Source organism: Mucilaginibacter sp. GW821-FHT07H05 (assembly GCF_059418485.1).
Genome location: NZ_JBWKPY010000009.1, coordinates 230,686 through 346,028 on the forward strand (window position 1 = coordinate 230,686; position 115,343 = coordinate 346,028).

General features: G+C 45.5%; 94 protein-coding genes (2 of these 94 only partly in view). 35 read left to right on the top strand and 59 right to left on the bottom strand.

Annotated elements, in window-relative coordinates:
* From AC07M6_RS22970 to spt, 10 genes are all read right to left on the bottom strand, one after another.
* Positions 1-786, bottom strand: partial view of a hypothetical protein gene (locus AC07M6_RS22970; protein ID WP_494893556.1) — the 5' portion only. Its footprint begins 468 nt before the window's first position; the window shows 786 of its 1,254 coding nt (coding positions 1-786); the start codon lies at positions 784-786; its stop codon lies off the left edge, out of view.
* 132 nt (positions 787-918) lie between these two features.
* Entirely contained in the window at positions 919-1,854 is a 936-nt protein-coding gene (locus tag AC07M6_RS22975) for a phosphatase PAP2 family protein (RefSeq protein WP_494893558.1), read from the bottom strand.
* A complete protein-coding gene (locus AC07M6_RS22980; RefSeq protein ID WP_494893560.1) occupies positions 1,855-2,475 on the bottom strand; it encodes a sterol desaturase family protein in 621 nt (206 codons plus the stop codon).
* Between the two features lie 9 nt (positions 2,476-2,484).
* On the bottom strand, positions 2,485-3,060 hold the full coding sequence (locus AC07M6_RS22985) for a DUF4833 domain-containing protein (RefSeq protein WP_494893562.1): 576 nt from the start codon (positions 3,058-3,060) through the stop codon (positions 2,485-2,487).
* Positions 3,060-3,794, bottom strand: a complete 735-nt coding sequence (locus AC07M6_RS22990) for a CDP-alcohol phosphatidyltransferase family protein (RefSeq protein WP_494893564.1) — start codon at positions 3,792-3,794, stop codon at positions 3,060-3,062. The genes AC07M6_RS22985 and AC07M6_RS22990 overlap by 1 nt, the downstream gene beginning before the upstream one ends.
* A 32-nt stretch (positions 3,795-3,826) precedes the next feature.
* Entirely contained in the window at positions 3,827-6,385 is a 2,559-nt protein-coding gene (locus AC07M6_RS22995) for a DUF5686 and carboxypeptidase-like regulatory domain-containing protein (RefSeq protein ID WP_494893566.1), read from the bottom strand.
* Between the two features lie 585 nt (positions 6,386-6,970).
* Positions 6,971-8,293, bottom strand: a complete 1,323-nt coding sequence (locus tag AC07M6_RS23000; protein ID WP_494893568.1) for an inositol-3-phosphate synthase — start codon at positions 8,291-8,293, stop codon at positions 6,971-6,973.
* Positions 8,294-8,340: 47 nt separating this feature from the next.
* Positions 8,341-9,324 carry an NAD-dependent epimerase/dehydratase family protein gene (locus AC07M6_RS23005; protein ID WP_494893570.1) on the bottom strand — a complete coding sequence of 328 codons (984 nt, stop codon included), beginning with the start codon at positions 9,322-9,324 and terminating at the stop codon, positions 8,341-8,343.
* Positions 9,321-10,439, bottom strand: coding sequence for a hypothetical protein (locus tag AC07M6_RS23010; RefSeq protein WP_494893572.1), 1,119 nt, complete (start codon positions 10,437-10,439; stop codon positions 9,321-9,323). Before AC07M6_RS23010 ends, AC07M6_RS23005 begins: the two co-directional genes overlap by 4 nt.
* A 102-nt stretch (positions 10,440-10,541) precedes the next feature.
* Entirely contained in the window at positions 10,542-11,747 is a 1,206-nt protein-coding gene (gene spt, locus AC07M6_RS23015; RefSeq protein WP_494893574.1) for a serine palmitoyltransferase, read from the bottom strand.
* Positions 11,748-12,082: 335 nt separating this feature from the next.
* On the opposite strand from spt, the gene AC07M6_RS23020 reads away from it, so the two are divergent.
* The 4 genes from AC07M6_RS23020 (at position 12,083) to AC07M6_RS23035 (ending at position 18,724) form a co-directional block, all read left to right on the top strand.
* On the top strand, positions 12,083-13,408 hold the full coding sequence (locus AC07M6_RS23020) for a TolC family protein (RefSeq protein WP_494893576.1): 1,326 nt from the start codon (positions 12,083-12,085) through the stop codon (positions 13,406-13,408).
* Between the two features lie 14 nt (positions 13,409-13,422).
* On the top strand, positions 13,423-14,607 hold the full coding sequence (locus tag AC07M6_RS23025; RefSeq protein ID WP_494893577.1) for an efflux RND transporter periplasmic adaptor subunit: 1,185 nt from the start codon (positions 13,423-13,425) through the stop codon (positions 14,605-14,607).
* A gap of 29 nt (positions 14,608-14,636) precedes the next feature.
* Positions 14,637-17,801, top strand: coding sequence for an efflux RND transporter permease subunit (locus AC07M6_RS23030; protein WP_494893578.1), 3,165 nt, complete (start codon positions 14,637-14,639; stop codon positions 17,799-17,801).
* Between the two features lie 395 nt (positions 17,802-18,196).
* A complete protein-coding gene (locus tag AC07M6_RS23035; protein ID WP_494893579.1) occupies positions 18,197-18,724 on the top strand; it encodes a hypothetical protein in 528 nt (175 codons plus the stop codon).
* A gap of 90 nt (positions 18,725-18,814) precedes the next feature.
* On the opposite strand, the gene holA is transcribed toward AC07M6_RS23035, so the two are convergent.
* Positions 18,815-19,837, bottom strand: coding sequence for a DNA polymerase III subunit delta (gene holA / locus AC07M6_RS23040; RefSeq protein ID WP_494893581.1), 1,023 nt, complete (start codon positions 19,835-19,837; stop codon positions 18,815-18,817).
* Between the two features lie 252 nt (positions 19,838-20,089).
* On the opposite strand from holA, the gene AC07M6_RS23045 reads away from it, so the two are divergent.
* Positions 20,090-20,485: a hypothetical protein gene (locus AC07M6_RS23045; RefSeq protein ID WP_494893582.1), complete on the top strand. Its 396-nt coding sequence runs from the start codon at positions 20,090-20,092 to the stop codon at positions 20,483-20,485.
* A gap of 55 nt (positions 20,486-20,540) precedes the next feature.
* Here AC07M6_RS23045 and AC07M6_RS23050 read toward each other — a convergent pair whose 3' ends face one another.
* From AC07M6_RS23050 to AC07M6_RS23065, 4 genes are all read right to left on the bottom strand, one after another.
* Complete coding sequence (locus AC07M6_RS23050) at positions 20,541-21,263, bottom strand: M23 family metallopeptidase (protein ID WP_494893583.1); 723 nt, start codon at positions 21,261-21,263, stop codon at positions 20,541-20,543.
* Between the two features lie 68 nt (positions 21,264-21,331).
* Positions 21,332-21,508 carry a hypothetical protein gene (locus tag AC07M6_RS23055; protein WP_494893584.1) on the bottom strand — a complete coding sequence of 59 codons (177 nt, stop codon included), beginning with the start codon at positions 21,506-21,508 and terminating at the stop codon, positions 21,332-21,334.
* A 74-nt stretch (positions 21,509-21,582) separates the two neighbouring features.
* A complete protein-coding gene (locus AC07M6_RS23060) occupies positions 21,583-23,730 on the bottom strand; it encodes a xanthine dehydrogenase family protein molybdopterin-binding subunit (RefSeq protein ID WP_494893586.1) in 2,148 nt (715 codons plus the stop codon).
* The gene (locus tag AC07M6_RS23065) at positions 23,730-24,194 is read right to left on the bottom strand and encodes a (2Fe-2S)-binding protein (protein WP_494893588.1); all 465 of its coding nucleotides are present in this window, start codon (positions 24,192-24,194) and stop codon (positions 23,730-23,732) included. The genes AC07M6_RS23060 and AC07M6_RS23065 overlap by 1 nt, the downstream gene beginning before the upstream one ends.
* A gap of 263 nt (positions 24,195-24,457) precedes the next feature.
* Here AC07M6_RS23065 and susR point away from each other — a divergent pair, with 263 nt between their 5' ends.
* The 7 genes from susR (at position 24,458) to AC07M6_RS23100 (ending at position 37,754) form a co-directional block, all read left to right on the top strand.
* Entirely contained in the window at positions 24,458-26,104 is a 1,647-nt protein-coding gene (susR, locus tag AC07M6_RS23070; protein ID WP_494893590.1) for a SusR family glycan utilization regulator, read from the top strand.
* A gap of 565 nt (positions 26,105-26,669) precedes the next feature.
* Entirely contained in the window at positions 26,670-29,675 is a 3,006-nt protein-coding gene (locus tag AC07M6_RS23075) for a SusC/RagA family TonB-linked outer membrane protein (protein ID WP_494893592.1), read from the top strand.
* A 40-nt stretch (positions 29,676-29,715) separates the two neighbouring features.
* Positions 29,716-31,308: a RagB/SusD family nutrient uptake outer membrane protein gene (locus tag AC07M6_RS23080; protein WP_494893594.1), complete on the top strand. Its 1,593-nt coding sequence runs from the start codon at positions 29,716-29,718 to the stop codon at positions 31,306-31,308.
* Between the two features lie 77 nt (positions 31,309-31,385).
* Positions 31,386-32,462: a SusE domain-containing protein gene (locus AC07M6_RS23085; protein WP_494893596.1), complete on the top strand. Its 1,077-nt coding sequence runs from the start codon at positions 31,386-31,388 to the stop codon at positions 32,460-32,462.
* 112 nt (positions 32,463-32,574) lie between these two features.
* Positions 32,575-34,428: a glycoside hydrolase family 13 protein gene (locus tag AC07M6_RS23090; RefSeq protein ID WP_494893598.1), complete on the top strand. Its 1,854-nt coding sequence runs from the start codon at positions 32,575-32,577 to the stop codon at positions 34,426-34,428.
* Positions 34,425-35,822 (top strand): MFS transporter, encoded by a 1,398-nt coding sequence (locus AC07M6_RS23095; protein WP_494893600.1) that lies wholly within the window; start codon positions 34,425-34,427, stop codon positions 35,820-35,822. Before AC07M6_RS23090 ends, AC07M6_RS23095 begins: the two co-directional genes overlap by 4 nt.
* 18 nt (positions 35,823-35,840) lie before the next feature.
* The gene (locus tag AC07M6_RS23100) at positions 35,841-37,754 is read left to right on the top strand and encodes an alpha-amylase family glycosyl hydrolase (RefSeq protein ID WP_494893602.1); all 1,914 of its coding nucleotides are present in this window, start codon (positions 35,841-35,843) and stop codon (positions 37,752-37,754) included.
* 117 nt (positions 37,755-37,871) lie between these two features.
* On the opposite strand, the gene AC07M6_RS23105 is transcribed toward AC07M6_RS23100, so the two are convergent.
* On the bottom strand, positions 37,872-38,105 hold the full coding sequence (locus AC07M6_RS23105; protein WP_494893604.1) for a hypothetical protein: 234 nt from the start codon (positions 38,103-38,105) through the stop codon (positions 37,872-37,874).
* A 170-nt stretch (positions 38,106-38,275) separates the two neighbouring features.
* Here AC07M6_RS23105 and AC07M6_RS23110 point away from each other — a divergent pair, with 170 nt between their 5' ends.
* The 3 genes from AC07M6_RS23110 to AC07M6_RS23120 all read left to right on the top strand — a co-directional run bounded on the left by AC07M6_RS23110 (position 38,276) and on the right by AC07M6_RS23120 (position 40,338).
* A complete protein-coding gene (locus AC07M6_RS23110; protein ID WP_494893606.1) occupies positions 38,276-39,013 on the top strand; it encodes a dioxygenase family protein in 738 nt (245 codons plus the stop codon).
* 73 nt (positions 39,014-39,086) lie between these two features.
* Positions 39,087-39,605 carry a hypothetical protein gene (locus tag AC07M6_RS23115; protein ID WP_494893608.1) on the top strand — a complete coding sequence of 173 codons (519 nt, stop codon included), beginning with the start codon at positions 39,087-39,089 and terminating at the stop codon, positions 39,603-39,605.
* A gap of 1 nt (position 39,606) precedes the next feature.
* Positions 39,607-40,338 (top strand): pirin family protein, encoded by a 732-nt coding sequence (locus AC07M6_RS23120; protein WP_494893610.1) that lies wholly within the window; start codon positions 39,607-39,609, stop codon positions 40,336-40,338.
* Here AC07M6_RS23120 and AC07M6_RS23125 read toward each other — a convergent pair.
* A complete protein-coding gene (locus tag AC07M6_RS23125) occupies positions 40,331-40,801 on the bottom strand; it encodes a DUF6265 family protein (protein WP_494893612.1) in 471 nt (156 codons plus the stop codon). The genes AC07M6_RS23120 and AC07M6_RS23125 overlap by 8 nt on opposite strands.
* A gap of 172 nt (positions 40,802-40,973) precedes the next feature.
* On the opposite strand from AC07M6_RS23125, the gene AC07M6_RS23130 reads away from it, so the two are divergent.
* The 8 genes from AC07M6_RS23130 to AC07M6_RS23165 all read left to right on the top strand — a co-directional run bounded on the left by AC07M6_RS23130 (position 40,974) and on the right by AC07M6_RS23165 (position 52,549).
* Positions 40,974-41,462 carry a nuclear transport factor 2 family protein gene (locus AC07M6_RS23130; protein WP_494893614.1) on the top strand — a complete coding sequence of 163 codons (489 nt, stop codon included), beginning with the start codon at positions 40,974-40,976 and terminating at the stop codon, positions 41,460-41,462.
* A gap of 158 nt (positions 41,463-41,620) precedes the next feature.
* Positions 41,621-44,581: a ligand-binding sensor domain-containing protein gene (locus AC07M6_RS23135; RefSeq protein ID WP_494893616.1), complete on the top strand. Its 2,961-nt coding sequence runs from the start codon at positions 41,621-41,623 to the stop codon at positions 44,579-44,581.
* 20 nt (positions 44,582-44,601) lie between these two features.
* A complete protein-coding gene (locus tag AC07M6_RS23140; protein ID WP_494893618.1) occupies positions 44,602-45,228 on the top strand; it encodes a response regulator transcription factor in 627 nt (208 codons plus the stop codon).
* Between the two features lie 372 nt (positions 45,229-45,600).
* Entirely contained in the window at positions 45,601-45,972 is a 372-nt protein-coding gene (locus AC07M6_RS23145; RefSeq protein WP_494893620.1) for a VOC family protein, read from the top strand.
* A gap of 9 nt (positions 45,973-45,981) precedes the next feature.
* Complete coding sequence (locus tag AC07M6_RS23150; RefSeq protein WP_494893622.1) at positions 45,982-46,845, top strand: helix-turn-helix transcriptional regulator; 864 nt, start codon at positions 45,982-45,984, stop codon at positions 46,843-46,845.
* Positions 46,846-47,532: 687 nt separating this feature from the next.
* Entirely contained in the window at positions 47,533-50,574 is a 3,042-nt protein-coding gene (locus AC07M6_RS23155) for a SusC/RagA family TonB-linked outer membrane protein (protein ID WP_494893624.1), read from the top strand.
* Between the two features lie 13 nt (positions 50,575-50,587).
* Positions 50,588-52,030: a RagB/SusD family nutrient uptake outer membrane protein gene (locus tag AC07M6_RS23160; RefSeq protein ID WP_494893626.1), complete on the top strand. Its 1,443-nt coding sequence runs from the start codon at positions 50,588-50,590 to the stop codon at positions 52,028-52,030.
* Between the two features lie 333 nt (positions 52,031-52,363).
* Positions 52,364-52,549, top strand: coding sequence for a hypothetical protein (locus AC07M6_RS23165; RefSeq protein ID WP_494893628.1), 186 nt, complete (start codon positions 52,364-52,366; stop codon positions 52,547-52,549).
* Between the two features lie 177 nt (positions 52,550-52,726).
* Here the strand turns inward: AC07M6_RS23165 and AC07M6_RS23170 are convergent, their stop codons facing one another.
* Positions 52,727-53,041: a type ISP restriction/modification enzyme gene (locus AC07M6_RS23170; RefSeq protein WP_494893630.1), complete on the bottom strand. Its 315-nt coding sequence runs from the start codon at positions 53,039-53,041 to the stop codon at positions 52,727-52,729.
* A gap of 426 nt (positions 53,042-53,467) precedes the next feature.
* Between AC07M6_RS23170 and AC07M6_RS23175 the strand changes: the two genes are divergently transcribed.
* Positions 53,468-55,675: a glycoside hydrolase family 3 C-terminal domain-containing protein gene (locus AC07M6_RS23175; protein ID WP_494893632.1), complete on the top strand. Its 2,208-nt coding sequence runs from the start codon at positions 53,468-53,470 to the stop codon at positions 55,673-55,675.
* Between the two features lie 160 nt (positions 55,676-55,835).
* On the opposite strand, the gene smc is transcribed toward AC07M6_RS23175, so the two are convergent.
* From smc to AC07M6_RS23275, 20 genes are all read right to left on the bottom strand, one after another.
* Positions 55,836-59,372: a chromosome segregation protein SMC gene (smc, locus tag AC07M6_RS23180; RefSeq protein WP_494893634.1), complete on the bottom strand. Its 3,537-nt coding sequence runs from the start codon at positions 59,370-59,372 to the stop codon at positions 55,836-55,838.
* A gap of 216 nt (positions 59,373-59,588) precedes the next feature.
* The gene (locus AC07M6_RS23185) at positions 59,589-60,374 is read right to left on the bottom strand and encodes a PhzF family phenazine biosynthesis protein (RefSeq protein WP_494893636.1); all 786 of its coding nucleotides are present in this window, start codon (positions 60,372-60,374) and stop codon (positions 59,589-59,591) included.
* 51 nt (positions 60,375-60,425) lie between these two features.
* On the bottom strand, positions 60,426-61,325 hold the full coding sequence (locus AC07M6_RS23190) for a WD40 repeat domain-containing protein (protein ID WP_494893638.1): 900 nt from the start codon (positions 61,323-61,325) through the stop codon (positions 60,426-60,428).
* Positions 61,326-61,598: 273 nt separating this feature from the next.
* On the bottom strand, positions 61,599-62,186 hold the full coding sequence (hisIE, locus tag AC07M6_RS23195) for a bifunctional phosphoribosyl-AMP cyclohydrolase/phosphoribosyl-ATP diphosphatase HisIE (RefSeq protein ID WP_494893640.1): 588 nt from the start codon (positions 62,184-62,186) through the stop codon (positions 61,599-61,601).
* Positions 62,177-62,689: a GNAT family N-acetyltransferase gene (locus AC07M6_RS23200; protein ID WP_494893642.1), complete on the bottom strand. Its 513-nt coding sequence runs from the start codon at positions 62,687-62,689 to the stop codon at positions 62,177-62,179. Before AC07M6_RS23200 ends, hisIE begins: the two co-directional genes overlap by 10 nt.
* A 5-nt stretch (positions 62,690-62,694) precedes the next feature.
* Complete coding sequence (locus tag AC07M6_RS23205) at positions 62,695-63,105, bottom strand: hypothetical protein (RefSeq protein ID WP_494893644.1); 411 nt, start codon at positions 63,103-63,105, stop codon at positions 62,695-62,697.
* Between the two features lie 95 nt (positions 63,106-63,200).
* Entirely contained in the window at positions 63,201-64,343 is a 1,143-nt protein-coding gene (gene hisF / locus AC07M6_RS23210; protein ID WP_494893646.1) for an imidazole glycerol phosphate synthase subunit HisF, read from the bottom strand.
* Positions 64,344-64,384: 41 nt separating this feature from the next.
* On the bottom strand, positions 64,385-65,134 hold the full coding sequence (locus AC07M6_RS23215) for a 1-(5-phosphoribosyl)-5-[(5-phosphoribosylamino)methylideneamino]imidazole-4-carboxamide isomerase (protein WP_494893648.1): 750 nt from the start codon (positions 65,132-65,134) through the stop codon (positions 64,385-64,387).
* Between the two features lie 2 nt (positions 65,135-65,136).
* Positions 65,137-65,784, bottom strand: coding sequence for an imidazole glycerol phosphate synthase subunit HisH (gene hisH / locus AC07M6_RS23220; RefSeq protein ID WP_494893650.1), 648 nt, complete (start codon positions 65,782-65,784; stop codon positions 65,137-65,139).
* A 43-nt stretch (positions 65,785-65,827) separates the two neighbouring features.
* Positions 65,828-66,979, bottom strand: a complete 1,152-nt coding sequence (gene hisB / locus AC07M6_RS23225; RefSeq protein ID WP_494893652.1) for a bifunctional histidinol-phosphatase/imidazoleglycerol-phosphate dehydratase HisB — start codon at positions 66,977-66,979, stop codon at positions 65,828-65,830.
* Positions 66,976-68,022: a histidinol-phosphate transaminase gene (gene hisC / locus AC07M6_RS23230; RefSeq protein WP_494893654.1), complete on the bottom strand. Its 1,047-nt coding sequence runs from the start codon at positions 68,020-68,022 to the stop codon at positions 66,976-66,978. Before hisC ends, hisB begins: the two co-directional genes overlap by 4 nt.
* Before the next feature lies 1 nt (position 68,023).
* On the bottom strand, positions 68,024-68,719 hold the full coding sequence (locus AC07M6_RS23235; RefSeq protein ID WP_494893656.1) for a hypothetical protein: 696 nt from the start codon (positions 68,717-68,719) through the stop codon (positions 68,024-68,026).
* Positions 68,706-70,004 (bottom strand): histidinol dehydrogenase, encoded by a 1,299-nt coding sequence (gene hisD / locus AC07M6_RS23240; RefSeq protein WP_494893658.1) that lies wholly within the window; start codon positions 70,002-70,004, stop codon positions 68,706-68,708. The genes AC07M6_RS23235 and hisD overlap by 14 nt, the downstream gene beginning before the upstream one ends.
* 88 nt (positions 70,005-70,092) lie before the next feature.
* Complete coding sequence (gene hisG, locus AC07M6_RS23245) at positions 70,093-70,944, bottom strand: ATP phosphoribosyltransferase (RefSeq protein ID WP_494893660.1); 852 nt, start codon at positions 70,942-70,944, stop codon at positions 70,093-70,095.
* Positions 70,945-71,467: 523 nt separating this feature from the next.
* Positions 71,468-73,024 carry a glycosyltransferase family protein gene (locus AC07M6_RS23250; RefSeq protein WP_494893662.1) on the bottom strand — a complete coding sequence of 519 codons (1,557 nt, stop codon included), beginning with the start codon at positions 73,022-73,024 and terminating at the stop codon, positions 71,468-71,470.
* 73 nt (positions 73,025-73,097) lie between these two features.
* The gene (locus AC07M6_RS23255; RefSeq protein WP_494893664.1) at positions 73,098-73,589 is read right to left on the bottom strand and encodes a D-glycero-alpha-D-manno-heptose-1,7-bisphosphate 7-phosphatase; all 492 of its coding nucleotides are present in this window, start codon (positions 73,587-73,589) and stop codon (positions 73,098-73,100) included.
* Between the two features lie 59 nt (positions 73,590-73,648).
* Entirely contained in the window at positions 73,649-74,905 is a 1,257-nt protein-coding gene (locus tag AC07M6_RS23260) for an aspartate kinase (protein WP_494893666.1), read from the bottom strand.
* A complete protein-coding gene (locus tag AC07M6_RS23265) occupies positions 74,906-75,706 on the bottom strand; it encodes a DUF3298 and DUF4163 domain-containing protein (RefSeq protein ID WP_494893668.1) in 801 nt (266 codons plus the stop codon).
* Between the two features lie 56 nt (positions 75,707-75,762).
* Positions 75,763-76,233: a GNAT family N-acetyltransferase gene (locus AC07M6_RS23270; RefSeq protein WP_494893670.1), complete on the bottom strand. Its 471-nt coding sequence runs from the start codon at positions 76,231-76,233 to the stop codon at positions 75,763-75,765.
* Between the two features lie 120 nt (positions 76,234-76,353).
* On the bottom strand, positions 76,354-77,043 hold the full coding sequence (locus AC07M6_RS23275; protein WP_494893672.1) for a YggS family pyridoxal phosphate-dependent enzyme: 690 nt from the start codon (positions 77,041-77,043) through the stop codon (positions 76,354-76,356).
* Positions 77,044-77,084: 41 nt separating this feature from the next.
* On the opposite strand from AC07M6_RS23275, the gene AC07M6_RS23280 reads away from it, so the two are divergent.
* The gene (locus AC07M6_RS23280) at positions 77,085-77,516 is read left to right on the top strand and encodes a DUF4296 domain-containing protein (protein WP_494893673.1); all 432 of its coding nucleotides are present in this window, start codon (positions 77,085-77,087) and stop codon (positions 77,514-77,516) included.
* A complete protein-coding gene (locus tag AC07M6_RS23285; protein ID WP_494893675.1) occupies positions 77,497-79,863 on the top strand; it encodes an endonuclease MutS2 in 2,367 nt (788 codons plus the stop codon). The genes AC07M6_RS23280 and AC07M6_RS23285 overlap by 20 nt, the downstream gene beginning before the upstream one ends.
* Before the next feature lie 144 nt (positions 79,864-80,007).
* Here the strand turns inward: AC07M6_RS23285 and AC07M6_RS23290 are convergent, their stop codons facing one another.
* From AC07M6_RS23290 to ligA, 3 genes are all read right to left on the bottom strand, one after another.
* On the bottom strand, positions 80,008-80,424 hold the full coding sequence (locus tag AC07M6_RS23290; RefSeq protein WP_494893676.1) for a hypothetical protein: 417 nt from the start codon (positions 80,422-80,424) through the stop codon (positions 80,008-80,010).
* A 221-nt stretch (positions 80,425-80,645) separates the two neighbouring features.
* Entirely contained in the window at positions 80,646-81,176 is a 531-nt protein-coding gene (locus tag AC07M6_RS23295) for a hypothetical protein (protein WP_494893677.1), read from the bottom strand.
* A 2-nt stretch (positions 81,177-81,178) separates the two neighbouring features.
* Positions 81,179-83,194, bottom strand: coding sequence for an NAD-dependent DNA ligase LigA (gene ligA / locus AC07M6_RS23300; protein ID WP_494893678.1), 2,016 nt, complete (start codon positions 83,192-83,194; stop codon positions 81,179-81,181).
* 119 nt (positions 83,195-83,313) lie between these two features.
* On the opposite strand from ligA, the gene AC07M6_RS23305 reads away from it, so the two are divergent.
* A complete protein-coding gene (locus AC07M6_RS23305; protein WP_494893680.1) occupies positions 83,314-83,619 on the top strand; it encodes a hypothetical protein in 306 nt (101 codons plus the stop codon).
* A 79-nt stretch (positions 83,620-83,698) separates the two neighbouring features.
* Here AC07M6_RS23305 and AC07M6_RS23310 read toward each other — a convergent pair whose 3' ends face one another.
* Together AC07M6_RS23310 and AC07M6_RS23315 are read right to left on the bottom strand one after the other, a co-directional pair.
* A complete protein-coding gene (locus tag AC07M6_RS23310; protein ID WP_494893682.1) occupies positions 83,699-84,541 on the bottom strand; it encodes an endonuclease/exonuclease/phosphatase family protein in 843 nt (280 codons plus the stop codon).
* Positions 84,542-84,649: 108 nt separating this feature from the next.
* Complete coding sequence (locus AC07M6_RS23315; protein WP_494893683.1) at positions 84,650-86,419, bottom strand: DUF885 domain-containing protein; 1,770 nt, start codon at positions 86,417-86,419, stop codon at positions 84,650-84,652.
* A gap of 78 nt (positions 86,420-86,497) precedes the next feature.
* Between AC07M6_RS23315 and AC07M6_RS23320 the strand changes: the two genes are divergently transcribed.
* Positions 86,498-87,010 carry a DinB family protein gene (locus tag AC07M6_RS23320; RefSeq protein ID WP_494893684.1) on the top strand — a complete coding sequence of 171 codons (513 nt, stop codon included), beginning with the start codon at positions 86,498-86,500 and terminating at the stop codon, positions 87,008-87,010.
* A 234-nt stretch (positions 87,011-87,244) separates the two neighbouring features.
* Here the strand turns inward: AC07M6_RS23320 and AC07M6_RS23325 are convergent, their stop codons facing one another.
* From AC07M6_RS23325 to AC07M6_RS23345, 5 genes are all read right to left on the bottom strand, one after another.
* On the bottom strand, positions 87,245-88,519 hold the full coding sequence (locus AC07M6_RS23325; protein WP_494893686.1) for an alpha/beta fold hydrolase: 1,275 nt from the start codon (positions 88,517-88,519) through the stop codon (positions 87,245-87,247).
* Positions 88,520-88,642: 123 nt separating this feature from the next.
* Positions 88,643-89,029 carry a DUF1634 domain-containing protein gene (locus tag AC07M6_RS23330; protein ID WP_494893687.1) on the bottom strand — a complete coding sequence of 129 codons (387 nt, stop codon included), beginning with the start codon at positions 89,027-89,029 and terminating at the stop codon, positions 88,643-88,645.
* The gene (locus AC07M6_RS23335; protein ID WP_494893688.1) at positions 89,029-89,865 is read right to left on the bottom strand and encodes a sulfite exporter TauE/SafE family protein; all 837 of its coding nucleotides are present in this window, start codon (positions 89,863-89,865) and stop codon (positions 89,029-89,031) included. Before AC07M6_RS23335 ends, AC07M6_RS23330 begins: the two co-directional genes overlap by 1 nt.
* 557 nt (positions 89,866-90,422) lie before the next feature.
* Positions 90,423-90,998 (bottom strand): MarC family protein, encoded by a 576-nt coding sequence (locus AC07M6_RS23340; RefSeq protein ID WP_494893689.1) that lies wholly within the window; start codon positions 90,996-90,998, stop codon positions 90,423-90,425.
* A 175-nt stretch (positions 90,999-91,173) separates the two neighbouring features.
* A complete protein-coding gene (locus AC07M6_RS23345; RefSeq protein ID WP_494893690.1) occupies positions 91,174-92,730 on the bottom strand; it encodes an amino acid permease in 1,557 nt (518 codons plus the stop codon).
* Positions 92,731-93,359: 629 nt separating this feature from the next.
* Between AC07M6_RS23345 and AC07M6_RS23350 the strand changes: the two genes are divergently transcribed.
* Positions 93,360-93,614: a hypothetical protein gene (locus AC07M6_RS23350; protein WP_494893691.1), complete on the top strand. Its 255-nt coding sequence runs from the start codon at positions 93,360-93,362 to the stop codon at positions 93,612-93,614.
* Here AC07M6_RS23350 and AC07M6_RS23355 read toward each other — a convergent pair.
* Together AC07M6_RS23355 and AC07M6_RS23360 are read right to left on the bottom strand one after the other, a co-directional pair.
* Positions 93,593-94,303, bottom strand: a complete 711-nt coding sequence (locus AC07M6_RS23355; RefSeq protein ID WP_494893693.1) for a hypothetical protein — start codon at positions 94,301-94,303, stop codon at positions 93,593-93,595. The genes AC07M6_RS23350 and AC07M6_RS23355 overlap by 22 nt on opposite strands.
* 109 nt (positions 94,304-94,412) lie before the next feature.
* Complete coding sequence (locus tag AC07M6_RS23360) at positions 94,413-96,659, bottom strand: sodium-translocating pyrophosphatase (protein WP_494893694.1); 2,247 nt, start codon at positions 96,657-96,659, stop codon at positions 94,413-94,415.
* Between the two features lie 314 nt (positions 96,660-96,973).
* Between AC07M6_RS23360 and AC07M6_RS23365 the strand changes: the two genes are divergently transcribed.
* The 3 genes from AC07M6_RS23365 to AC07M6_RS23375 all read left to right on the top strand — a co-directional run bounded on the left by AC07M6_RS23365 (position 96,974) and on the right by AC07M6_RS23375 (position 100,319).
* On the top strand, positions 96,974-98,440 hold the full coding sequence (locus AC07M6_RS23365; protein WP_494893695.1) for an APC family permease: 1,467 nt from the start codon (positions 96,974-96,976) through the stop codon (positions 98,438-98,440).
* Positions 98,412-99,827 (top strand): D-alanyl-D-alanine carboxypeptidase/D-alanyl-D-alanine endopeptidase, encoded by a 1,416-nt coding sequence (gene dacB / locus AC07M6_RS23370; protein ID WP_494893696.1) that lies wholly within the window; start codon positions 98,412-98,414, stop codon positions 99,825-99,827. Before AC07M6_RS23365 ends, dacB begins: the two co-directional genes overlap by 29 nt.
* Positions 99,828-99,923: 96 nt before the next feature.
* Positions 99,924-100,319 (top strand): hypothetical protein, encoded by a 396-nt coding sequence (locus tag AC07M6_RS23375; protein ID WP_494893698.1) that lies wholly within the window; start codon positions 99,924-99,926, stop codon positions 100,317-100,319.
* Between the two features lie 84 nt (positions 100,320-100,403).
* Here the strand turns inward: AC07M6_RS23375 and AC07M6_RS23380 are convergent, their stop codons facing one another.
* Entirely contained in the window at positions 100,404-102,242 is a 1,839-nt protein-coding gene (locus AC07M6_RS23380) for a UbiD family decarboxylase (protein WP_494893700.1), read from the bottom strand.
* A 103-nt stretch (positions 102,243-102,345) separates the two neighbouring features.
* Here AC07M6_RS23380 and AC07M6_RS23385 point away from each other — a divergent pair, with 103 nt between their 5' ends.
* Positions 102,346-103,188, top strand: a complete 843-nt coding sequence (locus AC07M6_RS23385; RefSeq protein WP_494893702.1) for a bifunctional helix-turn-helix domain-containing protein/methylated-DNA--[protein]-cysteine S-methyltransferase — start codon at positions 102,346-102,348, stop codon at positions 103,186-103,188.
* Positions 103,189-103,286: 98 nt separating this feature from the next.
* Here the strand turns inward: AC07M6_RS23385 and AC07M6_RS23390 are convergent, their stop codons facing one another.
* Complete coding sequence (locus AC07M6_RS23390; RefSeq protein ID WP_494893704.1) at positions 103,287-103,736, bottom strand: DoxX family protein; 450 nt, start codon at positions 103,734-103,736, stop codon at positions 103,287-103,289.
* Positions 103,737-103,915: 179 nt separating this feature from the next.
* Here AC07M6_RS23390 and AC07M6_RS23395 point away from each other — a divergent pair, with 179 nt between their 5' ends.
* The gene (locus AC07M6_RS23395; protein ID WP_494893706.1) at positions 103,916-104,314 is read left to right on the top strand and encodes a VOC family protein; all 399 of its coding nucleotides are present in this window, start codon (positions 103,916-103,918) and stop codon (positions 104,312-104,314) included.
* 116 nt (positions 104,315-104,430) lie between these two features.
* A complete protein-coding gene (locus tag AC07M6_RS23400) occupies positions 104,431-104,877 on the top strand; it encodes a DUF5990 family protein (protein ID WP_494893708.1) in 447 nt (148 codons plus the stop codon).
* A 199-nt stretch (positions 104,878-105,076) separates the two neighbouring features.
* Here the strand turns inward: AC07M6_RS23400 and AC07M6_RS23405 are convergent, their stop codons facing one another.
* The 7 genes from AC07M6_RS23405 to AC07M6_RS23435 all read right to left on the bottom strand — a co-directional run.
* Positions 105,077-106,408 (bottom strand): TldD/PmbA family protein, encoded by a 1,332-nt coding sequence (locus AC07M6_RS23405; RefSeq protein ID WP_494893709.1) that lies wholly within the window; start codon positions 106,406-106,408, stop codon positions 105,077-105,079.
* A gap of 5 nt (positions 106,409-106,413) precedes the next feature.
* A complete protein-coding gene (locus AC07M6_RS23410) occupies positions 106,414-108,051 on the bottom strand; it encodes a TldD/PmbA family protein (RefSeq protein WP_494893710.1) in 1,638 nt (545 codons plus the stop codon).
* A gap of 64 nt (positions 108,052-108,115) precedes the next feature.
* Entirely contained in the window at positions 108,116-109,897 is a 1,782-nt protein-coding gene (locus tag AC07M6_RS23415; RefSeq protein WP_494893712.1) for a hypothetical protein, read from the bottom strand.
* Positions 109,894-112,008: a hypothetical protein gene (locus AC07M6_RS23420; RefSeq protein ID WP_494893713.1), complete on the bottom strand. Its 2,115-nt coding sequence runs from the start codon at positions 112,006-112,008 to the stop codon at positions 109,894-109,896. Before AC07M6_RS23420 ends, AC07M6_RS23415 begins: the two co-directional genes overlap by 4 nt.
* Positions 112,001-113,500 (bottom strand): BatA domain-containing protein, encoded by a 1,500-nt coding sequence (locus AC07M6_RS23425; protein ID WP_494893715.1) that lies wholly within the window; start codon positions 113,498-113,500, stop codon positions 112,001-112,003. Before AC07M6_RS23425 ends, AC07M6_RS23420 begins: the two co-directional genes overlap by 8 nt.
* Before the next feature lie 151 nt (positions 113,501-113,651).
* Positions 113,652-114,518 carry a DUF58 domain-containing protein gene (locus tag AC07M6_RS23430; RefSeq protein ID WP_494893716.1) on the bottom strand — a complete coding sequence of 289 codons (867 nt, stop codon included), beginning with the start codon at positions 114,516-114,518 and terminating at the stop codon, positions 113,652-113,654.
* A gap of 91 nt (positions 114,519-114,609) precedes the next feature.
* Positions 114,610-115,343, bottom strand: partial view of an AAA family ATPase gene (locus tag AC07M6_RS23435; RefSeq protein ID WP_494893717.1) — the 3' portion only. Its footprint extends 268 nt past the window's final position; only the last 734 of its 1,002 coding nucleotides appear in the window; its start codon lies beyond the right edge, outside the window; the stop codon is at positions 114,610-114,612.

The window sequence follows — 115,343 nt, forward strand, 5'->3', positions numbered from 1 at the left end:
AAAACTGGTGCGCAGCCCCTTAACGTCGTTATATCTGGAATAGGAGTGCAGGGCTTTCATGGTGTACTCTATAGCGATATTCTGGTACTCCTGCTTTGTTTTTTTAACCGTAACCGAATCATACTTTAGTAAATAGTAATCGGCCAGTTTTTGGTAATAAGCAGCTTTAAGGGTATCGTTAGTAACTAATGCAACCTGTTGTTTAAGTTCGTTTAATTTGACGGGTGCTTTAGGGCGCAGTTCCTTTAAAGTATCGGTAGCGGCAAGTTCATTAAAGTTAGTCGCTATATGTTTGCTTAAACTGGCCTGCAAAGCTTCATCGGTAACAGATGTGAACGGCTTTTTAGTGGTGTCGATATTTTTAGCAGCCATGCGCATATATAAACCAATGTTTAAATTATCGTTGGATGCTAAAACAATGGGTTGCTTAGTGGTATCGGTATTGGCAGCAATACTTTGAGTTGAAGTACCCTGTTCAAAAGGATAAAAGGAGATGTGCTTTATAAAATCAGTGGCATTAGCTTTTAACATTTTGGTAAATGCTAATGCATTACGTTGTTTACGTTTAGTGGTTTTGGCCTCAATCTTTTTGTTAACAGCCGGTTTTGCTTCGTCGGTTTTATACAGTGAAATATACTGCTGAAAAAGATAAGCGTTGGTTTTTAAAGTATTGGTAAAAGCTGATGCATCTGCCTGCGCAAGGCTGTCGGCAACAGATGCTGATTGCGCAAATGTGTTTAACAAACCGGTTGCAAAGAATATGAAAAGTAAAAGTATTTTTTTCATGTAAGTAGCAGTTGCCCTACACATGCAAAAAAGATGCCGTTTAATTTAAATGGCTACAGGGCTGGATTTAGGGGAGCACCACTATTTAATTAACATTTAAAAATATTGATAATCAATACCGTATCTCAGTAGTTAGGAGATAATATTTGCGTATTTGTTTAAAAATAATTGTACAGGTTTAAGTTTGGCTATAAAATTAAATAATAAAATGCCTGTTATAGCACACACTATGCCTGACAATACGTCCACTATATAGTGATGGCTTGCGTATACAGCGGTGAACCAAATACCCAACATTACCGTAGCAAAAAAGATATTAACCCATCTGAGCCTGTTTCTTAGCCCGAAATAAAGGACAATAACCGGGTAGGATGAATGCAGCGACGGCATGGCCGCAAACACGTTTGATCCTTTGGTATAAATGCCTTTAAAAACATCGGCATGTGCAAGGCTATCAAACCGGGCCAGGCCGCCTACATGGGCTTTGGTATTAGCTATAAATTCAAAACCATGTAATTGCACATACCATGGTGGTGCGGCAGGGTACAGGTAATAAACAATAAAGCCCAGAATATTTACGGTAAAAAAAGTTAAGGCGAAATACAGAAATTCCTTTTTGCGGGTAAAAAACAGGTAAGTGGCAAAGCCGAGAGGGACAGGGATCCAGCACAAATAAAACAGGCCGGTTACCAGATCAACCGCAGTGGTATGCTTAATCAGCCAAAATTCGTTAGCTGTAATTGTTTTTCCGTTAACGTTAATGCCGAACAGGCTTTTCTCTAAATCATATAACTCCTTAATGTGTACCGGGTTATAATTATAATTAGGGAAAGCCTTCATGTAATCAAAAATGACCCAGTAGACCACAAAGATGGAAAAGCCTAAAATGAATTTGCGGGTAATGGGCGCTATGTAAAACAACGCGTTCACAATAGCCACCAATACTACTTCATCGCTTTTAAAGCCGACTAAAAAGTACGATAGAATAAGGTAGCCTACCGAAAGTAAGCTTAAAATAGTAATGGATCTGACGTTGACCGTAACGCCGGGGACCGTAGCCTGGTTCATTTATTTTTTAGCGAAATCGGAACGGAAGATCTTATCCCACAGTGGCGAGCTTACACCGTAACCGCGGCCCGGATCGCCATAGTGGTGCAGCATGTGGTGCTGTTTGATCCTTTTCCAAACGCCGCCTTTAAAGTTAAAGTGGTGGATGGCATAGTGGCCGATATCATAAACCAGGTAGCCTAATATAAAGCCCGAATAGAAGCCAAATACATAGTTAACCGGCAGTAAAGCCTTAAACAGGAAAAAGAAACCGGTAGCCAGCGGGATACTTGCCGACAGGGGCATTACCAGCCTTTTAGCATCACTGGGATAATCGTGATGTACGCCATGGAAGATAAAGTGCAGGCGCAGGCCCCATTTTGATTTGGGTACAAAGTGAAAAACAAAGCGGTGCAATACGTATTCGATCAATGTCCAGATAAATAACCCGGCCAAAAACATTTCAATATAATTAACTACACCTAAGCCTGTTGTAAACAAAGCGGTATAGCTGCAATATAGTATTACAGGGATGTACACATACAAAGGCACGGTAAAATGCACCTTAGACAGACTTTCTAAAAAGTCGTTCTTAAACATTCTTACACTCTCTGTAGAGTTCGAAACATAATTTTTCTTCATAGCTCTAAATCAGGGTTTAAAACGTTCTGTAATCTCTTTCCCCGTTGCCGGATCGGTACCCTTCAGTTCAACATAAACAATGTTAGGGATCCAAAACGATCCGCCATCAACTTTAACAAATATACGATTTAGTATGGCTTGCTTTTTAGCAATTGTTGCGAAGATATGATATTTCCCATCATCGCTCTTCTGCAAATTTAAGGGCATTTTTTTATATGCTACAAATCTAACGTCAAATTCGTTGTTTTTTGTGGCTTTGGTGGTAACGCCATAGGCAAATTTGCGTTGGATATAGCTCAGTTCTTCCCTTTGGCCCTTATCGGCATAACGGATCCAATATACATGCAATGGGTTGTTGGTGTCCAGTTCGCCGCTTTCATCTGTATTTAATTCGTAGATCAGCGTATTGGTGTTAGGATCGCGCTGGATGTAAAAGAGTTTATTCACGTTTACCGGCTCGGGGAACCGGATATCTTTTTTTAGGTTTCTTTTAACAGTATCAGTTTCGGTATAAAAGTTTGATTTTTTATGAGTAAAACCCTGGAAAAATAATGATGATAGCAGTAATGAAAATAGTAAGCGCATTAATTGGTATTGTTTGTTTTATCTTTTTGCAGGAGCGACCGTTTAGCATCTAACAACCTGTTAAAAGCGGTAATATTTGTTAAAAAGGCCAGTATCACAATAGGGAAAGTAAATATGGTAATGGTTTCAAAAACGTGATATTTGATGCCCGGTAAAAAAAGCTTGTAATTGCCCCCGATATACATAGATGCTATACCGCAAAATATTGCGCAAAGCCCAATGGTTACCACCCGTTCGGGGCGTTGCATCAGGCCGCCTTTACATTCAATGCCCAAACCTTCGGCACGGGCGCGCACATAGCTGACCATCATAGACCCTATCATGGCAATAAAAGCGCAAATAGAGCTGAGGAAATAGTGATGGGCCACCAGGTAATAGCAGATGCCCAAAAACATAATGAGTTCGCTATAACGGTCGAGCACCGAATCGTACAGTGCGCCAAAGGTTGATTTCATATTACCCAGGCGTGCTACCTGTCCGTCGAGCATATCAAACAGACCGGCAAATAGTATTAATCCGCCTGCCCAGCCTACATAGCTCAAATCGCCGCGGTTACCTTCTTCGCCACCCACCACAAAAATTACCGCCACACCAATATTTAATACAAACCCAATAGATGTAACGGCGTTAGGCGTTAACCCAAGCTTAATTAAAAGCTTTACAAAAGGATCTATCACTTTGTAAATGCCCAGCTGTAGATTGGTGCGGAACGATGTTGTAGCCTGAGTTTCCATGGTGATGATAAATTTTGCTTTAAAGATAAATGTTAAAAATCAAATTTAACACGTGTGCGTATTCCCCATGTTGCAATTCCGGGATGATCCAGATAGCTAAACCTTTTCACAGCATCAACCCTGATAAACTTAAAAATATTTTCTACACCCACGCTGCCTTCCATATAAGGCGTATTACCTAAACTATAAGTAATTGGAGTGCCGTTCTTCTCAACCGGGTATTGGTACAGTTCGGGATGTATACCCGGATTGTTTTGAGCACCCACACTACCGTATAATAATTTAAACGTTGTGGTTTCGCGCAGTTTAAGCCTTTTTAACAAAGGTATTTTGTTAAAGAAAAAGCCTTGCCAGTGCTGATCAATCTTTAAGGCCACAAATTTATCCGAAACAAACTCCAGGAAATTCATCAGGTTGTACGATTCTATATCGTAGGCATAAGTTTGGTTGGCCTGATGTATGTTAAGCAGGGCGTAAGGCACCTGCCCAAATACGCGGTTTCCCTCAAGCGATACATCAGAATAACCCAGGAACGACTGGTAAAAATGTTTATCTAAACGCAGGTCGACACGCTGGTAATTATACGAGCTGTTGAACACATCTTTTATGCCCTGTATGTAGTTAAAAGTTAAAATAGGATACTTACCCGGGATAGGGATGCGGTATATTTTACCCTGGTAAAACTGCTCGTGCGGGGCATAACGCAATTGCAGCGATACCTCTGATGTAGTTAAATGATTAACCACATTTGGCGTTGCACTATTGGCATTGCTGATAAAATAGAGCGAACCCGCCGGCTGCTGTGTCCAGTTATTAAACCCTAAAGCGTACGAGAAATGGCTGTAATACTCGTGCACATAGTTTATTTTATAATTATCGTTATACAAAAACTTATCATTAACACCACGTTTAAACGATAACAGGAAGTTGTCTTCCTGCACAAACTGTAGCGCCTGTCCCGGTATTTTTGTATCATGCTGTATGCTTGCGCGGATATAGTTTTGCGGGAATTTATAAATGGATTTCTCGTTTAGCGAATAGGTGGCGCTTCCAAAGTATTTCCATTCTTTATCTTTAAAACCATAAGCCCCGTAAGTTTCAAAATAATAACGTTTACTTAATTCGGGTGTGGTACGGCCGCCTAAACGTAACCGTAAGCCTTCTACCGGGTTAAAGCTGTAAAAAGCGTTTGAAGGGCCAACCTCAAATTTCCCGAATGATTTGTACCCTGCCAAAATCAGCGTAGCAATATCCATTGTACGCCTGAATGATGGCATTTTTTCCAGGCTATCTATATTCTTATAAACTTTAGACTCGGCTGTGGTTAGCGTATCCAGGCGGTTTTTAGCCCAAAAATCATCGCTGCGGTGTTTTACCTCATCCGGTATTTCGGCAGGCTCTTCAGCCGTGTAGGTGGTATCCGGGCGTTGCTGGTTAACCAGGTAGTTTTTATAGGTGATGGTCCTGTCGCCAAATATGCCGCCATTCTTTTTCTTGTTCAAACCAAAATCGGCCAGTATATCGCTTTTGCTTAAATGATAACGGCCATCCGGGTTTTGTTCAAAGTCAAGGTCAACCTTTAACGATTTAATAAAGTTAAGGTTGATGTTTTTATTAATGATTAGTTGGGCTTTCTGAACGGCGTAATTACCATCAAGGGTAATATATATTTTACCCTCAAAAAGCATGTCGGTAGTATTGCGCGGGGTAAAGCTCAGCTCAACCAGTTTTTGATTATTTACAACAACTGTATCCGTTATAAAGAATTTATAAAACGTAGGCGAAACATCAGATATCGGGCTCAGAAACTGGTTGGTGATGAGGAAAATATTATTCTGATAAATATCTACATCGGCATAAATATGCTTAATATATTGGCCAAGTCCTTCATTATCAATAAAGCTGCCAAAATTAACGCTCTTTTGCCCAAGTACAACTGTCCGATGCTTTTCGGGATTTTTGCGGTAGTAGTTTTGGGTCAGTTTTTCGGTAAGGTACATGGGCAATAACGATTTACCCGGAATCAGGGTAGTATCGCGGTTATCCAGTATAAACTTGTACTTCCTGAAAAACTTCTTTTCGGCTAAGGTGGTAGATACGTTAATGAATGATAATTGCAGTTTATCGTAAGCTTTGTACTCTACATAATCATAAGCTTCGGGGCGGTTTTTGGGCTTGTTTTCAATCACATGCCTGATCAGTTCAACAGCCGGATTATCCTTATTACGATATTTCTCCTTTTTGCCTGATACTACCGTAACTTCTTTCAAAGCCTGCGCTTCGGGGAATAGCCGGATGTTCACCACTTGTTCCTTACCGGGTATAATGGTTAATAACGCAGGTTTATAACCTACAAATGTTGCCTTTATCTGCGTAAATTTTTGGGTGGTACGGATTGTATATTTACCCTGATCGTTTGTGTTAATACCGATATTGGACGCATTAAAAGCAACCGTTACATAGGGCATAGGCTGCCTGGTATTTGCATCGGTTACGGTACCGCTAACAATAGTGCTTTGCGCAAATACAGATACAGAACAAAACAGGAATATAAAGAAGGGGATTTTTTTAATGATATGCTTAAGATTCATCTGTTAAAATACAATTACGCAATACAAACTTCCTTTACCATAAATAATTGCAACTATGCTTATCATTAACATTATTTTAACCTTTTTTAACAAGAAGCCTGGATATGTTAACGTGTAATCATGACACCCGCGGTGTTTAGATTACTGTATAAATAAATAATTACAAATGCCGGGATTATTTATCCTTTGTAAACAACCTACATACGGGGTAAAACAGTGTAAAGTTTGCCGTTTGCAAGCAGTATTAAGTAAGCTTGTAAAAACGTTTCAAAGGTAAAAAAAATCCCAACAGACTATTGTGGTCAAAAAGTCAAATGTTGCGGCAAGTTAGGTGTATGTTACAGAGATGACAATACTGCAAATGGGGTATATTATCACTACTTGTCATTGCGAGGAGCCTGTCGGGGCCGTGTGGTGGGGCGACGTGGCAATCCCATAGGCAGGTATGTGTTACTTGTCCTATGGGATTGCCACGCTATCGCTCGCAATGACAAGTAGTAATAAAAAAGGCACAGAAAAAAAAATCTCTGTGCCCTCTGTGTTTATCCTTTGTGTGCTTTGTGGTTAAATCACCACAAAAGCTATTTAGGAATCAGCAAATACGCCATCATAATAGTCCAGGCCTAAATGTGTGATCAGGTCTTCGCCCATTAAATAACGTAAGGTGTTTTCCAGTTTTTGCAACTGTTTAAATATATCATTCTCTGCCTGTAAGCCCGGCGCGGTTTGCGGCGATTTAAGGTAGAACGATAACCACTCCTGTATACCCACCATGTTGGCGCGTTTGGCTAAGTCGATAAACAAGGCCAGATCCAAAGCTACCGGGGCAGCCAGGATAGAATCGCGGCAAAGGAAGTTGATCTTGATCTGCATTTTGTAGCCTAACCAGCCAAAAATGTCGATGTTATCCCAGCTCTCTTTGTTATCGCCATGCGGCGGATAGTAGTTGATACGGATTTTGTGATAGATATCGCCGTACAGATCAGGGTTTTCTTCCGGTTTCAGGATATCTTCCAGTACACCTAATTTTGATACTTCCTTGGTTTTAAAGTTATCCGGATCGTCCAATACCAGGCCATCGCGGTTACCCAGTATATTGGTAGAGAACCAGCCGCGTACGCCTAATGAACGTGCCGCTAAGCCCGGTGCCAAAATGGTTTTCATTAAGGTTTGGCCGGTTTTAAAATCCTTACCTGCGATAGGGGTTTTTGTTAGTTTAGCTAACTCGATCAGTGCCGGGGTATCAACCGTTAAATTTGGCGCGCCGTTAACAAATGGTACACCTAATTTAAGGGCGGCGTAAGCATAAAGCATACTTGGCGATATCAGGTGGTCATCAGCTGCCAAACCTGCTTCAAACTTAGCCAGCGTGCTGTGTACGTCCGATCCTTCAAAGTAGATCTCGGTCGATCCGCACCAAAGTACCACAACCCTGTTCAGGCCGTTTTGCTCTTTAAAGTTTTTGATGTCTTCCATCAACTGGTTAGCCAGCTCCAAACGTGTACCTTCCTTAACGTGGGTACCGGTTAGGTTTTTAGCATAATTTTTATCAAAAGCAGCTTTCATCGGCACAACCGATTCCAGTTCGGCTTTTACCGAGAACAGCAGGCCTGGTTCTAACACTTCCGCGTTAACGGCAGCTTCGTAAACGTTATCCGAAAAAACATCCCATCCGCCAAAAACAATATCGTTTAAGTTAGTCAGTGGTACAAAGTCTTTAATTTTAGGGTTACGATTTTCCGTTCTTTTTCCTAAACGGATGGTGCCCATTTGGGTGTGCGAGCCAATTGGTTTTGAAATGCCTTTTTTTACGGCCTCAACACCGGCGATAATGGTGGTTGCAACTGCGCCAAGGCCCGGTATTAATATACCAAGTTTCCCTTCGGCAGGCTGGATGTTGTGTTTCATTGTCAAGTTTATTTTTCAGTATGTATTGTGTATGTATGATGTTGCGGTTAAAGCCATTTGTTAGCCTTATACCAGCTGATGGTTTCGTTCAGCCCGGCTTTCAAATCGTATTGCGGGTAAAAACCCATATCGTGTTTTGCTTCTTCAATGCTACAGTACCAGTTTGTGGCATTCAGTTCGTGTAATTTTTCCCTGTTCAACACCGGTGTCCGACCGCGCAAATAACCAACAATTTCGGATACCGATGCAATTATTTTTACAAAGTTGACCGGTAGATGAAACTTGATGGTTTTACTGCGCAATATATCCTTTGTTATATCGGCCAGTTCGTATCTATCGTAAAAGTTACCATCGCTTAAGTTATAGGCCTGGTTTTTACCGCTATACAGGGCCTTTATGCTTGCCTTAGCTAAATCTTTAACATAAATAAAGCTTAGCTTTTGCGCGGCCTTGCCTATGTAAGGTTCAACCCCTTTGGCAAATTGCTTAAGCGCTATATAAATATCTTTATCACGCGGACCGTAAACAGCTGTTGGGCGCAGTATAGTACAATTAAGATTGGTAATAGTTTGCAAATACTCTTCGGCTATCAATTTACTTTTTCCGTACGATGTAACAGGGTGAGGGATACTTTTGTCGTTAATAATGCCGGTTAAAGTATGCAACGGGCCCAACGCTGCCAAACTACTGATAAATACAAACTTTTTAAATGCCGGTGATGCCGCCGCCGCTTTTGCAAGGTTAACGGTATAATTTACGTTAACCGCGTTATAAGCCTGTTGATTTGCCGCGCGGGTTAAACCGGCTGCATGTATCACATAATTGTATTGGTTGGTTGCAAAATCCTTTTGCAGGGACGCGACATCATTAAAATCGGGGTAAGTGTATTTAATGTCGAACTTTTTAAGGTGTGCTATATCGCTGCTTTTCCGTATCGCCGCAAATACTTCCAGGTTGTTTTTTAACGCTTCTTCAATTAAATGATATCCCACAAAGCCGCTCGCTCCGGTTATTAAAACCCGTTCCCTCATATTTGTTTTTGGTATAACCTGTATTTTTTATAAGGATCGCCCTTAATGGCTATAATAGCCTCGTTTATCATGGTGTTATTCTCCAGCGTCCATCCGGCTTCGGCGTGTTTAAGACCTTTTTCGGTGTAGTTTTTAATAATGGTGCCATATAAAACCGCTTCAATGCCCATTTTACGGTAACCATCAACCACACCAAGTGCATAAATACGCAGGCTTTGGATCTTCTTTTTGTTCAGCAGCAGCTTAAAAATCCCGGTAGGGAATAAGCGGCCGCGTTTAATGGTTTTAAAGATCTCGTTATAGTTTAACAGCGCTAAACCAAAGGCCACTATTTTGCCATCCTGCTCGGCAACCAGGGCAAAGTCGGGATCAAGTATCAGTTTCAAATCGGCGGCCAGGTAATTAAACTCTTCGTCGGTTAAAGGTACAAAGCCTGTATTTTGGTCCCAGGCCGAGTTGTATACTTCGCGCAGTTTAGCCGTTTCTTCCTTGAAGTTTTTCAGGTTTACCTTGCGGATAACAATATTATTGCGTTTCAGGCGCTCCGTCAGGGCATTTAATAAGCGTACCGATTTATCGTCGTAATTATTCCCATCCCAATGCCAGGCAATCAGGTCAACATCCTTTTTAAACCCGAAGTTTTCTATCAGCTGCGCGTAATAAGGATAGTTATAGGTTTGCATCAGGAATGGCGAACTGTCAAACCCTTCAATCAGCAGGCCACAGGGCTCGTTGGTAGAGAAGTTAACAGGCCCCATTATTTTGCCGCTTACACCTTTCCCTTTAAGCCAGGCGGTAGCGATATCAAACAGCATGGTTGATACTTCGGTATCGTTAATGCAATCAAAAAATCCAAAGAAACCGTCGTTAGCCTTATTGTAGGTATTATGGGCGTTATTCAGGATAGCGGCAATACGGCCAACTACTTTATCGCCATCATAAGCTAAAAAGCATTGCAGTGAATTATGCTTGTGGAAAGGATGCTTGGTCAACAGGTCCCTTTGCGCTATAAAAAGCTCGGGAACGTAGTAAGGATCGTCCTTGTACAGATCATGCGGAAAATCGATAAATGCAGCTAATAGCTTTTTGGAGCTTACAGATATAACTTTTTTCACAAGCGGTTTTCGAAGTTAGGTGTATGACCCGGTATGGGTTTAAACAATTACGCGCAAGGTAGCCTTTCTGTTTAAAAAGACTGTCCTTGCGCGTTATGGTTATTATATTTTTTCTTTAACAGCGGTAACACCAACATCTTTAAATGCTTTGGCTATCTTTTCAATAGCTTCGTCAATTTGCTCGAAGGTGTGGGTGGCCATCAGTGAGAAACGCAGCAGCGACGAGTCTGAAGGGACAGCCGGCGATACCACAGGGTTAACAAATATGCCCGATTCCTGCAGGTGTTTGGTAACCAGGAAAGTTTTTTCGTTATCCCGAACGTATATCGGTAATATCGGGCTTTCGGTTGGGCCTAAATCAAAGCCTTCTTCCAGCAACAGCCTCATGGCGTAGTTGGTATTGGCCCATAATTTATCAATGCGTTCCGGTTCCGATTCGATAATATCCAATGCGGCAATTACGCTGGCAACAGATGCCGGCGGCATGCTTGCGCTAAACATTAAAGCACGTGCACGGTGTTTTAAATAATCAATAGTAACAGCATCGGCAGCAATAAAGCCGCCTAATGAGGCTAACGATTTACTGAAGGTACCCATAATCAGGTCAACCTCGTCGGTTAAACCAAAATGCGATGCCGTTCCCGAACCGTTATGACCGATAACACCCAAACTATGCGCGTCGTCAACCATAATGTTAGCGCCATACTGATCGGCCAGCTGAACAATTTCAGGCAGCTTAACAATATCGCCTTCCATACTGAAGATCCCATCAACAGCGATCACTTTAACAGCGTCTTCCGGCAAAATGCTCAGCTTGCGCTGCAAATCGGCCATATCATTATGAGCGTATTTAATTACTCTCGAAAAAGAAAGGCGGCTGCCATCAATCAGTGAAGCGTGATCGTATTCGTCTAATATCAAATAATCATTACGGCCGGTAATGCATGAAAGCACGCCCAGGTTTACCTGGAAACCGGTACTGAATAATACCGCTGCTTCTTTACCAACATATGCCGCTAACCTGTTTTCCAGCTCAATATGGATATCAAGTGTACCATTTAAAAACCTCGACCCTGCACATCCTGTACCATACTTGTCAATTGCTCTTTTTGATGCCTCTTTAATTTTAGGATGGTTGGTTAGTCCTAAATAGGAGTTAGAGCCAAACATCAGAACACGCTTACCGTCTATGATAACCTCTGTATCCTGACCAGACTCAATGGGCCTGAAATAGGGATATAATCCCATTTCTCTTATTGCTGCCGCATCTTTGAACTGAGCAATCTTATCATGTAGTTTTTTACCCATGTATTAACTCTGCTTAAATTTTTTGTAAAAATACCATGAAAAAGCTAATTTCTTATATCACGTTTATAAATTTTTTAACATTGCCTTTACGTCGGCAGTACTATTTCCCAACATGCAAATTAATTAAAATTTTTATTAAAATACTGCCATCCTTTTGTATTTTCTTTTTTTAATTTTTTTAGCACCCCCTCCGGGTAGTTAAAATGTCAAAAAATTGTAACAGATTTATTAAATTGCAAAAGCTATAAATATTAATGCAATCTTAGCGCACTGCCTCCCCTGATTGGTAAACTTTTGCCTGTAACTATTGTTAATTGTGCACCCCATTTTACCATATGAAAAACAGTTTCTGCTACGCGATATTATTTCTGATCTTCCCTTTTAGTTTATTGGCCCAAACAAAGCAAGACTCGCTGCCTGCTGTATTAAGTTTAGACCAATGTATAAAATATGCTTTACAAAACCAACCCGCGGTAAGGCAGGCCGGTATTGATGAAGCTATCAATGAGCGCGATATAGGCATTAGCCTTGCCGCCTGGCTGCCGCAGGTAAACTCGGCCAACAGCGCCAGCCATTATTTTAAGGGTAGCCCGCAGGCCGCCAACGGAGTTGCCAATTCAGCAATAAGCAACGTATCTGTTATAGGCATACAAGCTACGCAGGTAATTTATAATAACGATGTGCAGCTGGCATCAAAAGCCTCCAAATACTCGCGCGAGTATTATAAGGAGAATACCTATAGCAGCCAGATCGCCGTCGTATCCGACGTAAGCAAGGCCTTTTACGATGTGCTTTTATCGCAGCGCCAGCTGGATATCATCAAAGAAGATATTACCCGCCTGCAACGCAGCCTTAAGGATGCCACTGCCCGTTACCAGGCCGGTGTAGTTGATAAAACCGACTATAAACAGGCCACCATAGCCTTAAACAACGCCCTGGCCAGTCGTAAACAAACCGAGGAAGCTATTAAAAGCAAGTCGGCTTATTTAAGGCAGCTGATGGGGATGCCGGCCGAACGCCCCATGAGTTTGGCCTACGATTCGACCCGGTTTGAGCGCGAGGCGGTGATTGATACCAACCAAACTTTAGACTATAATAATAGGATAGAATACCGCCTGCTGCAAACCCGCAAAAACCTTACAGGCTTAAATATTGATTACTATAAGTATGGTTTCTTGCCGTCGCTATCGGCAAATGGTGCTTATAACTTAAATTATTTTAGCAATAGCCTGGGTAGTTTGTACAACCAATCGTTCCCCAATGCTTATGTGGGCTTATCTTTAACGATACCCATTTTTACGGGTGGCAGGCGTTTGCAAAATTTAGCTAAGGCCAGGTTACAGGTTGAACGTGCTGATCTGGACCTTGTGAATACTAAAGACCTGATAAACACCCAATATGTGCAGGCCCTGGCCAATTATAAAAGTAATTATAACAATTGGGTGTTGTTGAAACAGAACGTTGACCTGGCTAATGATGTATATAAGGTAGTGAGCCTGCAATACCGCGAAGGCATCAAAACTTATCTGGATGTAATTGTAGCCCAGTCAGATCTGCGCACGGCCGAACTGAATTATTTTAACGCGCTGTTCCAGGTATTAAGCAGTAAGATCGATCTGCAAAAAGCGCTGGGCACCATCGGCACTATCACCAAACAATAATTGAAAACGACCATATGAAAAAGACGAATATATACTTCATTGTACCGTTAGCCGCATTAGCTTTAGCATCATGCGCTGGCGGCTCGGGCAAAGATAAAGCCGCTGCTCCGCCACCGGCAACAGTGGTAAACGTTATCGAAGCCAAACAGGGCGACGCGCTTTATTACGACCAGTACCAGGGCACCGTAGTAGCGGTTAACAGTGTGGAACTGCGTAGCCAGGTATCCGGGTTTATTACTAATATATATATTAAGGATGGCGATATGGTGCAAAAAGGGCAGGCGCTGTATGAGATTGACCGCCGTAAATACAAGGCCGCTTATGATCAGGCTGCAGCCAATGTATCCAGCGCGCAGGCCAATTTAATAAAAGCCCAAAAAGATATCGACCGGTATAATATGCTGCTAAAGGCCGATGCTGTAGCCCGCCAAACGGTGGATAACGCCGCCGCCGCGTACGAAACGGCTAAAAGCCAGGTGGCCGTAGCTAAAGCCGCCCTGTCATCGGCCGCTACCGATCTGTCTTACTCTGTTATTAAAGCGCCATTCTCGGGGCGCATCGGTATATCGCAGGTAAAACTGGGCACCCAGGTTACCCCGGGTACTACCTTGCTGAATACCATATCTGCCGAAAACCCGATGGCCGTTGATGTAGTGATTAACGAGCAGGATATCAACCGTTTTTACGATCTGCAAAAGCATAACACCGATAGCACTTTCATCCTGAAACTATCAAATGATTCCATATATCATAAGCCAGGCCACATTTTGGCTATCGACAGAGGGGTTAACAACCAAACTGGGAGCATCAAAGTGCGTGTACAGTTTGATAATACCAACGGCCTATTAAAAGATGGTATGAGCGCGCAGCTAAAGGTGCTCAATAACCAATCGGGTAACAGGCTGATCATTCCGTATAAAGCCATTACCGAGCAGATGGGCGAGTTTTTTGTATTTGTAACCAAAGATACCACCATGAGGAGCAAAGCCGACAGTACCAAAATGGAAAGGGATACCATTGCCCTGCAAAAGAAAGTAAAGGTTGGCCCTCGCCTGAGTGATAATGTGGTAATAATGGACGGCATAAAACAGGGCGATAAAGTAATTACCGAAGGTTTCCAGCGCTTGCGCGATAGCGGTAAGGTAACCTTAGGCCCGCCAAAACAGGCACCGGCTACAGGCAAACCACAAGGGAAATAATCAGCGGTAATTCTCTAAAAAATATTTAAATGATAGCAGAAACCTTTATAAAAAGACCCGTTACCGCCATCGTTATTTCGATAGTGATTGTTATAGTGGGGATTTTAGCCATAAGCAGTTTGCCCATTGGGCAATACCCCGAAATTACTCCGCCTACGGTAACCATAACCGGTAACTATACGGGTGCCGATGCCTTAACGGTGGAGCAAACCGTAGCTACGCCCATTGAAACCCAGGTGAACGGCACGCCGGGTATGACCTACCTGCAAAGTAACAGCACCAACAACGGCGCGTTAAGCATGACCGCCAATTTTGAGGTGGGTACCGATATTAATATAGCCGCGCTTGATGTGCAAAACCGTGTGGGTATTGCCACACCAACCCTGCCGCAGGAGGTACAGCGTTTAGGTTTAACCGTGCGGAAAAGAAACCCGAGCATATTGATGCTGGTGGCCATTTATTCGCCTAATAAATCGCACAACGTTACTTTTATTGATAACTACGCCAACGTATTTATTAAAGATGCCTTGCTGCGTGTAAAAGGGGTAGGTGATGTGGTTTCCCGTGCCGACGATTTTAGTATGAGGATTTGGCTGAAGCCCGATAAACTGGCTGCCCTGGGGATGACCCCGGGCGATGTAACGGCTGCTTTAAATGAGCAAAACGCCCAGGTGGCAGCCGGTACCGTAGGCGCAACCCCGCAACAGCATGGGCAAACGTTTGAATACTCGGTACTGGTAAAAGGCCGTTTGGCTAAGCCCGAGGAGTTTGGCAATGTGATTATCCGCACGCAACCCAGTAATGGCGCGGTGGTGCATTTAAAAGATGTTGCCCGTATTGAATTGGGCAAATTTAATTACGCGGGTAACTCGTATGTGGATGGTAACCGCGCATCGTACCTGCTGGTGTACCAGGCGCCAAATAGCAACGCTATTGAAACTGCCGATGCTGTTTATGATGCCATGAAGGAATTGAAGAAAGCCTTCCCTGCCGATGTGGATTATGTAGTTCCGTTTGAGGCCGTTACCGTAGTGAAAGTTTCGGTACACGAGGTGGTGGAAACACTGGTAATTGCACTGGTGCTGGTTATTGTGGTGGTGTTTTTATTCCTGCAAAGCTGGCGCACCACACTGATACCGGTACTGGCCATCCCGGTATCTATTATCGGTACCTTCATCTTTTTTATACCGCTGCATTTTACTATTAATACGCTTACCCTGTTTGGCTTTGTGCTGGCTATAGGTATTGTGGTGGATGATGCCATTGTGGTGGTAGAAGCGGTGCAGCATTATATGGATGAGAAAGGTATGTCGCCCGCGGATGCTACCCTGCATGCCATGCGCGATATATCGGCGCCGGTTATTGCCATCGCACTTATTTTAGCGGCGGTGTTTGTGCCGGTTGGCTTTATCCCGGGCATTGTTGGGCGATTGTACCAGCAGTTTGCCATAACCATAGCCATCTCGGTATTGATCTCGGCTTTTGTAGCGTTATCATTAACCCCAGCCTTATGTACGCTGTTATTAAAACCGCATAAATTAGATCAAAAGTCTAAAGGCCTGGATAAATTCTTCTTCGCTTTCAATTCCTGGTTTGATAGGGTGACGGGGAAATACCGTAACGGAGTGCATCGTGGTATTAAGAACTCAAAGTTTGTGATCATTATATTGGTGTGCATCGTTGTGGGCACTATCCTGCTGTTTAAGAAAAAACCAACCGGCTTTATCCCAACCGAAGATGAAGGCCGTATCTATATCACTTACGATCTGCCCGAAGCTTCATCAACCGAACGTACGGTTGCGGTGCTGAACCAGATGATGGATACGCTGAGGAAGGTGCCGGAGATCCAGCATTTCGCGGCCCTGGGTGGGTTAAACGTGGTAAGCTTTGCTACCAAATCAAACAGCGCTACCATATTTGTTCAGCTGAAACCGTGGGAAGACCGTAAGATCACCTCGCTGCAGCTGGTGCCGATATTACAGAAGAAGCTGGGCCAGTTTAAAGAGGCCAATGTGGTGGTGATACCGCCGCCGGCTATCCCGGGTTTGGGTACTACGGCAGGCTTCGCCTTTATTTTGGAAGAAAAACAAGCAGGCGGGGATATTAAAAACTTTGAGCGGGTGCTGCAAACTTTTATTGCCGCGATTAACAAACGCCCCGAAATTGGTAAAGCCTTCTCTTTCTTTACCGCGCGTACCCCGGCTTACCAATTGACGATAGACCGTGAAAAAGCCAAGCGTTTAGGTGTGCAGATCTCGGATATCAACAACGCCCTGCAAACTTATATGGGCAGCGCTTATATTAACGATTTTACCATTTACGGGCGTAACTTCCGTGTGCTGGCCCAGGCCGATACCAACTACCGGACTAATATGGACAACCTGGGGCAATACTTTGTGCGCAACCAGGCTGGTGGTATGGTGCCGCTCAGCACGCTGACATCATACAAAATGATTGAGAACGCGCCGCTGATATCGCATTATAACCTGTTCCGGTCGGCCGAGATAGATGGTAACCCTAAGGAGGGTTATAGTAGCGGCGATGCTTTAAAGGCGCTGGAGGAAGTGGCTGCAGAAACGTTACCGCAAGGCTTTGGTTATGAGTTTTCGGGCTTAAGCCGCGAGGAGAAGTTGTCGGGATCCAAAACGGTTTACATTTTTGCCCTGTCTATCGGCTTTGTGTTCCTGTTCCTGGCTGCTTTGTACGAAAGCTGGTCAGTGCCCTTCTCGGTACTGTTGGCCGTGCCCCTGGGCGCTTTCGGTGCCATCTTAGCGCTTACACTAATGCCAAAACTGGTAGATAATATTTACGCGCAGATAGGTTTGATTACCCTGATAGGTTTAGCGGCCAAAAATGCTATCCTGATTGTTGAGTTTGCTAAGGAACGTGTAGATAAAGGCATGCCACTGGAAGATGCTACGCTGGAAGCAGTGAAACTGCGTCTGCGGCCCATCATCATGACCTCGCTGGCCTTTATATTGGGTGTTGCGCCGCTGTTGTTTGCTTCTGGTGCAGGTGCCGAAGCCCGTAAAACTATTGGCTTTACCGTGTTTGGCGGGATGCTTGGTGCTACCTCTTTGGCTATCTTTATTGTGCCTGTGCTGTTTTATCTGATCACAAAGATCGCCTATGGTAAAAAGAAGCTGGAAGAGCTGCATAAAAATTATAAGCCCGACCCCGAAGAATTGCACTAATCGCAAAATACCCCATTTCAGTTTTTTATATGAAAGCCATCCGTTAACGGATGGCTTTTTTATGATGTGGCTGCGCTAAGGAAAGGGTTTGACTAAATCTTCCGTTATACAGTACAGTTTTTGCCATAGATACTGAACACTTTCAGAATAGAATTTTATGCCATAATTCTGCCCTGTAAAACTGACTTTTAGATGATAAAGGTTAAACAACTTGCATTTTTTTGCGTGTTTGCACACTGATATACAGTAGGTAGTAGCAAAATAAGTTATAGCCTATAACCATCTCCAAATGTTAAATTGGCATTATAAACTGTGTTTTTTAATTGCTTTGGCAAAGTATTTGCAAATGTGCTGATGAAAACAATCTAAAAATTGTTCACTAACAAAAAAACAAAATGAAAAAGTCAACTAAATTAATGGCAACAGCCATAGCAGCAGCAGCCATTTTCTTCGGAACAAATGTGAAAGCGCAAACTACAGATGCAAACCCATGGCGCTTTGGTATAGGTGTGGAAGCAGGAGTACCTACAGGTAATGCACATGATATATCAAAAATTGAGTTAGGCGGTACCGCACGGTTACAATACGGAGCTGATAAAGGTTTAGCTTACACTTTAACTTCGGGCTATTACCACATGTTTGGTAAAGAAACACCTATTAGTGGTGTAGATTATCCGTCGGTAGGTATTGTGCCTGTAAAATTGGGCTTAAAGGCATTTTTTGCCGATAAAGTTTATTTTGGAGCAGAAGCCGGTGCCGGTTTTGAAACCAATAAAGGTGGTGATACCAAATTAATTTTATCTCCGGGCATCGGATATGCCGGTAAATCGTTAGACGTAGGTTTACGTTACGAAAACTTCTCGGGCCAAAGCAATAACTACGGCCTGGTAGGTTTGCGTGTAGCTTATGGCTTTGGTTTATAATCTTTCACAAAAAGAAAAATAATCATCCAACAGAAAACCCTCCCGATGCAAATCGCGGAGGGTTTTTTATGCAGGTAAAAACCTATCGCATCAATGCAGGATCCTGAACATCAGTTCCTTCATTAGTTCGCCATGTGGCGCGGTTGATTCAACCCCTTTACTTTTCAGGTCGTACTCGCGCAGGGCGCTGATGATATGCATGGTTTTGCCATAATCAAAACTACGGGCCGCTTGCTCATAATCCTTTACAAAATAGGGACTTATGCCCAATTCGCGCGCGGCGTTTTGCTGCGATTTATCTTTGAGATAGTGGTAGCTTAAAACCTTGGTAAAATAATTATTGAGGTTACCCAGCACCAGCACAATAGGGTTTGATTTTGGATTGGCCTCAAAGTAATTGATGATCTGGTTTACTTTATAAGCATCCTTGCGGGCCAGGGCCGATTGCAGCTCAAACACATTATATTCCTTACTGATGCCGATATTGTCCTGTATGCTTTTCAAGGTAATCTCCTGGCCCTTCTCCACATTCAGCATCAGCTTATCCAGTTCGTTGGCAATTTTAGACAGGTCGTTACCTAAATACTCGGCCAGCATAGCTGATGCCTGTCCGCTCAGTTTATACTGCTTATCCGCAACGTAGCCCTCAATCCAGGCCGGTATTTTACTATCATACAAACTGGCCGACTCAAACACCAGTCCATTTTTTTCGATAGCCTTATAGGTTTTTTTGCGCTTGTCAAACTTGCCGTATTTATAGCAAAACACCAGTATGGTACCCGGCAGCGGGTTCTCCAGGTAGTTCAATAAGGGGTTGATGGATTTTTTGTCGTCGTCATCGCGGCCCCATTTCATATCCTGTGCCTCTTTAACCATTACCACCTGGTAATCGGCCATCATAGGGTAGCGTTTGGCGGCGTTCAGCACGGTCATGATATCGGTATCCTTGCCGTACATTACGGTTTGGTTAAAACCTTTCTCGGCCGGTGGCAGCAGTTCATGCTCGATGTAATTGCTTACCTGGTCAATAAAATAAGGCTCGTCGCCATGCAGCAGGTACAAGGGTTTGTATTTGCGGTTTCGCAGGTCTTTTAAAATCTCGGGCGCGGTCATATCTTAATGGGTGCAAATTACAAAAATTATGGGTTAGGATTAAGGGCGAGGTATTATTTAACCACAGAGGTCGCGGAGGTTTTTCACAGAGGACGCGGAGATGTGTATGATATCAGTATTGGATTTTTCCCCCGAAGTTTGTGTCTTCACAAACTGTATGGATATGGGTAACAGGGGTTTGTTTGCGGGGACACAAACAACGGCGGAAATTGCATTATATTTACGCTATAATACCTAATAAACTTTATTTATATGTCTTACCATAGCCCAAACCTAAGCCTAAATAATACTATTGCTTCAAATTTAATTTTGGCAGCATTAGGATTAGGTGTGATTAATTTCCTATTAGATATTTCTGCAATAACTCTCCGAAAATCAGTCATCTTTATTTTCGTCATTGCACTAAATATAAGTATTGCAATATTAGTGCGTAAAGGTATAATATGGTTTAAATGGTTTATGCTGGTATGGACAATATTGGGAATGTTATCGATGGTGGTGCTTTTCCAACGCGTTATAGGCCATGGGATTGTTATAGGTGGAATTTCACTGCTACAAACGGTACTACAGGCAATTGCGGTTATCTTTATGTTTTTAAAGCCAAATAAGACCAATCCACAGCATATCGAGGTTAAGTCTCAGACATAGTTGATGACAATACTAACAATGGATAAAGCGATCAAAAGCCCTAAACGAAATCAAATCAAAGATTCCTGATCTTATCTTTCTGCACAGGCGAGTAATCTGTTTTTAGTTGTCCGTTTACCATGATCTTGTCGAAATAACATTTAACACCGGTGGCGATGGCCATTTCCTCAGTGTTTTGAATATGGAAATGCCCGTGTGCTTCTGATGAGTTACCCGAATTACCGCATTGGCCCAGTGGATCGCCCTGCTTTACCTGCTGCCCCTGTTTAACTAAAATAGAATGCTGCTTAAAATGCGCGAAGAGCAGGTATTCCTTATTAGCCGTTTTAATGATCACGGTATTACCGGTAAGGAACATCGGGTTCATTATACCTGGTTTATTATCTTTTATACCATCAACAACCAAAACAATTTCGCCTGCGCAGGGTGCGAAAAACTGCTTGCCGAAAGCATAGTAATCTTCGTTGGTTTTGCCATCAGTTCTGTGCGTTTTGCCTTTATCGTCGAAAATCATGATATCAAAAGCGTTCTTTTGGGCTTCGGATTCTACATGATAATTCTGTTCTTTGGTGTCGCCGCCCCAAAGTACCGTCCATTCATCTTTAAAAGGGAGGCTTAATTTGGTGATGTTACGTGCCATTTTGGGTAGGCTATTGTCGGTATAAGGCCCGGCAAGCATGCCGTTTATTTTGCCTTCGGCATCTACCGAGAGGCGCAAGGTCATTATAGCCCGCTCGAAAGTAGTTTTATAAGCGGCAAAGGTGCCTTTTTCGTACATTAAAAACTCGCGTTTAATGATCCTTCCCGTCTGTGATTTTAACCCCGATAAAAATTCTTTGGTTTTATCTAAGGGATCGCCGCTTTTGTACCCTCGGCAAACAGATTAAATATGGCCTCGTAATTATCCGCGTTATAATATTGCACGAAGCTATCGCCGGCGGTTTTATTAGCAAGCCTTTCGGTTTGCGCGAAGGTTTGCTGGATGATACAGATAAGGCTTAGCAGGATGATGATCTTTTTCATATATAGGTTAGGATTGCACGCAAGGTATGAAAATAAAAAGAGGCACAAACTTTTGTGCCTCTTCAATATGTTTTTTAAACCTTAGTATCCTTATTAGCGGCCGTTTTAGGTGGTGCAGCGCCCAGTTCAAACGGCATTTTTCGATAGCGTTTACCGGTAGCTGCAAAAATGGCGTTAGCCACTGCCGGGGCAATTGGCGGCAGACCGGGTTCGCCCAAGCCGGTTGGGGCATCTTCCGTCGGCACAAATTTTACGATCACATCCAACGGGGCATCCTTCATGTGCAGGAATTTATAGGTATGGAAGTTCTTTTGCATCACAGCGCCCTTATCAAAGGTGATCTTACTGAACAAGGCGTGGCTTAGGCCGTCAACAATAGCGCCTTCCACCTGGTTTTCGGCGCCGCTTAGGTTCACTACACGGCCGCAGTTAACGGCGCAGTATACTTTGCTTACACGTGGCAGGCCATTTACCAGGGTAACTTCGGCTACCTGGGCTACATAAGTGTTAAAAGAATAATAAGCTGCAAAGCCCTGGTAAACGCCTTTACTGGTGTTTTTGCCCCAGTTGCTCATTTGGCTAACCAGGTCAATCACGCTTTTAAATTTATCTATATTATAGGTAACCTGGCCAACAGGTTGAGTCCGGGCTTTTTCCAAAAGCTCCAGTCGCAGGGCAACCGGGTCTTTTTTCATTTCAATAGCAACCTCATCTAAAAAGCTTTCATCGGCAAAAGCCGAAGCATTGGCGGTAGGGCCACGCCACGGGCCGGTTGGTATATTTGATTTAACCGTGTGCGCATCCATCCTGAAGTTAGGTATAGATGCCGCCGGGAAACCTCTGCCTAACGCGCTGCCACCGCTTAATACGGCTGCATTGGCCGACCAACCAATCAACTGGTTACCCGGGCCGATCACCGCTTTATACTTAGCCATACTGGCGGGGCGGTAATAATCGCCCTGGATGTCATCTTCGCGTGTCCACATCATTTGTATCGGGGCTTTGGCTGCCGCCGATATTAAGGCCGCTTCTACACCATTGTCCGACCGTAGCTTACGGCCAAAGCCGCCACCCTGGCGCGGCATACCGATGCTTACATTTTCGGGCGGGATACCCAATGCCTTAGCTACATCGTTACGCATAGCGGCAGGTACCTGCGTAGGGCCGTATAAATCGGCTTTGCCATCTTTTACGTCGGCAAAAAAGTTCATCGGCTCCATGGGCGAGTGCGAAAGGTTTGGTACCGAGTAAACGGCCTCTATCACTTTGCCACCCGAAGCTAAAGCCGCGTCCATATCTCCATCGTTACGTACCGGTTTTTCGCTTTTGGTATCAATTGCCGCGGCAAAGGCTGTTTCGTGGTCGGCGGTGCTTTCCAGTGGACTACTATCTTCCCAAACCACTTTTAATACATCGCGGCCTTTTTTAGCGGCCCAGGTTGATGTGGCCAGCACAGCAACAACGCCATGGGCCTGTACTACATTTTTTACACCCGTTACTTTGCGGGTTTCGGTATCATCAAATGATTTAAAGGTTTTACCAAAGGCCGGCGGGCGCGATACCATGGCAAATAGCATCCCATCGCGGCGGGTATCTATGCCGTATAAAGGTTTGCCGGTAATAATTTTTTGATTATCAATATTCGATATCCTGGTGCCAATGATCTTAAAATCCTTCGGATCTTTCAGTTTTACATCTGCGGGGACAGGGAGGGTAGCGGCCTTAGCGGCCAGTTCGCCATAGCCCAGTTTTTTGCCGGTTGGCTTGTGTATAATGTGGCCGTCTTCGGCATAGCACTCCTCTTCTTTAACATTCCATTGCCGGGCCGCGGCGGTGGTAAGCATTTGCCGGGCGGTTGCCCCGGCATTGCGGATAGGTGCAAACCTGCTCCTGATAGCGCCGCTGCCTCCGGCCGTTTGCGAGCCGTATTTAGGATCGAGCGGGGCCATCTCTACATATACCGAATCCCACTTTACATTCAGTTCCTCGGCCAATATCATGGGCAAGGCGGTTTTAATGCCCTGGCCAATCTCGGGGTTGGGGGCCATTAAAGTAACCAGTCCGGCGCTGTTAATAGTAATATAAGCATTGGGCGCAAAAACGGCATCGGCTAAATGACCGCCCGCTATAGCATCGTTTAAAAAATTAAAGCCTAACACCAGGCTGCTGCCCGCGGCAATGCTGGTTACTTTTAAAAAGTTACGGCGTGATACTGCTTCCATTATTTCTTAGCTCCTTTCTTTGCGGCCAGGTGAATTGCCCGCCGGATACGGGTATGTGTGCCACAGCGGCATATATTGGTCATTTGCGCGTCTATATCCGCATCGGTTGGGTTGGGGTTGCGTTTTAATAAAGCTGCCGCTGCCATAATCTGGCCCGACTGGCAATAGCCGCATTGCGCCACATCCATCTCTGACCAGGCCGCCTGCACCGGGTGGTTACCCGTGGCGCTTAAGCCTTCAATGGTGGTTACTTTAGCCGTTGCCACAGCAGCTACCGGGAACGAGCATGAACGTACCGCGGCGCCATCTATGTGTACTGTGCAGGCGCCGCAGGCAGCTATACCGCAGCCAAATTTGGTGCCAACCAGGTTTAAATGATCGCGCAATACCCATAGCAGGGGGGTATCGGCATCCGCGTTAACGGTTACCGGCTTGTTGTTAACGGATAAGTGATATGTTGCCATAAAATCTTAGTTTATAATCAAATTTAATATAAAAATATGCAAATGTGCGTATATGCAAATGTGCAAATAAGAAAATACACGGATAAGTTACATAGGAGGTATAAAAATGTAAGGCCGGGCTTTTAATATGCGCATTTGCATATACGCACATTTGCACATTAATTCATATTTTTGGAAATCAACCTTTGAGTTTTGCTGCTGTTTGCAAATATATCGTTAGCTTAATAACTTATTCCGGAAAGCCTAATATTGGTCAACATTAAATGATATACAAATTAGATCGTTATTCCCTGGTTATAAAGGGGTTTTTACTGACTTGCTTTATTTTTTTATCGTTTGCCGCGTTTTCAAACTCAAAAACGGATAGCCTGTTTGATGAGTTGAAGCTGGAGTTCAATAAAAAAAGCTTATACGATCAGAACAAGGAAGCAAGGATACAGCATCTTAAAAACTCACTGATCCACGTTCCGGCCAGTAATTTAAAAACCCAGTTTGATATTTGTAATAAGCTGTATGATGAGTATAAATCGTACCAGTACGATTCGGCCTATGTATATGCCAATAGATTGCAGTACTTAAGCCACGCCCTGCATGATAAGCCTAAGGAGGATTTCAGTAAGATAAAAGTGGGCTTCATCCTGCTGTCGTCGGGTATGTTTAAAGAAACGTTTGATAGCATGCACGGGATTGATGTGCGCGATTTGAACGATAGCGTAAAAATGGAATACTATTCCATTATGACACGCGCCTATTACGATTTGGCCAATTACGATAACGACCGCCACTACGCCCCCCGCTATAAGGAACTGGCCAATATGTATATCGATTCGGCTATTGCGCTAAGCGCGCCCGGTACTTACGACAATATTTACCTGACGGGATACAAGAAATTCAGGAACGGCGCATTTGATTCGGCTGCGGTTATTTTTAATAAGCTGCTGGATCCGCGTAAGCTGACCGAACACCAGTACGCCATCGTATCTTCAACCTTAAGCAATGTTTATCTGAACACGCCGCAAAAGGAAAAGTGTATTGAACTATTGATCAAGGCCACCATCAGCGATATCCGCTCATCGACCAAGGAAACCCTGGCGCTCTTTTGGCTGGCCGAGATCTTATACAAACAAGGGGATATTAAAAATGCCTACCTGGCGCTGGAACACGCCCTGGCCGATGCCGAATTTTACGGCGCGCGCCAACGGAAGATCCAGATAGGTAGTCTGCTCCCCATCGTAGCATCTGAAAAGCTGACTTATATAGAACGGGAGGAGCGCCGTTTTATCATTTTCCTGAGTGTGCTTACCGTACTGGCCGCGTTAATTGTTATGGTTTCTATCCTGTTATATAAGCAGAATAAAAAGCTGAAGGTGAAGGAAAAGATCATTGATGATAAAAACGTGCAGTTGGAAAAGGTGAACGTGAAATTGTTGGAGGGCACCAAGATCAAAGAAGATTATATCGGCTATTTCTTTAATGTGATATCGGGTTACATCCTTCAGTTAGAGCGTATTAAGCGATCGGTTGATACTAAGCTGTCTATCAAAAAGTACGATGATATCCAGCTGATGGCTAATAACATCAATATTAAAAAGGAGCGGGATACCTTGTTTTATACCTTCGACCATGTGTTTATTAAGATCTTCCCCAATTTTATTGAGGAGTTTAATGCCCTGTTTAACAAGGAAGACCAGATTTGGCCAAAAGAGAACGAAGTACTGACCACCGACCTGCGCATATTTGCCCTGATGCGTATGGGTATTGCTGATACCGAAACCATTGCCAAAATACTGGAGTACTCCGAAAAAACCATTTACGTATATAAAATGCGTATCAAAGCCAAGGCGCTCATTCATGGCGATGAGTTTGAGCATCGGATAATGGCCATTAAGGCGGTTGACCTTGACCGTTGATTTTTGATTTAGGCTGATTTCCGTTTTTGCTGTTTGTATCCATCCCGCAGTTTGTGTCTTTACAAACTGCATTGCAAATTATAGTCCTTCTGCATTAAAAACATTGCAATTCTATTTAAATTTTTTACAATAACTTATTTTGTAATCATTTGATTATCAGATAATTGATTTTTAAAAATGCGATATTTTTTTAAATTTTTAATAAATAAATAGGTTACCGTAATTAACCCAACTTACTTTGTCTTGTCGTAAAAACATTTAGCCGAATAAACAGGTAGTGTTTGCAGACATTTAACCAATTATATTTTTTTCCTGTACGCCGATATAAAATGATTGCCAATTGGGCTTGATGCGTGTTGCGGATTTGCAAATGTATTTAGCGCAAGGATTTAGCATGTTTTAAAGCTGCTTATTCAATGATTTTTAAACTGTTAATTAAACCTGAGTATGATAAAACTTTACCCAACCTAAAACAGTACAAAGAAACCAAAGATGGCCATACAGCCATTAGCCTGCCCAGCCAGGGATAACCGACCAAGCCATTATTAACTTAAAAATAAATTAAATGAGAAATAATTATCTTAAAAAGTACATGCTCCTTTTTGCAGTGCTGGTAATATCGTACCAGGTATTTGCGCAAACAAGAAGTATTACCGGTAAAGTTGTTGACGAGAACAACCAAACACTACCGGGAGCAACCATTACGGTTAGCGGCACCACCATTGCCTCATCAACCGATGTAAATGGGGTTTATAAAATTAACGCTTTAAAAGCCGGCACCTATACGCTTACCGCCAGCTTTGTGGGTTATACATCGCTGCAAAAAACAGTAAGCCTTGGTGCAGATAACGCCACGGTTAACTTTAACCTGCAGCCATCGGCCAAAAACCTGAACGAAATTATTGTAATAGGTTATGGTACCGTCAGGAAAAAGGACCTTACCGGTTCGGTTACCACTGTAAGCTCAAAAGATTTTCAAACAGGTAACATTACCAGTCCCGAGCAATTAATATCGGGTAAGGTAGCGGGTGTTTCTATCACCTCAAACAGCGGCGCGCCGGGTGCGGGCAGCACTATTCGCGTACGCGGCGGCGCATCCTTAAATGCCAGTAACGATCCGCTGATTGTGGTGGACGGCGTGCAGCTCAGCAACGACGCTATTCCGGGTGCACCTAATCCATTAAGTTTAATTAACCCTAACGATATCGAAACCTTCACCATATTAAAGGATGCTTCGGCTACCGCCATTTATGGTTCAAGGGCATCAAACGGTGTAATTATTATCACCACTAAAAAAGGTGTTGCAGGTAAACCAACATTCGAGTTTAATACTATGGCATCTGCCGGTACCTTACCAAAGGAAGTTAGTGTTTTATCGGCCGATCAGTTCAGGGATTTTGTAAAAGCTAACGGCACACCCGCGCTAATAGCTTTATTAGGTACTGCCAATACCGATTGGCAAAAGGAAATTTATCATACCGCTATCAGTAACGATAATAACTTCAGCGTATCGGGCGGTATCAAAAATATGCCATACCGGGTGTCGGTTGGTTATCTTGATCAAAATGGCATTTTAAAAACAGGCTCACTTAACCGTACATCGGCTTCGGTCAACCTGTCGCCTAAACTTTTTGATAACCATTTAAAAATCGACCTGAACCTGAAAGGATCAGACAGCAAAGTGCGTTTTGCTAATGAAGGCGCTATTGGCGCGGCTGTAAGCTTTGACCCAACCAAACCGGTAACTGTTGCCAGTAAAAGGTTTGATGGTTATTACCAATGGTTAGATGCCGGTAATACTAACACTGGTTTAAAATCATTAGCGCCGCTAAACCCGGTTGGTTTATTGCAGGAGCGTTTTGATAAAAGCAAGGTACAACGCAGTGTTGGTAACCTGCAGTTAGATTACAAATTCCATTTCCTGCCCGATTTGCATGCCAATGTGAACTTTGGTTACGATGTATCAAAAGGAACCGGAACTATTGTAGTATCAGACAGCGCGGCTGCCAGCTATAAAAGGTATAAAGATGCTAACAACGTTTTACATGGCGGGGTAAATAACCAATACAAAACCACTATCCAAAATACCACTTTCGAGGCTTACTTAAATTATGTTAAAGATATAAAAGCCATTAACAGCCGTATAGACGCGGTTGCCGGTTATGCGTATTACGATTATGCCACCACTAATACCAACTTCCCGGATTATACTACCGATAACACAGTGGTAAGCAAACCCAACTATCCATTTGATAAGCCGCAGCACAGGTTATTATCCTACTATGGCCGCTTAAATTTAACTATCGACGATAAATACCTGTTAACCGGTACCGTTCGTCGCGATGGTTCATCAAGGTTTAGTGCCGATAACCGTTTCGCGGTATTCCCTTCAGGAGCATTTGCCTGGAAAATCAAGGATGAAGCTTTCCTGAAAGAGTCAAAAGTATTGTCAGATCTGAAGATCCGTGTAGGTTATGGTATCACTGGCCAGCAGGATGGTATTGGTAACTACGATTATGCTTCGTACTACGCCTTAAGTAACCAAACCGCCCAATACCAGTTCGGTAATACCTTTTACCCGCTGTACAGGCCTGCCGGATATGACCCTAAACGTAAATGGGAGCAAAGCGCCACTACCAATGTTGGTATAGATTACGGCTTTATAAATGGCCGCATTACCGGTAGTATAGATTTTTATTACAAAAACACTACCGATCTGTTAAACGAGGTAAATATCTCTGCCGGTCAGGGTTTCTCCAACAAGATTGTAACCAACGTGGGCGATATGGTTAACCGCGGTGTAGAGTTCTCTATCAACGGGCAGGTGATCCGTAAAAAAGATGTAAGCTGGGATGTTGCGTTTAACGCCACTTACAACAAAAACAATATCACCAAGCTAACCATTGTAAACGATCCAACTTTTGTGGGTAACAAAACCGGCGGTATTTCGGGCGGTACAGGTAACACCATCCAAATCAACTCGGTTGGTTCGCAGCGTAACTCATTTTATGTTTATCAGCAGGTATACGATTTAAACGGCAAACCAATTGATGGTGTATTTGTAGATCGGAACAAGGACGGTATTATTAACGAACAGGACCTGTACAAATACAAAAGCCCCGACCCTAAATTCTTCCTGGGCATGTCCAGCAATTTCAGCTATAAAAAATGGAATTTAGGTTTTACCGCCAGGGCCAACTTAGGTAACTATGCTTACAACAACGTGTTCTCGAGCACTGGTACAACCCGTAATATTTTAAACCCGCTGGGTATCCTGAACAACGGATCGACCAACGTATTAGAAAGCGGTTTAAGCGGCAATAGCGATAAAAACGTACTGTCTGATTATTACATTCAAAACGCTTCGTTCCTGCGGATGGATAATGTGAACCTGGGCTACAACTTTGGGAAAATATTAAACAATTCGGCCAACCTAAGTATCACCGGTAATGTGCAGAATGTATTTATTATCACCAACTATAAAGGCGTTGACCCTGAGGGTGGCGGTATAGATAACAACCTTTATCCACGCCCACGCACATTTGTTTTAGGGTTAAATCTTAAATTTTAAGTCCACCGTATCTAACACATACGATTAAAAATAAACCGATATGAAAAGAAATATAATTAACAAAGCCTTAATTGTAATGATCCTTACAGGTTCATTGGCTTCGTGCACCAAAAAGCTGGACTTGCTGCCTACCAATGATGTTACCGCGGCAACGGTTTACACCACGGCAGCCGGTTACAAGCAGGCATTTGCCAAGGTTTACGGCGCTTATGCCTTAACAGGCAATATAGGCCCCGCCGGCGACGACAACAGCAAGGATATTAAAGGTATTGACGAAGGTACATCCGACTTTTTACGCCTGTTCTGGAAATCGCAGGAATTAAGTACCGATGAAGCCGTAATTAGCTGGGGCGACGTAGGCATCCAGGATTTTCACAACATGAATTGGTCGTCAAGCAACCCTTTCCTGAAGGGGTTGTATTACCGTTCGTTATACCAGATCACATTGGCTAATGATTTCATCAGGCAATCGGCCGATGATAAATTGAGCGGCCGTGGTATTTCTGGTACCGATGCCGATAATATCCGTAAATACCGCGCCGAAGCCCGGTTTTTAAGGGCTTTCCAATACTGGGTACTTATGGATGCCTTTGGTAACCCTCCGTTTGTTACTGATGCGGATGTCATCGGTGTAACCGTGCCCAAGCAAATAGGTCGCGCTGCCGTGTTCGCTTATATCGAGTCGGAGCTGAAAGCGATAGACCCATTATTAGCCGCGCCAAAAACTAACGAATACGGTCGCGCCGATCAGGCTGCCGATTGGGCTTTATTAGCACGTTTATACCTGAATGCGGGTGTTTATACCGGTACACCGCGTTATACCGAAGCCATTACCTACTCATCAAAAGTAATTGCTGCCGGTTACACGCTGATCACTAATTACCCATGGATTATGCTGGCCGATAATAACTTAAACACCAACGAAAACATCCTGACCATTAATTATGATGGTTTGCACACCCAAAGCTATGGTGGTACCACATTTTTAACCCATGCCCCTGTTGGCGGGTCGGAAAGCGCAAGTACCTTTGGTATCAGCGGTGGCTGGGCCGGCGCGCGCACTACCAAAAACCTGCCTAACCTGTTCCCTGATTACACCGGCACAGCCGATAAAAGGTCGCAGTTTTATACTAACGGTCAAAATATCGAGATCAAAGATCAAAGCACCTTTACCGATGGTTTTGCAGTTACCAAATACCGTAACGTAACCCGCACAGGCGCAGCCGGCCAAAGCCTGGATTTTGCCGATGTTGATTTCCCGCTTTTCCGTTTATCAGAAATGTACCTGATCTATGCCGAAGCTGTTTTACGCGGTGGTACCGGTGGCGATCTGATTACCGCTGTAGCCAACATCAATAAGATCCGCACCCGTGCCTATGGTAATGCCACAGGCAACGTAGCGGTTATTACGCTTGATTTTATCCTGGACGAGCGTGCCCGCGAATTATACTGGGAAGGTTTCCGCCGTACAGATTTAGTACGTTACGGCAGATTTACCGATGCCGCATACCTGTGGCCGTTTAAAGGTGGCGTAGCAGGCGGTAAAGGTGTTGAGTCATACCGTAATGTTTACCCTATACCATCAGACGATATTACAGCTAACCCAACCCTGGTACAAAACACCGGGTATTAATAAAAAATTAAGGCCGGCGTTGATATCAACCCGGCCTTTAACCCATAAATATCTATAAACATTAATCAATTAAACTAATGAAAAAGATTTTTACAAGCTTAATGATGACCGGGTGCCTGGCCGCACTGCTCCTGTCGTCATGCAAAAAAGACGAAATAAAAGCTGTTGCCGGTACCGGTTCGCCCAGTGTGTTAACCGCATCGACCACAACCCCGGCTTTGGTAAAAGCCAACTTAACCAATACGGCAATTACCCTAACCGGTACAACCCAAAGCTACGGCTATAACGCGGCCGTTACTTATGCCTTTCAATTAGCTGTAAAAGGTACCAGCTTTGCAGCCCCAATGGACGTGCCTTTACCAACCGGCACTTTAGCCAAAAGCTATACCGTGCAGGAGTTTAATAACATTTTGCTGGCCATGAATTTGCCGGTGAATGTTGCCGCCCAGTTAGAGGTGCGCTTAAAAACATCGTTAAGCGCAACGGCTGGCATCACTTATTCAAACGTACTTACGGTAACAGCAACCCCGTTCCCGCTGGTATCTTACATTTACGTTCCCGGTGCTTATCAGGGATGGAACCCGCCAACTGCCGATAGCCTGCAATCTGCAACAGGTAATGGCGTGTATACCGGTATCATCAACTTTACGGCCGGCAACCTGGCTTTCAAGATCACACCGCTTAAAAAATGGGACGTGGCCTACGGTACAACCGGCGGTACAGGTATCAGCACTTCGGGTGGCGATATTTCGGTTCCGGCTGCGGGCCAGTATATGCTGGTGGCTAATCTAAATACCAATACATTAATTATTGCTTCGGCCAATTATTTCAGTGTCATAGGCAACGCTGCCCCGGGTACAGCCTGGAGTACCGATACCGATTTAAAATACAATAACGGCACCCTGGCCTGGGAAGGCACTATACCGTTTACCGTGGGCGAATTTAAAGTAAGGATGAATCACGATTGGGGCATTAGCTTTGGTATACCAAAAACCGGTGCCGATGGGTCTACCTTAAACAATAACGATAACAATAATATCCCTATCGCAACTGCAGGTAATTATAAGTTGACTTTTACCCCGGTTTACAAATCAGATGACCCAGGTAAAATTAATACTTCTGCTACAGCAAAATATACATTGGTAAAGCAATAAGATCATTCAAACAACACTCATCCGTAACCCTATGCGGATGAGTGTTTAAATAACCTCCCGCACTTATTGCGCTAATTCCAATCCTATGCAAGTAATAAAGCCATTACAGCACATGAAATTTAAATTAACTACCACCTTTTGTTTTCTTTTCCTTTCGGGATACCTGTTTGCGCAAATATCCGCGCTGGACAGGGTAGAGCCTGCCTTTTGGTGGGTGGGTATGAAAAATCCTAAGCTACAGTTAATTGTTCATGGCCAAAATATTGCCGGGAGTACAGTTAAATTAAACTATCCCGGTGTAAAGCTGGCGGCCGTGCATAAAGTAGAGAACGCCAATTACCTGTTTATCGATCTGGAAATTTCACCCGCGGCAAAAGCCGGTAAGTTCCCTGTCAGCTTTAAAAAAGCCGGTGCAAAGGATTTGGTTTATACCTACGAGTTAAAGACCCGCAACCACTCGCCCCAATGGGCACAGGGGGTGACCAATAAAGATCTGATCTACCTCATCATGCCCGACCGTTTCTCTAACGGCGACACCAAAAATGATGTCATTCCCGGCATGCGGGAAACAGGCCTGAACAGGGATTCCATTTATTCGCGTCACGGCGGCGATTTGCAGGGGATCATTAATCACCTGGGTTATCTGAAGGATTTAGGTGTTACCGCGATATGGCTGACCCCCGAAATTGAGAACGACGAACCGCAGGCATCGTATCATGGCTATGCGGTGACCGACTATTACAAAGTTGACCCGCGTTACGGCACCAACGAGCTATACAAAACCTTGGTAGCTAAATGCCACCAAACAGGGTTGAAGGTAATTAAGGATCTGGTACACAACCACGCCGGTACCGAAGGCTGGCTGATCCGGGATATGCCGATGAAAAGCTGGGTACACCAATGGCCCCAATATACCAACTCTAATTTCAGGGATGCGGTTGTGATGGATCCGCACGGCAGTGCTGCCGATAAAAAACAAATGCTGGATGGCTGGTTCGATCGCCGCATGGCAGATGTTAACCAAAGTAATCCTTATGTGCAAAATTACCTCACCCAAAACCACATCTGGTGGGTAGAGTATGCCGGGGTAGACGGGTTCCGTTTGGATACCTATCCATATAATGATCCCGCTTACATGGCCGACTGGGCACAGAAAGTAAAAGCCGAATTCCCGCACCTCTCCATCTTCGGCGAAACATTGGTATGGTCGGTTGCTAACCAGGCGTTTTTTACCCAGGGTAATACCGTTAACCGTGGCTTTGATACCCACCTGCCCGGCATTACCGACGCGCAGATCAAGGGCGCGATCTATGAAGCACTGAATGGCAAAGATGGCTGGACTGACGGTGTTAACCGCCTGTACAATATTATAGCGCAGGATTTTATGTACCAGGACCCTACCCGTAATACCATCTTTTTAGATAACCACGATATGAGCCGTTTTTACTCGATGGTGAACGAGGACTTTACCCGGTTTAAATCGGGGATGGCTATGCTGCTCACTATGCGCGGCGTGCCGCAAATGTATTACGGCGATGAGATCCTGATGAAGAACTACAGCAATCCGGATGGCCTGGTACGCCTTGATTTTCCCGGCGGATGGGCAGGGGATAAAAAGGACAAATTCACCGCTGAAGGCCGCGATAAAAAAGAGAATGAAGCCTTTGATTTTGTACGCACGCTGGCTAACTATCGTAAAAACACTACCGCCCTGCAAACCGGTAAGCTGATGCAATATGTTCCGCGTAATGGCATTTACACCTATTTCAGGTATGATGCGCAAAAAACGGTAATGATAGCCTATAACGGTAACGATAAGGAGGCCACACTAAACACCGGATACTTTACCGAACGCATGGCCGGCTTTAACAGCGGTCTGGACGTGCTGACCGGCAAACCGATAACCAATTTACAGCAGCTAACCATCCCTGCTAAAACCACCTTAATAATAGAATTGAAGAAATGATAGCGCTTGAAGGAGATGTTGTGAAACCCGCGGCAAGGAAAGTGTTAGAGCGGCCAAGATTAAGCTTTTGGCAGATTTTTAACATGAGCTTCGGTTTTTTGGGGATACAGTTTGGGTTCGCGCTGCAAAACGGGAACGCCTCGCATATATTACAAAGCTTTGGGGCCGATGTAGAACATTTGTCGCTTTTTTGGCTGGCCGCGCCTATTACTGGTATGATCGTTCAGCCTATTATTGGTCATTACAGCGATCGTACCTGGAACAAGCTGGGCCGGCGTAAGCCCTACTTTTTAACCGGCGGATTACTGGCCGCTGTGGCCCTGGTGCTGATGCCAAATTCATCTATGCTGATGTTTTTGCCTCCGCTGATGGTGGGTGCAGGCATGCTGATGGTAATGGATGCTACCTTTAACGTGGCTATGGAGCCCTTCAGGGCGTTGGTTGCCGATAACCTGCCCGATGCCCAGCGCGGACTTGGCTTTTCAGTACAGACCTTTTTAATAGGGATAGGGGCAGTGGCCGGTTCGTGGTTGCCCTATATTTTTGCAGAGAATTTTGGCATTGCCAAAATTGCCCCTAAGGGTCATATCCCGGATAATATCCTGTTCTCGTTTTATACTGGCGCTTTTGTGCTGATAGCCAGTTTACTGTATACGATGCTGACAACAAAGGAATATCCGCCCGAAGTTTATAACCAGTTTGATAACGAAGAAGTGGAGGATAGCCACAAAGGCTTATTGTCCATCTTTACCGATCTGAAGCATATTCCATCTACCATGAAGCAATTGGGGCTGGTGCAGTTCTTCTCGTGGTTTGCCTTATTCTCTATGTGGGTATTTATGGCGCCTGCCGTTGCCGAACATGTTTACCACGTTGCCCCCGGCGATACCACTTCAACCAAATTTGCCGATGCCGGTAACTGGGTGGGGATTTGCTTCGGCATTTATAATGGCGTTTCGGCTATTTATGCCTTGTTTTTGCCAACTATTGCCAGGCTAACCAGTCGTAAAATGGCGCACGCTTTCTCGCTGATTGCAGGTGGCATTAGTTTGATATCGGTATTTTTTATCCAAAACCCCAATATGCTGGTAGTGCCTATGATAGGCATTGGCCTGGCCTGGGGCAGTATTCTGGCTATGCCTTATGCCATCCTTTCAGGGTCTATCCCGGCTAAAAAAATGGGGGTGTACATGGGCATATTCAACCTGTTTATTACCCTGCCGCAAATTGTGAACGGCTTTTTTGGCGGCTGGATAGTGAAGAGCCTGTTTGGCGGCCAGTCTATTTACGCCATTGTGCTGGCTGGCCTGTTTATGCTTTGCGCGGCGGTTTCGGTACTGTACGTGCAGGATGGCCGCGACATCAGGATATCTAAAAAATTAAAGGTCGGTTAAGTTTTAATAGCTATATCTATGAAGAGATTATTTTTACTGCTGATAGCATCAGTGTTGTTGTTAAGTGTGGCTTGCGGCAAAAAAAGCATAGACCCGGTACCCGACGATGGTACAGGCACCACAACCAACCCACCGGTAACGGGCGGTAAGGCATTGCCTTCGGGCGCTAAAGATGGGGTAACCTATATCAATGCCGGGGCATCGGCTATTTTTAACCTTTACGCGCCTGGCAAAACAGCCGTATCTGTAATTGGGGAGTTTAATAACTGGCAGCCAACTGCCATGAGCATTACCCCCGATGGCAATAACTGGTGGGTACAGGTTGACGGTTTGGATGCTAATAAAGAATACGCCTACCAGTTTTTAGTGGATGGTACTTTAAAAGTAGCCGATCCTTATTGTGAGAAGGTGCTCGACCCATCGAACGATCAGTATATCGCGTCAACCGTATATCCCAACTTAAAAGCTTACCCAAGCGGGCAAACCGGCATTGTGAGTGTGATGCAGGCCAATCAAACCGCCTATACATGGAAAAACACCAGCTTCGCCCGTCCCGATAAAAAGAATCTGGTGATCTATGAATTGCACGTGCGCGATTTTGTAGGCACCCACAGCTATAAAACTATTAAAGATACGCTGAACTATCTTACCAATTTAGGTGTAAACGCTGTTGAACTGATGCCGGTAAATGAATTTGAGGGGAATTTATCATGGGGATATAACCCATCGTTCTACTTTGCGCCTGATAAGTATTATGGTACTAAAAACGATCTGAAAGCTTTAATAGACGAATGCCATACCCGGGGTATGGCCGTGATACTGGATATGGTACTGAACCACTCGTTCGGGCAATCGCCCATGGTACAGCTTTATTTTAACCAGGCCACGCAAAAGCCTGCCAGCAATAGCCCCTGGTTTAATGTTGATCCTAAGCACCCCTATAACGTAGGGTATGATTTTAACCACGAAAGCGCCGCTACCAAGTACTTCTCTAAAAACGTCATGAAGTTTTGGATGCAGGAGTACCATATTGATGGTTACCGCTTTGATCTGGCCAAAGGCTTCACCCAAAAAACGAGTACCGATGACGGCACCTTTGCCGCTTACGATGCCAGCAGGGTAGCCATTTGGAAGGATTATAATAACTTCATTAAAAGCGTTGATGCCAATAACTTTTATGTGATACTGGAACACTTCGCGGTTGATCAGGAAGAAAAAGAACTATCGGATAACGGCATGATGCTTTGGAGCAACATCAACTATAATTTTAACGAGGCTACGATGGGTTGGGTACCTACTTCAAACTTTTCGCGGCTGTATTATACCAGTCACGCCGGGTTTACCCAGCCTGATAATATAGTGAGCTATATGGAAAGCCATGACGAGGAGCGCCTGATGTACAAGAACGAGCAATTTGGCAACACCACCGGCGCGGGCGGATATAATGTAAAAACGCTGAATACCGGCCTTGCCCGGCAGGAGGCTGCCGCTGCATTCCTGCTTACCGCGCCCGGGCCAAAAATGATCTGGCAGTTTGGCGAGTTGGGGTATGATATCACCATCGATCAGAACGGGCGCACGGGTGAAAAGCCCATCCATTGGGATTATAACAACGTTACCCAGCGCCGTCATCTGTACAGCGTGTTCGGCAGACTGATCAGGATGAAGACGGGTAACCCGGTGTTCAATACATCAACCATCACCTATAATTCATCAGGATCAATTAAAACAGCTATGCTGACAGGTACAGGTGTAAATGTGGTGGTTGCCGGTAACTTTGATGTGAATACGCAATCGGCTACCGTAGCTTTCCCAACCGCCGGTACCTGGTATGATTATATGAGCGGCAGCACCATAACCGTTGCACTGCCCTATACCATTAACCTGGCACCGGGCGAATATCATATTTATAGCAGCGTGGCATTGAAATAAATGAATGTGCAAGTTTGCGGATTATGCAAATGTGCAGGCTTTAAGATAATAATTGTTAGGTTGAATGATTGGCGGCAACTGAAAGGGGGCCGCCTTTTTGGTGAAATAGCGCTTTATTTATCTTACCGGGAATGACTGACTAAAAGCCACTAATACTTTCAGAAAAACCTCACGGTCGACACCCACCACGGCCGGATGCTCGGGTTTAACCGGGCGCCCATTTTTATAGCGCATGGGGAACAGCGCAATAAAATCGCGGATGCTCATCTCGTAGCGTAGCCAGGGATCCTGCCGGTGGATCTCTTCCAGCCGCATTTCAAATAACGATACGCTTAATGGGTCAATGTTCATTCTGCCCAAAAATAGAAATTAAGTAGATATGGCTTTATGTTCTTTTGTGATTAATCGTATTCGATCGATACAATGCTGCCATTAACCGATACATCTTTCCTGAGCTGATAGTGCCGTGGTATGTTTGGTCAACAAAGAATAACTAAAACTTAATTAAAGGAGACCATATCATGGAAAGGAAGAACTTTTTAAAAAGCTTAATGATAGGAGCCGCGTCGGGTACAGCGTTGATAGCCGCCTGTAAAAAAGATAGTGTATCCACTACCGATACTACCACCACCGGGACAACCACCACCACAACAGGTGGGGCAACCACCAGCAATAATTGCACTATTGCCCCTGATGAAACCGAAGGCCCGTTCCCTACCAAAGCCCCAGCATCATACGTACGCAGCGATATTACCGACGGCCGCACCGGGTATACAATGACCGCAAAAATTACGGTAGTTAACCACAATAATAATTGCAACGCCTTATCGGGATTATTGGTTGATATCTGGCATTGCGATGCCGAAGGCAATTACTCGGAGTATGGTGGCACCAGTATGCAAAGCACTAATTATACAGCAGTTCACTTTTTACGCGGCCGGCAAACAACCGATTCAACCGGCACCGTAACTTTTACCAGTATTTTCCCCGGATGGTACAGTGGCCGCGCTACGCATATCCATGTGCATATTTACAGCGCGTCGGGCACATCGTTAAAGGTTACCCAAATTGCTTTTCCAGAGGGTACCGGTACGGCTTTGGTAGCGGTAAACGGGTACGCCAAAGGGATGACCGGTTATACCTACAACAAAAGCGATGGCGTATTCAGCGATGATACCGCCGGTATTGAAATTGCTACTGTTACAGGCAGTACATCGGCAGGCTTTGCATTATCCATCAACCTCAGCGTTTCGGCATAAAGAATATTCGGTATATTTAAATATACAAAGGCGTTGAAGACTAATCTTTTATCGTCTTTTTCCTATTGATAATATGAGCGAACGCGTCATTACCCTTTGTTACCGTAAAATTATCAGGCCAAATCCTATACTGCCATGGGATAAGCTGGTGTACGAGGACAGTTACATGGAGTTTAAAATGCAGGCCCAGAATTTTAGTGCAGGCACACCTTATACATCCTATGCCGATTTGCTACGCCATGTGCCCGATGCGCAAAAACTGGCCGCTATGGTAACGCCTGCTGTGAGCGGATATGTGCAGCAACTGGGCGATATTATGCCCGATATACTGAATGTACTTGGACGCCGTTTTTTAAAATTCAATACTTTTCAGTTCGAGATCATTAACTCGGATATTAACGATCGTGATAAGCATGTAGTGGCTGTCAGCTTTTTTTCGGAACCTATGATATGGCACGAAACGGTAGATAATTACCTGCTGGTATCGCCCTGCAATGAGGGCAGTAGTATACCTGGTGGTACGGAAATATTAACCAACCTGTTCCAGTTGCAGTCTTATTTAAATATACATGCTATTAAATTGATCAGCTGAGATGGAAAAACTATCACCGGGACAAATTTACCTTGCCGATCAGCGCGGTGTTACCGAAACCGAAGGATTAACCCGGTGGTGTACTTTTAATTATGGCGATTATTTTGATACCCATAGAAAAGCCTTCGGGTCCCTGCTTACGCTGAATGATGAGTTGTTTATGCCCGCTCATAAAGCAAACTACCAGCCTGTGCAGGCAGTTTGGATGGTAATTATCCCAATTACCGGCGAGGTAGCTTACAAGGATGACTTGGGTAATGGCGGAATAGTTGATGTGGGCCAGGTGCAATTGCGTTATGTGCCGGCTGGGAATATGATTGAACTGTCCAATCCTTATAATGATGACCGCATTAACTTTTTGTACCTGGAGTTTAAGGCCGGCGATACAGGCCTGGCATCACTGATCCCCCAACTGTACGATTTTGATTTTGAAGACAAGCAAAATACGCTGATAGATGTGGTGACTACCAGTCAGCCCGACTCGCTAAAAGCCTTACCTTTCTCGTTGCATATCGGCATGTTTGATGGCCGGAAGGATACTTTATACCAGGTTAGGGAAGGGGCCTTGTTTTTTGCATTTGTAGTTGCCGGGGCTTTTGAATTACAGGGCCGGCTGATGCACCAGCGCGATGGCCTGGCGCTTTGGGACCTGCACGATGCTGATATGGAAGCGTTAAGTAATAACGCCGTGGTAATGGTGCTTCAAATGAAAAAGCAGGTTACAGCTAATTAACCCGCCTGTAATGAAAATCTATCCGCTTTTTTTTACCGTATAAGTTGCCGTCTATCCAGGCGTTAAGCGAGTCTTTCCCTACAAACTGGTAGGCCACTACCTGGGGATAATCATGTTCGGGGTTACTGAATAAATAAATACCGTTGTAGGACGATGTGAGTTTAAACAGGGTGGGTTTACCATCATTTTGCCCATTTACGGTAGGGATGTAATACACATAATTATCTTTTATCATCAGCTGTACCTGCTCTTCGCCGGTGGTATCGCGGCCCGCTATTTTGAAACCATAGCCGCTTAATTCGGTATCGCTGATCTTCTTCCATTGTTCGCAGGTATAACCTTTGGTGGTTTTCATTTTCCAGGTGCCGCCGGTTAGCTGAAACAAGGGTTTAAAGCTGTCCTGTTGTGTTATTGGGGTAAATGATAGTAAGAGCAGGACTGCCGGTAAAATGATATTTTTCATGACGGGAGCAATTAGGTTATCTCAAATTTAGTAAAAAATAAGTGTATGGGTACACCCTTTTAGGGGGATATTCATTAGTGCTATCAGCATATCTGCGGGTGGTATCAGCACATCAGCACCCGGGTTTTCAAATGATATTTGGTTAAAAATATCACAAGAAATATCACAGATTATGAGAAACAAATTTTTACTGGTATGTATGATCTTAGGATCGTTTGCCGCAGTTAACAAAACTTATGCGCTGGATGGCGGTGTTGCCCCCAGCTATAAAGATGTGATCAACAATTATATTGATGGTTACGTAAACGGGAATTACAAAAAGCTGGATAAGGTGTTAAGCGATGATGCCAGCGTAAAAATCCCGCGTGCCGATGTAGTGCTGGTACACAGCAAAAACAACCTGATGGAGCAACTTAAAAAAGATGGCGGCGGTATTAAGCAAAACTGCGAATCTAACTACGAGGTCGTGGCCAAAAGCGATGCGATGATCATAGCCAAAGTTGATTTTAAATACAACGAATTTACCCAGCATAATTACCTGGTGCTTGAAAAGAACGAGAACAAAGAATGGAAGATAACCCAGGTGTGCAAGTTTTTTGAAGATGCTAAAACTAAAGTGGATACAACCCCCGTTCCTAATATTACGGCAAGCAATAATTAATAGCTTCCTGTTTATAAAAACAGTAATTTTAAACAGCCCCGGGTTATTCCGGGGCTGTTTGCTTTTCACCCTAAACGGGTGAACCGATTATTTTTAATAAACCCTATTTTTGAAACTGGAAAAATGGCTTTTGCCACCAGGCTTTTATACTGTTAAAATTGGACAAAATACCAGGTTATATACGCCGCTTTACAAGTTTAACCGCAATTGTGTGTTGCCTTTTAAATATTAATGCTGCATTTGCCCAGCGTTATACCTTCACGCATTACGATATCGAGAACGGGCTGATACAATCGCAGGTGAACCGCTTGTACCAGGATAATAACCATCGCTTATGGATGGCAACCTTAGGCGGCGCCAGCCGGTTTGACGGGATGGATAACTACTCCATATCGAAGGCAACCGGACTAAGGAATAATAGCGTAAGCACCGTTTTTTGCGATAAGAACGGCACCGTATGGTTTGGTACCAATAAAGGGCTTACCAGTCTTATTGGTCAAAGGCTGTATAACTATACCATGCCCTCACGTTTAAAGGATGGGTGGGTTTCCCGCTTAACCCAGGATGCCGGCGGCACCATTTGGGGTATCATGAGCAATCATTTGTTTAAGGTTACGGGCAAAAGTGTACAGCTGGTAAAGGTGGCCGGCCTGCCCAATTCGGTTACTACCGTTACGGTAAACCAACAAGGCCAATTGGTAGTGGCGGTAAAGGAGGTGGGTATTTTTACGCTAAAAGGCGGTCGGTGGGAAAACATAGTGATGCTGCCAAAACCAATAAGCGATGTATATGGCGTAAAGCTTTTGTTTGATAAGCAAAATCCAAACCGGCTATTTATGCTGGCTTACAAATACCTGTTTGTGGTAGAGAACCACACCATTACACCCTATGCGGATGATTTGCTGAAGGATGCGCGCCGGCCATTTTTAAGCATGGAGCAGGATGCAGCGGGCAACCTGTGGATTGGTACTACCAGCGGCGCTTATTGCCTGAAACAGGGGAAACTCATCCGGTTTGATTCGCGCAATGGCTTTACCGACGCTTCTGTTTCGGATATTTATAATGATAAGGATAACAACCTGTGGCTGGGCACACAGGGCGCGGGTGTATACCGGTACGATGGGGATGATTATGTGATCTATGATCAATCATCACAAGGTGTAAAAGAAACGCCTATTGTAATGGCCCTGGCGCTGGATAATAAGCAAAACACCTTGATTGGCATTGATGGAGGGGGCGTAGCCCGTTATGATGGAAAGAACTTGTCGACCCTTTGGTTTGATGCTACGGGAGGGAGTTACCGCAGGGTTTTAGCCTTATATAAGGATCATAAAGATACGGTATGGATAGGTACCAGCATTGGCGGTTTTTGGAAATACGACGGCCATAAGTTTACGGTTATAAAAGGTACTGATCATAATTCGGTATTCGCTATAACCGAAGATGCCGATAACCTGCTTTGGGTAGCCACGCCAATGGGCATTTACAATTATGCTAATGGCAATTTTAACGCAGTGGGTGTCAGCGTGCATACATCGGCCTTATTGCCTTTGGGTAAAGATTCCCTGCTGTATGGGACGCAGGAAGGCCTGGGCTTGCTGGTGAACAAAAAACCGGTACCCGGTTTTAAAATAAACCTGTTAGACTCATCATCTATTTATTGCCTGATGAAGTATAAAAACTTCGCCATTATAGGTACCGATGATCAGGGCATATATGTTTGGGACCGCAGCAACGGCCGCGTACGTAACTACCAGATGAAGGACGGGCTTAAGGCCAACAGCATTTACAGCCTTGCGGCAGATGAGCATGGGTTAATATGGGCAGGAACCGGCAGAGGGGTAAGCCGCTTATCTATCGATGCCAAAACAATGGATTGCACCATGTACAGCACTGGCGATTCAAAAGACCGTATCATCGAATCGAACCAAAACGCCATTTTATACCACGATCATAAAATGTTTGTAGGCACAACCAAAGGCCTGGCTATCTACAATACAGCGCTACCCGCTACGTCATCAGCGGCACCGCATGTTATTATCAACAGTGTTAAATTATATGGGCAGGACAATTCAAAATCGAAAGTGTTAACCAACCCGGCCGAGTACCATGATATGGTGCTGCCCTATAGTCAAAACCATTTGGCTATATCTTTTTTGGGCGTGTATTTAAAAAATCCCGAAAGCGTATCGTACCAGTACCGGTTAATTGGTTTAGATGATAAATTTCGCACACCGGTAAAAAACGATATGGTTGATTATCCCTCGCTGCCGCCGGGGCATTATACTTTTGAGGTAAAAGCCATCAGTGGCGATGGACAGGTATCAAAAAATACGGCCACCTTCAATTTTGAAATTACTCCGCCTTTTTATCGTACCTATATTTTTCAGTTAGGGGTTATCCTGTTCCTGATATTTGTTGGGGTAGTGATACAAAACATGGTCCACCAGCGTAAAATACAGCGCCAGCGTGCCCTGGAGGCCATGAAACGCGAAGAGAAACTAAAGATCCGCCAGCAAACTGCCGAAGATTTTCATGACGACCTGGGTAACAAGCTTACGCGGATAACCGTACTAAGTGATATACTGGATGCCAAATTAGATGAGGAAAAAACCGAACAGAAAAAACTGGTACTCCAGATCAAGCAAAACGCGGCGGCCTTATACAACGGTACACGGGATATCCTGTGGGCAATGGACCCCAAAAGCGATAATTTATACGAAGTATTAAACCATATTAAGGAAACAGGCATTGATATATTTGAGGATACCCATGTGGATTTTAGCATGGAGGGTATCAGCGACGAACAAACCGCTATAAAGCTGCCGATGGAATACAGCCGTAATATTACCATGATATTTAAGGAACTGCTGAACAACGTATTGAAACATGCCGACGCGCACCAGGTGAAGGTAGAATTTCAACCAGGCAACGATGAAGGGAAATTACGCATTACAGACGACGGCATTGGCTTTGATACCGAAACCACTAAACGCGGGCATGGCCTTAATAATGTAAAGGCCCGTGCCAGGCGGATAGGGGGCGAGTTATCCAGCTCATCGGCAAAAGGCAAGGGGACTACTGTTGAATTAATATTCAGGATAAATAAAAAGGGCTGATCACCAACAAATTTGATAAAATGGAACGCGATATAAAAATTGTAATTATTGAGGACGATGAAACCATCCGCACCGGGTATACCTTCCTGATTGGCAATACGGAGGGGTATGATGTGGTTAACTCATACGCCAGTTACGATGAAGCGGCACCCCATTTAGTGGCCGACAGGCCGGATGTGATATTGCTGGATATTGAACTGCCCGGTACCAACGGTATTGAAGCCCTGCCTAAGATAAAGAAAATGCTGCCCCATTGCTATGTGCTTATCCTTACCGTTTACGAATCGCAAAAGCAGATCTTCGATGCGCTGGCCAATGGGGCGTCGGGTTATTTAACCAAAGGGACCCCGGCCGTAAAGATCATCGAATCGATAAAAGAAGTAAAAGAAGGCGGCGGACCCATGAGCGTGAACATTGCCCGCATGGTCATCAGTTCGTTCATGAAAAACCAGGATTCGCCGCTATCTAAGCGCGAAACCCAGATCCTGGAACTGGTGGTAGAAGGCAAAAGCCGCAGCCAGATAGCTAAGGAACTTTTTATCGACCTGGAAACCGTACGCAGCCACATCAAAAACATTTACCTTAAGCTGGATGTAAACTCCCGCGCCGACGCGATAAAGACGGCTAAGGAGAATAAGCTGATCTAATGTGCGTATGTGCAAATATGCGTATGTGCAAATAATTTAATTTGCTAATTGACCATATTGCATTTTGGCAATAATAGCGTTTGCATCCATCCTGTATTAATTCCTCATCTGCATATTTGCACATAAGCACATCTGCACATCTCCTTCATAGGCATGCCCGCCTAATGTGTTAAAAAGTGTTAAAATAAAATAAATCCCCCTATCGGGGGGATAAGACTACTAAATTGATAGTCTAAATTTGAAACATACAATACAATACTATAACTGATCGGGATTGTAACCAAATGCCTATGTAAAAGTGCCATTTCAGGTGCACTTTGTACAAAAATCAATTACCACCATTTTACAATAACGCGGGTAGTATTATAAAGTATGAGAATAAGATATATTCCGTTTTTTACCGAAAATATGGAAGAGCAAGTTAAATTTTTCACAGACAAATTGAAATTCAGAGTAGTTAGTAAGCTCGACTTGTACGGGCATACTCCGGCTACAGTGGTTCAAAGTGAAAATAATGACGTGCAGGTAGCCATAGCCGAAAACAGGGAATATAGAAGCGGTAAAAACTGTGTCATCCTAAGCACCGACGATTGCTTAAAGGACTATCATTATTTAAAAGCCGAAGGCCTCATTTTTACAAAAGAACCGCATTATGTACCCGTGGGGATGGTCGCCGAGTTTTGCGACCATAGCGATAACCGGTTTATGTTACTTGAAGAACGGAACTATAACGACGACCTTTAACCAAATGCCATGAGATATAATAAAACCCTTCGCAACAATAACACAATTTGGAGCGATACCACCAGCCACAAACAGCAAACACAGCATACTAACGATTTTAATATCCGCTTTGTATTTAGCGGTGATGAAGTATACCAAATAGGCCGCAGGCAATTAACCCTGTACCCCGATCAGTTTTTGATATTGAATAAGGGTACCCAGTATACCAGCAAAATTGATTCGGCCAGGCCGGTCGAGTCGTTCTCGATGGGTTTTGATCAGGCCTTTTTACAGGATTTCAGCAACAGCTGGCAACTGAACGAGCGTAAACTGCTCGATCGTAACAGTAGCCGTGTGCACGAGTACGATTTTAGTGAAACCCTGTATCCGTTTAAAGGCGATATCCGTTTTAACGTGCAGCACCTGCGTGATTATATGGATAAAGGCGTACACAACGAGATGCTGATAAACGAGTACATGCACCATTGCCTGCTTAACTATTATACCATTTACGATCAGGAGATCTATAAAAAGATAGAATCGCTGAAGTTTTTAAACCGCAGTACCAAGGTAGAGATATTGCGCCGTTTAAATTTAGCCAGGGAGTATTTGCTCAGCAACTTTAACCAAAACATCAGTCTGGAAGACCTGGCCGATCATGCCTGCCTTTCGGTTAACCACCTGTTGCGTACTTTTAAGCAGGCGTTTCATCAGTCGCCGCACCAGTTTTTAATGCAAACCCGTTTAACCCGGGCCAAGCTGCTGTTAAAAACAACCAATTACCCCATTAACGAAATTGTTAACCTGGTAGGTTTCGAGTGCCCAAGCTCGTTCATCAGGCTGTTTAAAAACCGGTACGAAATAACACCTTTAAAATTCAGGTGTTCCCTATAACATTTATAATGATGGTTGACTGAAGCCGGGTAGTGTAAAAGCTCCCCGGCTTTTTTGTGCCAAGTTATATTTCAAATTCAGGGTTAACACAACTTAACATAATTCAATTTAAAAACTTTTCAAATATTTGATAATCAATCGTTTAATCTCTTTTCGGGGTTAACATGAAATGACTTAAAAGTCATTTTTGACCCGTCCTGAAATAGCTTTTATTAATGGGAGCAAGGATACTCCATTAGGAGTATAAGGTTTGCAGCACATAAATTGAGTTTGAAAGCATGCCGCAGGTATGCAACAAAATGGGGTTCAACACCTACGGCGTTGGTCGGGATCTTGTTGATTGCTACAAACCTTCAACCTCTACGAGGTTCCGTACCCCATAGCTTGATGACTACCTCCGGGGCACAGAATCTATTGAGCCCCGCATCCAAAATATGCCGTAATGATCAAAATGGTGATTGCCGCATATCCGCGGGTGATACTCGCATACCCCTGCCTGCTTTGGTTTCCTAATATTACAATTTAACAAAAAGGTCACCAAAGGCCTGTATTGATTTTTTTATTAACTGTCTGCACATGTCGTTACATCAACCCAACCAAAATTCACCCTGATCTATCATTCAAAAAGCTGATTTACAGCAGGTAATGTATTCTTTAAATACACAATAATTAACAAACACAAAACACATGAAACAAAAATTACTTATCATTTTATTATTGGGCTTTGCGGTATTAACCAACGCATTTGCCCAGGAAAGAAAAATTACGGGTAAGGTGTTAAGCGCTGATGACAATCAGACTTTACCCGGCGTATCCGTAAAAATTAAAGGCACAACCAAAGGTGTATTAACCGATGGCGATGGCAACTTCAGCATTACCGCCAGCACCGGCCAAACCCTGGTGTTTACCTATATTGGGTATAGCGAGCATTCGGTAGTGGTACCGGCCGGTAACTTCCCGGTAGTAAAACTAACCACTAACAATAAGCTCCTGAGCGAAGTTGTAGTTACGGATGGTTATACCACGCAATCTAAAAAGTTCCGTACAGGGGCGTCAACCACTATTTCGGGCGTTGAGAATGAGAACAAGCCGTTTTCGAGCCCGATGCAGGCCTTACAGGGCGAGGTTGCCGGTTTAAACGTGGTGATGCAAAGCGGCCAGCCAGGCGCTAACGTGCAGGTACGTTTACGTGGTGTAGGCTCAATTGGTGCAGGTTCAAACCCATTGTATGTTGTTGACGGTATGATTATTAACGCGGGCGACCTTTCCAGGTTAACAACCAGTACCAACGTATTATCAGGTATTAATGAGAATGATATCGAAAGTATAACTGTATTAAAAGATGCGTCTGAAACAGCCATTTATGGTTCGCGTGGTGCAAACGGTGTAATCGTAATCAATACCAAGCGTGGTAAAGCAGGCAAAACCCAGGTACGTGTTGATATGGAGGTTGGTAACACCAAAAACATCAACCCGCCTACAGCAGGCCGGCCATTAACCGCCGACGAATGGAAAACCTTGTTTATTGAAGGTGAAAACAATGCAGCGGCCGATTTCCCGGCTACTTATACCCCGGCCAGGGTGGCCAGCGATATTGCAGGTGCCGGCCTTAACGGTGGCTTAAGCAACGATTGGTATAAACTGATAACCCGTACCGGTCAGCAACAGCAATATAACGTATCTATTAACGGTGGTACCGAAGCAACACGCGTATTCTCATCTGTTGGTTATTATAAACAGGAGGCTACCACTATTGCTTCTAATTTAAAAAGGTATACCGGCCAATTAAATGTTGATCATAACGTGAGTAAAAGGATAGGCTTAAGCGCTAATATCAACTTCTCTAACATCAACCAAAATACACCTTCAAATGGCGGCGCTTTTGCTAACCCTAATGGTGGCATATGGTTTTTAACGCCATACCAGTTAGCTTACAATCCCGATGGCAGCTATAATACCAGCCGCAGCGGTAATACCAATTTTAACAGTAACTACAACCCCTTGTTTTTGGCCGCGAACGATAAAAAATACGATTCGCAAACCAGGATCTTAACGGGCCTTACCTTAAAATGGAACATACTGGATAATTTGAAATTCAGCAGCTTTGGCAGTATTGATTATAACCTGTTAGAAGAGCAGCGTTTTGATAACCCGATTTTAGGTGACGGCCGTTCGGCCGGTGGCCGTGGGTATGATTATTACACCCGCTTTTTTAACTGGTTAACCCGTAATCAATTTGAGTACCGTACCGAAATAATCACCGATTTGCGTTTTAACGCTACGGCTGGTTATGAGGCACAGCGTTCACAAAATTATTCAATTAACGCGCAATCAAACGGTTATCCCGCTACTCAGCCTTTGTTAACAGCCTCGGCAGCAGCATCAACACCTATCGCGGGCAGCGGTACATTTTCTAACTATGCTTTCGATTCGTTTTATGGCATAGGTGGGTTTGTATACAAAGGCCGTTATTCGTTTACCGCCACCTTCCGTCGCGATGGATCATCGGTATTTGGTACCACTAAGCAGTTTGGTAACTTTTACTCGTTAGGCGGCGCCTGGAATATCGACCAGGAAAGCTTCTTTAACAAGCAAAGCATCTTCTCATCTGCCAAATTACGCGGATCATACGGTACCGTGGGTAATGCGCAAGGTTTAGGTAACTATGCCGCACGCCCAACAGCCGGTTATGGAAATAACTATGCAGGCGCTAACGGACAGAACTATAACACTGTGGGTAACCCCGAATTAACCTGGGAATCTCAAAAGAAAACAGATATAGGTGTTGATTTTGGTTTCCTGCACGATCGTTTAAGCTTCAGTGTTGATTACTACCGTAACAATATCGACAACCTGATCCAAACCGCGCAAATTTCGCGTACTACCGGTTTTGCCGGCATTACCCAAAATATTGGCGCTATGATCAACAAAGGTGTCGAAGCCAGCATTAAAGGCGTACCGGTACGTACTAAGGATTTCCTTTGGTCAACCAGCTTTAATATAGCGCTTAACCAAAACCGCGTATTGTCTTTAATTAACCATGCGCCGGTTGCCAGCGGTACCTTCCAGTTCCGCGAGGGGATGGATCTGAACACTTATTTTGTGCGCCTGTATGCCGGTGTTGATCCTGCTAACGGTAACGCGCTTTGGTATACCGATGGTACCCGCACCGCTACCACATCTGTATACGGTAACGCAACCCGTGTAAACCAGTACCAGGCCGATCCTAAAGCATTTGGTGGTTTTAGCAACACCTTTAACTATAAAGGCTTTAACCTTACTGCCGATATCTATTACAACTTCGGTAACATGCTTAATGATGCTAACTGGGGCTTTTATTTAAATGACGGTTCTGCGCCAATCAGCAACAAGTACTATTATAACTATGCCAACAGGTGGACTACGCCTGGCCAGGTTACCGATGTACCTAAATATTCAAACGCGGGTGTAAATGCCGGTCAGTCGTCAAGCTTCTCAACCAGGTTGCTTTATTATGGCGATTACCTGCGCCTGAAAAACCTGGTGGTTGGTTACGAGTTTAAGGATTTGATCGGGCTTAAAAAATTAGGTATCACTAAATTATACCTGTATGGCCGTGGTACTAACCTATGGACAAAAACTTACGACAAACGTTTACCATTCGATCCGGAACAAGGCACAACCGGTTTGGCCAACCTTGATGTATTCCAGGCTAAAACGTTCACAATTGGTTTAAATGTTGGTTTCTAAAAATTCAAATAACATGAAAATTAAAAGATTAATATATTTATTACTTGCGGGCGCAACGGTTTTTGCATCCTGCAAAAAAGAGTTCCTGGACGAGAAACCGCCAACCGCGGTACCGGTAGCCGACGCGATCAAGACCGAAAACGATTTGGCCGATGCCGTGAACGGGATGTACAGCGCTATGCGCGCGTCAACATTTTATGGCAGGGATATCCCGGTTATAGGTGATGAACTGGCTGATGTTACCTATATATCCGGTACCAACTCGGGCCGTTATCTGGCCTATCAAAACTATAGCTATATAGCCGGCACTGCCGAGCCTGCCAACATTTGGGGACAGGGTTACTTTACCATTTTGCAGGCTAACCGTATTATTTACGCGGCCAACAGCATGGGTAATACCAATAACGTAAACCAGCTGAAAGGCGAGGCTTATATTGTACGTGCATTATGCTACCTGCAATTGGTGAACTTTTTTGCGCCGCCTTTTACTGTTAACCCCGCTGCCGATGGTGTGCCATTAGTTACTGCCCCAACCAATGTCATCGGGCCATTTGCAAAGCCATCAAAATCAACCTCGGCAGTAGTTTACGCCAAAATCATCAGCGATTTGGACAGCGCTTTTGCAATTATGCCAGCAGCAGGTACCACACTGCATGCTATAAACTCCGAATACCTGGCTAAATATGCGGCTAAGGCTATCCAGTCGCGCGCGTATTTATACAAAGGCGATTACGCTAACGCCCGCGATGCTGCACTGGCTGTAGTTACCAGCGGCGGTTATACCTTGACGCCGTCTACCAGTTATGTGGCTTATTGGGCTAACCCTGCCGCGCAGGCCGGTAAGGTAGAAACCATTTTCGAACTGGCTTTAAATTCGGCTACCAATAACGGTACAAACGGTTTAGACAACTTTTACTGGCAAAATGCCGGTTATGGAGATGCATTGGTGTATACCGATCTGTATAACTCATACTCGGCTACCGACATAAGGAAAGCGCTGATCACTACAACCAGCCCTACCAGAGGCGCGGTATTAGGTATTGGTAAATACACCGCATTTAATAACGCATCCGAAAAGGATGATATTAAGGTGATCCGTTATGCCGAAGTATTGCTTACCCTGGCCGAAGGCTATGCACGTACAGGCAACGACCTGCTTGGCCTGCAATACTTAAACCAGGTGGCTAAACAACGTGATCCATCTTTTACGGGTTACGTATCGGTAGGTGCTGCATTGCTGACCGACATTTTAAACGAGCGTAAAAAGGAACTGGCTTTTGAAGGTTTAAGGTATTGGGACCTTACCCGTTTAAACCTGCAGGTGGTGCGCCCTGTGCAGGCAGGTACCGCACCAACCGCGGCCGGCCTGGCAGTTGACAACCCCAAAAGGATATTCCCTATCCCGCAGGGCGAAATTGACGCAAACCCTAACATTAAACAAAATACGGGTTACTAAACCATTGCATATGAACAACAAAAAGGCCCTGATTTCAGGGCCTTTTTGTTGTTTGAATATGTTTAATACACCTGTAAAACAGGGTGATTTTCACCTATGCGCAAGCGTACACAACAGCTACTTTTACAGTAACCGAATGTTTCTTCATTTAATATTTGGTCAGTTAATAATAGTTAATTAAAAGGCCAGTCACGCGAGGTGGGTGGCTTTTTCTTTGCTAATATATTCAAAAAAATCAATAATCCAAAAATGTGCTAAAATCACCAAACTTATTCTTTTTGTAACGTTTTTTTTCTGTTTGCGTCTATTAAGTGAAACACATCAACCATCATCATGAAACACGCAATAGCAATAGCCGTAGCCGGTAGTATTATTGTTAATACTTTAGGCATTTGTAAGGAGGACAAAAAACACGACGTTTTTATAAAAGCCGATACCAAATTTAAAAACGAGAAAAAATGCAGCGCATCTGTGAAAAATAACAGATGCAAAGGCTGGCGAAATTACCGGGCGGCTTAGCCCCGTTTAACGGTTTAAAAGAACAAACAATTTAACAAGGGCGCAACGCGGCTATCCCAATTTACAGGGCAGGAATATATCAATCCGTTCTGCATAGCTGGGATAGCCACATTGCGCCCTTTGTATTATCCGGCAAGCATGGTTCCCAACCTGGCGCATACATCCGCTTTTTGACTATTAAGGGTGGTTATGCCTGAGTTTGCCGCCTATCTCAACCAATTCCCAAAAAGTATCCGCATCCGTTGGGCAAGGGAGTGTACCGGGACCCGTTTTTAAAAATGCCGCGTATGGCTGGTGATAGCCCGGCTTATGCGATAAGGCATACAAATAATCCAGCACATCGGTACGGGTAAAACTTTGGCGGTATTGGGGGCGCAAACCGGGTACATTGGCATAGCATACCTCGCCGCCGGCCTCATCGGGGCCAATATAGCTGAGGCCTAAACCTGTCGCTATTTGCCGGATAAGCTGGTCGATATGCTGAGGGTTCATAAACGCGGATGGTTGTTGCAATGGGCAAGGTAGTAAATTGTCCGAAAATGCAATCTCTCCTGAGCAGCATGGAAAAAAATGGAATTGCCCCCAGCGTGGAACCCTATAAATCCATATCCGTAATGTCTCTTTCCGAGGTTTTACCTTGGGAGAGCAGGGTAGGGATATAAAACAGAACAGCAGAATCTCCCTCGCGGAAATTCTGCCGTTCACACTAAACTATTGATGGAAAACTATTAAGTAAACAGTTCAAAATAGCGGAATATAATCGGGCGTATCAACCGTGTTTTCACGGTATTTAAGCCGTTTTAAAAACAAAGTTGATTTGAACTATACTTTTTTTGACAATCGATTGTATTTTGATTTTCTAAACCTTATTATTGTTCACCCATTACCAATTGCTATTTTAAAATCTAACCTCGCCAAATGAAAACTTGCTGTAAGTGCCTGTTCCTGTTCACTATCACCGTAATAACTGTCAACGCTGTTGCGCAAACATTACCCTTTCGGGATACCAAACTGAGTTTTGAAAAACGTGCCGACGACCTGGTAGGCCGCCTTACGCTGGAAGAAAAAGTAAGCCAGATGGTTGACCAGGCAAAGGCCATCCCGCGCCTCAATATCCCCGAGTATAACTGGTGGAATGAGTGTTTGCATGGTGTGGCAAGGGCCGGACTGGCTACGGTATTCCCTATGCCAATTGGTACGGCTGCAAGTTTCGACGGGCAATTGATGACCAATATAGGCAATGCTACCAGCGATGAGGGCCGCGCCAAATACCACGAGTTTTTACGTAACGGTAAGCATGGGCGCTATGAGGGCCTGACGTTTTGGTCGCCCAATATTAATATCTTCCGCGATCCGCGCTGGGGCCGTGGTATGGAAACCTATGGCGAAGACCCTTATCTGACCAGCACAATGGGTGTAAACTTTGTAAAGGCTTTGCAGGGCAATGATCCGCATTACCTGAAACTGGTGGCTACACCCAAGCACTACATGGTACACAGCGGCCCCGAAAACGAACGCCATAAATTTGATGCCACTACCGATAGGTACGATTTTTTAGATACCTATCTGCCTGCTTTTAAGGCCACCGTGCAAAAAGGCAAAGCGCTAAGCATTATGAGCGCTTATAACGGTTATATGGGCACAGCTGCCCCGGCCAATGTGTTTTTGCTGGATAAGGTGCTGCGCAAGGAACTGGGTTTTAATGGTTATGTAGTATCAGACTGCGACGCGGTGTATGATATTTATGCTTACCACAAACAGGCCGCCAGTAAGGAGGAAGCTTCGGCGCGGTCGGTTATTGCCGGTACCGATCTGGATTGCGGCCCTACCTATCTTACATTGGTTAATGCTGTAAAAAGCGGAATGATCACCGAAGCGCAGATCAACGTATCGCTAAAACGCCTGTTTATGGCCCGCCTTAAACTGGGTATGTTTGATGATGATAAACTGGTAAAATACGCGTCTATCCCCTATTCGGTAGTTAACTCGCCGGCCAACCAAAAGCTGGCGCTGGAAGCCGCGCGTAAATCAATCGTATTACTTAAAAATGCCAATAACATGCTGCCTTTAAGTAAATCTGTCAAAACGCTTGCAGTAATTGGCCCCAATGCCGATTCGGAACAGGTGCAATGGGGTAACTACAACGGTATCCCCGGCGATGGTGTAAATGTAACCCCGCTGAAAGCGCTAAAAGCAAAGCTGCCCAATACCAATATCATCTACAGCCAGGGTTGCGAACTGGCCGAATTTAATAAGGGTGTGGATAGCGCCAAAGTGAAGCAAAACTTTGATGCGGCTATGGCGGCGGCCAGCAAGGCTGATGTAGTAGTACTATTTATGGGCCTTACCCCAACCCTTGAAGGCGAGGAAATGAAAGTACAAGCCAAAGGTTTTGCGGGCGGCGACCGTACCAGCATCGATCTGCCAAAGCCGCAGGAAGACCTGGCAAAGGCGATATACAAAACCGGCAAACCCATAGTACTGGTATTACTGAACGGCAGCGCGCTGGGTATTAACTGGGAAAAGGAAAACCTGCCTGCCATTGTAGAAAGCTGGTACGGCGGACAAAGCGCAGGTACGGCTATTGCCGATGTGCTGTTTGGCGATTACAACCCCGCCGGCCGCCTGCCTGTAACGTTTTATAAAAGCGTGGACGACCTGCCCGATTTTCATGATTACAGTATGAGCAACCGTACTTACCGCTATTTTAAAGGCGATGTAGTGTACCCATTTGGCTATGGCTTAAGCTATACCACATTTAAATATTCGGGACTTACTGTACCGGCACAGGCCGCAAAAGGCAAATCCATTAGCGTAAGCGTAAAAATAACCAATACCGGTAAACTGGCCGGCGATGAAGTGGCCCAGCTATACGTAAAGCATTTGAACGAAGGCATCCGTAAACCCATCCATTCGTTGCAGGGCTTTAAACGCGTATTCCTGCAACCAGGCGAAACCAAAACAGTGAACTTTACTTTAACGCCCGATCAGCTGATGCTGGTAGATAAAACCGATAAATGGAGCGAGCCGACAGGTAAAGTACAATTATCAGTTGGTGGTTCGCAACCGGGCGAGAAGAATGTGACGAGCGGTAATATAGTAGAGAAAGTGGTGGTGATCAGGTAGTACTTGAATAAGCCATCATGTCATTTCGAACGAACAGCGATGGGTGACGAGAGGGGTGAGGAGAAATCTTATACGTGCAGACAGTCCAGTCGTACAAGATTTCTCCTCACGCAATTACACAGCCAGCCCGGGTTCGTTCGAAATGACATTTTAGGGAGGGCTAATCTGCCAATTCCCTTAAATCCACTGGTACCACACGCGATACGCCTTGCTCAACCATGGTTACACCGTAAACAATATCGGTGCTGGCTATGGTGCGTTTATTGTGCGATACGATGATAAACTGTGATTCGGTAGAGAACTTGCGGATGATGTTATTGAACTTATCAATATTGGTATCATCCAACGGGGCGTCCACCTCATCAAAAATACAGAAGGGAGCAGGTTTCAGCAGGTAAAGCGAGAACAGGATAGCCGTGGCCGTCAGCGTTTTTTCACCGCCCGAGAGCTGGTTGATCGATAACGGGCGTTTACCCTTAGGTTTGGCAATAATATCAATGTCCGATTCCAGCGGGTGCTGTGGGTCGGTCAATATCAAATCGCAGCTATCTTCCTCGTTAAACAGCGAGCGGAATACGTGGATAAAATTCTCGCGCACGCTGATAAAGGCCGCCATAAATTTCTCTTTAGCCGTATCATCAATTTCCTGTATGGTGGCTAACAACGAGGCTTTGGCTTCGGTCAGATCTTTCTTTTGTGCCTGGATAAAGGTATAACGTTCGTTCATTTCGTTATAAGCCTCCACCGCCATAGGGTTTATCGCGCCAAAATCGTCCAGCTGGCGTTTCAGCTTATCGGTTTTATCGCGCAACTCGTCCTCGTTCTCGCCTTCGGGCACCTCAGCATTCAGCAGTTCTTCAATATCAATATTAAACTCAACCGAAAGTCGCTCTTTTAAAGCATTCAGATCAACCCGCAGGTTGGTGCGCTTATCGCGGAGTTCACCTTCAATAAGCTCCATATTATCCTTTTTACGCCTCAGGGTAGAGATCTGGTTTTCCGCCTCGGTGATCTGGCCTTTCCAGCTATAATAATCCTGTTCGGCTTGCTGGGCGGCTTTTTCCAGCTCTTCCTTTTGGGCGTACATTTCCAGCAGGTCATCGTCGCTATGGTCGGCCAGTTTTAAGATCTCCTGGATGGTGTTTTTTACCACGGCCAGTTCGCTACTGTTTTGTTTGATACGTACTTCCAGGCTTTCCTGCTGTGTTTCGCGGTAGTCGAGATCCTTCATCAGTCCCGATACCTTATTTTGCTGCTGGTGAAAGCGGATATTCTCCTGGTTATAGGTGTTGGATTGTACGGTCAGGTACTCGTTCAGTTCGTTAAAGGCCTGCTGTTTTTCCAGCAATAATTCGCCTTGTATTTCCTTTTGCGTTTTAAACTCGGCCAATTGCGGTTGCAGGGCCAGTTTTTCGTCCTTAATGGTCGCAATCTTACGGGCAATATCTTCCTTACGGTTGCGGCTGTTCTCAATAAAGGCCTGGTATTGCTCCTGCCGGGTTTTAACGGTGATCAGTTCGGTATTCAACTGGTTCAACTGCGTTTGCTTCTGCCTGATCGTGTCTGCCTGGCCCTCGGCTTTCAAGGCCACTAAAGTACCCTGCAACTCTTCTGATTTGTTCTTCAGCTTAGCCAACTGCGTTTCCAGTTGTTTGATCTCCTTATACAGGTTCTCCAAATTCTTGGCCCTGCCAATCCGTTTACCTTCAAACAATCCTACCGAACCACCGGCCATTGTCAATTTAGCTTTATTGAACTTGCCGCTTTTGCCTAACAGTACCACGCCATCGGGCAGGGTTTGGTTATCCAGGGCTTTGTCGCCGCTATCATCAATCAGGTAAACATTTTTGAGCAGATGGTTGCACAGGGGCTGGTAACGCGCTTCTACCTCCACCACGCTTAAAGCCGGCAGCCAATCGCCATGCACAGCAGCGGTGAAACCATCTTTCGGATAATTCTCCAGTATAAAGAACTGCGCCCGCCCGCGCGACGAATTACTGAGCAGGTTAATAGCGCTGATGGCCTCGCCGTAATTTTCTACCACGTAGTGGTTCATCATGGGTTCCAGGTAGTTTTCAATAGCTACCCGATACTCTTCGCGGCAAAACAGCACATCGCTAAACAGCGGGGCGTTTTTGGCCCATTCGGTATTTTTCTTTAAAAAGCGGATAGATTCGGGGAAACCCTCCAAATTATCCACCAAACTTTTGGTCAGGTTATATTCGTTCTGTTTGGCATCCAGCCGGCGGCTTTCCGATACAATCTGATCTTTTACGCCGGTCAGTTCGCTATCGGTAGCTTTAATTTGCTCCTGTAGTTTATCCTCGGCATCAACAGCCAGTTCCAGTTCCTTTTCAAAGGTCTCGGTACGGTATTGCAGTTCGGCCAGCACCTGGTTAAAGTGCGATAGCTCTACCTCCTTGCCGCTGGCATCCTCCATATTGCGCAGGCTTTCCTGCTCCAAAGCCTGCTCCTGGATCTGTAAGATCTCCGAATCCTTCTCAGCCTTGTAGATCTGGTTTTGCAGGCGGTTGTTAATGCTGGTCAGTTCGTTCAGCTCGTTACGGGCTTCGGTTTGGTTGCCGCGCAGTTCATCAACAGCGGCCTTTAATTCGGCTACCCGCGCTTGTACGGCTTCCAGGTTCTCGTCTTCCAGCGCCTTTTCTTCGTTCAGGCGTTTAATGTTATATAAAACGTGGTTTACCTGGTTACGGTCGCGCTCCAGTTCATCGTTTAAGCGGCTTTCTTTATCCTGCTGGTTACGTAGCTGCTCGTTCTTGATCTTCTTCTCGCTCTCGTACGCGCGAATTTTGGATACATAATCGTTAGTGGCCTTTTGCTGTACAGACAGGTTTTTTTCGCGGGTCAGGCTATCCAGCTTTTGCTTCTGCAGATCGGCTTCCAGCGTATCAATTTGAGTGAGGACGCCCGATTTCTCTTCCTTTTGCTTTTGTTCCTGCTCTTCAATATTAGCCAGCGACTCGCTGAACATCGCTATCCTGAACGAAGCCAGCATTACGCTCAGCGTTTTATATTGCTCGCGCAGTTTGTAATAACGCTCGGTTTTTTTGGCCTGGTTCTCTAAGGTTTTTAAGTTCTTTTCTATCTCGAAAAGCAAATCTTCAACACGTTCCAGATCGGCTTCGGTATCTTTTAGCTTATTGAAAGTTTGTTTTTTACGCAGTTTGTATTTGGAGATACCCGATGCTTCCTCGAATAAGGCCCGGCGCGAATTTTCCTTATTGGTGATGATCTCGTCGATCATCTTCAGTTCGATGATCGAGTAGGAGTCGGCCCCGATACCGGTATCCAGGAACAGGTCGGTAATATCCTTCAGGCGGCATTGCACGTCATTCAGGCGGTATTCGCTTTCGCCGCTGCGATAAAGCTTGCGGGTAAGCGTAACCTGCGAAAAATCGGTAGGGAGTACATTTTTGGTATTATCGAAGGTGAGGGAAACCTCGGCCAGGTTAGCGGGCTTGCGGTTTTTGTTGCCGTTAAAAATGATATTCTCCATCTTCTCCGACCGCAGCATGCGGGTGCTTTGTTCGCCTAAAACCCAGCGGATACTATCTACCACGTTTGATTTGCCGCAGCCATTAGGCCCCACAATGGCGGTAACACCCTCATCAAAATTGATGACGATTTTATCCCCAAAACTCTTAAAACCCTTTATCTCTAACTTAGTTAGCTTCATGCTGATAGTTGATGGTTCATGGTTGATAGTTCATAGCTTTTTTTGAACCTTGCCCACTAACATTTGAACCCGAAAGATACACGTTATGGATAAGTTTTATAGCGGAAGTTTTAACAGAGTTAGTCACATTGGGTGTGGAAAAAAGGTTAGAGGCGAAAGGTTAAAGGCGAAAGGTATGAGCGCGAAAACCTTTAACCTTTCGCCTTTAACCTAAACTTAAATATAGATCTCGCCTTTCAGATAAGTAACCGCTTTGCCACTCATTAGCACACGGTCGCCTTTTAACTCGCACCACAGTTCGCCTTTACGGGCCGATTGCTGGTAAGCGTGTAATTCATTTTTGCCCAATTTTTCGGCCCAGTAGGGGATCAGGTTGCAATGCGCCGAGCCGGTAACCGGGTCTTCGGGGATGCCGGCTGATGGTGCAAAGAATCGCGACACAAAATCAACTTCCTTGCCGGGCGAGGTGATGATGATACCCACTACATCAAATTTAGCCAGCAGGTTAAAATCAGGTTTGCAGTTCAGGATCTCATCCTCGTTATCGTATACCAGCAAATAATCCCTCGACCGCAAAAACTCCAGCGGCTCCTTCATGCCCAGGGCTTCGGTTAATCCGGTTGGGAGGATAGCCGGTTCAGCCGGTCGCGATGGGAAATCCAGCGTGTACTTATCGCCGTTTTTGGTAACGGTTAATACGCCTGCCTTTACGGTTTCAAAGTAAATAGTGGGCTCACTGTAACCCAACTCGGTGAACAGGATATGCGCCGTTGCCAGTGTGGCGTGGCCGCACAAGTCTATCTCAAACTCGGGCGTGAACCAGCGCAACAGGTAGCCATTGGTTGTCTTTACAAAAAAGGCGGTTTCGGCTAAGTTGTTTTCGGCGGCGATTTTTTGCATGGTAGCATCAGGCAGCCAGGTATCCAGCGGACAAATTGCGGCTGGGTTGCCGCCATATAAAGTATCGGTAAAGGCATCAGCCTGGTAAATTGGGATGTTCATAACGCTAAGATAAGGATAACTGTAATAGCCGTGAAGCAATATGTGATGGTATTAAGAGATGCCCCACACCATTACCTTTTTATCATCACCCGCGCTAATTAGCTGATCGCCGCTCCATGCCAGTTTATTTACGGATAGTACGTGCGCGGGCAAACCTTTTTCGCGACTGATGATCTTCACCAGCCTGAAATCTTCCGCGTCCCAGATTTTGACGCTTTTATCCATACTTGCCGAGGCAAACAGGGGCAGGGTGGGGTGGCAGGCAATATGGTTAATGGCAAATAAATGCGCCGGGATATTTTTAACCAGTGTAAATGTTTTAGCATCCCATATTTTCAGCTGTGCATCGCGCGAGCCGGACAGGATATATTGCCCATCAGGCGTGTAGGCGGTAGTGAACACCGCCATGGTATGGCCCTGTAAGGTGGTAACAGGGGTGTAATCCTCTAAACTGTAAATACTGACCGAATTATCCCTGCAACCAAATGCTACCTGTTTTTCATCGGGAGATATGGCTATGCTGCGGATGGTATCGTGCGATATTTTTACTACGTGCAGCAGTTCCAGCGTATCTAAATGCCAAACGGATATGGTGCCGTCTTCCGAAGCTACCAGCAGTTCTTTTTTGGATGGGACGGACTTGGTATCAAATACCGGCTTTAAGTGGTGGTTAAGCCCTTTAATGATCTTTTGCTGGATAAAATCAAACACCAGCACCTGCCCGCTGCGCAGGCCGGCAAACAGCAGTGGGTAACCTACAGGGCCATGCAGCGCGTAAATGGAAGCGTTAACCGGGAACATCACTTTAATAAAAGCCATGTCCTTCAGGCTCCATTCTACCAAACCCTTATCGTTTCCGCCTGTAAATAATATACCCGGCTTTTGGGAAAGCTCTACGGTGTAGATGGGGTTGCTGTGGCCGGTAAGTTCGGTTAACTTCGTTATTGTCATTGGGTCATTGAAATTTGCCTCAACGTCATTGCGAGGTACCGCGCAATGACGTATCTGTTTTAAACATCTTGTCATTTCGAACGAACCTGCGGAGGTAATGGGTTGGGGTGAGGAGAAATCTTATACGATTTACCCATCGCGCGTATAAGATTTCTCTTTCGCACTCGCCCACAGTTCCTTCCCCGGCTCTATCGAAATGACATGGTGGTTTTAACGTCATCCATACCTTTAAAATCCCCGCCGGAATTTGATACCTCGGAATGACGGGTGTGGTTACTTGTGCCGACTTTCTAAATTCCTGGCAATAGTCTCCAACGTTAGTCCCTTCTCGCGCAGCAGTACCAGCAGGTGAAACACCAGATCGGATGCCTCATTGATCAGGTCTGTTTCTGTTTCGGCCAGCGCGGCTATTACGGTTTCAACGCCTTCTTCGCCTACTTTTTGGGCTATCTTATTCAAGCCTTTACTGCGCAATTTGTTCACGTACGATCCTTCTACCGGGTTATCGTAACGGTCGGCAATGATCTGCTCCAGCTGTAATATAAAGTTGTGGTTATATTCTGTATTAAAGCAGCTGCGCGAACCTGTATGACAGGTAGGGCCATCAGCCTTTACCTTGATCAGGATGGTATCGTTATCGCAATCAACAAACGTATCCTTTACGTGCAGAAAGTTATTGCTGGTCTCGCCCTTGGTCCACAAGCGGTTTTTTGAGCGGGAGTAAAAAGTAACCACCTTTTCGGTCTGTGTTTTATCCCAGGCTTCCTGGTTCATATAGCCCAGCATCAGCACCTCAAGCGTTTGCTCGTCCTGTATCACAACGGGGACTAAGCCGCCGGTTTTATCAAAATCTATTTCCATTCGTCTTTTGTAATGGCATAAACAACGCCCGGGTGGCAACCGCAGTCGTCGTTATGCGAATATGTTAATCCTAACTTTTTAAATACGTTGATAGACGGGGCATTATCCGTCATGGCCTTGCCGATGATCCTGTCCAACCCTAACTTTTTAAAGCCATAATCTAAACTTGCCCTGGCTGCCTCGGTGGCATAGCCCATGCCGCGGTAGCGTTTTAACAGGCGGTAACCCAAATCAACTTCGTGGGTATCGGCCAGATACTTTATGCCGCACCAGCCTATGTATTCGCCGGTTTGCTTGACGAATACGCTCAGGCGGCCCATCTGGAATTTTTCATACTGATCGTAGGCTGTGATAAAAGCCTCCGCATCCGCAATTGTTTTAAAGGGCGCATCGCCGGTAAACCTTATCACATCGGCGTCCTGATACAGCTCAAACATGCCCGGCGCATCATCAATATGAAACGGGCGCATGATCAGTCTTTCGGTTTCCAGTTGTAACGACATGTTATTTAAATATCTTTCCGTTTTAAATCTTTTTCAATAATTAAAGAGGTTAACATTTCTTTTGATGTTTTCCAGCCCTCATTTGTATCATAGTCGTAAGAGTATCCCGATTGTTCATCATCCCATTTTTCTCTTTTTCTTGATTGATATGCCGTATTATATTCGCCATTTTTAATGTTTAAAAAATGATGAAAAGCATCTACACCAATTGAACCTGATAAACATTTATAAGTATCTAATTTGTCATAACAAAAAGACTTGAAATCTTTTTCAGAAAGTACATGTCTATACTGTCTATGAAAATTTTCATCATCGGTTATAAGAAGCGGTTGAACTTCTCTGATATTATCGAAATCATTAACAACTGTAGAATGGTAATAGGATAACGCAATATCGCGGGTTAGTAGTTTTTCCATTATTACATCCGGATATCTCAACGATTGTTCCGATCTGTCGAAGTAAGCTATGTAATAATGACGTTCTAAACTCATTTAATAAAGTATTTTAAAGCTTATCTTACTTCTATATTCCTGCTTCTTAATTCCTGCTTCAAATCCGGTATCAATATCTCGCCATAGTGAAAAACCGAAGCTGCCAAAGCCGCATCTACATTGGTTTTTTCAAACACATCTACAAAATGCGCCACCGAACCTGCCCCGCCCGATGCGATAACCGGGATATGCACGGCATCGTTCACTATTTTCAGCAGTTTGTTATCAAAACCGGCCTTGGTGCCATCATGGTCCATAGAGGTGAGCAATATCTCGCCCGCACCACGACTTTCGGCTTCCAGGATCCAGTTCAGCGTTTCTTTTTCAGTTGGGATGCGGCCGCCGTTTAGGTGGACAATATTATTAACACCATCAAAACGGGTATCTACGGCTACCACTACAAACTGTACCCCAAAGGCACGGGCTAATTCATCAATTAAAGCCGGTGTACGCACCGCGGCCGAGTTGATGGAGATCTTATCCGCCCCGGCATTTAAAAGCGCCTCAGCGTCCGCTATTTCGTTTATACCACCACCTATCGTAAAGGGGATGTTAATCTGCCGGGCTACGGCCTTCACCAGTTCTATCATGGTCTTGCGACGCTCGTGCGTGGCGGTGATATCCAAAAACACCAGTTCGTCCGCGCCCTGCTGCGAGTAATTCCAGGCCAGTTCTACCGGGTCGCCGGCATCGCGCAGATCAACAAAGTTGACGCCTTTTACCGTGCGGCCATCCTTAACGTCGAGGCAGGGGATAATGCGTTTTGCTAAACCAGAGCCCCCCGGCCCCCTAAAGGGGGAGTTAGTATGTATATTGAAGATGTCGTCCAAAACCTTTTCCAGTTGATTGTAAACTTGTTCGTTTGAAAATCGAAGTACCCGTATGCCTTGATTTTCCAAATATATTTGTCTTTCTAAGTCGTTTGCTGCAATGTCAGGCCTGTTATGTATCCCGCCGTCAAGTTCTATAACCAACTTGAGCTTGTGGCAATAAAAGTCCGCTATGTAAGAACTTATTGGGTGTTGCCGGCGAAATTTTAAACCTAAGTCGTTCCCTTTTAAGTACCCCCAAAGTAACTGTTCGGCATCCGTCATGTTATTCCGTAATGCCTGTGCATTTCGAAATATAAGGTGGTTTGCACCCATAAACATTTGCTTTTTCATGATTTAGGTTCTTCTACTCCCCCTTTAGGGGGCTGGGGGGCTTAAATTGATATCAATGCTTTCAAATTCCAGTTCTGCACTTCTTCAATAGTAATCCGGCCTTCATATATCGCCTTGCCAACCACGCATGATTCCACTTTGATCTGGCTCAACTGTTCAATATCATCCATTGACGATACACCGCCCGATGCGATGAGCTTAATAAAGGGCGAATGGTCCAGCAGTTTGTTGTATAGTTCGATACCGGCGCCGCCCAGTTTACCGTCCTTATTAATGTCGGTACACAAGAAGCGGAAGAAGCCTAAGGCCAGGCATTTATCCACATAATCCATTAATTTAATGGGCGAGCTTTCCATCCAGCCCGAGTATTTAATCACTTCGTCCAATACATCGATAGCAATTACTATCCTGTCGGCGTAGCCGGCCATGCCCGAAAAAGCTTTGCTCAGATCGGCCAAAAAGCTGGGATTGGTAATGGCCTGTGTACCCACAATAACCCGGTGGATACCGGCATCAAGCAATTCCTTTACTTTTTCGATACTGCGGATACCGCCTCCGTATTGCACCTTCATATCGGTCTTACGGATCACGTTAAACAGGTATTCCTGGTTGCTGAAATCGTTTTTTGCGCCGTTAAGGTCGATAACGTGAATGAAATTGGTGCCATTTGAATGATATTTTTCGATCATTTCCTCCAGCGTAACATCGTATTTGGTTACCTGCTCGTAGTCGCCCTCACGCAGGCGCACTACTTTTTTATCTAAAATATCAATGGCGGGAATAATGTACATGATTATAGTTTTGAAAAATTAGTTAACAGGGTTTCCCCGTATATGCCGGATTTCTCCGGGTGAAATTGCACCCCATAAAAATTATCCCGCCAAATTGATGCCGAAAATTTTAAACTGTAATCAGTTGAGGCTAAAGTGTATGCTTTGTTATACTCAATAAAGTATGAATGTACGAAGTAAAAGTGTGTACCGTCCGGAATATTTTGAAATAGCGGGTTATCCGTTTCGGCATGCACCCGGTTCCAGCCCGTATGGGGGACTTTATACTGATCGCTGTCGCCGAATTTTAAAGTCTTTACCGGGATGATGTTCAGCAGGTCGGCGTCGCCTTCCTCGGAGTGGGCGGTAAGTAACTGCATGCCTACGCAAATGCCCAAAGTTGGTTTTGTTAACGCCTGTATGTTTGGCACCAGTCCGGTTGCCATTAGCTTGTTCATGGCTGCGCCGGCGTGGCCTACACCCGGGATAATATAGCGATCGTACTGCTCAAAATCTTCGGGCTTATTGATCATGCCATAACTAATCCCTAACCGGTTAAGCGCCGATGTTAAAGAAAAAATATTGCCTGCTCCGTATTGGACTATGCCAACCCCCCCGCCCCCTAAAGGGGGAGTAGAAGTTGTAACTGTACCTGAGTTGTTTTTATCCATATCCTTATTTCTGTTCCCCCTTCAGGGGGTTAGGGGGCTCTGCTTAAAGCACCCCTTTAGTACTCGGTAAAACCATGTTATTTACATCGCGCTTTACGGCCATTTTAATGGCTTTGGCAAAGGCTTTAAATATCGCTTCAATTTTGTGGTGCTCGTTTTGGCCCTCGGCTTTGATATTGAGGTTACACTTAGCGGCATCGCTGAATGATTTAAAGAAATGGTAAAACATCTCCGTCGGCATTTCGCCTACCTTTTCGCGCTTAAATTCGGCATCCCAAACTATCCAGTTGCGGCCGCCAAAATCAATGGCTACCTGCGCCAGGCAATCATCCATCGGCAGGCAAAAACCGTAACGTTCAATGCCCCGCTTATCGCCCAGAGCTTTGGCAAACAGCTCGCCTAAGGCAATGCCGGTATCTTCAATAGTATGATGCTCGTCGATATGCAGATCGCCCTTCGCGGTAATGTCCAAATCGATACTACCGTGGCGGGCGATCTGATCCAGCATGTGATCGAAAAAATGCAGACCCGTGCTGATCTTCGCATTGCCTTTACCATCCAGGTTAATGCGGATATCGATATCGGTTTCTTTAGTCGTCCGGCGGTGTGCCGCTACACGCTCGCCCACCTTTAAAAACTCGTAGATCTGCTGCCAGTCGATTGTTTGCAGGGCAATCGTGTCTTTCAGGTCGTTCTCAAAATTCTTGTCTTCAAACTCATGGCCGCCTAAATTGCTGTTATTGTTTAGCCAGATGGCCTTAGCGCCTAAGTTTCTGCCCAGTAACACGTCATTCTTGCGGTCGCCAATGGTGTACGAGTTTTTCAGATCGTACTTTTCGGTATCGAAGTATTGGGTTAACAAAGCCGTGCCCGGTTTGCGGGTAGGGGCATTATCGGCAGGCCAGGTACGGTCAACCACCACGTTGCTGAAATGCACACCCTCGTTGGCAAAAGTTTTCAGTACAAAATTCTGCACCGGGAAAAAGGTATCCTCGGGGTAAGATGCCGTGCCCAGGCCATCCTGATTGGTGACCATTACCAGTTCAAAATCCAGTTCGGCTGCTATTTTGGGCAGGTATTGCAGGGCTTTGGGGTAAAACTCCAGCTTATCAAACGAGTCTATCTGTTCATCGGCAGGCTCGGTGATCAGAGTGCCATCTCGGTCGATAAACAGGATGCGTTTCAACGTATTCATTTAAAGTTTTGTAAAGTGTCTATCAGTTTAACATTCTCTTCGGGCGTACCAACGGTAATGCGCAGGGCGCCTTCGCAAAGCTCTACCTTAGTCCTGTTGCGTACAATAATACCATTTTGTACCAGGTAATTGTAAATTCCGTTAGCATCTGTGGTTTTAACCAGTATAAAATTGGCATCAGATGGGTAAATATCCAGCACAAAATCAAAATTCTTCAGTTGAAGTACCAGTTTGTCCCGCTCGGTTAAGGTTTCTTTTATCCAGGCGTTTACCTGGTCGATATTTTGCAAGGCTTCTAAAGCCAAAGTTTGCGATGCATCGTTCATGTTATAAGGCGGCTTTACCTTGTTCATCACTTCGATGATCTCTTCGCTGGCAAAGGCCATGCCTACGCGCAGACCGGCCAGGCCCCAGGCTTTTGACAAAGTTTGCAGCACCACCAGGTTAGCATACTCGGTCAACTCCTGTATAAAACTTTTTTGGCGACTGAAATTAATGTAAGCTTCGTCCACAATTACCAGTCCGTTAAAGTTGGCCAGCAGGGTTTCCACATCTTCGCGGTGCATGGAGTTACCGGTAGGGTTATTGGGCGAGCAGATCCAGATAAGTTTGGTATGCTCATCAATATGCGTGGCAATGGCTTCCAGGTCAAGCTGGTAATCTTCGGTCAGCGGTACGCGTCGCAGCGCGATATCATTGATATTGGCCGATACCTCGTACATGCCATAGGTTGGCGGCACGATGATCACATTATCAACCCCCGGGTTGCAAAAGCTGCGGTACAGGATATCGATCGCCTCGTCGCTGCCGTTGCCTAAAAAAATATTGCGGGGTGGTACGCCTTTAATCTCGCTCAGGCGTTTTTTAACGGCGTACTGCAAGGGATCGGGATAGCGGTTGTATGCTTTATCCAGCGGCGAGCCGTAAGCGTTCTCGTTGGCATCTAAATAAACGCTGGCCTCGCCCTTAAACTCATCACGTGCAGACGAGTAGGGGGTAAGGTTTTTGATATTGGGTCGAAGTATTTTATTTAAATCAAACATATTAATTGTAAGGCTTAAAGTCTTTTGTGAATTTTTTTACTTTGCCATTGCCCCCTTTAAAATAAATAGTGTCTTTTTTTAAATATGGGTTTTGGAAATAACCACTGTCATCTGTCTCTAAAACATCGTCAAATAAATAATGACTTTGTATTTCTTTTGTATTTGGATCAAATTTGGCGGCGGATAATTTTACTGTACCTACGCTATCAACTTTAATTAGCTGCCAGTAGTATATTTTGTTATCAATAACCCAAGGTGAAGAAAAATAGTTATCAAAATCAGGAATAAGACTGCTTAATTTTATTTTCTTATTACCATTAATCAAAGCATAATCGCCAAAACTAAGCGCCGGGGATCCAGAACTGACTTCATTAGGATCAATATTTTTTATAACTGTTTGGCACAAATAAGTATTTGCTGATGTTTTTAACATGCCGAATCCCAGGTCTATAGTGTCTATTATTTCTGATTTTTTTACAATAGCGTACAATCCACCCATTGGGCCATCAGAAAATCCACCTGTGTCGATTACAGTATAATCCTCATTTAAACTATATGGCTTGAAGGTTGGCTTTGGATGATTTTTGACAGTACTCATCGTAGTATTTACTTTCGTACTATCGGTAACAATTTTCTTACTCTTTCCGACACAACCGGTAAGGATAATTAAACAAGTGATATAACTAAAGATTTTCATTGTTACTTAGTCTGATAGTCACCGCATTCCCATGCGCGTGCAGGCCTTCCATCTCCGCCAAAATCTCCACCGTCGGGCCTATGTTTTGGATCCCCTCCGGTGTGATATGCTGGAAGGTGATCTTCTTCACAAACGAATCGACCGACACGCCCGAATAGGCCCTTGCATAAGCGCTGGTAGGCAGGGTATGGTTGGTGCCCGATGCATAGTCGCCCACACTTTCGGGCGTTAAATTCCCCAGGAATACCGAGCCCGCATTAATGATGCTTCCGCTAATCTGTTGCCAGTTTTCGGTAGCCAGTATCAGGTGCTCGGGGGCGTATGTATTACTAAAAGTTATGGCCTCGTTTAAGTCCTTCACCAGTACGGCATATGAGTTGGCCATGGCCTGTCCGGCTATCTCGGCTCGCGGCAAAACGCTCAGTTGTTTCTCCACTTCCGCTATCGCATCAATTAAAATTTTACTTGAGGTAGAAACTAAAATCGACTGAGAATCAACTCCATGCTCTGCCTGTGCTAATAGATCAGCAGCGATATATGACGATTTGGCAGTATCATCCGCAATCACTAAAACCTCGGATGGCCCGGCCGGCATATCGATGGCCGTGGTGGTTGCAGACTGGATAATGGTTTTGGCTTTGGTGACAAACTGGTTGCCCGGCCCAAAGATCTTATCCACCTTTGCGATGCTTTCCGTACCGTAAGCCATGGCCGCGATGGCCTGCGCCCCGCCTGCCAGATAGATGCGCCGGATACCCAGCAGCCCGGCTACATAGGCAATAAAGGCGTTCACCTTTCCGCTTTTTTGCGGGGGCGAACAAACCACAATTTCATGGCAGCCGGCAATCCGCGCGGGGATGCCCAGCATCAGGAAAGTGCTCGGTAAAACGGCCGATCCGCCGGGGATATACAGGCCCACTTTTTCAATAGGCCGCACCTCGCGCCAGCAGGTTACGCCGGGCATGGTCTCTACCTTGTCTTCGGGCCTTACCTGTGTTTGGTGGAATTTGTAAATGTTGTTGTAAGCCGTTTCTAAAGCCGCCTTTTGCTCAGCCGATAAGGTTGACGCCAGTTCGGCCAGTTCGGCCTGATCCAAATACAGTTTGTCCAGCTCTACCTTATCAAACTTTTTGGCGTAGTCTATCAGTGCGGCATCGCCATGCTCCTGCACATGGCCAATGATCTCTTCAACAACGGTACGGATTTCGTTAGCCGGGTCAACATTGCGTTGTACCAGTTTGGCGATATCGGCCAAATTCAAGTCTGAATAATTGTATATTTTCATAACACCAACTCAAGCCCCCCGGGCCCCCTGAAGGGGGAGCTATTATTCGAAACCTTTGTTCCCCCTTTAGGGGGTTAGGGGGCTTCGCTTAAAGTATTATCTTCTCAATCGGCATGACCACAATGCCCTGCGCGCCAGCTTGTTTCAGCTGACTGATCCTGTCCCAAAAGTCGCGCTCAGGGATTACGGTGTGTACCGCTACCCAGCCTTCCTCGGCCAATGGCACTACCGACGGACTTTTTACGCCCGGCAGCAGTTTCAGGATATCCTGTAAGCTTGCCGACGGCGCGTTCAGTACCACGTATTTGGTCTCCTTAGCCCGCAATACCGATTGAATGCGTTGTATCAACTCCTGTACCAAAAGCTCGTTCTCGCTGCCCTTACGGCCTATCAGCACCGCCTCGCTGCTCATCACATCGCCGAAAGGCTTCAGGCCGTTGCTTTTTAAAGTACCGCCGGTTGATACCAGGTCGCATATCGCATCGCTTAAACCCAATCCCGGCGAAATTTCTACCGAGCCGGATATGGTGCGTATATCGGCATTGATTTGATTCTTCTGCAAAAACTTGCCCAAAATTACGGGATAAGTAGTGGCAATAGAACGGTTGTTGAGATCAGCAAGGGTTTGGATGTCCGAATGCGTAGGCACGGCCAGTTTTAACGAACATTTGCCGAAGCCCAGTTTTTGCAGGTAGCTTACCACCACCTCCGTTTCCTGGATCACGTTTTCGCCTACTATGCCCAGGTCGGCAATGCCATCCTGTACGTATTCGGGGATATCATCATCGCGCAGGAAAAGTATTTCCAGCGGAAAATTAGATACGGGCGATATCAGCGAGCTTTTATAATTCTCGAAATTCAGACCGCAATTTTTCAGTAATTCAACAGATTTTTCGTTGAGCCGACCCGATTTCTGGATCGCTATTTTAAGTGTTTTCAAAAGGGATTGTTTTTAATAAAACTATAATGAGTACAAACGAGGGTTGTTATTTCGCGTAGAAACATACATTTATCTGATCACCACAACGTGGTGATGGTGCAGATGGAAATGTAATTTGTAACCGTTCATTTTTTTATAGCCTTACGGGAAGGTGCCGCAAATATAGACAGATATTTATAAAAACAAAAGCCGATTGAAAATAATATACCTTTTTAGTAGAGTATATGCTGTTGTCGTGTTTTAACCACAGAGGGCACGGAGGGTTTTCACAGAGGACACAGAGATGGGTACTCTCTTTGATAATAAGTAAGTCTCTGTGCTCTCTGTGGTTAAATTCTTGAAAATGAGCGTTCAGTATTTCATAGCAGCCGGTAGCCCCGCTTTCCACTCCAAGTCCTCATTCCGCTGCGCTGCATTCCGGGCTTTCCATTTCAATCGGGTTTAGGTTGAACGGTTGCAATTTGGGTTATACAAAATCCGAAATCGAAAATTCGAATTTCGAAATCATTCCCCCTTCAGGGGGTTAGGGGGTATCACATACATACACCGCCCCATCTGTAAAATCATATAACCGGGTCAGCGTTTTATGCTGCTGGATATCTTTTATGCTGACCAGTTCGGCGCTTTCCAGCTTTTTAAAATCGATAATATAAAAGCGCTTTTGCTGGTACAGTTTCGCTACATCCTTAGCAAAAAACTTATGCGGCAACAGGGTGCTATGCATGCCGGTAAACATATACACCGCTTCGTCGGCATCGCTATAGATGGGATAACCGGGTTTAAAAATGTGCTGGTGTTTTTTCAGGAAAACAATAAAGTCCGATTTATTCCAGTCGTCGTCCGTATAGCCGGGGATGCCGTATTCGCGAAAAGCATCCCAGGTTTCCAGGTCTACCTTTAATATTTTGTATTCAAAGGCCAGCATAGCCAGCACAAAGGGGATAGCCAGCAACCATTTTTTACCGAACCTGATATATTTGATCAGATCGGGCACCCAGCAGGTGAACGATAGCAGCAGCGGGATAAACATAGGCGACAGTAAACGGCTGTTCATCCGCTCAAAACGGGAGATGCTGGCAATAATGAGGATAAACAAACCATAAACCAGCGTAAAGCAGATGATGATATTCTCGTAACTATTGAGGTGGTGTTGGGCGGTGCGCACAATCAACAAGGTGGCCAGGCCAACAATCACAATAACCGCGAAGGCCACCGCGATAGGGTCGAGTTTAGGCGGCAAGCCGGCCCAGTCCAGTATCACGGTACCGAAGTAATACAGGTTTTCGGTAAACGGTGTGATGGATGGCTCGCGCGTGCCGGTGCTTAACCCGGTAGACAGGCGGTTTAAGATCAAATTACCCACTAGTAGCGAAATGCCGATAGCCCCGAAAGCGAGCAGATGAATGATCTTCTTTTTGATGATCAGCCTGCCATCTACTAATATCAATAAACCGCCGGTAGCTATAACGGTAACCCCCGCATAACGGGTAATACAACAAATAGCGGCCACAATACCCACAGTAATTAAAGCTTTGGTGCTGTGCGTTTGCAGGTATTGATAATAAGCGATGATAAACAGCAGGATCTCCAGGATAAACAAGGTTTCCGACCACAGGTACATGTAAATCTCCAGCAGGGCCGGGCTCAATATCACGGCAATCAGTATCAGCCATTTATAAACAATGGAAGGCGCTTTAAATTTAGTAGTGAGCCAGCCTGTAGTATAAATGGTGGCGGCAAACAGCAGCCCGTTAATTACAGGCCCGGCGCTCACCGGATCCGTACCGCCTGAAAGGAAAATGCAAATGCTTAAAAAGAAAGGGTAAAATACCGGGAAAAACGTTAGCGGATGATTATTAAAAGTAAGGAGCGAAAAATGATCGTGTATGTTCTGCGCTGTGCTGGCATACATAATGGAATCGGGTGAGATACCTATGCCGCTATATTTAGCAAACATGTGAATGATATAATAGCCAATTAGGGCGGCTATCAGGCAATCAATGTTACCCAAAAAGCCCCCCAACCCCCTAAAGGGGGAGTTGGTTTCGGATTTCGGATTTTTAATTTCGGATTTACTCATATTATACATTCATCTGCGCATCTGCATATTCGCACATCTGCATATTAACTCCCCCTTCAGGGGGCCGGGGGGCCTACGCTATCAAATCCAGCACTGTGCTTATCGGCTGGTCGCTGTCTATTAATATTCCGGTTACCCCGGCGGCGGTGCCGGCAATTACGTCGCGCTCGCGGTCGCCAATAAAGTAGGAGCGGGCCGGGTCTATATTGTATTTTTCAATACCTTTTAACAGCAGGCCGGGTTTGGGTTTGCGGCAATCGCAGTCGCCGGTAAAATTGGGGTGGTGCGGGCAGTAAAAAAAGTCGGTTAACTCTACGCCATGTTCCTGGTAGGCGTCCTTTAATAAATGGTGCATCTTGCCTAACTCATCCTCGCTATACCAGCCTTTGGCCAGGCCGCCCTGGTTAGTAGCTACAATGAGTAAGTAGCCGCGGTTTTGCAATTCCTTCAGGGCGTCAAAATTATCAAGGATATGGAAATCCTCTACTTTGCATACATAGTCGCCCATTTCCTGGTTTAAAACCCCGTCCCTGTCTAAAAAAACCGCTTTATTTTTATCCGGCATTATATTTTGTTTTGGTGTAAAGATAGTAAAACCAATTTTTAACCCGATGGCACGGCCATTTACTTCACTACCATCTGCGCTGTGTTACGACTAATCTGTTCCAGCAGCACCGTTTTACCGGCAACCAATTCGCGCAGGGCGCTTTGCTGATAATGGCGCATGGTATACAAGGTAAGGTTGCTGTTGTACTTTACCTTAAAATCCTGTCTCAGGTCGGCCAGCAGGCTGATAAAGCGTTCCTCGTAAACATCAAAGCAAACGCTGAAGCTCAGGGCCGATGTTTGCATGATATTGATATGCACATGGTTTTTGGCAAACAGGCGGAAGATATCGCTCAGGTGATCTTCGGATATAAAAGAATAATCCTTAGCCGAAACCGATAGCAGCGTTTGGCCTTGCTTTACAATAATGATAGGTTTGCTGAATTGATGATCGGCCGATTCTTTAATGATGGTACCCGATCCTTGCGGATCGTTAAAAGGCTTAACCAGCAGCGGGATGCCCGCGTTTTGCAGCGGCTTAATGGTTTTGGGGTGGATCACGGTGGCGCCGTAATAGGTCATCTCGATAGCCTCGTTATAGGTCAGCTCGTCAAATTTGATAGTATCCTTAAACAGTTTAGGGTCGGCGTTCAGGATGCCGGGGACATCCTTCCAGGTAGTTACCGATTCGGCTTTCAGGCAAGCCGCGAATATAGCCGCCGTGTAATCAGAACCTTCGCGGCCAAGGGTAGTAGTAAAGTTTTCGGATGTGCCGCCTAAAAACCCCTGGGTAACTACCACGCCTTTTTGCAGCAGGGCAGGGATCTCTTTTTGGATAACGGCGCAGGTTTTGTCCATATCCACCTGGCCTTCGCGATAGGTGTTATCGGTATGGATATAGCCCCGCACATCCAGCCAGGTACTGTTAATGCCAAAGTGGTTTAAATAAGCGCTGACAATACGGGTAGCGGCCAGTTCGCCAATGGAGACGATCTGGTCGTAAATAAAATCGTAATCATCATGCGGCTCATCTTCCAGCATCCAGTCTATCTCCACAAATGTATTGTTCAGTTCGATGTACAGCGGGTCTTCGTTGCCCACCAGCTGGTTAACAATATCATAGTGATACTGCTTTATTTCGTCAAACAACTCATGTATGTCGCTATCCTGGTTAACATAGGCCCGGGTGAGTTTTTCCAGCGCGTTGGTGATTTTGCCCATGGCCGATACTACAATAAGCATTTGCTTACCCGCGTTTAATTGTACAATATTGGCGAGATTTTTCACTCCCCTGGCATCCTTAACCGATGCCCCTCCGAATTTATAGACCAGCATTTATTGATGATATTGTGAAACGACCGTATTTGGCCGCAATAGGGTTTTTATTTCTGCGTAAGGTATAAATAATTCTGTTTTACCGGCAGCATAGGGTTTTATCTCGTATTCGTTATAAATAAACCGCAGGCCAATTGGCGTAATGGCAAAATTATCGTTCAGGGCGAATTTATCTTTAGCAAAAAAGTAGTTGGTTTTTAAGGGTTCGGTATCGCCCAGGTTCTCCTGCTTGCGAAATATCTTTTCGGCTACCGAATCAAGCGCGGGCTGGTAATTATCTATCAGGATATCATTTAGTTTAATATATCTCTGTGCTTTGGCGTTCCAGTTAATAAGGGCGGTAAGGCTGCTGCCGTGCGCCCCGCCCTGGAAACTGTAACCCGATATTTGCAGGGTAACCAGCGCCGAATCCTGCCGCAATACGGTAGCTGTGGTTTGCAGGGTGTAGATCATCTTGTAGTTGCGGTTAACCATTTCCTGCTGATAGGCTTTCATAAACCTGTCGGCAAATTGCTTAAAGCTGGTATCGGCCCTTTTATATACCCCAAACAGGGTAGCGGTGCGGTGCCGGACGGTATCGTTAAAAGCCGGCTGACCGGCAAACACGGGGTATTTAAACTGTACTACGGTACAACTGCTATCGGGTTTGGTACCGCAATCGGCGGCACGTTGCTTAAAGGTTTTATATTGGTATAGTAAAGTATCCTTAAAGATATCAGGCCTGGTTTTACCAGGCTTATCCCACGAGCAGGACGCGATGATAGTAAGCAGCGCGATCAGTAAAAAAAAGCAGTACTTCATGTTTAAATGTTTGATGGTACAGATTAATACATTTTTACCGCCCGTTTGTTGTGCCGTTAACCTTTAAATGCAGCCAGCTGTTCTTTTGATAACGATGCGTTGAGCCATCCCGCTTCAATACCAGCCTCGTATTTGTTATAAAATTTAATGGCCGGCTCGTTCCAGTCAAGCACCTGCCAGGTCATGCCGTTAAAGCCCAGTTCCTGCGCTTCCTGCACAATGCGGTTAAACAGCAGTTTCCCCGCGCCTTTGCCCCGGTAACTTTCCGTAACGATCAGGTCTTCCAGGTAAAGCCGCTGCCCCTTCCAGGTCGAATAGCGGATATAATACAAAGCCATACCAATAATAACGCCGTTATCTTCGGCTACAAAGGTTTTCCATACCGGTTTGCTGCCAAAGCCGGCCTCTTCAAACTCGGCCAGGGTTACGGTAACCTGCTCTGGCGCAAGTTCAAATACCGCCAGTTCGTGGATGAGTTCCATCAAACGGGGGCAATCTTCTTTTTTAGCTACTCTTAAATTAATCATTGGGTCATTGAGTCATTACGCTACGCTGTCATTTGCTTCGCGTCATTAAGTCATTATTCATTTGCACATCTGCATATACACACATCTGCACATTTACTCCCCCTTCAGGGGGTAGGGGGGCTAATTGCTCTTCCAGTGTTTCACCACCCTTGCTCCAAACACCGTACTCCCTAAGCGCACCATCGTGCTGCCGTGTTCCATTGCCAGTTTATAATCGCTGGACATACCCATGGACAGTTCGTCAAAACTATCTTCCTTACGGAAAAAGCTCAACTTAATACCATCAAAAAAGGTATCCAACTCGTAAAACTCGTCTTTTAACTGTCTTTGGTTATCGGTGTTGGTGGCGATCCCCATCAATCCGCGGATGCGGATGTTTTTTAGTTCGCTGTATTCGGGCGATCTTAACAGTTCTATGGCCTCGTCAAAGCTTAGCCCAAACTTGGTTTCCTCGTCGGCAATGTAGATTTGCAGCAGGCAGTCTATCACCCGGTTATTTTTCAGCGCTTGCTTATTGATCTCCTGCAGCAGTTTTAAACTATCAACCGAATGGATCAGGGTGATAAAGGGCGCAATGTATTTTACCTTGTTACTTTGCAGGTGGCCGATCAGGTGCCACTCAATATCTTTAGGCAGGGCTTCGTATTTCTCTACCAGTTCCTGCACCTGGTTTTCGCCGAAGATGCGCTGACCGGCATTGTAGGCCTCCTGGATATCTTCAACCGGTTTAGTCTTAGAAACTACTACCAGTGTAACGTTATTCAGGTCTGTTTCTCTTTTTAATGCTATTATATTATCTGCAATACTCATTTATCCGTAATTTTACCCGGTTAATGCCGCTAAATTACAGAATGCGTATATATAAATATTTGTTTTTTTTAGGATTGCTGGTTTTTACAGCCTGCACCAGTGAAGAAAAGGTGCCCAATGATGTGATCAGCGAGGAGCGGATGCCTGCCCTGCTGGCCGATATCCATATTGTTGATGGCGACCTGTACAATGTATCTCAAACTCCCGATAGCCTGTATAAATACAGTATGGGCCATTACCTGGCTGTGTTTAAAAAATACCATACCGACTCCGTTCAGTTTAAAAAAAGCTATACCTGGTATACCCGAAATCCGGTAAAACTGGATAAGATCTATGATGAGGTACTGAAAATATTGCAAGCCAAAACAGATTCCATAGCTAAAATAAAGCCGCCGCCCGCCAAACCATCAGCGCCGAATAATAAGCCTGTTGATATACCCGTAAAACCTGCCAATGCTGTACCCGCCCAATAGTGCCGATAAATTAGGTTTCACCGATGTTAAGGAACTGATAAAAGCCCATTGCCTGAGTGAAATGGGCCGCCAGATGGTGGACAAAATTCAGGTGATGAACAATTACGATAACATCCGTAAGTTTCTGAGCCAGGCTAACGAGTTTAAAAACATCCTGCAAAATGATGTAGCCCTGCCTATCAATCACTTTTTCGATATCAAATCGCTGGCGAATAAAGCCCGGGTAGAGGGCGCTTTTTTAAGCGAGGAAGAGTTTTACCAGGTGCAGGCGTCGCTCACTACGGTATTTGCCGTGATTGCTTACTTTAACGAGCGCGAAGGACAATACCCTAACCTGGAAGCCCTGTTTGAGCATTTGCCGATTGAAAAAGCTATCCTGAAAAAGATAGACATGGTGATTGATCAGAAAGGGAAGATCAGGCCCAATGCCTCGCGCGAGTTGCTGGATATTACATCGGGCATAGCCAAAGCCGAGCAGGAAGCCCGCCGCAAGATAGACCAGGTGTTTAAAGCCGCCGGCAGCAACGGCTGGACGGCCGACGGCTCGCTCACCGTACGTGATGGCCGCTTGTGTATCCCGCTTTTAGCCGAAAATAAGCGTAAGCTGAAAGGCTTTATCCACGATGAATCGTCATCCGGGCAAACCGTTTATATGGAGCCCGAGGAGGTTTTTGTGCTGAATAATAAGGTGCGCGACCTGGAGTTTGAACGCCGCCGCGAGATTGTAAAAATACTGACTGCCCTTACCGATGAGTTGCGGCCTTATACGCCGCTGCTGTTATCGTACCATAGCCTGTTGACCAAGCTGGATTTTGTACGTGCCAAGGCGCTTTTCGCGATAGATGTGGAGGCTGAAATGCCTGAGGTAGTGCAGGATGCAAGGATCAAACTGATTAACGCGCGCCACCCATTACTGTTCCTGAGTTTTAAAAAGGAGCATAAAACGGTAGTGCCGTTAAATGTACAGATTGATGAGGGCACGAGGGTTGTTGTGGTATCGGGCCCTAACGCCGGCGGTAAATCCGTTTGTATGAAAACGGTTGGACTGCTGCAAATGATGGTGCAGGCCGGTTTGCTGATCCCCGCTGCTGATAATAGCGTGGTGGGTGTGTTTAAGCAGCTTTTTGTAGATATCGGCGACGATCAAAGCATTGAAAGCGACCTGAGTACCTACAGCGCCCACCTATCAAAAATGAAGCATTTTGTGGAGAATGCCAATGGTAAAACCCTGATCCTGATCGACGAGTTTGGTACCGGTACCGACCCCCAATTTGGCGGACCTATTGCCGAAGCTGTGCTGGAATCGCTGAATAACAAAAAGGTGAAGGGCATGGTAACTACTCACTACAGTAACCTGAAGATCTTCGCCAGTCATACCGAAGGGCTGGAAAATGCCAGTATGCTGTTTGATAACGTGCAGATGAAGCCCATGTATATGTTGGAAGTAGGCAAGCCGGGCAGTAGTTATGCCTTTGAGATAGCGCAAAAGATAGGGTTGCCAACCAACGTGATTAACCTGGCTAAAAACAAGATCAGCGTAGGGCAGAAAAAGGTGGATACGCTATTAGTTGATTTAGAACGCGAGAAGAAAGAAATATTTGATACCAAACTGCAACTGGACAAACAGCAACGCAAGGTAAATACCCTGCTGCAGGAAAATGAAAAGCTGAAAAGCTATTTGGAGGAGAACCAAAAGGCGCTGATCCGCGATGCTAAACAGCAGGCCAAGAATATTATTCTGGATGCCAATAAACTGGTGGAGAATACCATATCCGAAATAAAAAGCAGCCAGGCCGATAAGGAAACTACCCGTAACCTGCGCGAAAACCTGAATAAGGAACTGCAAAAAAACACCGTTAAACCAGCCGAAACCCCAAAACCAACTGTTGCCGATGATGAACTGAAACCCGGCGATTGGGTAAAACTGGTGGATTCGGAAACTACGGGACAGGTGATGGAGATTGTGAAGGATAACGTGATCATCGCCATTGGCGACCTGCGTACCGTAGCTAAAAAGAAACGGGTGCAGAAGATCTCAAAAAAGGAAGTGCCTAAAGAGATCAGGAAGAGTTACAGCAGTTCGTCCACCAATGATATTGCGAATTTTAGTCCGGAGATTGACGTGCGCGGCCAGCGCGGCGAAGAGGCTTTATATAATATTGAGAAGGTATTGGACCGTGCCATTATGATGGGCTTCGGTACCATCAAAATACTGCACGGAAAGGGCGACGGTATCCTACGCAAACTCATCCGCGAGTACCTGCGCAAATACGAGCAGGTAAGTCGCCTGGAAGATGAACACGCCGACAGGGGCGGGGACGGGATTACTTATGTTTATTTGAGATAGGAATTCCTTTCCCGAACTGTCATTTCGACAAACCGTGGGGGGAATTGCGGTGGCGTGAGGAGAAATCTTCTACGTGCGACTTATCGCGCGTAGAAGATTTCTCGCTATCGCTCGAAATGACATGTTGGTTAATAGGCAGAAACCCTACGTCTCAATATGCTCCTGCTCTTCGCTATTTTGATCCCAGTTATCACCTGATTGCTGCTGCACTTCCTGCTGATTATTATCCTCACCAACCTTTTGCTGTTCGGCGGTTTCCTGTAGGCTGGGGATATTGGTGGTGCGCTGGGCCTTATCAAAATCGGGCTCGCCTGCCTGGTAAGCTGTTTTAAAATTATTATTGGCTGTATCCTCTTCCGATGGTTCGGTGCGGGCAAAGTAGGCGTTGGAGTAACCCGCATTGCGCGATGGATTGTCCTTGTCGTCGCCCATGGGTGTAGCTTTGCCTTCCTTACCAAAGTTATGGCCGCCCATAGGCTGGCCTTCCATTACTTTGCCCTGTTCTTTGGGTGCAAACCAGTCGTCCCGCCAGGTTTGCAAATTATTTGTATGGTTTAACATGGTTAATGGTTTTGTGTTTAAATAAAAGCATTAACCGGTGGTTTTTGTTTGCGTGGGTGGAGATTTAACCACAGAGGTCACGGAGGGAGAACCCACAGAGAGCACAGAGATTTTAACCGATTGTCATTGCGAGGAGCGATAGCGACGCGGCAATCCCATAGGCAGATTACGGTTGATTGTCCCCTATGAATATCACGCTATCGCTTATATGCCATAAAGCTTTATAGCTGCTGGCTGCGGATCTGTTTTAACGCTACCTGGGCTTCGTCTGGATAGCTGTCCATCTTATCGAAAATTTCCTCAAACTCAGGTTTATCCAAATCCTTGAACTTATCGGTATAAAAATCGACCATTTTTTGGCGTTTGGCTTCTTGTTCTTCGGCACTACCCTTAAAGGTTTGTGCTATTTTGCTATTAATTGATTTTCGGTTAATCAAATAAAAAGCAACAAGTATTAATAACATTTGGGGGTTAATGCCAATTGTGCTGAAACTACCAAAACCGAATGATACCGATGTTCTGACTAATTCAAAACTTAGCATATTTAGTGTCCCTAATGCTATTAACCATGCAATCGCATATCTGCCTAAGCGGGGTTTAACTATTCGTAACACTAACGCTATCGTCCATCCAGCAAAACCAAAATAATTACTGATGTTGAATATATAATCAGACGTAAGTACATCTACAACGGCAATAGCCATTAATACACCTAACAGACCCAAAAAAGCATAATCAATCTTCGCTTTCATATTTACCCAATCATCTCCAATAACTCCGCATCGCTAATAATAGGGATATTCAGCTTGGTGGCCTTCTCCAACTTAGCTGGGCCCATATTATCACCGGCTACCAGGTAATTCAGTTTGGCTGAGATACTGCTCAGGATCTTGCCGCCATTGGCCTCAATCATATCCTTCAGTTCATCGCGCGAGAATTGCTCAAATGTGCCCGAAATGATAAAACTCATACCTGATAACTTATCACTGGCCAATACTACTTCCTTGTCTTCGGCTACAAATTGCAGGCCTTGCGCGCGTAGTTTTTCTATCTGTTCCCGGTGGGCTTCATCGCCGAAATACTCTATCAGGCTTTGGGCTATGCGTTCGCCTATTTCTTCGGTGGCGGTTAGTTCTTCTAAGGAGGCCGCCATCAGGTTATCAATAGTTTTGAAATGCGCCACCAGCTTTTTGGCCACCGTTTCGCCCACATAACGGATGCCTAAGCCAAACAGCACCTTCTCAAACGGCATCTGTTTCGATTTCTCAATCCCATCCAGCATGTTATTAATGGATTGCTCGCCAAAACGGTCCATCTGCTTTAATTCATCAACGTGGGTATGCAGTTCGTACAAATCGCTGATGTGGCAAATAAAGCCTTTATTGTATAGCGTGTTGATGGTTTCATCGCCCAGGCCATCAATATTCATGGCTTTGCGGCCAATAAAGTGCTGCATTTTCCCGGTGATCTGCGGGGCGCAGCCCTCATCGTTGGGGCAGTAAAAGGCCGCTTCGCCTTCCTTGCGTATTAATAAGGTGCCGCAAACCGGGCAATTGGTCAGGTATTTTATCGGTTCGGCGCCTGGCTTGCGCTTGGCCTCGTTTACGCTGATAATTTTAGGGATGATCTCGCCGCCTTTTTCTACGTAAACTGTATCGCCTTCGTGCAGTTTAAGGCGCTCGGTTATTTCGTCGGCATTGTGCAGGGTGGCGCGTTTTACGGTGGTGCCAGCCAGTAATACCGGTTTTAAATTAGCCACCGGCGTAACCGCGCCGGTGCGCCCTACCTGGTAGGTAACGGCTAGTAATTCGGTCTCAACACGCTCGGCTTTAAATTTATAGGAGATAGCCCAGCGCGGCGATTTGGCCGTAAAGCCCAACTCCTGCTGCTGGCTGTAGTTATTTACCTTAATCACAATACCGTCGATATCGTAACTCAGGTTGTAACGTTCCTTATCCCAATAGGTGATAAATTGCAGCACATCGTCAATGGTACTGCACAGTTTATTATGCTCGTTTACATGGAAGCCCCAGCTTTTTACCGCCTGCAGACTTTCCCAATGGGTTTTAAACAGTTGCTTTTCGGTATACAGGAAGTACAGGAAACAATCCAGCGGGCGTTTGGCCACCTCGGTACTGTCCTGCAATTTAACCGTGCCCGATGCAAAGTTGCGGGGATTGGCGTAAGGCACTTCGCCGTTTTCTATCCGTTCGTTATTCAGGCGCTCAAAGGCCTTCAGGTGCATAAATACCTCGCCGCGGATCTCAAACTCATCGGGGTAATTACCGTTTTTTAGCTTTTTGGGCACATTATGTATGGTGCGGATGTTGGATGTTACATCATCGCCCTGTACGCCATCGCCACGGGTAACGGCACGCAGCAGTTCGCCGCCTTTATAGGTAAGGCTCATGCTCAGGCCGTCGTATTTCAGCTCCACCACATATTCAAAATTATCGCCGATGGCTTTGCGAATCCGCTGATCGAAATCAATCAGTTCCTGCTCGTTATAGGTATTGCCTAAGGATAACATGGGCCAGCGGTGCCGCACGGTCTGAAACTCCTTAGTAACCTCGCCACCCACTTTTTGGGTAGGGGAATCAGGCGATAAAAACTCGGGGAATTGCTTTTCCAGCGCGAAAAGTTCTTCCAGCTTTTTATCAAATTCAAAATCGGATATGGCAGGCATAGCCAGCACGTAGTAGTTATAACTGTGCTGCTTTAATTCCTGCGAAAGGGCTTCAATACGTTGTTTGGCTTCAACTGGCGACATGGGAACGAAGATAAATATTTTTTAGTCCATGGACTATAGACCATAGTCCATGGACTAAAAAAATTAAACCAACAGCTGTTTTATTTGTCATAAATAGCAATAAAACTAATTGATACTTTATGAAAACTGTATGGAAAGGTTTAATGGTTGCCGCGGCTTTAGCAGCTACCGTTAGCGTTAGTGATGCGCAAATAGTTGTAAGGGCGCGTTTAGGCCGCCCGGTAAACAGGGTAGTAGTGCATCGCCCGCCGCCGCCGTCACCAAGGCATGTGTGGGTTGAAGAAGATTGGAGGCCGAATGGCCGTACTTATGCCTGGCATGGAGGCTATTGGGCCGCCCCGCCCCGCCCGCGCGCTATATGGGTGCCCGGCCATTGGGACCGTCGCCATCATGGTTATGTTTGGATTGGCGGTTACTGGAGATAGTTGTTTAAGTCTGAAGTCTTAAGATTGAAGTCCGAAGTCTGGTCAATTTGATTGGCACTTCGGACTTTTTACTTTCATACTAATGACTCAAAACCACCACAACCGGGTAATGGTCTGACGGTACATGGCCGTTAAACGTATTAGTTAGGATGGCGTAACGGTTCACTTTAAATCCTTTGGTGATAAAAATATGATCGATACGTGCGCCTGTGTTTTTAAGGTTGATATTAAAGCTATTGAATGTATTGTTACCGGCCAGTTTAACAGGCGATAATGTATAGCAATCGGTTAGCAGGCCCGAATCGTTAATGGTTTTATAAGCATCCGAATTTTGGTCGACATTAAAATCGCCTGTTAAGATGGTTGGTACCCCCGCCACCATCTGCTGCATTTTAGCCATAATGAGTTTAGCGCTTTCGCGACGGGCTATCACGCCCACATGATCCATATGCACGTTAAAAAAGTTAAACACAAACCCGCTTTTAATATCTTTTAGCTGGGCCCAGGTGCAAACCCGGGTTAATGCCGCATCCCAGCCTACGTTGGGGTGTTCGGTGTCGGTAGGCGACAACCAGAAGCTGCCGCTTTTCAATAATTTAAACTTTGTTGTTTTGTAAAATATGGCAGAGTGCTCACCCTTTTCGCCACCATCACGGCCAACACCAATCCATTTATAACCGGGCAGGCTATCGTTCAGGTTGTTTAGCATAGGATACAGACCTTCCTGCGTACCAAAAATATCCAGGTCGTTAAACTTAATTAAGTTGGCAATCACCGGATAGCGTAACCCCCAACCATTTCCTTTGGCAGAATCGCTTGCGTTGGCGTACCGCAGGTTATAAGTACCGATGTTGTATTGTTGCGCTTTTATTATACCGCACAACAATACCAATAGTATGGCAGGAAAAACTCTTTTTATCATAGATGTCATGATCGGTTATAAGTGTTTGTACAAACATAATTACATTATAACAATCAATCCTAATTTTATTGTTTAATTTTTATTGGTTTGCCGGCATCAACTTACTCTTTATTTACTATCAGTTGTGGCCTTAACATCCATCATGCTTTCCTTAATATATTTAACCGGAGCGCTGCCGTAACTTAAAAACTTCTCGTTAAAATCTTTAACGGTGTATTTATCGCCCATTTTTTGTTTCCAGGCGTTGCGCAGGTCCATAATTTCTTTGTAGCCGCTGTAATAGCTGGTTAACTGAACGCTGGTAACACTTACCCTGCGCCACTTGCCTTCGGCTTCGGCCTGTTGCTGGAAGGCCTCTTTGGTCAGGAATTTAATGGTGGCCTCTTTATCCATAGTGCCGGTGTGCACGCTATAATCCAATATGGCATTACATATCGAGCGTAAGTTCCATTTGTACCACATCAACCACATTTCGGGCTCGTTATTGCCAAAGCCGCTTTCCAGCATCATTTGTTCGGTGTAAACGGCCCAGCCTTCAATCATAGCGCCGTTGCCTAAAACAGATTTAATTAAACTTGGCGATTTATTGGCGTATACCAGTTGCGTATAATGCCCGGGGATAGCCTCGTGGATACACAGGATCTGTAAAATGTACTGGTTGTATTCGCGCAGGTAGCTTTCGGCTTTTTCGGGAGCCCATCCGGCCAGGCTGCCTACATTATAATAAGTGTTCCCGTTTTTATCATACGGCCCCGGCGAGCTGACAGAGGCCCCGGCTACACCAGCCATATAAGCCGGTTCCTTGCGGATAACCAGGGGTTTGCTATCATCCAGCGTCAGCAGGTTTTTGGCTTTGATGTAGGATACCAGCAGCGGGATCTGCTTTTCAATGGCCGATTGAAACTCTTCGGGTTTTACGTGTTTAACCGATAGGGTATCGATCATTTGGGCAATCAGTTGCAGACTATCTTTTGGCATTGGTTTTTTGCCGAAATATTTAGGCCAAAGCTTAATGCTGAGTTTGTTCATATAGCCGTGCAATTCCTTTTTGCGCTCCATGGCGGCGTTATACAATTGCTGCGCCGTGCCTGATGATTGGATATTGAACTTAAACTTGGCTTCGTAAAGTTCTTTGCCTAATCTGAAACTGCGGGGGTGGTCGTTCTTCAGGTTCTTTAACCAGGCGGCGAAGTTTTTAATCACATCGGCCGATGCCTGCGCGCGGGCCAGCATCAGTTTTTGCTCGGCCTCGGGGATATTGGTTTTTTTAAGCGAATCGGCAAAATCTTTCTCTATCACACTAACGCCGCCGCTCATCTGGTCGGCCGCCAGGGTGGTCAATTCGGGCACCGGGTTTTTTATCTGCTTTTGGGCTTCTTTATAATAGGCCGGTATAAATTGCATCCGCTGGTAAAAATTGCGCAGGCGTTTGGGGAGCGGGGCATAATTTTCGTTCAATATTTTAGCAAAGGTGCCTATTACGTTGTATTCGCCCGGGTTCCATTCGTAAGCTTTTTCCTGCTGAATGGCCCATTGGGCGGCATCCAGCTGGTTTTGGATCAGTTTATAATCCATGCGGTAACTCTCTGAAAGTATGCCGGGGTTATATTTGGCCAGCGAATCCATTTGCACTTTGGTGAAATTGATCATAGCCGAACGGCTGGATGAATTAGGGATAACCATTAAGCTATCGTATTTATGATAGCCCTCATTGGTGGCCCAATCCGGGTTGAGTTTCCACAACGCCTCCAAAAAATGTGTTTCGTAGGCGGCAAAGGCATCATTGTCTTTAGCGGAATTATCCGCATTCATATTGTCTTTTTTACAGCTGTAAACAACTAATACAATAAGGGTTAACGAAAGCAGTTTTTTGATCACCGGTTTAAAATTTTGATTGCGAGATAAACTTAAAACTTTTAACTGAAATTTTTACGGTTGGATGTTTCTTAAATAAAAATGAAGCAACTATTTGAATTTGATTTTGTTGTTTTGGATATGGATAAGCAAGAAACCACATTGATAAACGAACTGGCATCGCTGCTGAAAGGCGGGAGCGCCCATGCCGGCCTGAAAAAAGCATTAGCCGGCCTGCCGCCCGAATTACGCGGCGCTAAAGCAGGTAACCTGCCCTATACCATTTGGCAACTGGTAGAGCATATCAGGATTGCCCAATGGGATATGCTGGAGTTTAGCAAGGATGGCAACCATCAATCGCCCGAATGGCCTGATGAATACTGGCCTAAACAAGCTGCGCCGACTGATAACGACGCCTGGAATAATGCCCTTAAACAAATAGATGCCGATTTGGACGCGTTTATCCAATTGTTGAAAATCGCGGATATTTATGAGCCTATCGCGCATGGCACTGGTCAAACTATATTACGTGAAGCCTTGCAGATTGCCGACCATACCGCGTATCATACAGCCGAGATCATTGTGATCAGGCGGTTGCTGGGGGCGTGGCAGTAGATAGATAAATCTTAGCGAAACTGATTACTTATGCTTTGAAAATCCCTTCTATGCCCCGGATGGGGCTACCTGTTTGTAGAAAAACAACCAAATTAGTTCATGCCCCGTAGGGGTTACCCTTCTGCATTTATAATTGTACACTGTGGGTAACCCCTACGGGGCACTATATTGTGAGATAATTATACGCTACAAACAGGTAGCCCCATCCGGGGCATAGAAGTAGAGTCTGATCGCTTACTTCAACTTATTAATAAAGTTCACCACACCGGTAACCAACTCCGGTTTCAGGGGTAGGTTAGGGTCTTTATAAGTCTCCGCATTTTTTTCACGATCTGCGGGCGCTTCCTTTAAAATGTGGTTCATGCCGGGGATGATCAGCAATGTGGCGTCTGATTTTGCTTTCTTCAGTTTTTCGGCATCGGCAACGCTCACCTGGATATCGGTGGTACCCTGAACGATCAGGATAGGGATCTTTAATTTTTTGATCTCGCGGATAGGGTCGTGCATCATCCACGATAAGATATATGGTTGTACGCTTGGGCGGATAAGCGAATACAGGGATGGGTCAACCCGGTCGGTAAATTTGCCTTTTCTTAAGCTATCAACAATTACTTTAAAAGCATCCTGTAAAAAATCAGGCTTGCTTTTCATCTGCTCTATCATGATCTTGTCTATCCGGTCGCCCGCGCCTGCTAAAGAAATATAACCGTTTACAGGCTGATCATCCGAAGCCAGCATACCCACCAGCGAACCTTCGCTGTGCCCCATTACAATCACTTTTGAAAAGCGTTCGTCGTTATGCAGCATACCTACCAGGGCAATAGCGTCGTCGGCATAATCTTCAAAACGCAGATCTTTTTCCTTGGTGCTGGTGATACTTTTGCCAATGCCGCGTTTATCATAACGTAAACTGGCAATGCCGTTTTTGCCCAGCGCGTTGGCCATCAGCTTATAAGTATATCCGCTAACACCAAGCACGCTGTTGCCATCCCTATCGGTAGGGCCCGATCCGGCTATGATTAGTACTACCGGAATTTTCCCGGTGGCGTTTTTAGGCATGGTTAACGTACCCGAAATATTGCCGGTAAATACTTTTAGCGATATGGGGGTTTCGGTTAAAGTAGGGTCGTCGTTGGATACGGTTGGGGTAGCCACATGTTCGGCCGGGCGTAAACCAAGGCCGATGATCTGATTGTCTTTGTTTAAAGATAAACTGACCACCAGGGGGCCGTTTTGAAAGGCTGCATTGTAAGTAGCCGTAGGGGCGGTAAAAGCAGTAAACGTAATTTGGTTTAAGGTGCCAAGCTGGCTTTTAAGCTGACCGATCTGCTCTTTACTAACAGCGGCACGCATTTCGGTGCCAAACATATTGTAAATGCTGTCGGGTTTATTGTTGTTATAAAAAGTCTTGAATTTACTAATGGCTGCCGCGTAGTTTGCAGGTTCTGTTTGCGCGTAAACGGCTGATACAGACAGTAAGGTCAATAACAAAGAAAGCAGTTTTCTCATCGGGGTTAATTTGTTACAAACTTAAAATAATTATAGGTCTGTTTATAATTATACCATAATGCGCTGAAAATTTTACAGATAAATCCTTATCTCAGCTAAGCTATCGCATATAATAATCGCTTACTAACCCGCGTGCCCGCTCAGTATACTGATAAAAATGATGAGTAATACGGTAAGACTGATCACCGTATACAGGCGGTCTTTCTCTATAATAAAACCTATGGCCGAGAAAAGTACCCGTAATACGGGGGTCGCAATCAGCAGAATAATCCCCGCTTGTATAATAGCCCGGCCCCTGAAAGCCATAATGCCATTGATGATGCCCGACGGGTGTACAAAATCGGGCACGCCTTTAAATACGGTATAATCGGGGATGCTATGGCCGTGGCGGTACAGGTATACAATGCCACCCAAAAATACGATAGCCATGGAAATGATGACGCCCAGGCGCAACACCCAGCCAATGATCACCTGCATATCCTTATCCTTAAAGTTAGGTTGTGCCGCCATTATATTTTACCTGTTATGCCGTTATAGATCATCTGGAAAGCCAGTACCCCAACCACAATGGTAAATACCCAGCGCAGCCAGCCCGACGATTTGGTATGCACCAGTATTTTTGATCCGCTTAAAGCGCCTAATAATACGCCGATTACTACCGGCATACATACATCGGGGGCAATATAACCACGCTGCAGGTAAACCACGGCGCTGGCAGCTGCTGTAACGCCTATCATAAAATTACTGGTAGTGGTTGATACCTTAAAAGGGATCCGCATAATGGTATCCATAGCTACCACTTTAAGCGCCCCCGAGCCGATGCCCAGCAGGCCGGATATGGTACCGGCAAATATCATCATCAAAAAGCCGCCGCCCACATTACGCACGCCGTAGTTTACCGGGCCATCGGCGGTAGGGTAGCTGCCGTTCAGCTTTAGTTTGGCAGCGGCCGGGCTGCCCTCTGCTGATATCACCTGTACTTTTTTTATTAACGACATCACTGCCGAAAAAGCCAGTATTAAACCGAAGATGATAGCGATATAATGTGTTTGAATATGCAAAGCCAGCATAGCCCCGGCTATGGCGCCAATGGTGGTTGCTATCTCCAGGAACATACCTATGCGGATATTGGTAATGCCTTCTTTTACATAAGCCGCCGCCGAACCCGATGACGTAGCAATAACCGAGATAAGCGAGGCGCCGATTGCATAATGGATATTGACATGCAAACCCAAAGTAAGCAGAGGGATAATAATAAAACCACCACCCAAACCAGTTAACGACCCTAATAAACCAGCAAAATAAGCACCGATCAGGATAATTAAGGTAAGCACAATTACAGACATAGCAACGGTATAACGGGCTGCTAAATTAGTAATAAATTTGAGCGCGGACTGCTATTTTCAGTATTTAAGTATCCTATAAAACCGATGGATTAAAGGGGTTTATGTGCTTTAAATCGCCTTTTTAGCCTTTAATCCGGGTGAAAAAACAGCACAAATATTTAGCAATATCATAAAAATAACACGTGTTTATTATTAAATATTAAAGGATAAATATATTTATTGTTTTTTGCGCAATTACAGCCTCATTAACCGGGTGGATTTTACGATTTTGGCAAATTTTATGCATTCCGGAAAGTTGTAGGCCATATAAATTATATTTGTATGAACGATTGATTAACAACACATTAAATGTTTTTGCTATGGAAGCACCAATAACATCGCAAAACGACACGGGGGATGCTTTAAAACGCATGCCACGGTGTTGGAAATGTAAGTCTGCTTTAGACCGGCGCGTATCGCGCGGTCTGCTGGTGAAATCCTTCTTATTCTGGTTGCCTTTACGCAGGTATTTTTGTTATGGTTGTATGGCCAAACGATATGTAAGGGAGAGGTAAGCCTTACAAGTGCGTATTAGTCCTGAACAGTTTTATCGCTATCGCCAGCAGAATGATCCCGAAAGCTTTACGCAGGATATTGATACCGGTAGTGCCAAACAGCCGCTCCAGGTATTTAACGTTTTTAAGCACCAGGTAAACAAACATGGTGTTTAATACAATCCCCACAATAATATTTTGAGTTTGGTACTGAGATTTCAGGGATAGTAACGTAGTCATGGTACCGGCGCCGGCTATCAGCGGGAAAGCCAGGGGGACAATAGATGCTGTAGACGACATTTCCTCCTTGAAAAACTTAATGCCTAAAATCATTTCCATGGCGATAATAAATATCACCAGCGAACCTGCTATGGCAAACGACGGGATATCCAGGCCAATCACCTTCAGTAATTCTTCACCCACAAACAGGAAAACGATCATGAGGGCCAGCACGGCCAGCGATGCTTTTTCCGATTCGATATGGCCTACGCGCTGGCGCAGATCGATCACGATAGGGATAGCGCCCAATATATCAATAATGGCGAACAGGATCATGGTAACGGAGAGGATCTGCCGGGGATCGAAGGTAAAGTAGCTCATATATCAGCGTTTTTCTTTGGCGTGTAACCTAAAGCTAATCATAAAATGCAATTAAAATATCAAAAGCGGGTAAAAAGAATCAGCATGTTATCATTCAAGCCAATACTCACCAGGCTATAAAAACAAAAAAGGTTCTGAATTTCAGAACCTTTTTTGCTAAAACTATGCGGAGATATTATTCTACGTATTTAGGGTTGATCGGGTCGGTTGGCGTTTCAACCTTGCCGTGGCGCACATGCGAGCGTTTAACCGAGTAACCGAAATAGATGATAAAGCCTATCAGCAACCAGCCAATTAAACGTGCCCAGTTTTCCCAGCCTTCGCTGGCAATCATACACAAGCAAATCAATGCACCCAGCGGACAAACCACCATGTACCAGGGGGTTTTAAATGGACGTACAATATCAGGGTCTGTTCTCCTTAAAATAAAGATACCAAGACAAACTAACACAAACGCAAATAAAGTACCAATACTCACCATATCGCCCACATATTTATCAGGGATAAAACCTGCAAATATCGACACGAAACCAAAAAATAACCATTGCGATTTGTAAGGTGTGCGGAATTTAGGGTGTAAACTTGAGAATACTTTTGGTATTAAACCATCGGTGCTCATGGTATAAAACACGCGGGTTTGGCCCATTAACATCACCAGTATTACCGACGAGAAACCAGCTAAAATAGATACCGTAACAAACGAAGCTAACCAGCCATAACCCGGCATAGCCGTTTTAATAGCATAACTAACCGACGCCTCTTTACCCTGGATCAGGAAGTCTTTATAAGATACTAAACCGGTAAGCACGTGCGAGAACAAGATATAAAGCGCGGTGCAAATAGCTAATGAGATCAGGATACCTTTAGGCATATCCCTTTGCGGGTTTTTGGCTTCCTGTGCAGCAGTAGATACCGCGTCGAAACCGATGAAAGCAAAGAATACCACACTTGCGCCCCTTAATACACCGAGCCAGCCGTGGTTAAACGTATCAGCGTAATTAACAACACCCGCGCTCACCTTTACTGTGCCGGCATCAGCAGGGATTGTATATGGTGTGTGGAAAGCCGGGTTAATGAAGTGCCATCCTAAAGCGATGATCATTAATACGATAGCCACTTTTACTACTACGATAATGTTATTCACCATAGCCGATTCTGCCGTACCGCGAATTAATAGCAGTGTTAACAGGAACAAAATTAATATAGCAGGTAGGTTTACTATACCTTGTACCCCAAACTCGTTGGCGTACATGCCGCTGGTAGTGTTTGAAGTTTCCATAAACGAATGCGACCACGCATACGGAATATGCCAATGAAAAAACGTTGTTAAAAACTCGTTAAAGTATTGCGACCAGCCAATGGCCACAGTAGCGGCACCCAGTGCATATTCCAGCACCAAATCCCAGCCGATGATCCAGGCGATGAACTCGCCCATGGTAGCGTAACTGTAAGTATAAGCCGAACCGGCGATAGGGATCATACTGGCAAACTCGGCATAGCAAAGGCCGGCCAGCGCGCAGCCTGCGGCTGCAATTAAAAATGAGATGGTTACGGCCGGGCCGGCATGTTCGCCGGCTGCTGCTGCGGTACGCACAAAAATACCCGCGCCAATAATAGCGCCAATACCCAGGGCAATCAGCGAGCCTACGCCAAGCGTTCTTTTTAAGCTGTTCTCTGTTTCAACCGATGCTGCCATCAGTAGCTTAATAGGTTTCTTAATAAATAACTTCATTGTTTAGTTTAAATGTAAAGTTTGTTCATGTCCCCCAAACCTAATTAATTTTATTGATATGCAAAAGCGGGGTATGTAACAAACCAGTTTTAAACCAAATTATATGATGATTTGTATCGGCTTACTGCTGTAAACTAACAGTATAGGCTTTGATGCCGAAATAAATGTGCAGATATGCAAATGTGCGGATGTGCAAATGAAGCGTGCTAATCCTACTCCCCCTTTAGGGGGCTGGGGGGCTTTGAAAATGAACGTCAGTGTTTCATGGCAGACGGTAGTCCCGCCATCCGCTGCAACTCCTCACTACGCTGCACTTCGCTGTGGGGTTTCCGCTGCTGTCGGGTTTAGGGTGAGCGGGGCTATGCTGCAACCCCTTGTCATTCTGATAGCGAAGAATCTCTCGCTTTACATTCAGGATTAGCATAGCCGCTCTGCTTACGGCAGATTCTTCGCTATTGCTCAGAATGACAAATTATGGTTCCTGCTTTACTGGCCTTTACTGGCGCAAGTTTAAGGGGAGAGGATGTGTGATGGATTAAATGTGCCACGGATTAAATCTGTGAAATCAAACTTAAAATCCGTGAAATCCTAAAAAAATCCTAAACTTGCCATAACAAAATCTATCTACCATGGCATGTAACCTCACTATCGACTTTAACGAACCTGCAGGTTCATTAATCCAGAAACTAAAAAGCAAAGTAGCCGGGCAAAACGGAACTTTCAACGGCGATGAAAACTCTGGCAGTATTGATGTGCCCGTTTTAGGCAGTCATATCAGCGGTTCATACACCATCAGCGGACAGCAAATGGCCCTGGTGATCAATCATAAACCGTTCCTCATCAGCTGCAATCAGATCCAGAGTTATTTAATGGGGAATTTGTAATTCCGCACCTCGTGTTTGCGGGGTACGAAGCAATATTCGCTAAGCAAAGCCACTAACTCAGTTCCCTCCCTTGGGAGGGGTGTGGTGGGGATTAGTAGTGGCAGGGAGGGGTTTCGCTGTCCCAACATAACCACCCCGTCATTGCTTGTAAGGGTACGAAGCAATCCTCGGTTAGCAGAGCTGTTTTCATCAGGCGATTGTGCTGTAATGAACGTCAGTCCGCTCAATTGCCGCGGAGGGCTGTTACTTTTTTTCTTGATAAAAAAAGTAACCAAAAAAATCAAGTCAAAAAAAAGCTTCAACCCGCCCTGCTGTGGCAACTTCTCGCCGGAGGCGGTTGCCACAGGCATTCCCGCCACCGCTGGCCCGCTTTTTTGACAGGCCAACGCTCTTTTCGTCGGCCTTCGGCCGGGCGGAGCGAAGCTCCGTTTCTCGTCCCCGACAGCGGTACGGCTTCCGGAAAGATCAGGCAAAACGATGGTGGCCTGCGGGTGGAAGGGAGACGCGAATTTGCCTGAAGCCTGGCCATGTGCGAGCGAGAGCAGGGGCAAATTCTTGCGGCCCGTGGTTTTGCATGATGCGGGCAAAGGCCATGTGCGGCAAAGGAAGCATTTCCGCTGTCTTGATTTTTGGTTCTTTTTATCAAGAAAAAGAACAATCTCTCCGGTGGCAATTGAGCGGACTCCCATTGATATACCTACCGGCTCTGTCAACGGATTGTCACGCTATCGCTCGCAATGACGGGTTGGTATAAAACAAAAACGGGTGCCATTGGCACCCGTTTTTGTTTTAAGGCGATTACCCCTTTTTATCAACCCTGATCACATGCGCGGTCAGCGTTTGTTTTTGCATTTCCTTTTGGATGTTTGCGCTTTTCTGAACTTCAGCTTTGTTTAAATGCGGCGCGATAACCAGCGACACGATTGACATCAGCTTGATCAGGATATTCATTGATGGGCCCGAAGTGTCCTTGAACGGATCGCCAACGGTATCACCTGTAACCGATGCTTTGTGCGGCTCTGATTTTTTGTAGTAGATTTCGCCGTTAATTTCGGCGCCTTTTTCAAATGATTTTTTAGCATTGTCCCATGCGCCGCCGGCGTTGCTTTGGAAAATCCCCATCAGCACACCAGATACCGTTACACCGGCCAATAAACCACCCAATACTTCGGGCCCGAAAGAGAACCCGATGATGATAGGGGTGATCAGGGCGATCATACCCGGGGCCACCATCTCGCGGATAGAGGCTTTGGTAGAGATCTCCACACATTTCTCGTACTCGGGTTTGGCTTTATGCTCCATAATACCCGGGATCTCGCGGAACTGGCGGCGAACTTCTTCCACCATCGCCATGGCCGCACGGCCAACAGCCGAGATACACAAAGCCGAGAAGATGAACGGGATCATCCCGCCTATAAACAAACCGGCCAAAACATCGGCCTTATAAATATCAATATGCTCAATACCCGCAACACCCACAAAGGCGGCAAATAAGGCCAGTGAGGTCAACGCAGCCGAAGCAATAGCGAAACCTTTACCCGTAGCGGCGGTAGTGTTACCTACGGCATCCAGGTTATCGGTGCGGTGGCGCACTTCTTCGGGCAGTTGGCTCATTTCGGCAATACCGCCGGCGTTATCGGCAATGGGGCCAAACGCGTCGATAGCTAATTGCATGGCCGTAGTAGCCATCATACCTGCAGCGGCAATAGATACGCCGTATAAACCCGCGCAATGGTATGAGCCGTAAATACCAGCCGCCAAAACTAAAATCGGCAGCACGGTTGATTCCATACCTACGGCCAAACCACCGATAATGTTGGTAGCATGACCTGTTGACGACTGCCTGATGATGCTCAGCACCGGGCGTTTGCCCATAGCGGTATAGTATTCGGTAATGATAGACATTAAGGTGCCCACCACTAAACCCACTAAGATAGCCAGGTAAACACCTGTTTTAGTGTATTCGGCAACACCTTCTTTTAGAGTTTCCGTTCCCGGGATCAAATCACGGGTCAGGTGCATTGGGCCGTCGGGCAGCATCCAGTTCACTACAAAATAAGTAGCGATAGCTGTAAATACAATGGACGACCAGTTACCTATATTCAGCGCCTTTTGTACACTGTCGGTTTCGGCTTTAATGCGCACAAATGAAGCGCCAACCAAAGAGAAGATCAAACCTAAACCTGCAATTACCATCGGCAATAAAACCGGGGCAATACCGCCAAAGTTATCGTGCGAAACAATCTCGCGGCCAAGCACCATGGTAGCCAGCATAGTAGCCACGTACGATCCGAACAAGTCGGCGCCCATACCGGCAACGTCGCCTACGTTATCACCTACGTTATCGGCAATGGTAGCCGGGTTACGCACATCATCCTCGGGGATACCGGCTTCTACCTTACCCACCAAATCGGCGCCAACGTCGGCAGCTTTGGTATAGATCCCGCCGCCTACGCGGGCGAATAATGCGATAGACTCGGCACCTAACGAGAAACCTGCTAACACATCAAGCGCTTTAGCCATAGCTTCGCCGTTTACGCTGCTGCCGGTAACATTAACCACATACATTTGGTAAAACACAATAAATAACGATCCTAAACCAATAATGGCCAAACCGGCAACGCCTAAGCCCATTACCGTACCGCCTGTAAACGATACTTTAAGCGCCTGCGCCAAACTGGTACGGGCAGCCTGTGTAGTACGCACGTTAGCTTTGGTAGCGATGCGCATGCCCAGGTAACCGGCAAAAGCCGATAAAAACGCGCCGATTAAAAAAGAAACAGCGATAACCGGACTTGATGTAGCTACCGTAGTGCCCGACCAGGCTAACAGTAAACCTGCCACAACTACAAAGTAGCTCAGGATCTTCCACTCGGCGCGCAGGAATGCCATGGCGCCGTCGGCAATGTAGCCGGCCAGCTCGTTCATGTTGGCATCGCCTGATGGTTGTTTGCTAACCCAGGCCGATTTGATAGCCATAGCCAGCACCCCAACAAGGCCGAATACAGGAATAAGATAAATTAAGTAAGTGTTCAAAAAATCCATAGTTATCTATTAGGTTTATTATTTTGTTTTTACGTTAAAAAACGAAAGGCTGTAAAAATAGCGGTTAATGCCAAATTACCAAACTAAATTTTATGAATAATGAAAGTAGATTTTGAATATAGGAAAGAATATATGGAATATACAGCAGAGAACGCTGTCTGCGGGTTTTTACAGCGAAACAGGTGGTAATGTCCGCCGGTTAAAAGAAGTATTGGCGCAGTTGTTTTTAATAGGGGGATAACGTAATTAATCGCTGACAAATACTAAAAAAATGTTTTTTTTGGATAGCTTAGGGCTTTAAACCATAATCACTAATGCAGGAAAGTACAGAAAAACCAAAATTAAAACACGCACTGGGCCTTTTAGATGGTACCATGCTGGTTGCCGGGTCCATGATCGGGTCGGGGATATTTATTGTAAGCGCCGATATTATTCGTAATGTTGGCTCGTCGGGCTGGCTGATAGCCGTTTGGGTGATCACCGGATTTATGACCCTGACCGCCGCCGTAAGTTATGGCGAGTTAAGCGGCATGTTCCCCAAAGCAGGCGGGCAATACATCTACCTGAAGGAATCGTACAATAAACTGATCGCGTTTTTATATGGCTGGAGTTTTTTCGCGGTGATCCAAACCGGCACTATCGCTGCTGTGGGCGTGGCTTTCTCTAAGTTTTTGGCTTATATGGTGCCTGCCGTAAGCGAAGATCATATCCTTTATCAATTTACCTGGGGCGCTAAGGATGATGGTACCCCGCACGTATTTGCTTTAAACGCGGCCCAACTGGTGTCTATTGCGTTAATTATATTACTCACATTTATTAATACCCGCGGTGTTAAGGGTGGTAAGATGATCCAAACCACCTTTACGTTAACCAAGCTGGTGAGTTTATTTGGGTTGATCATTTTCGGTCTGCTGGCTATGAAGCCCGAGATATGGCAAGCCAACTGGACCGACGCCTGGAACTTGCATAACCTAGCCAAGGATGGTACAGTAACCAGTTTAACAACCGGCGCGGCGCTGGGGGCTATAGCGGCATCAATGGTGGGCTCCATCTTCAGCAGCGATGCCTGGAACAGCGTGACCTTTATAGCCGGCGAAATGAAAAACCCTAAAAGGAATATCGGTCTAAGTTTGTTCCTTGGCACATTGATCGTAACCATCATTTACGTATCGGCTAACGTAATGTATACGGCGGTGCTGCCACTGCATGATATCGCCTCGGCCCCGAAAGATAGGGTAGCGGTAGCCGCGTCCACGGTTATATTTGGTAATATTGGTACCATAGTAATCGCTGTGATGATCATGGTATCAACCTTTGGCTGCAATAACGGTTTGATATTGGCTGGTGCGCGCGTATATTATACCATGGCTAAGGATGGCTTGTTCTTCAAAAAAACAGGCGAGTTAAACAAAGCTGCCGTGCCTGAGTTTGGCTTATGGCTGCAATGTTTGGTAGCCGCTATCCTGTGTTTAAGCGGTACGTATGGTAACCTGCTGGATATGATATCGTTTGTGGTAGTATTGTTTTATGTGTTGACCATCTTCGGGATCTTCATCTTACGCAAAAAACGCCCGGATGCCGAACGCCCTTACAAAGCTTTTGGTTACCCATATTTGCCGGCAATTTATATATTAATGGGTTTAGCATTTTGCGGATTATTATTAAAATATAAATCGGATTATACCTGGCCGGGTTTAATTATCGTTTTAATTGGCGTACCTATTTACTATATAGCCAACCGTAACAACAAAAATGAGGATCAGGAAGCTCATACTGCTTAGTTTATTTTTTATTACCACAGGCGCTTCGGCACAAAGCCTCCAGCAAAAACTACAGGCTGTTTTTGGCCGCTTACAACAGGATAGCCAGTGCCGTTATGCATCGGCATCGTTAACGGTGCTGGATGCAAAAACCGGTGAGGTGCTTTACGCCGCTAATGCTGATATGGGACTGGCGCCCGCGTCTACCCTGAAAACGGTGACATCGGCTACGGCATTTTATATGCTGGGGAAGGATTTTCAGTATCAAACCACTTTAGGTTATACGGGGAGCATTAATGCCAACGGTATATTAAACGGCGACCTGATCATTACCGGCTCCGGCGACCCAACCCTGGGCAGCTGGCGTTGGGAAAACACTAAAGGCAATGCCGTATTGAACGCCATGGTAACCGCGATTAAAAAGGCCGGTATTAAAACTATTAACGGAAAAATTATGGGTGATGAATCCACCTTCGGTACACAAAGTATTCCCGAAGGCTGGATCTGGCAGGATATAGGCAATTATTACGGCGCGGGCACATCAGGCCTTTGCTGGCGCGAAAACCAGTTTGATATTAAATTCCATACCGGCGCTGTCGGTACACCGATCACTGTTGCGGCGGTAATACCGGCAATGCCCTATTACCAGTTTAAAAGTGAATTGCAGAACGCCCCGGCAGGTACCGGCGACCGGTCGTACGGTTTTTTGCCCGTTGGTAACCAAACTTTCTATTTACGTGGAACTTACGGGACCGATCAGGCCAAAAAAAGTATTTCTTTGGCCTTGCCCGATCCGGCTTTTGACATAGCCTACCGTTTAACCGATACGTTGACCCGTATAGGCATACCCACTTCGGTTAAGCCGGAATCGATAGCTACATTAATGGCTAAGGGAGCATCACAAACAAAACCGAATGTTACCAATTTAACTACCATTACATCACCCGCGCTTAGCAAAATCATTTACTGGCTCAATCAAAAAAGCGTGAACCTGTATGCCGAACAACTACTGAAAACCCTGGCCTGGAAATCAAACCAGCCTGTATCAACCAGCAATGGCGTAAAAATATTGCAGGATTTTTGGAAAACCCGCGGGATTGATCCCGAATCACTAAATATTGTTGATGGCAGCGGCCTTTCCCCTGGCGACAGGGTGACTACCAAAACGCTGGCACAAGTACTTAAAACCGTTAAAACCGAAACCTGGTTCCCCGATTATTACGAAAGCCTGCCCACTTATAATGGTATTAAGATGAAGAGCGGCACCATCAACAACGGCCTATCCTACGCCGGCTATCAAACTAAAAACGGGCGCGAATTGTGTTTCGCCATTATTATTAATAACTACAGCGGTTCAACCAGTTCGATGCGGCAAAAAATGTTCGGGGTGTTGGATGAGTTGAAATAAGTAATTAGAGGTTAGTTAATTAGAGATTAGGTTTTTAGAGATTAGGTTTTTAATGTAGAGACACTAGATTTTGTGTCTCTCATAAGCAAATCAAACATGAAAAGAATATTCGCCCTGTTTCTTGTATCAACAATCGCCCTCACCGCCTGCCAACCAAAAAAACAACCCAGCGATAGTGTAAAAGCCATCACCATTAAATATACCGAACTGAGCCGCCAAACCCTGTTCAAAATATCCTGCGAAAGCTTTGATAAATACTTTCCCAAACCCATGGTGATGCATGTGGTAAGCAAGCCCGCTATTGATAGCCTGATGCTGGTGATAGACGGGCTAAAAAGAATGGAAGACGAGGAGGTTGATGTGCGCGCCAAAATGTATATTACCAGCCAGGATAATAAAACCGATACGCTATGCCTGGGTGTTAGTACGCTAAAGTATAAGCAGGGAACTTATGAAACGCCACAGAAGTTGCTGATGATGATACAGCAGTGAATAAGTCTTAAGTTCTAAGTCTTAAGTCGAGTAATCTAATAATTAATAAAGATAACTTTCGACTTTCGACTCCCGACTTAAGACTTATATAATCCCCGCTAAAACACCACCCTTAACCCCCAAAGCATCCACCCGTTTCTCCACCGACGGGTCTTTCTCCAGCACCGGTGCGTGATGCGGTTTAATCCGCGCGTCAATAATCAGCGGACCATGACAGCCCCAGTGTTTATGCTCGGTGAAGCTGTTAACGCCATAAATATCGTGCGATGGGTTGCTGCGGGTAAAGGTTACCCAAACCAGGTTGTTGATGGTTTGGGCAGTAAATGCGGCATCATCACACAAAACTATCAGTGGTAAGCTGTTTAAATCCTGGCCTTTCAGGTAATCATTCAGGATGGCTATCTGTTTTTCAGTTTCCTGTTCGGTAATGTACTTAGGCGCCTGTACAGCCAGTATGCCGGGCATGGCTATCTTAAATCCGCTAAATATATTGGGCAGACTAAAGCCCGATGGTAATTCTGTCCACAACTCCCGCTTCACTTCTCCTGCAACGGTAACGGCTACTTTACTGCCCGTGTTCAGTCCGCTGCCGCTGTAATCCAGCGTATCAATCGTAGTGCGGGTATGGAAGTGCAGGTCGCGGGTCAAATCAACCCGTTCCAGTATATGCTTTAAAAAGCCTTCAATATCATTTACGTTCAGCGCCGGATCATCCTCCTGCGCGGCAATGAACAAGTATTTGGCTAAACTTAATTGGTTTTTACCGAAGATATGGTTGGCGATAGTGAGGATCTCCTGCGGCTTGCGTTCTTTAATATAAGGCGTATAACGTTCGCTGCCGATAGCGAATAGTAAAGGGTGCACACCCGCCGAATCTACCGCGTTAACGGCATGCAGTCCGGGTATTTCCTGCGGCAGTGCCGAGCCGGTGATCTCGTGGATCAAAGCCCCAAAGCTGGTATCTTCCTGCGGCGGTCGGCCAACAACGGTGAACGACCAGATCGCATCCTTTTTATGATACACATTATGTACCTTCATCAAGGGGAAGGGATGTGTCAGGCTGTAATACCCCAAATGATCGCCGAAAGGGCCTTCGGGTTTATTTTCGTGCGGCATTACTGTTCCGGTGATCACAAAATCGGCATCGGCCGAAATGCAGAAACCTTCATTATCGTAAAAATACCTGAACCTGCGGTTACCCAAAGCCCCGGCAAAGGTCATTTCAGATAAACCCTCGGGCAGGGGCATTACGGCGGCTACCGGGTGCGATGGCGGCCCGCCTACAAATATGCTCACTTTAAGCGGCTGCCCTTTGGCATTGGCTTTAGTTTGATGCACGCCTATACCGCGGTGCAGTTGATAATGCAGGCCAATCTCATCATTCAGCACATATTCATTTCCTGCTAACTGGATACGGTACATACCCAAATTGGCATGCATTACGCCCGGCTTGTCGGCATCCTCGGTATAAACTTGCGGCATGGTGATAAAGGGGCCACCATCCATAGGCCAATTGACGATTTGCGGCAAGGCGCTGATCTGCGTTTTACCAAAGCTGATCGGCGCGCTTTTGCCTACTTTCATAGGCAATGCCGAGAAGGCAGTCAAGGCGGTGTTTGCATATTTGAACGGATGCTTCAGCGCCTGCATCGGGTCGGATTTAATATCAACCAACGTTTTTACCTTATCCAGCGTATCACGAAAAATAAACCGCGACCTGTCCAGCGTACCAAACAGGTTTGATACAGCCGGGAATTGACTGCCCTTCACATTTTCGAACAGGATAGCCGGCCCCTGGTGCTCAAACACGCGCAGGTGAATGGCGGCCATCTCCAGATAAGGGTCAACCTCCTGTTTAATGCGGACTAAATGCCCGTTTTTTTCAAGATCGGTAATGCAGGATTGTAGACTGTTGTAACCCATTTCGGTGGTTGATGAAGGCCAAAAATACTCAAAAAAACATCGCAAGTTTCGGGTTTTATAGCATTTGCCCGCGCTATACTTTTGTTTCATAAATTTACAGCACATGGAAACCCAGGAAGCAATTAATTATCACCGTATAGCCGAGGCCATCACCTATTTAAAGGACAATTTTAAGGCCCAGCCCAATTTGGATGAAGTGGCCGAAAAGGTACATATCAGTCCATACCATTTTCAACGCATGTTTACCGATTGGGCAGGCATCAGTCCCAAGAAGTTTCTGCAGTATCTCAGTATCGATCATGCTAAAAACATCCTGAAGCAAAACAAAGTCACGCTCGCCGATGCCGCTTTTGAGACAGGCTTATCAGGCACCGGCCGCCTGCACGATCTGTTTATGAATATTGAAGGTATGACACCGGCCGAATACAAACACGGCGGCCAGTCGCTCCAGATCAATTACAGTTTTGCCGAAACGCCTTTTGGAACCATCCTCATCGCGTCGACAGCAAAAGGTGTTTGTTATATGGCTTTCGCCGATGAACAGGAGGAGGCCCTGAAACTATTGTTTGAGCAATTCCCCAACGCTGCTTACAGGCAGGTGGTTGATACGATCCAGCAAAATGCATTATATATTTTTACCCGGGACTGGTCGAAGTTAAGCCAGGTAAAACTGCACCTGAAGGGTACGCCATTTCAGTTAAAAGTGTGGGAGGCGCTGCTGCGGATCCCAATGGGCGGTCTGGTCGATTACGGCTCCATAGCGCAAAGTATCCAATCGCCCAAAGCATCGCGGGCGGTAGGCAGCGCCGTAGGAAGTAACCCGGTAGCTTTCCTGATCCCCTGCCACAGGGTCATCCGGTCGACCGGTGATTTTGGGCAGTACCATTGGGGTGCAACCCGTAAAACAGCTATAATAGGCTGGGAGGCGGCCAAAATTGGTCATTAGTCATTTCGCTTTGCTGTCATTGGTCATTGGTGCCGAACGCAAGAGTGAAGACTGTCAAAATGCCGCAGGCATTTTGACTAATGACTAATGACTAATGACTAATGACTAATGACTAATAACCAAACCCACACAATAAACAAAACCTGCAAAGGTACCCGGAACCACAGGTATTTCAACCCATCGCCGCTGTAATCGGCTTTCTCCAGGTTTACGTTTTTTATAGCGCCGTAAATATTAGCGGGTAGTATCAGTATAAAAAACAGGATCAGCAGTTTGCCGCACAGCTGATATTGGGAAGTTAGCAGACCAATTGCCGCGGCAATTTCCAGTATCCCTGTAAGCCATACCATCAGCTTTTTAGCCGGGATAAATGGCGGCATCATCATGGTCATACCATCGGCAAATTTAAAATGGCCAATGGCGGTAAGCAATAACATGGCTGCCATGGCTATGCGGCCGCTTAGCAGGTAGTTGATATGCCCGGCTGTTAAGGCAGTAACCCCGCAGCTAATGGCAAATACGACAATCAATACAATCAATGGTTTCATAGGTGATGAATTTATGGAAACAAAAATATAACCTTCCGGAGTACCGGCACAGAATATCCCGACGAGTTGCAGATATGAACAAGTGTTTGGTAAAATAACATGCCTCACCCGAAAGGGGGGATTGCATTTGTCCATTCTGTTTTGCTACCTTTAAATTAAACTAAAAACCCTAAAACTATATGACCTTTGATAACGCCATCAGCTGGTTTGAGATACCGGCTACCGACATTGACCGCGCGCAAAAATTTTACGAAGCGATTTTTGAAATCACCATGAATGCTATGGATATGCCTGGCATGAAAATGCGCATGTTCCCCTTAACCGACCCGATGAAGGGCGTAGGCGGTACGCTGTGTGATTCCGGAGGCTTCCATACACCATCGGCAGACAAAGGCACGCTGATCTATCTGAACGCTAATCCCAACATCCAGGCCATTGTAGATCGGATAGAACCTGCCGGAGGCAAAATCATCGTCCCAAAAACCCTGATTGCGCCGGAGTACGGCTATATGGCCGTATTTACTGATACCGAAGGTAACCGCGTAGCGCTGCACTCGGTTGAGGGAGTGGTGATGTAACCATAGGATGTCATCCTGAGCTTGTCGAAGGGTGCATGCGTGGGCCTGCCCACCATGGTTCGACGAGCTCACCATGACACCCTATGAACTAATTGTCATCATCAAACAACACAACAATGAATAACGATCTCTCCCTCCGCATCATTTTGCAAGCCCCGCCACCGGGTGTTGATTTTGGTTTGCAAAAAGGATCGGGCAATAAGTACGAAACGATACAAATCCAGCGGTCGGGTGTTAAAGACCCGATTTTTACTTTTACCATTCAAATTAAAGGCGACCGGCAAAAGGACAGCCAGCCTGGTTTTGTAGGCCCGTTTGTGCAGGGGCCGGTGCCCGATAAGTTTATTTATATAGATATCGGCAAGCTTGCCGGTCAATTCGGTTCGTGCTGGGACAGGCGCTTGAAAGTGCCTTTAAGAGACATCACCTGGGATATGGTTGAAAAAGTGCAGGGAGATAGTGCACTTTGCCTTGAAACCCACGTTGCCGGTACCGGCCGGGACGGCGGCCCTAATTGCGCTACCGTGAAGCCTTTTGAGGGGTGGAAGGTGAACGCTGTTTAACCACTTTGTCATTGCGAGGAGCCATCGGGTTGTGTGGAAGCAGCGACGTGGCAATCCCATAGGCAGTATGCGTTGCTTGTCCTATGGGATTGCCGCGCTATCGCTCGCAATGACAAAACGCAGTAAAACAAAACGGCCTGCTCATTTTGAGCAGGCCGTTTTGCTTCTTGACTCCTGAATCTAAATTCTTGAATCTATCTTACACCGCGTCGCTCAATGAGCTGAAGGTGAAGTCTCTGATCTTCATCGGCGGGATCAGATAGCTGCGGTAGCTTTCTACGCTGATGGCCCGCTCTGGTTTGCCCAGGGCTTCTACGTTGTTCAGCATAATTACCGGGCTTTCGTTAAAACGGAAATTCTTTACCGGGAATTTGATCTTGCCGTTTTCGATATAAAAAGTACCATCGCGGGTCAATCCGGTTAGTAACAGCGATTGCTGATCGACCATGCGGATATACCACAGACGCGATACCAGGATACCGCGCTCGGTGCTGGCAATCATTTCTTCGATACTGCTGTTGCCGCCCTGCATAATAATATTGCTTGGGCCTGGAACAGGCGCCACGCCTTTCTTTTGCGCCCAAAAACGGGAATAGCTTAAGTTCTTCACTACGCCTTTATCAATCCAGTAGGTTTTCTCTAATGGCAGGCCTTCCCCGTTCCAGGTGCCGCCGGGTAATTCGGTGTTAAACGGATCAGAGTAGATGGTAACTTTTTCATCCATCAGCTGATCGCCCAAACGGGTACCGCCGCCTTTTTTACTTAAAAAACTACGGCCTTCCTCGGCGCTGCGGGCATCAAAGCGAAACATATTCTCCAGCATGTACGCGCCGGCTGTAGGCTCTAATATCACCGTGTATTTACCCGGCTCAATAGCTTTGGCTTGTTTAGATGCATTGGCTTTCATGGCGGCAATTTTGGTAGCGCCATAAGTGTCCAGCTTTTTAATATCGGTAAAACCACGGGCTGCATAGCCTGATATGGTGCCGGTTTCATCGCGGGTGGTAACCGAGAAGGTAACATCCGACGATTTATTATAAGCGAACAAGCCTTTATTGTTCATGATAGCGCTAAAGCCTGATGAGTTTTCCAGGTAACCGGCCTGTACTAAACCAGCCTCTTTGGTAGCTTTCATACTTTGGGCAATCAGGGCGGCGCGGGTATCCGGTGTCATGGCCGCGGTATCGGCATTCCAGGTGATGGAATCCTTAAATGTAGCCGGGCCCATAGGTGGCATATGTTCCGAATTTTCGGGGGCCAGTTGGGCCAGTTCTTCCGACCGGCGCACAACTTTTTCAAGCGATGCGTCATCAAACTCATTGATACTTGCCGAACCTGTTTTTTTACCGAAAGTTGAGCTGACAAATAAACCCATGGTATTGGTTTCGCCGGCTGTTGAAACAGCGTTAAGGGCTGTGCGGATATTGCCGCCCATACGGCCGTTCAGTCCAACTTCACATTCATCGGCTTTTGAATAACTGAGCACTTTCTTTAATAAAGCCTGTGCTTCTTCTTTAGTTAGTATTGCCATATTAATTACCCAATTCTTCTTTTAGTGTTAATAACATTTACCCCGTTAAAACGCGCGGTTGACGATCCGTGTGACACGGCGCTCGACTGTTGCGGCTGGCCTTTACCGTCGCTGAATGAACCGCCTAAGCGATAATCCTTCTCGTCGCAAACTGCCGCGCACGAGCTCCAGAACTCACGTGTGTTAGCCTGGTAGGCCACATCGTTTATCTGGCCAACAATTTTGCCGTTCTTGATCTCATAAAACAGCTGCCCGCCAAACTGGAAGTTATAGCGTTGCTGATCGATAGAGAAAGAGCCGTTGTTGACGATGAAAATACCTTTCTCTACATTTTTGATCATATCATCCGGCGATAGCGGGGTTTTGCCCGGCAACAGGGATACGTTTGGCATGCGCTGAAATTGTACCGAATCCCAGTTATCGGCATAGCAGCAGCCTTGTGATTTATCTAAGCCAACCACTTTAGCCTGATCGCGGATAGCCTGCAGGTTTACCAGCACGCCATCTTTAATAATTTCCCATTCGCCGCACTTAACACCTTCATCATCGTAACCTACGGCGCCTAATGATCCCTTTTGCATTTTATCGGCATGGATGTTTACATGCTCGCTGCCGTATTTAAATGTTTTTGATTTTAATTTATCCAGCGATACAAAGCTGGTACCGGCAAAGTTGGCCTCATAACCCAGTACACGGTCAAGCTCGGTAGGGTGGCCAACCGATTCGTGAATGGTGAGCCACAGGTGCGATGGATCAAGCACCAGGTCGTATTTACCCGGTTCAACCGATTTGGCGCCTAACTTATCCGTAGCGTTTTTGGTGGCCTGTTTAATATCTTCCAGCATATCATACCGCTGTTTATAACGGGTAACCACGCCGGTCACTTTCTCGGATGCAACCGGGGTCAAATACTCGTAGCCCAGGCCCATTGGCGAACTTAAAGATGGCTGCGACTGGAATTCGCCTGTAGCCACGTTAATTTTAGTTACCGAAAAATTAGGCGAGATACGGTGGATATCCTGGTCGATATAAGAGCCATCTGTAGATGCAAAATACTTTTGCTCATTGATCATGGCTATACCCGAGTTAACAAAGTTAGCGCCGCCGGCGGTAGCGATAGCATTGGCGGCCAGCAGCAATTCTACTTTCTCTTTAATAGGCACCTCGAAGGCGTTTTTTTCTATCGGGGCTTTCCAGCTTACTTCGCCGTAGCCTTTTTGTGGGGCCAGGTCTACCGGTTTGCCACCAATTTTGGCGTTGGCTTTAGCAACAGCCACGGCACGGGCCGCGGTTTTGGCCATACCTTCCTTAGTTACATCATTGGTTGCGGCAAAACCCCAGCAGCCATTGGCAATAACACGAATGCCCACGCCGAACGATTCGCTGTTGGATACGTTTTGCACACGCTGTTCGCGGGTGGCCACAAACTGCTGCAGGTAGCGGCCAATGCGTACATCGGCATAGCTGGCACCTAATGATTTGGCACTGTTAAGCGCCACATCGGCCAGCATTTTTTTGGTTTTTACATCTATCGGATCCAGCAATTGCGATGGATCGATAGATCTGCCGAAGGCAGACAGGTCCGGCAGCATCATAGCGCTGGCACCTAATCCCGATAAATAAATAAAGTCTCTGCGTCTCAAGGTTAAATCCTCCTTTTATTGATTGTTTAGTTTTAGTTTTTCTGATTATGGTGATCGTGTTTTGTTAGCTGAAGAATTTGCTTTCGGCCCATAGAAAGGTTGCCGCCATTAAAAATAGGATATAAAAATATATTTTAGGTACGCTGGCATGGGTTTTTTGCTGTATTTGTTTTGTTACAGTTGCAATTGCCGGGTTGTCTTTTACGTATTGACTGGTAAGGTTGAGTTTTTTTACAGCTTTTAGGCTTAGCCACTCATTTTTTTTCCAGGCATACCACCAATAAGGGCTGCCATTAGGCCGGGTAACCTGCTGCCAGCCATAAGCCGCAGGCCAGTAGGTTACCGACTGCTGAAAAGGTACAGCCGGGTTTTGAGAAGGATAAACTACCGACTGGTTGACCTTTATATCGCCGGCAGGTAAGCCGCTTTCCAAAACCAATGCTACAGGCTGATTAGTAACCGGTAGGGATGAAGCTACCGACCAGTTTTCCGTTATCAGTGATTTGCGCGCGGCCGTTTCTATCAGCAGCGACCATAAAGCCGTATAATCAGTTTGGTTACCGGCCAGCATCCAGCTGTAAGTATTGCTGATGGTGGTAAAAATGAGTTTACCGGCGCCGCTTAGTGTGAGGCCTGCGTGGGTATGACCGTGCTCATCGGTAATTAAGGCCTGCGTGTTGCTTTGCGGGATGATATCAACCGGATCGATATTGAGTTTGGCGGTTTTGTCCATACCCCGGATGTTTAATGCCATTGGTGTTTGCTGTTTGCCCGCCTGGTAAGTGATGGGGAAGCTGCTTTGCAGCCACGACGGCTTCTTATCAGCACTATCGGCACGGATAATTAATCCCAGTCCTTTTTGACTGATCTCCTGCTGTAAGGCCGAACTTTCGGGTGGACTTAAACTTTTCAATGCAGATAGATCGCCGACTACAATATCAAATTTGCTGAGCAGGGTTGCGGTGATATGCGATAGGTCTGGCTGGTCCATATTCAAATATTCCTGCCCGAATTTGCCTTTACTGATAACCGAGCGTGATGCCATGCCGTAACCATTTCCACCCAGCCAGGTTTTTAGAAATTTACTCTCAAAATCGGGCGAAGACGATAGCAGGAGTACTTTTAAGGCTTGGTTTTTTTCGATAATTACCGGCAGAGATTCCTGTTTCAGTGTGTCTTTCCCGTTTAATATAATTAAGCTGTAAACTAACCTGCCGCTGTTTTTTGGTATGGATTTTAAGGAGAACGGAGCATTTGACCTGGCCGGAATGCTTACCGAATCTAACGTGGTGTTTAAGCCTTTCAATACTAATGCGCAGGCTTTAGCCGATGTGTTTTGATAAGTGCCCTGCACATGGAACTGCTGTCCGGCTTTTACTTTTTCTGTCCAGTTCACAGCCGTAAAACCATCGGGGATTGGCGAAGGGTGAAATACCACCTGCCGGCCCGATAGCTGTTCCAGTTCATCTGCATCCAAACCGTAACCTACAATATGTACAGGTGTAATGCGGGCGCTATCGTTAAATAAAGCCTGCAAATCATCCAGCAGTTTAGCTTTGGGATACTGCTGATGCACGGATTTATCCAAAGTATAAATACTGTCGGTTTTGTTTAAGCTATCGGCATTAAAACCTTCGGTCAGTAAGATCTTACCTGCGCCAGGGGTTTGGGTAATGGTGGCAGAATAGGTTATAGGCCAAATTACACCAGCTAAAGCGGTAACCGCCAACAGCACAGCCACTATGCGCCAAAGCAGGTGCGCTTTATTCGCACGGGCATACTCCCGGTAAACCGCGAAGGCTGCCAATAATAAACAGATCAATATCACAACACTATGCCAGCTCATGGTTTGTTTTTCAGGTTTTGGTAATAGTGTTGGGCTAATCCCATATCGGGAGTTGTTGCTTTGTTTTGCGGTATTCTGTCGCTATGGGGCAAAGTTTTTTGTATGGCCCGCTCTACCAGGTCGATATCCTGCAAAGCCGGTTGCGTGGCCGACATGATCCTGTTCATAGCGCTTACAGCCGTTAAATAGATACCCGGTTGTGCCGATGCTTTTACGCTGAGCTGCTGTTTGGCTAATTGCAAAGTATGCTTATCCGCATCGCTGTACATACGGGTGATCCTGATCTGTTCCAGTAATTGCACGGCTGTTTTCAGCGTTTCGTATTGGTCGGCACCCGGTTTAATATCCTGCTTGTTTAAAGGCTGGTTAATCTTACTCAAATCGCCTGATAAGCGTTTCTCCATTTTAAGCGGGATGGGTTTGTAAGCCGTCTTAGCTACATACGAGCGCGACTTTTGCTGCAGGTCTTTTAATAAACGCAGCGCCTTATATTCGTAAGGCAAGGCTTCCTGTGGTTTGTACATGCGCAGGTGCAGTTCGGCGTTCCACATTTCAGTCAAGGTGGCTTTTAGCTGGGCCTTGATGGCCGGTTCAAGAAAAGTAGCATCCTCGGCATTATCGTGCTTATCGGTATAAGCATCTAAAATCATGGCCGCGTTGTTGAAGTTCTCTACCTTGGTGAGCTCCGAATTTTCTTTCATGCCGCCTACGTCCGATTCATCTTCTTCGCCTAAAAACTTGCCATAACGCAGACGCAGCATTTTTTGATCGGCGCCGATTTCGGCACTCATACTGTTGTATTTATCTTTAGATAAGCTGTCCTTACTTTTCAGCAGTTTTTCGGTATCCATAATAATTTGCCGCTGGCTGCGGAAATACTCGGGCTTCAGGTTCGATCCGTTGACAATGCCATCCATGCTCATTAAAGCGGCGGTGTCCTGAATGGAAACCGTATATACATCTGTCCGGCTTTTTTGCTGGTGGTTATCGTGCGCCTCAATATAAAAGTATAGCTCATCGCCGGGTTCCATTTCCAGTTTGGGCAAATCGAACAAGTGCTGCAAATTGTAAGTGGCGCTGTGCGAAGCGAACGCTTCGCCGAAAGGGATCTTATACTCTTTAAACTTTACGCCCTCGCCGCTGCCTTTGGCCACCGTGGCATAAATCAGGGCATCGCTTACGCCGTAATCATCTGTAATAGTGGTGCTTAGCGCTACCTGCGGTTTTTCACCAGCATCAATATAGGTGTACTGCTTGGGTGTTTTAACCCTGATTTGTGGCGGGTTATCCTTAATCGTTTCCACCTGGTACAGATCAGATGGTTTACCATCTATAATTACCTGGTAAAAGCCGGGTTTGTCGATTAACCTTTTGGCTGTCCATTGGGTATGCTCTTCATCGGCCTGGAGCGCAATTTGTTCATGATCGTTAAATAACAAACTCATTTGCTTTACAGTGATGTTAGTGCTGATTGCCCAGTTAACCACTGAACCCTCTTCGGCTAATATGGTAAACCTGTCCTGTTCGCGTTTAGGTTTACCGGTATAAGCGGGCGGATCAATAGTTAGTGCAAGCGATTCGATCTGTGGTAAAACTTTTTCGGGCGGTACCAATTTTTGACCCGCATCCATTCCGAATAAATTAGACCCACCTGCCCGGTGTGGTATTTTAGTTGCCACAAAACTAAGCAAAGCGGCAACTAACATCAACAAGGCAGCCTGTTTTAAACGCCTGGTAAATTCTTTCGGCAGGGAGGGGATCCCGCTTAAGGCATGCTCAACTTTGGTTAATTGCAGGCGCTGTAAAAGCGTGAGTTCGGCTGGCGGTTTGATCGTTAATTCAGCGCTTTCCTCTAATTCAGGGTACGACCGGTTTAGAAAAGCGGATACCATAAACGGTGTGATTTGCCAGGGCTTGCGGATGAAAAGTAAGACGCAAAAACTAAGCACAAAAACGGGTATTGCCCACAAAGCAGCAACCGCAAACAGGTAATGGAGTACGGCGATGGTAAGCAAAGCAATAGCCATAGCCAAAACCGCATCGGCCAGTATTTGGTAGCCAATCCATTTTTGCTTTAAGCTGTTTATTTTATGTATGCCCTGATCAGCCATTTGCTAACACGGTTTTGTTTTTAGTAGCCAGCCAGCGCTCGGCAAAAAATGCCAGGGCTAAGGCCAGCCACAAATAATTTGTTAATTCGATAGGATGTACTTGCGTATTGGCTACCATATCGCTGCCCGATATACGCGCAGGCTGCAATTGATCTGCGCTGATAGCCCGGCGTTCATGGTCGCCTGCTTCAAACGGCTGATGATTAGTTAAATCCATTATCCATTTGGGGAAATCATCGCTCCAAACCAAATCGTTCCAGGCCGGGTTAAAACGACTGAAAAAATGATACATATTGGTTTTACCTTTATCCAGGCTTAAAACCGTGTTGCCAAAACCATCTGCCCAAACCGGGCTGCCGATATTTTTTGAGCCGATGTTTTTATGCAACGCTATTTTAACTGCACCTTGCATAAGGATCTCGTTCCCGCTGTTGCTCATCCAGGTATCGGTTTCTAATGCCTTGCCATCTTCGTAATGCAAAACATTTTTAGCCTGATCAATAATTTCATCATCAATACTGTCTTCCGACAGCCAAAAGATCCAATCCTGATCAGCCGGTATCGTTTCCGCATCGGTGTATTGCCTGATGATGGTTTTGCGTTGCGTAAACTGGCTAACAGCCATTAAAGCAGCTTTTAAATAATTAGCATCAATGCTATGCTTATCTGTATAAATGGCTATGCGCTGGGTAGTAGTATCTACACTGATCTTTGAGTTTTTTAAACTGACCACCGGGATACCATTATCAACCCCAACCTGGTAAACCGAACCTGTTTGCCCACCGTTTTTGATATCATTATACTGGTAACTTGTGCCGCCCGGTGTGGCCGTACCCTGCACTGCCCGGATATTGCCGTTAACGGTTAGCCATGCGCCGGCCAGCCAGGTATTCACCGAATCGGCAGGAGTATAGGTATGCCAGTTGATAGTTAAACCTGTCGCCGGTTTTTCGCCCCTGAAATGGCTGATGGTGTTGGGCGTAAATAATTCGGCTGTAACCGTTGCCGGGATATGATGCTCCAATTGCCGTACTAAGGCCCAATAATTTGCAGGTTGAGCAGTTGCCGTATCCTTGCCGGGATGCTGCAATAATTCGTTGATATCGGCTTTTGGGAAGCCTTTATCAAAGTAGTGAAACTCGTAACCTTTTTTACTGATAGAATCAATATCCGGTTTAAACCGCTGATAAACCTCGTTAAAATTTTCCTTCGGGATTAACAGCCAGCCTTTGGTTTTACCTGCTTTTAAATGCTGCTGCCAAAGCGGCCCGGCCAGTAGGAATGCCAGCAAGATCAATAATAAGCAACGCAGCAACAGCAATAATATGTCCAGTAACTTAAAACTGCGGCTGCTTTTGGGCGACGACTCGGTAAACAACGCGATGCTGCCCACCTTCAGCGTTTTGCCCGGCCGGATATTCCACAAATGGATTGCCACCGGGATGCTGATAGCAGCCAGCGCGAAAAGCCATATGGACGATGCTAAAAGCATAAGCCCCCCAACCCCCTGAAGGGGGAGTTAGCCAAGCCCCCCAGCCCCCTAAAGGGGGAGTTGGTTATGGGAGATATGTTTACTTTAGTTTGCAATCGTTATTACTTTATCCTTTTTATAATTTCTGTTCCCCCTTCAGGGGGTTAGGGGGTTATTTATTCCGCTGCACCAAAAAATCCCGCAGTGCCTTATCCAGCGGTTCGGCTGTATTGATTAGCTGATGCACAATATGCTTACCCAGTAATTCCATCCGGATATCTGTCAGGTGCTGCTGCATATTTTCCCGGTAAGCTTTGGCCTGCTGGGTATTGATCTGGATGGTTTCGCCGGTTTCCAGGTCTTCTAAAGTAGAAAATCCTTTAAAATCCAGATCCAGTTCGTTTTTCCCCATCAGTTGAAAAACAATAACCTCGTGCTTCAGCGCGGCCAGCGAATCAAGCAGTTTGCTGATCTCGCCGTTTTCCTGGTACATATCCGTAATAAAAACCAGTAATTCCTTGCGGCCCGATCCGGTAAACAGTTCTTTATAATGCACCGGTTGAGTGAACTTACCCGCCGGCTCTATCTGCGTAAGCTGATAGTATAACCGCTTTAAATGCTGCGGATCGGGCCGGGATGCCAGCGAGAACAAGCCGCCATCCTGGAAAACGTACAGGCCAACCGCGTCGCCCTGTAAATTAGCCAAATAGGCTAAAGATGCCGACAGAAAACGGGCATAGTCGATCTTTTTAACGCCATTATCATCATGGTTCATACTGGCGCTGGCATCAACCAAAAAACGTACGGATATGCTGGTCTCAATCTCCGATTCGCGAATATAATACCTGTCCGACCGGGCAAACATGCGCCAGTCCAGCCAGCGCAGATCGTCACCCGGCTGGTAGCTGCGGTACTGACTAAACTCTAATCCGGGGCCTTTTACGGTGCTTTTATTAAACCCGTTCATAAAGCCATCAACAACCGTTTTCGCCAATAACGGCAAATCCTTAATGGTCATTAATACTTTTGGGTCGAGCATGTTTAGTGATTATTTTTATGTGCGAATGTGCGGATATGCAGATGTAAGAATTAAGAGCATTTGCACATACGCACATCTGCATATTTGCACATTATAAAACCTTCGGTCGCTCAATTAGCTTTATCAACTCCTCCGTTACCCTGTCTGATGTAATATCTTCGGCTTCGGCTTTAAAGTTCATCAGTATGCGGTGCCTTAATACGGGGTAAGCCATGGCGTGGATATCTTCGGGCAGTACGGCATAACGGCCTTTTAGCAGGGCGCGGGCTTTTGCGGTAAGGATCAATGCCTGTCCCGCGCGCGGACCGGCGCCCCAGCGTACCCACTCCTTAATGTAGGGTATGGTAGTGGTATCCGGACGGGTAGCACGAATGATCTGGCTGACGTAGCGCACCAAATCTTCGTTAATATTTACCTGCCTTACCAATGCCTGAGCCTGCTGAATTTCTTCGGCAGTGATGATGGCTTGTACATCGGCCTTTTTGGTGCCGGTGGTACGGTTTAATATATCAAACTCCTCCTGGTCGGTTGGGTAGCCTATCTTTATCAATAGCAGGAAACGGTCGAGCTGTGCCTCGGGCAGGGGATAGGTACCGGCCTGTTCAATTGGGTTTTGGGTAGCCAGGATAAAGAAAGGTTTATCCAGCGGATAGGTTTGCCCGCCGTAGGTTACTTCAAACTCCTGCATCGCTTCCAGCAGGGCCGATTGCGTTTTTGGCGGCGTACGGTTAATCTCATCGGCCAAAATTATATTGGCAAACAAGGGGCCTTTGTTAAACTTAAAAAAGCGTTTGCCGGTGGCATGGTCTTCTTCTAAAATCTCGG

What these genes read in the sequence shown, in the direction of transcription:
- AC07M6_RS23265 (WP_494893668.1), bottom strand. Translation starts at nt 75,706, where the DNA reads ATGAAGTACTGCTTTTTTTTACTGATCGCGCTGCTTACTATCATCGCG.
- AC07M6_RS23395 (WP_494893706.1), top strand. Translation starts at nt 103,916, where the DNA reads ATGACCTTTGATAACGCCATCAGCTGGTTTGAGATACCGGCTACCGAC.
- hisF (WP_494893646.1), bottom strand. Translation starts at nt 64,343, where the DNA reads ATGAAAAAGCAAATGTTTATGGGTGCAAACCACCTTATATTTCGAAAT.
- AC07M6_RS23090 (WP_494893598.1), top strand. Translation starts at nt 32,575, where the DNA reads ATGAAATTTAAATTAACTACCACCTTTTGTTTTCTTTTCCTTTCGGGA.
- AC07M6_RS23060 (WP_494893586.1), bottom strand. Translation starts at nt 23,730, where the DNA reads ATGGAAGCAGTATCACGCCGTAACTTTTTAAAAGTAACCAGCATTGCC.
- AC07M6_RS23030 (WP_494893578.1), top strand. Translation starts at nt 14,637, where the DNA reads ATGATAGCAGAAACCTTTATAAAAAGACCCGTTACCGCCATCGTTATT.
- AC07M6_RS23325 (WP_494893686.1), bottom strand. Translation starts at nt 88,519, where the DNA reads ATGAGAAAACTGCTTTCTTTGTTATTGACCTTACTGTCTGTATCAGCC.
- AC07M6_RS23050 (WP_494893583.1), bottom strand. Translation starts at nt 21,263, where the DNA reads ATGTACGAAAAAGGCACCTTTGCCGCTTATAAAACTACTTTCGAGCGG.
- AC07M6_RS23155 (WP_494893624.1), top strand. Translation starts at nt 47,533, where the DNA reads ATGAAACAAAAATTACTTATCATTTTATTATTGGGCTTTGCGGTATTA.
- dacB (WP_494893696.1), top strand. Translation starts at nt 98,412, where the DNA reads ATGAGGATCAGGAAGCTCATACTGCTTAGTTTATTTTTTATTACCACA.
- AC07M6_RS23140 (WP_494893618.1), top strand. Translation starts at nt 44,602, where the DNA reads ATGGAACGCGATATAAAAATTGTAATTATTGAGGACGATGAAACCATC.
- AC07M6_RS23235 (WP_494893656.1), bottom strand. Translation starts at nt 68,719, where the DNA reads ATGAAAATCTTTAGTTATATCACTTGTTTAATTATCCTTACCGGTTGT.
- AC07M6_RS23000 (WP_494893568.1), bottom strand. Translation starts at nt 8,293, where the DNA reads ATGAAACACAACATCCAGCCTGCCGAAGGGAAACTTGGTATATTAATA.
- spt (WP_494893574.1), bottom strand. Translation starts at nt 11,747, where the DNA reads ATGGGTAAAAAACTACATGATAAGATTGCTCAGTTCAAAGATGCGGCA.
- AC07M6_RS23430 (WP_494893716.1), bottom strand. Translation starts at nt 114,518, where the DNA reads ATGCTCGACCCAAAAGTATTAATGACCATTAAGGATTTGCCGTTATTG.
- hisB (WP_494893652.1), bottom strand. Translation starts at nt 66,979, where the DNA reads ATGAATACGTTGAAACGCATCCTGTTTATCGACCGAGATGGCACTCTG.
- AC07M6_RS22990 (WP_494893564.1), bottom strand. Translation starts at nt 3,794, where the DNA reads ATGGAAACTCAGGCTACAACATCGTTCCGCACCAATCTACAGCTGGGC.
- AC07M6_RS23350 (WP_494893691.1), top strand. Translation starts at nt 93,360, where the DNA reads ATGGCATGTAACCTCACTATCGACTTTAACGAACCTGCAGGTTCATTA.
- AC07M6_RS23170 (WP_494893630.1), bottom strand. Translation starts at nt 53,041, where the DNA reads ATGAACCCTCAGCATATCGACCAGCTTATCCGGCAAATAGCGACAGGT.
- AC07M6_RS23110 (WP_494893606.1), top strand. Translation starts at nt 38,276, where the DNA reads ATGGAAAGGAAGAACTTTTTAAAAAGCTTAATGATAGGAGCCGCGTCG.
- AC07M6_RS23310 (WP_494893682.1), bottom strand. Translation starts at nt 84,541, where the DNA reads ATGATAAAAAGAGTTTTTCCTGCCATACTATTGGTATTGTTGTGCGGT.
- AC07M6_RS23280 (WP_494893673.1), top strand. Translation starts at nt 77,085, where the DNA reads ATGCGTATATATAAATATTTGTTTTTTTTAGGATTGCTGGTTTTTACA.
- AC07M6_RS23360 (WP_494893694.1), bottom strand. Translation starts at nt 96,659, where the DNA reads ATGGATTTTTTGAACACTTACTTAATTTATCTTATTCCTGTATTCGGC.
- AC07M6_RS22980 (WP_494893560.1), bottom strand. Translation starts at nt 2,475, where the DNA reads ATGAAGAAAAATTATGTTTCGAACTCTACAGAGAGTGTAAGAATGTTT.
- AC07M6_RS23095 (WP_494893600.1), top strand. Translation starts at nt 34,425, where the DNA reads ATGATAGCGCTTGAAGGAGATGTTGTGAAACCCGCGGCAAGGAAAGTG.
- AC07M6_RS23305 (WP_494893680.1), top strand. Translation starts at nt 83,314, where the DNA reads ATGAAAACTGTATGGAAAGGTTTAATGGTTGCCGCGGCTTTAGCAGCT.
- AC07M6_RS23005 (WP_494893570.1), bottom strand. Translation starts at nt 9,324, where the DNA reads ATGAGGGAACGGGTTTTAATAACCGGAGCGAGCGGCTTTGTGGGATAT.
- AC07M6_RS23025 (WP_494893577.1), top strand. Translation starts at nt 13,423, where the DNA reads ATGAAAAAGACGAATATATACTTCATTGTACCGTTAGCCGCATTAGCT.
- AC07M6_RS22985 (WP_494893562.1), bottom strand. Translation starts at nt 3,060, where the DNA reads ATGCGCTTACTATTTTCATTACTGCTATCATCATTATTTTTCCAGGGT.
- AC07M6_RS23175 (WP_494893632.1), top strand. Translation starts at nt 53,468, where the DNA reads ATGAAAACTTGCTGTAAGTGCCTGTTCCTGTTCACTATCACCGTAATA.
- AC07M6_RS23345 (WP_494893690.1), bottom strand. Translation starts at nt 92,730, where the DNA reads ATGAAGTTATTTATTAAGAAACCTATTAAGCTACTGATGGCAGCATCG.
- AC07M6_RS23250 (WP_494893662.1), bottom strand. Translation starts at nt 73,024, where the DNA reads ATGAGTAAATCCGAAATTAAAAATCCGAAATCCGAAACCAACTCCCCC.
- AC07M6_RS23415 (WP_494893712.1), bottom strand. Translation starts at nt 109,897, where the DNA reads ATGAGCTGGCATAGTGTTGTGATATTGATCTGTTTATTATTGGCAGCC.
- AC07M6_RS23290 (WP_494893676.1), bottom strand. Translation starts at nt 80,424, where the DNA reads ATGTTAAACCATACAAATAATTTGCAAACCTGGCGGGACGACTGGTTT.
- AC07M6_RS23185 (WP_494893636.1), bottom strand. Translation starts at nt 60,374, where the DNA reads ATGAACATCCCAATTTACCAGGCTGATGCCTTTACCGATACTTTATAT.
- hisD (WP_494893658.1), bottom strand. Translation starts at nt 70,004, where the DNA reads ATGAAAATATACAATTATTCAGACTTGAATTTGGCCGATATCGCCAAA.
- AC07M6_RS23035 (WP_494893579.1), top strand. Translation starts at nt 18,197, where the DNA reads ATGAAAAAGTCAACTAAATTAATGGCAACAGCCATAGCAGCAGCAGCC.
- smc (WP_494893634.1), bottom strand. Translation starts at nt 59,372, where the DNA reads ATGAAGCTAACTAAGTTAGAGATAAAGGGTTTTAAGAGTTTTGGGGAT.
- AC07M6_RS23330 (WP_494893687.1), bottom strand. Translation starts at nt 89,029, where the DNA reads ATGGCGGCACAACCTAACTTTAAGGATAAGGATATGCAGGTGATCATT.
- AC07M6_RS23285 (WP_494893675.1), top strand. Translation starts at nt 77,497, where the DNA reads ATGCTGTACCCGCCCAATAGTGCCGATAAATTAGGTTTCACCGATGTT.
- AC07M6_RS23160 (WP_494893626.1), top strand. Translation starts at nt 50,588, where the DNA reads ATGAAAATTAAAAGATTAATATATTTATTACTTGCGGGCGCAACGGTT.
- AC07M6_RS23425 (WP_494893715.1), bottom strand. Translation starts at nt 113,500, where the DNA reads ATGCTTTTAGCATCGTCCATATGGCTTTTCGCGCTGGCTGCTATCAGC.
- AC07M6_RS23385 (WP_494893702.1), top strand. Translation starts at nt 102,346, where the DNA reads ATGGAAACCCAGGAAGCAATTAATTATCACCGTATAGCCGAGGCCATC.
- AC07M6_RS23075 (WP_494893592.1), top strand. Translation starts at nt 26,670, where the DNA reads ATGAGAAATAATTATCTTAAAAAGTACATGCTCCTTTTTGCAGTGCTG.
- AC07M6_RS22975 (WP_494893558.1), bottom strand. Translation starts at nt 1,854, where the DNA reads ATGAACCAGGCTACGGTCCCCGGCGTTACGGTCAACGTCAGATCCATT.
- AC07M6_RS23255 (WP_494893664.1), bottom strand. Translation starts at nt 73,589, where the DNA reads ATGCCGGATAAAAATAAAGCGGTTTTTTTAGACAGGGACGGGGTTTTA.
- AC07M6_RS23275 (WP_494893672.1), bottom strand. Translation starts at nt 77,043, where the DNA reads ATGAGTATTGCAGATAATATAATAGCATTAAAAAGAGAAACAGACCTG.
- AC07M6_RS23200 (WP_494893642.1), bottom strand. Translation starts at nt 62,689, where the DNA reads ATGTCGTTACAACTGGAAACCGAAAGACTGATCATGCGCCCGTTTCAT.
- AC07M6_RS23130 (WP_494893614.1), top strand. Translation starts at nt 40,974, where the DNA reads ATGAGAAACAAATTTTTACTGGTATGTATGATCTTAGGATCGTTTGCC.
- hisIE (WP_494893640.1), bottom strand. Translation starts at nt 62,186, where the DNA reads ATGGAAATAGATTTTGATAAAACCGGCGGCTTAGTCCCCGTTGTGATA.
- susR (WP_494893590.1), top strand. Translation starts at nt 24,458, where the DNA reads ATGATATACAAATTAGATCGTTATTCCCTGGTTATAAAGGGGTTTTTA.
- AC07M6_RS23115 (WP_494893608.1), top strand. Translation starts at nt 39,087, where the DNA reads ATGAGCGAACGCGTCATTACCCTTTGTTACCGTAAAATTATCAGGCCA.
- AC07M6_RS23105 (WP_494893604.1), bottom strand. Translation starts at nt 38,105, where the DNA reads ATGAACATTGACCCATTAAGCGTATCGTTATTTGAAATGCGGCTGGAA.
- AC07M6_RS23100 (WP_494893602.1), top strand. Translation starts at nt 35,841, where the DNA reads ATGAAGAGATTATTTTTACTGCTGATAGCATCAGTGTTGTTGTTAAGT.
- AC07M6_RS23045 (WP_494893582.1), top strand. Translation starts at nt 20,090, where the DNA reads ATGTCTTACCATAGCCCAAACCTAAGCCTAAATAATACTATTGCTTCA.
- AC07M6_RS23125 (WP_494893612.1), bottom strand. Translation starts at nt 40,801, where the DNA reads ATGAAAAATATCATTTTACCGGCAGTCCTGCTCTTACTATCATTTACC.
- AC07M6_RS23340 (WP_494893689.1), bottom strand. Translation starts at nt 90,998, where the DNA reads ATGAGCTACTTTACCTTCGATCCCCGGCAGATCCTCTCCGTTACCATG.
- AC07M6_RS23145 (WP_494893620.1), top strand. Translation starts at nt 45,601, where the DNA reads ATGAGAATAAGATATATTCCGTTTTTTACCGAAAATATGGAAGAGCAA.
- AC07M6_RS23205 (WP_494893644.1), bottom strand. Translation starts at nt 63,105, where the DNA reads ATGGAAAAACTACTAACCCGCGATATTGCGTTATCCTATTACCATTCT.
- AC07M6_RS23270 (WP_494893670.1), bottom strand. Translation starts at nt 76,233, where the DNA reads ATGATTAATTTAAGAGTAGCTAAAAAAGAAGATTGCCCCCGTTTGATG.
- AC07M6_RS23390 (WP_494893704.1), bottom strand. Translation starts at nt 103,736, where the DNA reads ATGAAACCATTGATTGTATTGATTGTCGTATTTGCCATTAGCTGCGGG.
- hisH (WP_494893650.1), bottom strand. Translation starts at nt 65,784, where the DNA reads ATGGATAAAAACAACTCAGGTACAGTTACAACTTCTACTCCCCCTTTA.
- AC07M6_RS23335 (WP_494893688.1), bottom strand. Translation starts at nt 89,865, where the DNA reads ATGTCTGTAATTGTGCTTACCTTAATTATCCTGATCGGTGCTTATTTT.
- AC07M6_RS23055 (WP_494893584.1), bottom strand. Translation starts at nt 21,508, where the DNA reads ATGAAAAAGATCATCATCCTGCTAAGCCTTATCTGTATCATCCAGCAA.
- hisC (WP_494893654.1), bottom strand. Translation starts at nt 68,022, where the DNA reads ATGTTTGATTTAAATAAAATACTTCGACCCAATATCAAAAACCTTACC.
- AC07M6_RS23365 (WP_494893695.1), top strand. Translation starts at nt 96,974, where the DNA reads ATGCAGGAAAGTACAGAAAAACCAAAATTAAAACACGCACTGGGCCTT.
- AC07M6_RS23215 (WP_494893648.1), bottom strand. Translation starts at nt 65,134, where the DNA reads ATGTACATTATTCCCGCCATTGATATTTTAGATAAAAAAGTAGTGCGC.
- AC07M6_RS23420 (WP_494893713.1), bottom strand. Translation starts at nt 112,008, where the DNA reads ATGGCTGATCAGGGCATACATAAAATAAACAGCTTAAAGCAAAAATGG.
- AC07M6_RS23260 (WP_494893666.1), bottom strand. Translation starts at nt 74,905, where the DNA reads ATGCTGGTCTATAAATTCGGAGGGGCATCGGTTAAGGATGCCAGGGGA.
- ligA (WP_494893678.1), bottom strand. Translation starts at nt 83,194, where the DNA reads ATGTCGCCAGTTGAAGCCAAACAACGTATTGAAGCCCTTTCGCAGGAA.
- AC07M6_RS23355 (WP_494893693.1), bottom strand. Translation starts at nt 94,303, where the DNA reads ATGGGAGTCCGCTCAATTGCCACCGGAGAGATTGTTCTTTTTCTTGAT.
- AC07M6_RS23080 (WP_494893594.1), top strand. Translation starts at nt 29,716, where the DNA reads ATGAAAAGAAATATAATTAACAAAGCCTTAATTGTAATGATCCTTACA.
- AC07M6_RS23400 (WP_494893708.1), top strand. Translation starts at nt 104,431, where the DNA reads ATGAATAACGATCTCTCCCTCCGCATCATTTTGCAAGCCCCGCCACCG.
- holA (WP_494893581.1), bottom strand. Translation starts at nt 19,837, where the DNA reads ATGACCGCGCCCGAGATTTTAAAAGACCTGCGAAACCGCAAATACAAA.
- AC07M6_RS23150 (WP_494893622.1), top strand. Translation starts at nt 45,982, where the DNA reads ATGAGATATAATAAAACCCTTCGCAACAATAACACAATTTGGAGCGAT.
- AC07M6_RS23120 (WP_494893610.1), top strand. Translation starts at nt 39,607, where the DNA reads ATGGAAAAACTATCACCGGGACAAATTTACCTTGCCGATCAGCGCGGT.
- AC07M6_RS23295 (WP_494893677.1), bottom strand. Translation starts at nt 81,176, where the DNA reads ATGAAAGCGAAGATTGATTATGCTTTTTTGGGTCTGTTAGGTGTATTA.
- AC07M6_RS23065 (WP_494893588.1), bottom strand. Translation starts at nt 24,194, where the DNA reads ATGGCAACATATCACTTATCCGTTAACAACAAGCCGGTAACCGTTAAC.
- AC07M6_RS23375 (WP_494893698.1), top strand. Translation starts at nt 99,924, where the DNA reads ATGAAAAGAATATTCGCCCTGTTTCTTGTATCAACAATCGCCCTCACC.
- AC07M6_RS23165 (WP_494893628.1), top strand. Translation starts at nt 52,364, where the DNA reads ATGAAACACGCAATAGCAATAGCCGTAGCCGGTAGTATTATTGTTAAT.
- AC07M6_RS23085 (WP_494893596.1), top strand. Translation starts at nt 31,386, where the DNA reads ATGAAAAAGATTTTTACAAGCTTAATGATGACCGGGTGCCTGGCCGCA.
- AC07M6_RS22995 (WP_494893566.1), bottom strand. Translation starts at nt 6,385, where the DNA reads ATGAATCTTAAGCATATCATTAAAAAAATCCCCTTCTTTATATTCCTG.
- AC07M6_RS23190 (WP_494893638.1), bottom strand. Translation starts at nt 61,325, where the DNA reads ATGACAATAACGAAGTTAACCGAACTTACCGGCCACAGCAACCCCATC.
- AC07M6_RS23405 (WP_494893709.1), bottom strand. Translation starts at nt 106,408, where the DNA reads ATGGCAATACTAACTAAAGAAGAAGCACAGGCTTTATTAAAGAAAGTG.
- AC07M6_RS23380 (WP_494893700.1), bottom strand. Translation starts at nt 102,242, where the DNA reads ATGGGTTACAACAGTCTACAATCCTGCATTACCGATCTTGAAAAAAAC.
- AC07M6_RS23020 (WP_494893576.1), top strand. Translation starts at nt 12,083, where the DNA reads ATGAAAAACAGTTTCTGCTACGCGATATTATTTCTGATCTTCCCTTTT.
- AC07M6_RS23320 (WP_494893684.1), top strand. Translation starts at nt 86,498, where the DNA reads ATGAAGCAACTATTTGAATTTGATTTTGTTGTTTTGGATATGGATAAG.